The sequence below is a fragment of the Acinetobacter colistiniresistens genome (assembly GCF_024582815.1).
GTDB lineage: Bacteria > Pseudomonadota > Gammaproteobacteria > Pseudomonadales > Moraxellaceae > Acinetobacter.
In genome coordinates, this window is record NZ_CP102099.1 from 2,535,841 (window position 1) to 2,651,183 (window position 115,343).

Below are 115,343 nucleotides of genomic sequence, written 5' to 3' on the forward strand. Positions count from 1 at the left end.
TCCGATCGATTTTGGGATGAATTTCAGAGATGGATAAAGGTGCAAGTGGTCCTGCAACAAAAAAACCTGAACCTGTTTTTGCCTCAATAATGCCTTGAGAAGCAAGGCGTTCATAGGCTTCAACGATTGTTGAGACAGATAGATGAAGTACAGCAGCCAAAGCACGGACTGAGGGTAAACGTGAGCCGGGTAGTAATGAGCGGTTTTTTATTTGTTCCTGAATATGCTGGATTACAAAATCAATTTTAGTACTTTTCATGAGAGCACCTTTAACTGTATGGGTAAAATAACCAATACAGTTATTTGAAATTGTACTGTACTGTGTGTGGTATTTAAACCATATCACAGTTTAAATTCTCCATGTGGATTTGGAGAAAATAAATGAAAACTTTAAATAGCGGCTGGTTCAATGGTCTGATTGGTGTAATTATTTTCGCAGGGTCGTTACCTGCAACACGTGTTGCAGTCATGGACTTTAGTCCCACCTTTTTAACAGCTGCCCGTGCTGCGATTGCTGGACTACTTGGTTTGGCCTTGATTTTATTATCGCGTCAGCAGTTACCCGAGCGCAAAGATTGGCTGCCATTATTTTATGTTGCACTGGGAGTGGTGGTTGGCTTTCCACTGTTTACGGCTTTGGCACTCCAATATGTTAGTGCTGCACATACCATTGTTTTTGTGGGTTTATTGCCACTGGCAACTGCGATTTTTGGCGTGTTAAGAGGTGGAGAAAGACCAAATTTAGCTTTTTGGTTATTCGCTATTTTAGGTGGGATGCTGGTTTGTGGTTATATGCTGATTCAAACAGGGAGCTGGGCATTTAATTATGGTGACACGTTCATGCTCTTGGCGATTTTGCTTTGTGCTTTTGGTTATGCCGAAGGGGGTAAGCTATCGAAACATTTAGGGGGGTGGCAAGTTATTTGCTGGGCGTTGATTATTACCTTGCCGATCATGCTACTTCTCTCTTATTTGTATATGCCTGCAAACTTTGCTGGAGTTTCAACATCGGCAAAACTAGGTTTAGCTTATGTGTCTTTATTCAGTATGCTGATCGGTTTTTTCTTCTGGTATAAGGGCTTGGCACAAGGGGGGATTGCCACAGTTGGTCAGTTACAACTGCTGCAACCTATCTTTGGTTTGGCGATTGCGGCTGTCTTATTGCATGAACAAGTCAGTGCAGCGATGTTCGCCGTGACGGTTGCAGTAATCCTTTGTGTTGCTTTCGCCAAAAAATATGCATGATGCTCATGCATATACATAGCTTATAGACAATTTGCAGGTTTAGGTACACCCGCTAAACGGCTTAAATGACGAGCGACTAAACCTGTATTAAACTTCTGCTGCAACAAGGCATTATCAATTTCAGCATTAACAGTTTTCATTAAAAACTTAATGAGTGGACGTGTTGCAGGTGAATGACCAAATTGTTGATAAAACTGTCTCACAGCATAAAGAATCTCAAAATGCCAATCCGTTAATTGTAAATCTAAAGACTTTGCCAACTCCTGAGCAACGTTTTGATCCCAAATGCTGTAATCAACTAAATGACCGTCTTGGTCTAATTCTAACTGCATAAAATAGCCTAAAAAATAAAAAATGAATGAAAGAAATATTATTTCAAAGAAACACAACGTTTGAATTTTAAGCTGAGCTCTGCAAATTGGTCATAATCGATTGCCTGAATTTTGTCTTTAACTTCATCATTAAGAAGGTTGTGCTCATTAGTTAAACAATAAATGTGATGATAAGTTGCTGTAATTAATGCAGACACCTGAATTGCTGCATCACCCATAATCACAATATAGTCATCAGATTGTGCCATTTTTACTAAGTCAGACCAGAGCTGTTCTGTTGCAGATTGGACTAAAAAGAGCGTTGTTTTTTCCATAATGAAACACCTTACCAGTATAGTATATGATCAAATGACTGGATAAACTCCGGATTGAGATCAATGAATTCGATCTCCTGATCTGTATTTTTAATGATTCTAAGTTCTTGATTTTCATATTCAATTAAAATTGGAGTCAAATCATAGAACTCAAAACTTTCAACCATATTGGCTGCAATTTTAAACTCATGTTTAAGTTGATCAAATTCTAACTTATTGTCCAATAAGTTAATTGCCGCACACTTTAATAATACTTTGACAGAAATACCAAAGGTTGCTAAAACCATAGTTGCGGACAAGCTTTCATTGATTTGCAAACTTGTTAAGTTAGGTTGCGTTAGGATGACGAGTACAGATTTCACACAATTTACCTTTTCAAAGCAACACTGTAGTAAAGAACTTAAATTAAAATTGAATTAAACGAGAACAGCTTTGTACTGCGTCAGCAAGCTCACCAAGACCAACCAGTTCAAAGCCTTTGGCTAAGTTGTAATGTTGGAGTGAATGGCGCTTTGCATTGTCCGCATCAGTGATTCCCCGAGCAAGGGCAGCACTGACACAGACAGGGAGTCGAATGCCGAGCTTTTGCCATTCTTGTTTTAGATTGCGTTGATCATCAGGAAACCACTGTAAGTCATTCGCAACCTGAACACCATCTTGGTAAAAGAAGACTTGAAGTTCTTCATGCTTATTTTGTAAGGCTTGAGCTAAACCAAAAGCATGCCAAGCCAAAATTGACGTAGGCGCAGAAGTAATTAGCAGTAGTGTACTCATTGAATATTCACTATGGTCGTAGTAGGCAAAAATAATGATGGATAGATTTAAAGGAAGGTAAGTATACAATGATTTTGCTGACAGGTGGTTTAGGCTTTATTGGTTCGCATATAGCTTTGAGTCTGTTGGCTCATGGTCAAGAAATTGTTATTGTGGATAATTTAGCCAATTCAACCTTACAGACCTTAGAGCGGCTCGAATATATTTCAGGCATGTATATTCCATTTGCGAAACTGGATGTCCGTAATACACCAGCTCTAAATAAAGTATTCGAACAATATTCAATTGATACAGTGATTCATACAGCCAGTTTTAAATCTTTAGAAGAATCTGTGTTAAAACCGCTGGAATATTATAATGACAACGTCAGTAGCATAATGAGCTTATTAAGAGCTATGCAGCGAATGGGGGTTAGACAGTTAATTAATCTCTCGAGTTTGGCTGTATATGGCCAATCAGATGCGAAACTATCTGAAGAAACCAAGTTTAATTATAGCTACCCGAATCCCTATGTTCGATCACAGCAAATGGTTGAAGATATTATTGCTGATACTTATAAAGTCGATCCTGAATGGCGTATTGTGAACTTGCGTTTATCGAATATCGTGGGTGCATTTGAGCATGGTGTTTTAGGTGAATTTGTTACGCAATTACCCAAAAATATTGTACCTTTGGCCTTACAGGTTGCAGCGATGCAACGCGAATATATTGAATTGCAAAATCAGGCAGCAACGGCTGATGGTACGGTTGAGCGAAGTTTCCTACATGTTTTGGATGCATGCGAGGCAATCCTAAAAACATTGAATTGGCTGAAGTCACAACATAATTGCTTAGCGTCATTCAATATTGCACATTCGCAACTGACATCGATTCAAACTTTGCTGAATGAAATTGAAAAGGTGACGCAAACAAAAGTGAATACTCAACCAGCGGTTTTTCAACATCAAGAAATAGCGCAACTCGGGGCAGCTTTAGAGAAAGCAGAGAAGGTATTGAATTGGTCTCCAAAGCGACCTTTGACTGTGATGATTGAAGATGAATGGCGGTTCTATTTAAATACCTTAAAAGGTAATTAAGATAATGATTCTTATTTACAATTATATCTGCTTTGATTAGGATAATGGCTACTAGCCAAAGCATCACCTTGCTTCAGCCCGTGAGAACTTTAACCAAATAGAGCAGAGGTTGTTTATGCAAATGCGAATTGAACACGACACAATGGGCGAAATTGAAGTACCCAATGACGCTTTATGGGGGGCGCAAACGCAACGGAGTCTACAAAACTTTAAGATTGGTCAGGAGCGCTTACCGCGGGCGATGATTCGTGCAATGGGGTTGGTCAAGAAAGCTGCTGCAATGACCAATGCTGAGTTAAAACAACTGCCTGAAGATTTGAGCCAGTATATTGTTGGTGCTGCTGAAGAAGTGATTGCTGGACAATGGGATTCACAATTTCCCTTGGTGGTTTGGCAAACAGGTTCAGGCACACAAAGCAATATGAACTGTAATGAGGTGATTGCCAATATTGCTAATCAGAAATTAGGGCAGGCATTGGGAGCACAGAAACCAGTACACCCAAACGACCATGTCAATCGTGCACAATCGACCAATGACTCTTTTCCAACTGCAATTCATGTTGCAGCCAGTATCCAAATTAATGAATTACTGATTCCTGCTGTTGAAAAACTCAAGGCTACTCTGGAACGTAAATCAAAAGAATTTGATGATATCGTGAAAATTGGGCGGACGCATTTGCAAGACGCAACCCCTTTGACCTTAGGGCAAGAATTTACTGGTTATGTGTCGCAGCTGGAACATGGCTTAAAACGTTTACAGCAAGCGCTTGCAGGTTTGTATGAGTTACCGTTAGGTGGTACAGCTGTGGGAACTGGATTGAATGCACATCCTGACTATGCAGTGAAAGCAGCTGAGCAGTTGGCTGAACTTACAGGTTTACCATTTGTCACGGCACCGAATAAATTTGAGGCTTTGGCAGGTCGTGATGCCGCTGTCTTTGCATCGGGCGCATTAAAAACGCTAGCAGTAAGTTTAAATAAAATCGCGAATGATATTCGTTGGTTGGCAAGTGGGCCACGCTGTGGTTTTGGTGAAATCCGTATTCCAGAGAATGAGCCCGGTTCGAGTATTATGCCAGGCAAAGTCAATCCCACGCAGAGCGAAGCAATGACCATGGTTGTTGCACAAGTCTTAGGGAATGACACTACGATCAATGTTGCAGGGGCTTCGGGTAACTTTGAGCTCAATGTGTTTATGCCTGTGATTGCATACAACTTATTGCAATCAATTCAGTTATTGGGTGATGCATGTAATAGCTTTAATGATCATTGTGCGGTTGGAATTGAACCAAACCGTGAAAAAATTGATTACTTCCTGCATAATTCCTTGATGTTAGTCACGGCACTTAATCCTGTTATTGGCTATGAGAATTCGGCTAAAGTTGCGAAAACTGCGTATAAGGAGAATAAAACCTTAAAACAGGTTGCAGTTGAACTCGGACTGGTTACCGAAGCGCAATTTGATGAGGTGGTAAAACCTGAAAATATGGTTTCTCCAAATAGTAAGTAAGCTTGATTCCTGAATAAAAAATCCCTCTTGAATAGAGGGATTTCTTTATAAAATAGAGATATTAAGTACTATAGTTGGTCAGGATCTATGATGTGTACAAATAAGGAAATCCAAGTACTGATACCAGCGACTAAATGCTTTAAAGACTTGTTTTATAGATTGAATTGCAATTTCACTTTCATATGTTGAGAAGGTTAGCTGATCTATGATTTTTTCTTCAGCTCCAATGGTATGACCTGTTTCTTTATGATAATGGATGTCTCCACAATAACTTAACTGGTAATTAGAATGTTGGGTGATATCTCTCAATTTTGAAAAGATGATATGACCTGTAATCTCGATTGCTTCGATAATTGCAAGTCGAATATTGGCTGGTTGGTTGTGAACTAAATGGACTAACTCGAAAAAAAGGATTTGGTTTTCTTCATTTTCTTTTGACCATAATTTTTTTAAAGTTGTCGTAAATTTTTCAGGAAGATCATAGCTTAGTTTTTCTAAATCATGCACATACCAAATCCAATGTTCGGCATCTTCTGCTGCATGTATGTTTACGAGATTTTCCAATTCATTTGTTGGTGCTTTAAATGGCAATACATATTTATTAAAGTCACCAAAGTTCATAACGAAATGGGCGATAAAAGGTAGAAATACAAGTTTATTTTTTAATGAAATGGATGTGCTGTCTAATGTATCTAATAGTTTTGATTTATCTAAGACTATACGTTCAGACATTATCAATTCTTTGATCTTAATCACTTTGATTAACTCCTACAAAGCCTATTCAGAACGGACATAAGGTAATCAGTAAATGATGTCCGTTGTTTTAAAGCCTATTGAATTAATAGATATTTCACATTTTTTTAATCTTAAAAAAGCTGTGAAATGAGTAATTTTGAACTGACCTGCATGGTCAGTTCTATTATTCCAAAGGTAGAGAACGGATAGCAAACTTTTATGTATCTGCTACACGATGATGATGTAAATAATTATTCTCCATGATGTGGTAGGCAGTTGGTTAAGGTCAAAGATCTCTCTTTGACTATGTTCTATGCTTGAGATTATGATTTTGTAGGAACTACTTAATGTGTAGAGGAAAGTCTTTAGAGCGAAACTAACATTGAATAAATTGTCATAATTGTTAGAATGATCATCTTCTTCTGTTTTTATCTTTTTTGTTTTGCCAACACTGTGCAGAGCTGAAATTAAGTTTATATAAAACAGCATTTTACCTTAGGATTTTTTTGATGCTCTCTATCTATTTAACAGATACCAAAACCAACATCCAATTTTCTGATCTTCCAAATGAAAATCCTGTTAAGTTTCTGTTGAATTTAAAGAAAATTTTTCCAAGTACGGCAGACTTACTCTTGCCTGTATTGCCTGAAGACAATAATTTGGAAAATGTGACTTGGGAAGCGACGTCAAAAGACTTTGAGGTTTTTAAAAAACTATTGGAGGGCTGGGGCATCATCGAGCTACGTTTAAGCGCGATTACCACCTATAAAGATAAAAACTTTGCCAATGAGTTAGTTAAAAAGGCTCAAATTAAACGTAAACACATCGCCCAAACTCAACCACAGTTATCGTTGATTGCCTTAGATTATGTGTTGATGCATGAGATTCATGCACTGATTGATGCTGAACTGGTGATGATTGGGGAAAAATTCTATTTACCGACATTGCGGGAGCTTTGGAAGGGACAATTCCCAGATCAAATTTTGCAATGCAAGTTTTAATTATTTAAAGCAGGCTGTCAGCCTGCTTTTTTATGATCTTAACTTTAGCCCAATAGAACAATTTCCGTCTACAAACAATTACAAGAATTTAGTGTCTGTATTTTTAAGCGGCATATATATTGCTTATAGGGATATAAATATTATTGCGGGAGAGAAGTTCTTCAATGAACTCGCCGAAGGAGCAACGACCCCGGAAACTCTCAGGCAGAAGGACTGTAATAATAGAAATACAATCTGGAGAGCAGTGCTCAACTTGTAGAAATATACGACAACTTTATTCTTCTACGACAAACACTCACCGAAGGGGAAGGCTTAATGGTTAATTGGTAATCATCTGCCGAAACTCTCAGGTACCATGACAGATGGGGCTATGCATTAAGAAATGTGATGCATTTCTAGGAGTTTGCTATGCCACATGTTGTTGTAATTGGTGCGGGGATTACGGGTGTAACGTCTGCTTATGAATTAATTAAATTGGGTTATGAGGTGACGGTGATTGATCGCCATCTGTTTCCAGCTATGGAAACCTCTTTTGCCAATGGTGGGCAATTATCTGCCTGCAATGCGGAAGTCTGGAACCAAAAAGCAACGGTACTCAAAGGTATCAAATGGATGAGTAAGAAAGATGCACCATTATTGCTCAACCCATCTTTTAGTGTGCACAAGTATCGCTGGCTGATTGAGTTTTTGACGCATATTAAAAATTATAAAGCCAATACCATTGAAACAGTGCGTTTAGCCTTGTTGGCAAGACAACGTTTGTTTGAGGTTGCTGAAAAGGAAAATATTTCTTTTGACTTGGAAAAACGTGGCATCTTGCATATGTATCACACTAAAGAAGATTACCAAATTGCCAAGCAAGTCAATGATGTATTGGTTGAAGGGAAACTAGAACGGAATGCGATAACTCCTGAAGAAATGAAAGCCATCGAACCGACATTAACAGGTGACTATTATGGCGGATATTACACTGCCGGTGACGCAACTGGTGATATCCATAAGTATTCTGTCGGGTTGGCGGAAAGAACACAGCAATATGGTGTGAAATATTGTTTTGGCCTTGATGTTGTTGATATTAAATTTAGCCAAGACAAAGCGATTGTTCACTGTAAAAATAGCTCGGAAAATGTTAATCCAACTGCGGATGGGATTACTGAAATTATTGCTGATCTGGTTTTAGTCTGTGGGGGAGTCGGAAGCTATCAACTGGCCGATATGCTTGGGGACAGTGTCAATGTTTATCCAGTCAAAGGGTATTCGATTACCGTACAGCTCAAAGATGAGCGCAGCGTAAATAATGCACCTTGGGTGAGTTTGCTCGACGAGAGTGCAAAAATCGTGACCTCACGTTTAGGTGCAGACCGTTTACGTATTGCGGGAACAGCTGAGTTTAACGGTTACAACAGAGACATTCGTGCAGATCGTATTCAACCCTTAATTAATTGGGTAAACCAGAACTTTGATATTTCAACGGAACATGTGGTTCCATGGGCGGGTTTACGTCCCATGATGCCGAATATGTTGCCTGTGGTGAGACAAGGTAAGCAACCAAGAGTCTTTTATAATACGGGACATGGACATTTAGGCTGGACACTCTCTGCCGCAACAGCCGTATTGATCAGTCAGGAAATTGCACAAAAATTTCCAAGCTGAATAAAAAAGCCGATGTGAAAACATCGGCTTTGTCGTGTTTGGATTAGTCGTATAAGCGGTAAATACCTGTAAAGCGACTGCAATCTTTTTGCTCAGATTTAACAATTAACAGTGCTTTCTGGAAGTCCAATTGATATTGGCATTTTTTTTCATTATCAATGATTTGGCTTCTTTGTTCAGGCGTACTATAGGCGAGCAATGACTGCGTTTGGGTTTCTAGACGGTTATTCGGATTGCGATAGGCCGTTCCTTCGATTTTAAGTTTGTCTTTATCGAGCTGGTGAATCTGTAGGTGAACGGGTTGAGCTGCTAGTTTGCCGTGCTCATATTTTAAATAATGCTGTGTGAGTGTTTGATTCATTGAGGTATAAAAATTCAAATCATCTAAACGCGCATCAAACTGCTGTTGATAACAATTTTTGCTTTTGCACTGTTGTACCTGATTTAGCCACAAGCTTTGCGTGTCGTGTAATAACTGTAGCGGGGCGTCCGTTACTAAATAGGCAGTCAGAAATTTGGTATTCAGCTTCAAACGCTGCTCTTTATATTGTTTAGAGCAGATTTTATTGGCGTTTAAATCATTGCTCGTGCAGTCAATTGCTTCTGCATAGGCAAATGTTGAGCAAAAACAACTCAATGTGATGATGTAACCAGATTTCTTTAATTGATTTCTTACAGTGTTAAACAGCATAATCACTTATACTTTCAGTCTAATTTGCTCAACGTACTATAGCGAAATAGAAAGCCTGAATACAAGATTTGTTCAGTATATTGTAAAAGGAAAATCATATGGTTGCTCAAATTCGTATTGGACAAGGGATTGACGTACATGCATTTGAAGAAGGTAATTTTGTTACTTTAGCCGGTATTCAAATTCCACATACGCATGGTTTAAAGGCACATTCAGATGGTGATGTGGTGTTGCATGCATTAAGTGATGCATTATTGGGTGCTTTGGCATTGGGTGATATCGGACAGCACTTTCCAGATACAGATCCAGAATATAAAGGTGCTGACAGTCGCTTGTTGCTTAAACATGTCTATCAATTGATTCTAGATCGTGGTTATCAACTCAATAATGCTGATATCACCGTTGCTTGTGAGCGTCCTAAGTTGGCTAAGCATAACTTAGAAATGCGCCAGAGCATTGCAAATGTATTGGATGTTGATATAACTCAAATCAGTATTAAAGCCACAACAACGGAGAAGCTGGGTTTCACGGGTCGCCAAGAAGGAATCTTGGCGACTGCAACGGTTTTGATTTCACATCAAGCAAAATGATTGCTGTTAATCAATGATTGTTCTAGTTCTTGCGTTGCTTTACGACCTTGCAGTTGTAAAGTAATGCTATGAATTAAACCGGTCCATGTTTCGTTGGGTTCCCAAACTTGATGTAACAGCTCTTGTGCTGTTGGTAGGTCGATATTCATATAGAACTGGCGATAGAGGTACATCAAGCTACTGACACGCATATTGTCATTGCAGTGCAGCCAAATGATTTCGTTTTGCACCAGATGGTCAATCAGGTCTAAAACAAATAAGCATTGTTCAGAACAAGGTATATCCCAACCAATTGGAATGTGAATATAGTTTAATCCCAAATCTAGACAGATCTGGTCTTGCTTAGCCAGATGATTGTCAGATTGGCTGGTTGCAAGGTTAATGACTGTGCCGCAACCATACTCTTTGATTTGTTGTAATTGCTCGGCAGTCGGTTGACCAGAGCTAAACAGATGCTCATGCACCAAAGAGAAGTTTGGTATTTGAGATAAGGCTTGTTCAAGTGAAGTCATAACGTCCGCTGCATATTGAGTGAAGTTCTCACATCATGAGAAACTTATTCTAAAGGGCTGGTCTTACTATAAGTGTTTTTATTTCAGTGTTCAATTTAGAACGCACAAATAAAAAACAGCATCCAATGATGCTGTTTTTTTAACTTAATCTTTTTTAAGATTCTCATTGAGTAAGAATTCCATTAAGGCTTTTTGCGCATGCAAACGGTTTTCAGCTTCATCCCAAACCACAGCATTTTTGTGATCTAGCATATGTTCCGAAATTTCTTCGCCACGATGAGCAGGTAAACAATGCATAAACAGACAATCAGGATGAGCCAAGTCCATAAGTTTTTCATTAACTTGAAATGATAAAAACGCCTTTTCTCGTAATTTTTGTTCTTCTTCCTGTCCCATGCTGGCCCAGACATCAGTCACAATCAGATCGGCATTAACGGCAGCATCTTCGGCCTTATTAAATACTTCTACACAATCTGCAAATTCAGCTAAGAATTCAGGCTTTGGTTCATAACCTTCAGGTGTTGCAATCTTAAGCTTAAAGCCCATGAGGTGTGCAGCTTCAATATATGAATTGCACATGTTGTTACCATCACCAATCCAGGCTACGGTTTTGCCTTCAATGCTGCCACGATGTTCTTGAAAGGTTTGTAAGTCGGCAAGCAATTGACAAGGGTGGTGATCATCAGTCAGGCCATTAATCACAGGCACTGTTGAGTAAGATGCAAAGCGTTCAACAATATCGTGAGCAAAAGTACGGATCATCACGATATCGAGCATACTTGAAATCACACGTGCAGAATCTTCAATAGGTTCGCCACGGCCTAATTGTGTGTCGCGAGGTGAGAGGAAAATTGCACTCCCGCCAAATTGACAGATGCCAGCTTCAAAGGAAATTCGGGTACGTGTACTCGATTTTTCGAAAATCATTCCCAAAACTTTACCCGCAAACGGTTGAAAAAGCGTGTTGCTGTGTTGCATGCGTTTAAGCTCTTGCGCACGATCTAAAATGCGTTGCAACTCTAATGAAGATAGGTCACGTAAAGTTAGGAAATGCCGAAGCGCCATAGCTACTCCCACAATAATTATTGAATTAAAACAATAATTAATTGTTGTTTGACGAGTGGTGAATTAAAAAGAATTGACTACTATACTATACGTCTGAAAAATGCAAAAGATTTAGACTTTTTGATGCGCTTTTAAAAAAAGATCTACTGAATAGTTAATATAATCAATAATTTCTGCATCATTGGCTGGTACGTCTAAGCCCATTAAGTTGCGCCATTCGACGTCTCTTAAAATGCCAAAATACATCGTTGCAGAAAACTGTGGCTGTGCACAGTAAATTTCATTATTTGTATGAGCATGCTCAAGCGCAGAGGAAATCGTGTTTTGAATATTGAGAGCACATTGATTGTAGAAATAATGGGCAAGTTGAGGGTCCTTTTGCGTCTGTTCTGTAAACATTCGCATAAAGGCAATATTTTCTGGTTGGATAATGTGTTGGTAAAAACGCTGCAGGGTATGCATTAGGTAATCTCTTAAAGTACTTGTTTCTGGTGTATAAGGGAAACAGACGCCTTTAAAAAATACTTCTCTTCGATAATCGCAAATCGCGGTAAAAAGACCTTCTTTGTTACCAAAGTATTTGTAAATTGAGGTTTTAGAGCCCCCTGCATGATTGACGATATCATCCAAAGAAACTGCTTCATAACCTTTCTCTAGAAATAAATCGCTTGCACATAGTAATAAGGCAAGACGACGTTCTTCTCCACGACGAGTTTGAGGTTTGGCGCAACTCGGATAGCAAATATCAGTCATTATCTACTTTAGGTTGGTTGGGTTAATCCTAGTATAACAAAAACCATATCCATTGTATGACTATGAATTTAAGCATACGGAAGAACACTGCAACTTGAACAAAAAAAGCGAGTAACAGGGTACTCGCTTTGAATGAATATGCCTTCTAAGCAGAACGTGCTTCGTCATCCTCCTCGTCATCGGTAGAATCCATGCCAAGTTCTTTGAGTTTACGGGTTAGGGTATTACGCCCCCAACCTAAGAGCTCAGCAGCATGGCGTTTGCGACCACGAGTTTGCTGTAATGCTGCATTGATTAGGGTGCGTTCAAACATCGGTGTGGCGATATCTAGGAGCTTCATTTCACCATTTTTAAGCTTTTGAATTGCCCATTGACCTAAGAGCTCATCCCAGTAGTGTACTGCAATACGCTCAACTAAGGCTGGACTAGTGCCTGATATTGTTTGGACATCACTGGTTTTTTGTACTGATGCCTGTTTGAGCTCGGCAGGTAAATCTTCCGGATAAACTTCACGACCAGTGATCATGACGGTCAACCAGCGGCAAGTGTTTTCTAACTGGCGAACGTTACCAGGCCAAGGTAGCTGTTGCATATAATCCGTAGTTTCAGTACGTAAGATTTTAGGACTTACCCCAAGTTCTTTTCCTGCACGAGCCAAGAAATGCTGAGCCAGCATCGGAATATCTTCGCTACGATGTGACAGTTTTGGAATGTGAATACGGATGACGTTCAGACGATGGTATAAGTCTTCACGGAAGCGTCCTTCATTCACCAGTTTTTCCAAATCTTGATGGGTTGCAGCCACGATACGTACGTCGACCTTGACAGGGATATGGCCACCGACACGGTAGAATTCACCATCTGCCAAGACACGGAGTAAACGTGTTTGTGTTTCAAAAGGCATATCGCCAATTTCATCAAGGAATAACGTACCGCCATTGGCCTGTTCAAAACGGCCTTGATGTTGGGTGTTTGCACCTGTGAACGCACCTTTTTCATGCCCAAACAACTCGGTTTCAATCAAGTCTTTGGGAATGGCCGCCATATTCAGTGCAATAAATGGTTTGGCACGACGAGGTGAGTGTTTATGTAAGGCATGAGCAACTAATTCTTTACCTGTACCAGATTCACCGTTAATAAGCACCGTAATATGTGATTGCGATAAACGCCCAATCGCACGGAAAACTTCCTGCATTGCTGGTGATTCGCCGATAATTTCCGTTGACTGTAAGGGTGATGCTGCTTTGGTGGCTTCTTGTTGTTGCAATTTATTGATATGCAAAATCGCACGATTGACCAATGCGAGTGCTTCATCGATATCAAAAGGTTTTGGTAAATATTCAAATGCACCTGTTTGATAACTTGATACAGCAGATTCTAAATCTGAATGTGCTGTCATGATGATTACAGGTAAATCTGGATGTGTGTTTTTAACCTTGGATAAGAAGGTTAGTCCATCAATACCAGGCATACGGATATCGGTAAGAATTACGTCTGGCGCATCATCATGCAGACGTTCCAGTGCAGTTTGTGCTTCTTCAAAGTTGGTGACATCAAAACCTTCTTCTTTGAACGTTTTTTCTAGTACCCAGCGCATGGCACGATCATCATCTATTACCCAAATTTTATTTCGTGACATGGTTTAACTCCCAAGGTAGATATAGGCTAAATACGGTTTTTCCTGGAACTGATTGACACTCAATCATTCCGTTATGTTGATGCATAATATTTTGAGCAATACTGAGGCCAAGTCCTGTGCCTTTAGCTCGCCCTGTTACCAGTGGATAAAAAACAGATTCGAGGATGCTTTCTGGGACACCAGGGCCATTGTCTTCGATATCAATACGGATGGCTGAGCGATTTAACACGCCATTAATGGTCACGAGACGCTGAATTCGTGTTCTTAGAGCAAGTTCTGGCTCTGACTCGATAAAAAAGTCTTTATTTTCTGTCATGGCCTGTACTGCATTAACACTGATGTTAAGCATGACCTGAATCAACTGATCACGATCTGCCATCACATCGGGTAACGACAGGTCATAGTCACGGGTAATCTTGATTTTTTTCTTGGTCTGGTTGGCAATCAGTGAGCGAACACGTTCCAAGGGTTCATGCACATTGACCAGCTCGTAACTAGGAAGTTGACGCGAGCCAAGCATGGTATCGGCTAAATTGGTGAGTCGATCAACTTCACTAATAATGATGTCGGTAAATTCACGATAGCTATCATCACCTAAACTACGTGCCAGTAATTGAGTTGCGCCACGAATACCCGCTAACGGATTTTTGATCTCATGAGCCACACCGCGAACCAGTTGTCGTGCAACTTGATGCTGTTGAACCAAATTTTCTTCTTTTGAAATTTTTAACATCCGATCGATCGGATTGAGTTCAATCAGCAGTAAGGGGTGATAGCTTTTACCTGCATTAAGTTGAGAAGCGGTGTAATCAACATGAATGGGTTTGAAATTTACATTAATCACTGCTTCGCGACGGGTATAATGCTGCCCACTTTGTAATGTGTTTAATAAAGCTTCATGAGTGTTGAACGCGTCATCATGCGCATGTAGTAAATTTAATACAGGCTGACCCGAAGCGCGCAGCAAGCTGATATCAAATAATGCTTCGCAAGCAGAATTTAAATAAAAAATATTAAGCTTACTATCGACCAATAATATGGCAGTTGTCAGATTATCTACTAAAAGTCGATAGTCGATAGGGTTCTGTTGATCCATTTGTGAATCGTCCTGTTTTAAAATGGCGCAATAAATATAAATTTTAATGAAGAGCCATTAACTTCTAAAATGTACTTTATGCAAAATACAAGCCAACTTTCTATTAACTAAATTTCAATCACTTAATTCTGGAAATATCGATTTATACGGTATTTTTCACATACATCTGCATATTTCAATATTTTATTATGTTCCAAATTGGTGCGTTGTTGGTTTTTATTTAAATTTTTGGTTGTATTTTGGTGCATTACACAAAGAGATGGCTTTGCTGCTATGCGAAGACAAAGAAAAGTCATACAATACGCCGATTCAAGTGGAGCGCAGATTCATGAAGACCCCCAAAGTCGGTTTTGTATCTTTAGGTTGTCCTAAGGCATTGGTAGATTCTGAACGAATTTTAACTCAGTTAAAGACTGAAGGTTATCAAGTTGCATCAGATTATGACGGTGCAGATTTGGTTGTTGTTAACACCTGTGGTTTTATTGAATCTGCAGTGCAAGAGTCTTTAGACGCCATTGGCGAAGCCATGAGCGAAAACGGTCGAGTGATCGTAACGGGCTGCCTAGGTAAAGATGAAGACAAAATTCGCCAGATGCATCCAAATGTACTTAAAGTAACAGGGGCGGCAGCTTATCAAGATGTGATGGAAGCAGTACACGAATATGTACCTGCACCACCAAAACACAACCCATTTATTGATTTAGTACCAGAGCAAGGTGTTCGTTTAACACCAAAGCATTATGCCTATTTGAAAATATCAGAAGGCTGTAACCACCGTTGTACATTCTGCATTATCCCAAGCATGCGTGGAGACTTGGTCTCTCGTCCTGTAGGTAAAGTATTGGATGAAGCAGCTGCACTTAAACGTGCTGGTGTAAAAGAAGTCTTGGTGATTTCTCAAGATACTTCTGCTTATGGTGTGGATACCAAGTATAAGTTGGACTTCTGGAATGGCCAGCCAGTCAAAACCAAGTTCTATGACATGTGTGAAGCCCTTGGTCAGCTCGGTATCTGGGTGCGTTTACATTATGTTTATCCATATCCACACGTAGATGCTGCCATTGACTTGATGGCGCAAGGTAAAATCCTCCCTTATTTAGATATTCCTTTTCAGCACGCCAGTCCGCGCATCTTAAAATTGATGAAGCGACCAGCTCATAGTGAAAATACATTAGAGCGCCTTAAATTGTGGCGTGAAAAATGCCCTGAATTGGTGATTCGTTCAACATTCGTTGTAGGTTTCCCAGGGGAAACAGAAGAAGATTTCCAGATTTTATTGGAATGGTTGAAAGAAGCTCAACTTGACCGTGTTGGTTGTTTTACTTATTCGCCTGTAGAAGGTGCAACTGCGAATGATCTGCCTGATCATGTGCCAGAAGAAATCAAGCAAGATCGTTATGAGCGTTTTATGGAAGTTCAACAGGCGATTTCTGCGGCCAAATTACAAAAACGTATTGGTCAGACAATGACGGTGCTTGTCGACAGTCTGGAAGAAGAATTTCCAGTGGCTGTTGCGCGTTCCTATGCAGATGCACCAGAAATTGATGGCAATGTTTTTGTTGAAGATATTGATAAGAGCGTGATTAAAGCAGGTGATTTGCTTGAAGTCGAAATTACGGATGCAGATGAATATGATTTGTTTGCAAAGTTAATTCAGATTAAATCTGCTTGAGATTGAATTAAATTTAAGAAAACTTTGAGATTGGTCGGTTTGGAGTAAAGGTATGTCAGCGTCTAAAAATCCACGTTATGCACGAATTTTGCTAAAGCTTTCGGGTGAAGCTTTAGCGGGTAATAAAGATATGGGTATTGATGCCCAAGTGTTGGATCAGATGTCGCTTTCGATTGCACACTTGGTCGGTTTAGGCGTACAAGTGGGTATCGTTGTTGGTGGTGGTAACTTGTACCGTGGTAGCCAACTACAGAAAGATGGTCTGGTGGGTCGTGTAACGGGTGACCAGATGGGTATGTTAGCGACAGTGATGAACGGTTTAGCAATGCGTGATGCATTGGTGCGTCGTAATATTAGAACACGTTTAATGTCAGCATTATCAATCGGTACTGTGGTTGAGCCTTATTCAAGCCGTGATGCGATTCGTCACTTGAGTCAAGGTGAAGTTTGCGTATTTGTTGCCGGTACAGGGAATCCATTCTTTACTACAGATACAGCAGCTTGCTTACGCGGTATCGAGATTGAGGCAAACTTGATCTTGAAAGCGACCAAAGTGGATGGTGTTTATAACAAAGATCCAAGCAAATATGATGATGCAGTTAAATATGACAATTTAACTTTCGATCAAGTGCTGGATGAAAAGCTTGGTGTGATGGATTTGACAGCAATTTGTTTATGTCGTGATCACAATGTGCCATTGCAAGTTTTTGATATGAACAAATCTGGTGCATTACTTTCTGTCGTAATGGGCGAAAAAGAGGGTACTCACGTTACGAATTAATGTACGTGAGCCATAAAGCTCTTTATACTAATGTTTAAATATTTTGTAATACCTAATGAATAAGTAAGGAAGATCATATGATTAACGATCTCAAACAAGATAGCGAACAGCGTATGCAAAAGTCGCTTGACTCGTTAGAGTTAGGCTTTGCCAAAGTTCGTACAGGTCGTGCGCACCCATCAATTTTAAATGGTGTGATGGTTTCTTACTACGGCTCTGATGTTCCATTAAATCAAGTGGCAAATATTGGGCTTGAAGATTCGCGTACGCTGTTAGTTCAACCATTTGAACGCTCAATGGTTGCTGCAATTGATAAAGCGATTCGTGAAGCGGGTTTGGGACTAAATCCTATTACTGCTGATGCAATCCGTGTACCAATGGCTGCATTAACAGAAGAAACTCGTCGTGATATGCAAAAAGTTGCGCGTGCGGAAGCTGAAAATGCCAAAGTTGCGATTCGTAATATCCGTCGTGATGTATTAGGTGATATCAAAGCATTATTGAAAGAAAAAGAAATTTCTGAAGATGATGATCGCCGTGCATCGGATGAAATTCAGAAAATTACTGATAAATATGTTGCAGAGGTTGATAAACGTCTTGCAGCGAAAGAAGCAGAATTGATGAAGGTCTGATTCTATTATGACCTTGCAAGAAGAATCGCTTCTTCCTCAACATGTTGCCATCATTATGGATGGCAACAATCGTTTTGCTAAAAAAAAGCAAATGCAAAAAGGTGATGGGCATCGGGAAGGCAAAAATGTCTTGGATCCTATTGTTGAACATTGCAAAAAAGAGGGTGTACGTGCTTTAACGGTTTTTGCATTTTCAAGTGAAAATTGGAATCGGCCACAATACGAAGTAGAGTTGTTGATGAAGTTGTTAGAAGAGACAATTCATGAACAATTACCCCGTATGGAAAAGTTCAATATCTCGTTACGTTTTATTGGTGATCGTGCCCGATTATCGAGTGAGTTGCGTGATCTCATGCAATACGCAGAGCAAAAAACGGCAGCTTTTAATTCCATGACTTTAACCATTGCGATTAGCTATGGGGGAATGTGGGATATGGCACATGCTGCAAAGCTTATTGCTCAAGATGCACTTGCTGGAAAAGTTCAAGCAGATCAGATAAATGTTGATTTATTTGATAAATATGTCAGTCTAAATGATCTACCTGCTGTTGATTTGTTAATTCGCACGGGCGGAGATTACCGTTTGTCTAACTTCTTGTTGTGGCAAGCTGCGTATGCGGAATTATATTTTACCGATACGTTGTGGCCAGAATTTACAATAGAAGAGTTAGATCACGCATTTCGTGTTTTTTCAGGACGTGAAAGACGCTTTGGTAAAACCTCAGAACAGATTCAACAAGCGAAAATCGAGAATTAATAATGTTAGAGCGGATTATTACCGCATTGGTGTTAGTTGCTGTTGTTTTAAGTTGCATGTTTGCAACGCAATCACATTATCCAATGTTTATACTGATGATTTTAGCCGCAGGGGTTGCAGGTTACGAATGGTTTAAGCTTATGCCTCGAACAACTGCATCTGCATCGGTCTCAAAACCTAAGGCTTGGATCTATGGCGGATGCGTTGCGGCTGTATCCACACTAGCATTATTTTTTGATGATGTAGCGCTTTTGCTGTGGGCTGCCTCTATTCTCACTTGGTTGGGCAGTATCTATTGGGTTAAGAACTTTCCTGAATCGGATAGCTGGTACAATGCATCCTTATATATCGTTGGATTTATTCTGATTTCTGCTGCTGTTACAGCGCTCTATGCGGTCTGGCATAGTTCACCGTGGTGGTTGATGTATTTGTTCTTGTTGGTTTGGGGGGCTGATAGTGGTGCATACTTTGTCGGCCGTAAATTTGGTAAGAAAAAACTTGCACCCTTTGTGAGTCCAAACAAATCTGTTGAAGGTCTTTATGGTGGTATCGCTACAACTGTGCTAATTATGTTGGTTGTGCAATATTCCTACTTAAATTTAACTGCCGTACAGCTTATTTTGTTCTTAATCCTATCGATTGTTACTGTGTTTGCTTCCGTGTTGGGCGATTTGTTTGAATCAATGATTAAACGCCGTGCAGGAATTAAAGATTCTGGTCGGGTTCTTCCAGGGCATGGCGGTGTGTTGGATCGTATCGATTCTTTACTTGCTGCAGCACCGATTTTTGCAACGGGTATGTATATATTAAAACTTATTGGTGTAGATCTTTAAATGACTCAAGCTGTTTGTATATTGGGTGTTACGGGTTCAATTGGACAAAGTACTTTAAAAGTATTGGAACAACACCCAGACCAATACACTGTATTTGCAGTCTCTGCATATAGTCGTTTAGATGAACTTTTAGAAATTTGTAAAAAATATCATCCAAAAATTGTGGTTGTGCCGAATGATAAAGCATTTGAGTTACAGCAAAAATTCAATCAAGAACATCTAAAACAGATTGAAATTTTAACGGATGAGTCGGGCTTAATTGCAGTTGCTGAACATGCTGATGTTGATATTGTTATGGCAGCAATTGTTGGGGCTGCGGGTTTACTGCCAACTTTGGCGGCAGTAAAAGCAGGTAAACGTGTTTTGCTTGCCAATAAAGAAGCCTTGGTGATGTCTGGTGACATTATGATGCAGGCAGCACGTGATCATCATGCGCTATTGTTACCTGTAGACTCTGAGCATAATGCTATCTTTCAGTCTTTACCCCACGATTATTTAAATGCAGAAAGAACAGGACAGCCCCAGCTCGGGGTGTCTCAGATTTTGCTGACCGCATCAGGTGGGCCTTTTCTGAATCACTCCTTGGAACAGTTGCATGATGTTACTCCTCAACAAGCTTGTAAACATCCAAATTGGTCAATGGGACAAAAAATCTCTGTTGATTCTGCAACATTGATGAATAAAGGCTTAGAATTGATCGAAGCTTGTCATTTGTTTTCAATATCAGAACATTTTGTTACAGTTGTTGTTCATCCACAAAGTATTATTCATTCCATGGTGCAATATGTGGATGGATCAACTTTGGCGCAAATGGGTAATCCAGATATGTGTACGCCGATTGCACATGCATTGGCTTGGCCAAAACGTCTGGCAACACATGTCCCGGCACTGAATTTGTTTGAGACAGCTCAATTGAATTTTCAGTCGCCTGATATTGTTAAATTTCCTGCATTGGATTTAGCACGTCAGGCAATGCGTGCAGGTGGCTTGGCACCGACGATTTTAAATGCGGCAAATGAAATGGCAGTTGCAGCATTTTTACAGAAAAAGATTCGATTTACTGAGATTACTCAGGTAGTCGAGAATACTTTGCAAACTGTACAAAATGCTAAAGCAGAAAATATAGACATCATTTTACAGACTGATATGATCGCAAGACAAATTGCAGAAAAGTATATTGTGGGTATAGGAGGCTAAATCGTATGAATGCACTATTTATGATTGTTGCAGCGATTTTATTGCTTGGTCCTCTGATCGCAATTCACGAATTTGGTCATTATTGGGTCGCACGTAAATTAGGCGTTAAAGTTCTGGTCTATTCGATTGGTTTTGGTCCAACTTTACTGAAATGGCAATCTAAGAAATCAGGCATCCAATATCAACTTTCTGCTTTACCACTTGGTGGTTATGTCAAGATGCTGGATGAACGTGAAGGAAATGTTGCAGAGCAAGATTTACCTTATGCGTTTAACCGCCAGTCTCCATGGAAACGTATTGCAATTGTTGCTGCTGGCCCTTTGATTAATCTGATTTTTGCTGTGTTCCTGTTTTGGATTTTATTCTTACCTGCACAAGAGCAACTGAATACGCGTATCGGGAAAATCATGCCGAATACGCCAGCAGCACAAGTTGACTTACACGTGGGTGATAAAGTGTTGATGGTCGATGGTAAAGCGACCGCTACGTGGGAAAAACTGAATTATGCTTTGGTTAATCGTGTAGGTGAGACTGGTCAGGTTTCCATTATTGTTGATCGTGCCGGTGCAGAAAAGCAGTTTAGTCTACCAATCAAAGAATTTTTAAAAGATCAAAGTCAATCTCCTTTGGATGTATTGGGGTTTTTGCCTTACCGTCCTGTTATTCCAGCCACAGTCAAAGAACTGAGTGCGGATGGCGCTGCAATCCGTCAAGGGATGAAAGCGGGTGACCAGATTGTTGCAATTGATAATGTTGCAATGAAAGATTGGTTTGATGTTGTCGATGTTGTTCAAAAATCACCAGAAAAGCTATTGAATATTGATGTGATACGTCAAGGTCAATTGGTGCATTTGCAGGTAATGCCTCAAGGGCAACGCGACAATATGGGTAATACGACTGGGATGCTTGGTGTGAAAAGCGATGCAGGCAAGATCACGATTCCAAATGACTACAAGCAAACCATTCAATACTCACCTGTTGAAGCGCTTGGTGTTGCTTTCGAGAAGACAACACAGCTTTCAGGTATGATTTTTAACTCTATCATCAAAATGGTGCGTGGATTAATTGGTTTAGATAATCTTTCTGGTCCAATCACGATTGCGAAAGTGGCGGGGCAAAGTGCAGAAATGGGATGGCAAACGTTTATCTCATTTATGGCTTTAATGAGTGTGAGTTTGGGGATTCTAAATTTACTACCGATCCCAATGCTGGATGGTGGTCATTTGGTGTATTACTTTATTGAAGCAATTCGTGGTAAACCTGTTTCTGAACAAATACAGATGTTTGGTCTAAAAGTTGGTATGGTACTGCTCGGTAGCATGATGCTTTTGGCTTTATTTAACGACTTCATGCGTTTATAAAAAAACGCAAATGGAATTTAACTTACTGGAAAATATATGGGCATGCGTCACACACATTTATTAATGCCTTTGGCACTGGTTAGTGCGATGGCAGTGGTACAACAAGCATACGCTGCAGATGAGTTTCTTGCACAAGATATACGAATTGATGGCTTAGTGCGTTTAACACCTGCAAGTATCTATTCTATGTTACCGATAAATAGTGGCGATAGAGTTAGTGATCCGATGATTGCTGAGGCAATCCGTACTTTATATGCTTCAGGTTTATTTGATGACATTAAAGCTTTTAAAGAAAATAATGTATTAGTCTTTAAAGTTGTTGAGCGTCCAGTTATCTCTAAATTGGAGTTCAAAGGCAATAAACTCATTCCAAAAGAAGCCTTAGAACAAGGTTTAAAGAAGATGGGGATTGCTGAGGGTGAAGTTTTCAAAAAGTCTGCGTTGCAGGTGATTGAAACTGAGCTAGAACAACAATATACCCAGCAAGGTCGTTATGATGCAGATGTAACTGTTGAAACAGTTGCACGTCCAAATAACCGCGTTGAATTAAAGCTGAACTTCAATGAAGGTACAGCCGCGAAAGTATTCGATATCAATATTATCGGTAATACCGTCTTTAGTGATAGCGATATCAAGCAAGCTTTCGCGGTTAAAGAAAGTGGTTGGGCTTCAATTGTTACGCGTAATGACCGTTATGCGCGTGAGAAAATGGCAGCAAGTCTAGAAGCTTTACGTGCTTTATATCTAAACAAAGGTTATATCAATTTTAATATCATCAACTCACAGTTAAACATCAGTGAAGATAAGAAACATATCTTTATTGAGGTTTCGGTGGATGAAGGCAGCCAGTTTAAATTTGGCGAAACAAAGTTCCTCGGTGATGCACTTTATAAGCCAGAAGAGTTAACAGCGCTTAAATTGTATAAAGATGGCGAAACCTATTCACAAGAAAAAGTGAATGCAGTTAAGCAACTTCTTTTGCGTAAATATGGTAATGCAGGCTATTACTATGCTGAAGTGAATGTTGTGCCTGAGATTAATAATCAAACAGGTATTGTTAACCTGAATTATTATATTAATCCTGGTCAGCAAGTAACCGTTCGTCGTATTAACTTCACGGGGAATAGTAAAACTGCGGATGAAGTACTACGTCGTGAAATGCGTCAAATGGAAGGTGCATTAGCAAGCAACGAGAAAATAGACCTTTCTAAAGTCCGTTTAGAGCGTACAGGTTTCTTTAAAACCGTTGATGTTAAACCTGTTCGTGTACCAAATTCACCAGATGAAGTGGATTTGAATGTGAATGTTGAAGAACAACATTCTGGTACGACAACACTTGCGGTCGGCTATTCACAAAATGGTGGTGTAACCTTCCAGGCTGGTTTAAGTCAGACTAACTTTATGGGGACGGGTAATCGTGTAGCGATTGATTTATCACGTTCTGAAACGCAAGATTACTATAACTTAAGTGTGACTGATCCATACTTCACCATTGATGGCGTGAGTCGTGGTTATAACGTTTACTATCGTAAGACCAAGCTAAACAAAGACTATAACGTCAACAACTATGTCACTGATAGTATTGGTGGTAGTGTAAGTTTTGGTTATCCAATTGATGAAAACCAAAGTTTAAGTGCCTCTTTAGGAATTGATCAAACGAAAGTGCGTACTGGTCCAAATGTTTCGACCTATATTCGTGACTATTTGCTAGCAAATGGTGGTAAGACTACAGGTTATGGTAGTTATTGCCCAACAGAAGATTTAGCGAAAGATGATAAAGGAAATTATACTGGTGCATGTAATCCTGGCAAAGACATTCCTTATGGGAATGCTTTTGAAGGCACTTTCTTAACCTATAACTTGAACTTGGGTTGGTCGTATAACACCTTGAACCGTCCAATTTTCCCGACCTCGGGTATGTCACATCGTGTTGGGCTTGAAATTGGTTTACCGGGTAGTGATGTCGATTACCAAAAATTAACCTACGATGCACAGGCATTTAAATCACTTTGGGGTGGGTTTGTACTGCGCGGTTACGGTAAGTTAGGTTATGGTAATGATCTACCATTCTATAAGAACTTCTATGCAGGTGGTTATGGTTCAGTTCGCGGTTATGATAACAGCACACTGGGACCTAAGTATCCAAGTGTAATTTTCCGTGAGACTGGGCAAAATGACCCTAGCCCAGAAGAAGTAGGTGGTAATGCATTGGTTCAATTTGGTACCGAATTAGCACTTCCTTTACCATTTAAAGGCGATTGGACACGTCAAGTACGACCAGTAGTTTTTGCTGAAGGTGCACAAGTATTTGATACACAATGTAAAATACCAAGTTCATCGCAAACACCTTTGATTAATGGTCAGCCTCAAGTTGACCTCAAACAGTATTGCAAAGATAACAATGGCTTTGATTTTGGCAATATGCGCTATAGCGTAGGTGTAGGTTTCACATGGATTACCATGATTGGTCCTTTATCGCTTAGCTACGCATATCCGCTAAATGATAAAAAAGGCGATGAGACGAAGTCTATCCAATTTGAAATCGGTCGTACTTTCTAAGTACGGCCTTGTTTAGTGCTGTAAAATATATAAAGGATGCAAAAATGAAAAAATTAACAATGCTCATGTTAGGGTTAGGCTTCACGGTTTCTGCAACTGTAAATGCTGCAGGTCTAGCAGTAGTAGATTTAGCTAAGGTTGTGGAAAGCAGCACTTATCTTAAGCAGCAAAATGCAAGCTTAACTCAGTCAGTAAAACCAACATCGACTAAACTTGAGCAATTGGGTAAAGAATTAGAATCTTTGCAGCAAAAAGCACAGACTGATGGTCAAAAAATGAATCAAGCTGATATTCAAAAGCTTACTGCACAATATCAGTCGAAACTCAGTGAATTCAATTCAACGCAACAAGGTTTACAGACCAAAGTTCAGTCAAGTTTACAGGCAATGAACACGACTTTTGAAACACGCGTGAAGCAGGCAGCTGAACAATTGCGTAAAGAGAATAATTTAGACTTCATTTTAAATAAAAATTCTGCGATTGCCTCTGACGCGCAGTATGATTTAACTGATAAAATGATTCAAAAGGTTAATGCAATTAAATAATCAATGAATAGACGTACTTATCGTTTAGAAGAAATTGCTCACCTTGTCAAAGGTGAGCAATTTGGTCTGAAAGACTTTCAAATTGCTAACTTGGCAAGTTTAGAGCATGCGCAAAAGCAGCATATCTGTTTTGTGAATGGCGAGAAATATTTGGCGCAAGCCGAAGCGAGTCAAGCAGGAGCATATATAGTTACAGCAGCTATGAAACAACAGCTTGCGAGTAAACAGAACTTTATTGTCGTTGATAACCCTTATCTAGCTTTTGCCACACTCACACATTTATTTGAAAATAAGATTGCTGAACGAGGCATTGAAAGCACTGCACAAATTCATCCTTCAGCAATAATTGCTGATGATGCTTATATTGGGCATTATGTGGTTATCGGCGAAAATTGTGTGGTTGGTAATAATAGTATTATTCAGGCACATGCTTTTCTTGATGATCAGGTTGAAATCGGTAAAGATTGCTTTATTGATGCCCATGTCACGATAACAGGTGCAGCACAGTTAAAAGATCGTGTCAGAATTCATGCCAACACCGTAATTGGAACTGAAGGTTTTGGTTTTGCCCCTTATCAGGGCAAGTGGCATCGGATTGCACAATTGGGTTCAGTTCGTATCGGAAATGATGTCCGTATTGGTTCGAATTGTAGTATAGATCGTGGTGCATTAGACGACACGGTTTTGGAGGATGGTGTCATTATTGATAACCTTGTGCAAATTGCCCATAATGTTCATATTGGTGAAAATACAGCGATTGCCGCTAATTGCGGAATTGCTGGAAGTGCCCGCATTGGCAAAAACTGTATCATAGGTGGCGCATCAGGTGTGGTAGGTCACCTTACAATTGCGGATAATGTGATACTTACAGGCATGTCAATGGTCACAAAAAATATTTCTGAGGCCGGAACTTATTCTTCTGGGATAGGACTTTTTGAAAATAGTCATTGGAAAAAGACCATTGTACGCTTAAGACAATTAGCAGATGTGCCATTGACCCAAATCACTAAAAGACTTGATCATATGCAAGCTCAATTAGAGTCCCTTGAATCAACCTTTAAGTTGCGTAAATAATTTATTATGACTGAGTCTACTTCTCCAGCATTTACAATGCCTGAATTACCGATGGATATTCTTACGATTCGTGAATATTTACCCCATCGTTATCCATTTTTATTAGTCGACCGCGTTACAGAAGTAACCGAGAACAGTATTGTTGGTTATAAAAACGTTTCGATTAATGAAGAGTTTTTACAAGGGCATTTCCCGACTTATCCAATCATGCCAGGTGTACTCATTATTGAAGCTTTAGCACAAGTTTCGGGTATATTGGGTTTTGTCTTAACTAATCAAAAGCCAAAAGCAGGTTCGTTGTTCTTGTTTGCAGGTGCAGAAAAAATCAGATTTAAGAAACAGGTCGTTGCAGGAGACCAGCTTATCTTAAAATCTGAGCTTGTAATGCAAAAACGTGGCATTTACAAGTACAATTGCACCGCTAGTGTCGATGGTAAGGTTGCCGCGACAGCAGAGATTATTATTTCCCACCAGAAAATTGAGCAGACATGAGTAGTCAAAATTTAATACATCCTACAGCAATTATTGACCCGTCTGCAGAAATCGCATCTGATGTACAAATTGGTCCGTATTGTATTGTGGGTCCAAATGTAAGTATTGACTCTGGTACTAAGTTACATTCACATGTTGTTATTGGTGGTTTTACCAGAATTGGTAAAAATAATGATCTTTTCCAGTTCTCAAGTATTGGGGAAATTTGCCAAGATTTAAAATATCAAGGCGAAGAAACATGGTTAGAGATTGGTGATAATAACAAGATTCGCGAGCATTGTACCTTACATCGTGGAACAGCTCAGGATCATGGTGTTACCAAGATTGGAAGCCATAACCTATTGATGGTGAATACGCATATTGCACATGATTGTGTGATAGGGAACCATAACATTTTTGCCAATAATGTCGGTATTGCTGGACATGTACATGTCGGTGATCATGTGATTGTTGGTGGTAATGCTGGTATTCATCAGTTCTGTAAGATCGATTCTTATAGCATGATTGGTGGAGCTGCTTTGATTCTTAAAGATGTTCCAGCTTATGTCATGGCGTCTGGAAATCCAGCACGCGCATACGGGATGAATATTGAAGGCATGCGCCGTAAAGGCTGGTCTCGCGATACAATCCAAGGTTTAAGAGAAGCTTATAAACTGATTTATAAATCTGGTTTGACAACTGAGCAGGCGATCAAGCAGATTCGTGACGAAATTTTAGTGAAGACGCCTGAGGCGCAATTGTTTATTGACTCATTAGAGCAATCGACACGTGGTATTGTGCGTTAAGTGATTGTAATAATAAAAAAGACACTACGGTGTCTTTTTTTACGGGCCTAGTTTGCTTCAATAAATTGCTGCCGATATTGTTTTGGGGACACATCAAATGTACGTTTAAATGCCTGACTAAAAGCAGTTTCAGATGAATAGCCAACTTTATTGGCAATTTGCTGAATCGAATAGTTACTTTTACGCAAATATTGACTTGCCAAGCGCATACGATGCTGTTGTAAATAGGCCAGTGGAGATTCGCCAATCACTTCGTGGAATAGGCTGGCAAACTTTGAACGTGACATACAACATTGTTCAGCAAGTAGCTCGACTGTCCAGGCTTCTTCAGGGTGATTGTGAATCGCCGCCAGACTATTACTGAGTTCGGGATGGTTTAAAGCACTGAGCCAGCCATGCTGAGTTGAAATTTGTTGGATATGATCCCGAATGCATTTGATTAATAGAATATTCACGAGATGATCGATAATAATATCTCGGCCTGCTTGAATATTTTGGGTCTCTAAAGCAAGAAAGTGTAGACCGATTTGTAACCATTCTGGCGCATTGGTATCACCATGTTGAAGATGAATTAATTGCGGTAATGCCTGAATAAATGGACGTGCCATTATGGTATCAATTTGACAACGAACAGTTAAAATTAAGTTTTTCTTAGATGAATGTGTTCCAAATTCAATCGCTTCTTCTTTGTGGCCATGGAAAAACTTTGAAATATCGACGGCATCAACCAGTTTGGTAATCGCATTATCTGCACCTGTATGTGCTTTCCCTGATGGAATAACCACAATTTCACCAGCATGTGCAGTTAAACTATTTTGTGCGTCAATTTGAATAAAAACAGAACCAACTAGAACAATGTGAACAATTAACGCAGTTTGATCTTGGCAGAAAAAACTCCATTCTCCTTGAGTTTTCAAGTAGATATATTCAGTGTGATTTAAATGTATATCAGCAAATATTTTACTTAAAGCATCCATATGATTTTTAAATGGGGTATTCATTTAAATTATAGTGAGCTACGCCAATAACTCAATATGTGTTTTTAGGACAAAAACAGGGAGGATGATGCCAAAGACTTTGACATAGCTTTTTTGGACGCTTGCAACTGTCATGAATTTCATAATTCCTCAAAATATACTCATATATACAAAGACATGGATTCGATGATGAATGCGCCAGTAAATGTTGAACAAGAACTTACGCCAGTAAGCATTCCAAAGTCAAAAACTGAGTTGGATCGTAAACGTTATTTATGGGCCATTAGCCCAGCTTTACCTGTAATCGGGATTGGTATTTTAGCAGGTTATCAATTTGCACCACGGCCATTGAAAAAACTCTTTGCTTTAGGTGGACCAATCGTTTTACATATTGTGATTCCAACAATTGATACGATTATTGGGAAAGATGCCAATAATCCAACAGATGAAGATATTCGACTGTTGGAAAAAGACCCTTATTATTCCCGTCTGGTGAAAAGCTTTATCCCCTTACAATATGCCGCCAATGTCTATGCCTGTTATTTAACTAGCCGTAAAGAAACATCATTTTTAGACAAAATCTTATTGGGTATCTCAATGGGAGCAGTCAACGGGATTGCGATCAATACAGCACATGAACTGAGTCATAAACATGATCGTATTGACCATATTCTGTCGCATTTAGCGCTAGTACCAACAGGCTATAATCATTTCCGAATTGAACATCCTTATGGCCACCATAAACGTGCTGCAACACCCGAAGATCCTGCATCTTCACAAATGGGTGAAACATTCTATGAGTTTTGGCCACGTACCGTGATTGGTTCATTCAAATCAGCCATTGAGATTGAAACCAATCGTTTAAAACGTAAAGGTAAAGAATTCTGGTCAACTGAAAATGAACTCTTGCAAGGTTGGAGCATGAGTGCTGCTTTTCATGCATTGATGGTCGGTTTGTTTGGTAAGGGGGTTATTCCTTATTTAGCGACTCAAGCTTTCTATGGCATTAGCTTATTTGAGATTATTAACTATATCGAGCACTATGGTTTGAAACGCCAGAAGGATAAGAATGGTAAGTATGAGCGAACCATGCCAGAACATAGCTGGAACAATAATAATATTGTGACTAACTTATTCTTGTATCAGTTGCAGCGTCACTCAGACCATCATGCTTATCCAACCCGTCCTTTCCAAGCATTACGTCATTTTGATGAGGCGCCTGAATTACCAAGCGGTTATGCAAGTATGTTGTTACCTGCATTAATTCCACCATTATGGTCAAAAATGATGGATAAGCGAGTCTTTGATCACTATAAAGGTGATTTGAATAAAGCCAATATTTATCCAAAACGTCGTGCCAAACTATTTAAGAAATTTGGTGTGGTCGATCAATCTTTGCAACAAGTTCAGGTTGAAGCTGTGATTACTGAATAATCAAAAAAGCTTACCGAAAGCAAGGCACTGAAGATTCATCTTCAGTGCCTTTTTATTTTCTTGTATTAAAACTTTAACCAACTACGGATTTTGCATTTTCTTGCTGTATATCTATGTATAACCTAAGAATAATCTTATAAGCGATTTATGAGGCAAAGATGACAAAACATTATGATTATATTGCGATTGGTGCTGGAAGCGGTGGTATTGCATCAGTCAATCGTGCTGCCATGTATGGTAAAAAGTCTGCGTTGATCGAAAAAGCTGAAATCGGTGGAACCTGTGTCAATGTTGGCTGTGTGCCGAAAAAAGTGATGTGGTATGCCGCACATGTGGCGGAGTCGATTCAAAAATACGGCCCCGATTATGGTTTTAACAGCAAAGTTGAATCTTTCGAATGGCAAACACTCATCGATAATCGTCAAGCCTATATTGAGCGCATTCATCAATCCTATCAAAATAGCCTAAGTAAGAATAAAGTAGATCTCATTCATGGTGCAGCACATTTTATTGATGCTCATACTATTGAAGTGAATGGAGAACAACTCACAGCAGACCATATTTTGATTGCGACTGGCACACAGCCATCATTGCCTGATATTGAGGGGGTTGAACACGGGATTGATTCAAATGGTTTCTTTGAATTAAAAGCATTACCTAAAATCACAGCCGTGATAGGTTCAGGTTATATTGCGGTTGAACTGGCAGGGGTATTAAATGCCTTAGGTTCTCAGGTCGGTTTATTTATCCGTAAAGATTTACCGGTGCGGCGTTTTGATTCCTTCTTGAGTGAAACTCTGGTGGAGGTGATGCGAACCGATGGTATCACTGTGCATACCCAAGCAGTTCCTAAGAGAGTCACCAGAAATGTTGATGGTTCAGTCGTGCTGCATCTAGAAAATGGCGAAAGTCATACTGTAGATTGTTTAATTTGGGCAACGGGTCGAGAGCCAAATACGGCGAGTTTACATTTGGACAAAGCCAATGTTCAGTTGGATGAGCGTGGTTATATCCAAGTGGATAAATTCCAGAATACCTCACAAAAAGGTGTCTATGCTGTTGGAGATATTACAGGGAAAATGGAGCTGACACCTGTAGCCGTCGCAGCTGGGCGTCGATTGTCTGAACGACTCTTTAATCATAAGCCTGATGAATATTTAGATTACGATAATATTCCAACGGTAGTGTTTAGCCATCCACCGATTGGAACGGTTGGGATCACAGAGCAAGAAGCCATTGAACAATATGGTCAGCAAGCGGTTAAAGTCTACAACTCCTCGTTTACAGCCATGTATAGTGCGATTACCCAACATCGCCAACCAACTAAAATGAAATTGGTTTGTGTGGGGGAGAATGAGAAAATTGTGGGTATTCATGGCATTGGTTTTGGTATGGATGAGATCCTGCAAGGTTTTGCGGTAGCTTTGAAAATGGGTGCAACCAAGCAAGATTTTGATAATACGGTTGCCATTCACCCAACTTCCGCAGAAGAATTTGTAACGATGAGATAGGATTGGATCAAGCACTCAATAAAAAAGGACGTTATGACAACGTCCTTTTTAGGTTATTGCCGATTCAAGATTATTTTAGTTCACTGGATGATTTACCCAATTCACGGCGGGCTATGATCAATTGCTGAATCTGTTGCGTACCTTCAAAAATATCCAGAATTTTGGAGTCACGCGCCCATTTTTCCAATAACTCATCTTCAGCATAGCCGACACTTGCCGCCAGCTCGACACATTTGAGGGTGATCTCATTGCCGACACGACCCGCTTTGGCTTTGGCAATCGAAGCTTCTTTCGAGTTCGGCTTTTTATTGTCTGCCATCCAGGTTGCTTTAATCATTAATAATCGTGCAGCTTCCCACTCAGCCTCCATACGATAGATTTGTGCAGCTAGATTCGAGGTTTGTAAGTAGGGTGTGGTGTAGTCTGGATCAAGTTGATCTTTGAAAATCTCTTTGATGCGTTCTAAGGATGCTTTGGCACAACCAACTGCCATGGCTGCGACTAGCGGGCGGGTATTATCAAAGGTTTCCATTACACCTGCGAAACCTTTAGCCACATCAATTTCAGGATTACCCAGCAAATTGGCAGCGGGCACACGACAGTCGATAAAGCTGATTACTGCGGTATCTGAGGCTTTAATCCCAAGTTTATGCTCAAGCCGTTCAACTTTCATGCCTGCTGTGCCTTTCGGTACTACAAAAGACTTGATCGCAGCACGACCTAATTTTTTATCCAAGGTTGCCCAGACCACGACCGAGTCTGCACGTTCACCTGAAGTGACAAAGATTTTCTCGCCATTCAGGATGTAATCATCACCATCTTTGGTTGCTGTGGTGCGAATCGCAGCAGAGTCTGAACCACAACCTGGCTCGGTAATTGCCATGGCTGCCCAAGTGCCTTTGAAGCGTTCTAGCTGTTCATCATTGGCCACTGCTGCAATCGCAGAGTTGCCCAGACCTTGGCGGGGCATACTCAGTAATAGACCAGTATCGCCATAACACATTTCAATGATGCCGAGTGCCGCAGACATATTGCCGCCGTTTACAACGGCATCCAGATTGGCTGTTCCACGTTTACTGGCATTGGCAGCACCAACACCTTCGCCACTTTCATTCATTCCATCCAGTAGCGCCGCCAGCATATCCAGTTCCTTAGGATAGGCATGTTCAGCTTTATCGTATTTACGTGAAATTGGACGGAGTACATTGAGTGCAGTTTCGTGTGCCTGATCAATCAGCATTTTGAATTTTTTCGGATTTTGTAAATTCATTATTGTTCTCCAAAATTAAGCATGTAAGCCAGAATGCAAGATTGCAGTTGCACGAAGGTCACGATACCAGCGCTCAACAGGATGTTCTTTGGTAAAGCCATGACCGCCAAGAATCTGAACGCCATCTGTCCCCATTTTCATTGATTTCTCAGCGCAAAGCAGGCGAGCAAGATAGGCCTCACGATGGAATGGTTTGCCCGCTTCTGCCAAACTTGCTGCGTTAAGAACCAACATACGCATCGCATCAATTTCAATCGCCATATCTGCAATCATGAATGCAACACTTTGACGATGAGAAATGGGTTCTCCGAAGGCAGTACGTTCATTGGCATATTTGATACAGTAGGCTTTGATTGCTTCACAGGTTCCAATTGCCATCGCACACCACATCAAGTTACCCAGATCGACAAAGGCGGTGTAGTCAAAGTCAGCATCGCCTAAACGTAAGGCTGGCGTTTGATTAAATTGAAGAGTCGCTGTTTCCGTGGCTTTCAGCCCCATTGCTGGATTGGCTTTGATGGCGATCGTTTCATTGGATTGCACCACAAAAATATCAGGCTTGCCGTTGAATTCTGCACTGACGAGGAAGACATCTGCGGTGTCTCCCAAAACCACCAAGCTCTTTTCACCCGTGATATAGAATTGCCCATTGGCTTCTGTTGCCGAGGTTTTTAACTGATAGGGGTTAAAAGCAGGGGTCGCCTCCTGAAAGGCAAATGTCGCCGTAACATCAGTATCTTCTGCAAACACAGGTAAGTACATCGATTGCACTTGAGTTGAACCCCAACGTGTTATGGCATTAATCACACTGAAAGTACTGAGTAAACCTGCGGTCAGACTGAAATCACCCTTAGCCAAGCTTTCCGCAATCAGGATATTGCTGACAATATTCTGTTCTGCTGCCACACCACCCAATGCTTCTGGCAACGCATAATAGTTGAGCCCCAAATCAACCAAATGTTGCCACAGTTCTTCAGGAAATTGAGCATGATGATCTGCATCATGTGCCAATGTGTAGAGCACTTCTTCAGCAAATTGTGACATGGCGTCAACCGTCATTTGCTGTTCTTCAGTCAGACTGAGATCAAACAGATTTTTGTTGGTCTGGTTTGGGAGACGCTGTTTATCGATGGGTTGTGGCTTAAATGCTTTTTGTGTTTTATTGAGTACTTTAAAGCCAGTTTTTGAACCTTGATATAATGATTTCTCTACAAATTTTCTTAATTTGAGTTGATCAAGCATTTCGCTTCCTGCGAGTTTAGTGATCAAAGATAGCCCAAGACCTTGAGCCTTATTCATCATATTCGACATGATTTTATCCTAGAGGATGGTTGTAAATTTATGCTGACATGCTCCTGATCAAAAAACTATGTCTTGTTTGACATGCCGATTGGAGAAAGATAAAGGGTGAAATAGCACTTTACTGTTTTTATCTTGTTGTTTTTAATTATTAAATAAAATATAGAGAAAATTATTTTTAAAAATTGACCAAAATGACAGAGGCCAGCGCTCGGCTTAATCTGTTTATTGTTTAGTGAGGTCATTCTGCCATTTTGGCGTCTCCACTATTAGCCTAATCCTTCGGTCAGAATCACCATATATTCACCTGCCAAATCACGATGCTTTTTGGCCTGTTGATAGGCATCACTGTGATACCAATTTTGTGCTTCCTGCATACTGCTAAATTTAATGATGGCTACTCCGTCGCTTTCAATATTTTCCAAAGCAATGGACTGACCATAAAACACAATCGGTTCAGCATCAAAACCTTGACTCGCTTGACGTGCCAAAGTGGTGTAGGTCTTCATTTCATCTTGGTTTTTTAATTGTTTACGAATAAGAATGATATAGGCACTCATGGATTTTCCTGAATTGAATTTGTTTTTAATACAGCATATTTTGAAGGTGGTTGATGGATATGCAATGCTATCCATCAAGGTACTTAGTTTAAGCTGCACGGGCAACCAAAGTTAAAATATCATAGGTTGCGACCAATTCATCTCGCTGATTTTTAACCTTGATATCCCAAACCACAACACCATGTTCAGGTTGAGATGGATCTTTTTGTGGTTTAGGGGTTTTCTGTTTGCAGGTCAATTCAACCCGAATAGAATCACCGATTTTGACAGGCTCAACAAAACGTAAATTATCCATTCCATAGTTGGCAATCACAGGGCCTTGAGCGGCATCGACAAATAAACCTGCTGCTGCTGAAACAATGAAATAGCCATGTGCCACACGCTCACCAAAAAAGGAATCTGCTGCCGCGATTTTATCGGTATGCGCATAGAAATAGTCGCCACTGAGGCAGGCAAAATTGACAATATCGGCTTCAGTCACGGTACGACGTGCAGTCAATAAACGCTCACCAATGACCAGTTCATCAAAATCCTTTTTAAAAGGATGGACGCGGTCTTGCTTGATGCTTGAACCTACGGTCCATGAATGCGTCACTTGAGTGAGGCTGTTCGGTGAACCTTGAATCGCCGTCCGTTGCATATAGTGTTTTACCGCACGAATGCCGCCCAGTTCTTCACCGCCACCAGCACGCCCAGGGCCGCCATGAACAAGATGAGGCAGTGGAGAGCCATGTCCCGTACTTTCTTTGGCAGATTCTTCATCCAGAATGTATACACGACCATGCCATGGCGCAATTTTTTGAATGATCTGTTCGATATTCTCATCACTATTCTTTACCACAGAGGCGACTAGACTACCTTCACCACGTGCAACAAGATCGGCAAGTTCGTCAATTGATTGATACGGCATCAAAGTACATACGGGGCCAAAAGCTTCAGTGGTATGTACCAAGCTTGCCTGTAGTGGTTGCTCACACAATAACAAGGTTGGTGGGAAGAATGCACCTTTCTCAGGATAGTCAGCATTGATTTTAAATGTTGTCTCGCCCCCAAAAACAATTTTGGCTTCTTTCGCCAGTTCTGCAACTTTAGCAGCTACATCCAGTTTTTGTTTAGGGCTGGCTAGCGCGCCCATGGTGGTGTCTTGTTTTTGTGGATCACCCACCACGACTTTTTCCAGTTTAGCACTGAGTTTTTGCTGGACTTGTTCAAGTAATGCTTGTGGTACAAAGGCACGGCGAATGGCAGTACATTTTTGTCCTGCTTTGGTGGTCATTTCACGGAAGACTTCTCGTACAAATAAATCAATAGTTGCTTCATTTGCCGATGGGCTGAGAATTGCACTGTTTACCGAATCTGCTTCCATACTGAATGGAATTGAATATTGGTTCAAGTGTGGATGATTGCGAAGCTTTTGTCCTGTAGAGGCTGAACCCGTAAAGGTGACACAGTCCTGTGGGCCTAAGTGATCAAAAAGATCATCAATTTGTCCGCAAATCAGTTGTAGAGAACCTTTCGGTAGGATGCCAGTCGCAATAATTGACTCCACTACGGCTTGAGTCAGTTGAGCACCATCAGTGGCGGGTTTGACGATACAAGGCACACCAGCCAATAGCGTCGGCGCAATTTTTTCCAGCATGCCCCAAATCGGGAAGTTAAAGGCATTGATATGTACTGCGACACCAGCTTTAGGACTCAGAATATGCTTGGCGCCAAAAGTGCCGTTTTTAGAGAGCTGAATCCAGCTATCTTCAGTGATAATTTTTTCGTCATTGAGTTCTCGGCGTACCAGACTTGAATAGGCAAATAAGGTTTGGATGCCACCCTCAATATCAATCCAAGCATCTTTTCGTGTTGCACCAGTGGCGTAGGCAAACGTATAAAACTGTTCTTTCTGCTCCAGTAGCTGCTGGGCAATTTGTTTTAAAGCATTGGCACGTTGATGAAAGGTCCAGTTTGCCAGCTCAGTACCATACTGTTTGGCATATCGCACGGCTTGATGCATGTCGATGCCATGACTGCTGACGCTATAGATCGGTTCGCCAGTAATGGCATGTACAACGGTACGTCGTTCTTCATGGCTTGAATGCCATGTTCCATAAACATAAGAAGGCAGTTGTGGCAGCTGTTGAGTTGGGTTTTGGTATTCAGTGTCCTGTGCCGTTTCTACATGTTGTGCTTGTTCAAGCATAATCAAACTCCATTTTTATGTGATACATCAATTATAGAAATATTTAAAATATGATTCATAATTTCATATTGATTGAGCATAAAGTCAACCATAATTTATTTATGGAGCTTAATTTAATTTTTATTTATTTTATTAAAATTATTAAATACAGTAACTTAAATTGAATTTGCTGATTGATTTTAATTTGATACAAAAATATTAATTGACTTTGTTTTTGTGTATCGAAAAATAGGTTCATGGATGGAATTCTCAGGGGAATCTACAATGGAAAATAAGTATCAGAAATTTGAGCATAACATAGCCAATGACATCACCATTGAAGCCAAAGATGAAATGCCTGAGGCGTATCGCAAAACTTTGATTCGTCAGATTGGGCAACATGGTCATTCAGAAATTGTCGGTATGCTCCCAGAAGGCAACTGGATTACCCGTGCACCGACCTTGAAACGTAAAGCCGTGTTATTGGCAAAAGTTCAGGATGAGGCAGGGCACGGTCTTTATCTTTACAGTGCAGCTGAAACCTTGGGTGCAGATCGTGATGAGATGATGGAAAAATTGATTGATGGAAAAATGAAATATTCCTCCATCTTCAATTATCCAACTATCAGTTGGGCCGATGTCGCGGCAATTGGTTGGTTGGTCGATGGCGCTGCAATTGTCAATCAGGTGGCCTTATGTCGTACCTCTTATGGCCCTTATGCACGTGCCATGGTGCGGATTTGTAAAGAGGAAAGTTTCCATCAGCGTCAAGGTTTTGAAGCCATGATGGCATTGGCGGCGGGTTCAGCAGAACAAAAACAAATGGCGCAAGATGCGGTGAACCGTTTCTGGTGGCCTGCATTGATGATGTTTGGCCCAAGTGATGATCACTCACCGAATAGTGCGCAAAGCATGGCATGGGGAATCAAGCGCTTTAGTAATGATGAGTTACGTCAAAAATTTGTCGATAACACCGTACCGCAAATCTTACAGCTTGGCTTGACCGTGCCTGATGCGGATTTGAAATGGAATGAGGAAACTAGTCATTACAGCTATGGCGAGATTGACTGGCAAGAATTTAATGAGGTGATTGCGGGTCGTGGCCCTTGTAATCATGAACGGATCGAAGCACGCCGCAAGGCTTGGGAAAATGGCAAGTGGGTGCGTGATGCAGCCGTTATCTACGCAAAAAAACAGCAAAACCAAGTCGGTAAAGTCGCTTAAAACAGAATTGATGGAAAAATTTAAGGATATCGCAATGGAAAATAACAACAACTGGTCACTTTACGAAGTGTTCGTGCGGAGTAAGCAGGGTTTAAGTCACCGTCATGTCGGTAGTTTAAGAGCACCAGATGACGAGATCGCCCTGCAAAATGCACGTGATGTGTATACCCGCCGCAATGAAGGCATCAGCATCTGGGTGGTGCGTTCAGAACTGATTAAATCTTCGCAGCCAGATGAAAAAGCCGAGTTTTTTGAACCTGCACTGGACAAAGTTTATCGACATCCCACCTTTTATCACATCCCTGATGGCATTGAGCACATGTAAGGGAGGATGAAAATGAACAATATCGCTTTATCTAAATTTTTATTACATATCGGTGATAGCCAACTGGTATTGGCGCAACGTTTAGCTGAATGGTGCGGTCATGCGCCAGAGCTGGAAATTGATATTGCTTTGGCCAATATCGGTCTGGATTTACTGGGTCAATCTCGAAATTTTTTGACCTTGGCAGGCCAATACGAAGCTGAAAAACGTGATGAAGACCAACTGGCTTACTTCCGCAATGAACGTGAGTTTTTCAATTTATTGCTATGTGAACAACCGAATGGTGATTTTGCACAGACCATCGTTCGTCAATGGCTGATCGATCATTACCATGTGTTGTTGTTAACGGCTTTAACTCAATCCGCAACGCCAGAAGTCGCGGCATTGGCGGTGAAATCTTTAAAAGAAGCCAAGTATCACATTCGTTTTTCCACCAGCTGGATGGAGCGTTTAAGCCTCAGCACAGCAGAAGCACATCAACGTGTGCAACAGGCTTTAGACAGTTTATGGCGTTTTAGTGCGGAACTGTTCGAGTTGACGAGCGAAGAACAGGTGTTGGTTGAGCAAGGCATCATTCCTGATTTTTCCAGTGAAAAAGCGCAGTGGGAGCAAATCGTTACTGCGGAACTGAAGCGTTTTGAACTCAGCGTTTCTGTAAATGGGGCCTACCGCCGTGGGGCTAAACAAGGTTTGCATACCGAGCATCTCGGTTATTTATTGGCAGAAATGCAATCTATTCAACGCAGTTTTCCTGAGATGACTTGGTAGCGCAAGGAGCGTCAGCATGCAGATGATTCGTCATTGTATTGACCAATGTTGGGATGTTTTACAAAAGGTCAGCGATCCAGAGATTCCAGTGCTGTCGGTGGTAGATTTGGGCATGATTCGTGGCGTGGAGTTGAATGAACAGCAAGAAATTATTGTTCGATTGACCCCCACCTATAGTGGTTGTCCAGCCACTGACTTATTAAAAGCACAGATAGTCGAAGCCTTGGCGGCAGAAGACTTGACCCCTGCAAAAGTCATGATTGATTTATCAGAAGCTTGGACTACGGACTGGATGTCGGATGCAGGTAAGCAGAAGCTGCAAGCTTATGGGATTGCACCACCAGAAGGGACTGCTCAGCAATGCGGAACACATGTGCATCTCAGTGATGGTGTGGTTTGTCCACACTGTAAGAGTCGTAAAACCCGACTGTTAACCGAGTTTAGTTCGACCGCTTGCAAAGCACTATACAAATGTCAGGACTGCCTTGAACCCTTTGATTATTTTAAATGTATTTAAAGTCTTGGATAAGGAAATCAGCCATGAGCCAATTTATTCCATTAAAAGTAAAAACAATTACACCACAGACCGATCAGGCGATTTGCATTGCCTTTGATCTCGTGCCTGAACTACAGCAGCAGTTTCAATTTCAACCCGGCCAGCATCTGACCATTCGTCATTTAACCGAAGCAGGGGAAATTCGCCGTTGCTATTCCATCTGTAGCTATGCGCCTAAAGAAGATATCAGCATTGCAGTCAAAAAGATTGAGCAGGGGCAATTTTCCCATTGGGCCAATGAGCATTTAAAAGTCGGTGATGTACTGGAAGTGATGCCGCCACAAGGCGTTTTTTTTCAGAAGGCAGCACGCACAGGCGGTCAGTCCTACTTAGGCATTGCTGCAGGTAGTGGCATTACCCCAATCCTTTCCATCATTAAACAGGTGCTATTTGAGCAAGAGTCGGCAAATTTTACTTTGTTGTATGGCAATCGTTCTTGGAAACAAACTATGTTTTCCGAGCAGATTATGGATTTAAAAGACCAGTTTAAAGAACGCTTTCAACTCATCAATATTTTCTCACGCGAGTTCAATGACAGTGAGTTACTGAATGGCCGTATCGATGAAAACAAGCTGAAGCAATTATTTGAACATGAGGTATTAGAACCCAACTTTGACCATGTATTTGCCTGTGGTCCAGATGAAATGATGGACACGGTTGAACGCCTTTTTCCTGTGTATGGTGTGACTAAAGATAAGATTCACACGGAACGCTTTAACACGGGGCATGTGCGCAAACGTTCTGCGGAAAGCGATATCAACCGTAAAGAAGAAAAAGTCAACATTGTGTTGGATGGACGAGAGTTGATCGTTGCTGTGGGGCAAGAGGACGAAAGTATTCTGGATGCTGCTTTACGTGCAGGCGCAGATTTGCCTTATGCCTGTAAAGGTGGCGTCTGTGCCACTTGTCGCTGCAAGGTGCTTTCAGGTGAGGTGGATATGTTCCTGAACTATAGCCTTGAAGATGATGAGGTGGAAAAAGGTTATGTGCTGAGCTGCCAGACTTTACCGAAAGGCGCGAATGTGCGTTTGAGTTTTGATGAGTAGAGGTGAGATAGCCATGCAAACCTTGATTCAGGTTGAAACGCCAATAGATGGGGTCATGCTACTCAGCTTAAACCGTCCAGAGAAACGTAATGCTTTAAATAATGCCACTTTACAGTGTCTATCTGATCTGCTGGAACAAGCAGAACAGAATCCTGCCGTGAAAGCGGTTGTGCTGACAGGCAATCGCAATTGCTTTGCTGCGGGTGCAGACCTGAGCGAATTGGCAGAAATGGATGCCGTAGCTTTACAGCTCGATATCCGTCCAAAGCTATGGCAGCAGATCGACAGTTTTACTAAACCCATCATCGCTGCTGTGAATGGTTATGCCTTGGGCGCGGGCTTTGAGCTGGTGTTGCATTCGGACATGGTGATTTGTGGTGACAATACCAAATTTGCCTTGCCCGAAATTGGTCTAGGCATGTTACCTGGTGCGGGTGGTACCCAACGTCTTGCACGTCTGGTGGGGCAGCAACTCACCATGCGCTGGGCAATGACAGGTGAAATGATCTCAGCTAAACAAGCGCAGCAGTATGGCATCTGTAGTGAAGTGGTGCCGACTGTACTCACGGTGGAATATGCCATTCAACTGGCAAGCCAGATTGCCAATCAAGCGCCTTTGGCAATTGGGGTGATCAAACAATCGATCAAAAGTATTCATGAGACCACCTTAAGTCAGGGACTGAAATCAGAACGACAAAATTTTGTCTGGTTGGCAGCAACCAAAGATCGAAACGAAGGCATTAATGCATTCTTTGAAAAAAGAAAACCAATCTTTAGAGGTGAGTGATGGACTATAAAAATATTATCGTGGAAGAAAAAAATGGTGTGGGGTATTTAACCTTCAATCGTCCACAAGCATTGAATAGCTTTAACGTGGACATGCACCGTGAGGTGGCTGAGGTTTTGAATCTTTGGGCAAAAAAACCAGAGGTTCGCTGCATCGTGATCAGCGGCGAAGGTCGTGGTTTCTGCGCAGGGCAAGATTTAGGCGATCGAGTGGTTGATCCAAATGCTGCAGCACCTGATTTAGGTTACTCGATTGAAACCTACTATAACCCGTTGATTAGAAGCATTGTGAATATGCCGAAGCCCGTGATTTGTGCGGTAAATGGTGTAGCTGCAGGGGCCGGTGCCAATATTGCCTTGGCCTGTGATCTAGTGATTGCCGCGAAATCTGCCAATTTTGTACAAGCATTTTGTCGTTTAGGCTTGGTTCCTGACTCCGGTGGAACTTGGTTCTTACCACGTGCTGTAGGCCATGCGCGTGCTATGGGGCTCGCGTTGCTGGGTGATAAATTGCCTGCGGAAACGGCTAAAGAATGGGGCATGATCTGGGATGTAGCTGAAGATAGTGAATTGAAAAGCAAGGTTACTGAACTGGCAGAACGTTTAGCCAAACAACCTACTTTTGGTCTGTCGCTGATTAAAAAGGCCATTCATCAATCCAGTAATCATAGTTTTGATGAACAGATGCATTTAGAACGAGATTTTCAACGTATTGCTGGGCGTTCAGAGGATTATCGTGAAGGGGTGCAAGCCTTTATGAATAAGCGTGAGCCAAACTTTCAGGGGCGTTAAGCATGAATAATCTGGATTTGTCTCATGCCAAAATCGCCGTGATTGGCTCGGGCACTATGGGAATCGGCATTGCCCAATTGGCGATGGTCAATGGTCATTCGACTGTTCTCTACGATCTCGATCGTGAAAAGACCAAAAAGGCTGTTGAAGGGTTACGTCAGACCTTTGCTAAACTGGTTGAAAAAGGCAAGATAATAGATAAACAGGCTGAACAAGCACTTTCACGTTTGACCATTGCTGATCGTATAGAAGATTTAGCGGATGTCGAGTTGGTGATTGAAGCGGTGGTCGAAAAACTCGAAGTGAAGCAGTCTTTATTTCAACAGCTTGCAGAGATTTGTCGTGATCACACTATTTTTGCTAGCAATACCTCTTCAATTTCGGTGACGGCAATTGCAGCAGGGATTTCACATCCTGAACGCATGGTAGGCTTACATTTCTTTAATCCAGCCCCCTTGATGAAACTGGTCGAAATTGTGCAAGGTTTAAAAACGCCAATCGACCTATGTCAGTCTTTAAAAAGTTTGATGCTGGCTTGGCATAAAATCCCAGTACTGACCAAATCGACCCCAGGATTTATTGTCAATCGGATTGCTCGCCCATTTTATGCAGAAGCGTTTCGTGCACTACAAGAGCAAGTGACGACCTATGACCAACTGGATTATGCCTTAAAGCAATGCGGTGGTTTTGCGATGGGGCCGTGTGAATTAATGGATTTGATTGGGCAAGATGTCAATTTTTCCGTGACTCAAAGTGTCTATGAAGCGTTCTTTTATGAGCCGCGTTATCGTCCAAGTTTGCTTCAGAAAGAGTTGGTTGATGCTGGTACGTGGGGGCGTAAGTCAAAACAAGGTTTCTATCACTACGATGAAAAAAATCAGTATCTGACTTTTCAGCCTCAAACCAATGTCACTCAATCCTTTCATGCTGATGTTCAAGTTAAAGGTACATGGGCTCAATGTCCGCATTTATTAGAACGTCTAGGCTTAAGTCGTGCTTTAGCAAGCAATGAAAATATCATTCAAATTGATGATATTGATCTACGTCTAAGCCAGGGTGAATCAGCCAATTTACAGTATTTAAGTCGAAAAACGGTGTTGATGGATTGGCACCATGATTTCGCGCAAGCGCAAGCCATAGTACTGAGCCATAATCATCTTTGCCAAGCCGATGATCTGGCAAAAATCGAAGCGTTTTTTGCTCAATATCAGATGTATGTGATCTGGGTTACAGACCATCCCGCACTGTTAACTTTACGTACCATTGTTTTATTGATCAATGAAGCCTGTGAAGCCAGTCTGCATGGGATTGCCAGTATGGAAGATATTGATAATGCCATGCGCTATGGCGTCAATTATCCTAAAGGGCCGTATCAATGGATGATGCAATTGGGTGCTGAATATGTCTTGGCAACGTTAAACAATTTATATGCTCTCTATGGCGAAGAAAAATATCGTGCAAGTCTTTATCTCAAGCAATATGTAGCGAAGCAGCAAAGTGTGACTGCGGGCTCTTCAAAAAATTTAACAAAATGTGCATAAGCAGGAGCGATCATGGAAGACGTTTTAATTTGCGATTTTATTCGTACCCCAATTGGACGCTATGCAGGGTCACTAAGCTCGGTACGTACCGATGATCTTGCTGCATTACCCATTAAGCATTTAAAAGAAAAGCATGCGCATTTACCGTGGCAGGATTTAGATGAAGTCTATTTGGGCTGTGCCAATCAGGCCGGCGAAGACAACCGCAATGTGGCGCGTATGGCAACCTTATTGGCAGGTTTACCTGAGTCAGTTCCTGCCATGACCGTGAACCGTCTCTGTGCATCTGGTTTAGATGCAGTTGGTTTGGCGGCACGTTCAATTAAATCGGGCGAGTCTCAATTTGTATTGGCGGGTGGGGTCGAGTCAATGAGTCGGGCGCCTTTTGTACAGGCCAAGCCAACCGAAGCATTTGGTCGTAGCCCTGAAATATTTGATACGACCATTGGCTGGCGTTTCATCAATAAAAAGATGAAAGCAGACTATGGCACTGACAGCATGCCTGAAACCGCTGAAAATGTGGCTGAGAAATACCAGATTAGCCGACAGGATCAGGATGCATTCGCGATTCGTAGTCAACAGAAAGTGGCAGCGGCACAACAAGCAGGTTTTTTTAAGGGTGAAATTCTGCCTGTCGAACTAGTAGATCGTAAAAATAATGTCACTGTCTTTTCACAGGATGAGCATCCACGTGCGGATACTAGTTTAGATAGCCTTGCAAAATTGAAAGCACCGTTCCGTAAAGAAGGTGGCTCGGTGACGGCGGGTAATGCTTCGGGAGTGAATGATGGCTCAGCGTGTGTTTTGCTGACCAATCGTCAGTTTGCCGATACCTATGGTTTAACACCTTTGGCGCGCGTGGTAGCGATAGCCAGTGCTGGGGTTGAACCGAAATATATGGGCATAGGTCCTGTGCCTGCGGTACAGAAATTGTTGAAACAAACGGGCCTCAGCTTAGATCAAATGGATGTGATTGAGCTAAACGAAGCTTTTGCAGCACAGTCATTGGCCTGTATGCGTGAGTTAGGTCTCAAGGATGATGATGCTCGTGTCAACCCGAATGGTGGTGCAATTGCATTGGGCCATCCATTGGGGATGAGTGGGACGCGCTTGGTGATGACTGCGACCCGAGAATTGAAAAGACGCCAAGGAAAATATGCACTGTGTACCATGTGTGTTGGTGTAGGACAAGGTGTCGCCCTGATTTTAGAAAATGTAGCTTAATTTAACTGCAACAAAACGGTTCGAATAATATAACGACATAGGAGAGATGGCAGTGGATAGCCTGATAACAGAAGATGTAGAAAAAATGACGCTTGCGGAGTTACGAGCGCTGCAAACCAAACGCTTAAAAGACACCTTGACATATGTTTATGCCAATAGCCCTGTCTATAAGAAAAAGTTTGACAATGCTGGTGTGCATCCTGATGATTTTATCAACTTGGATGATCTTGCCAAGTTTCCATTTACCACCAAACAGGATTTAAGAGAGAACTATCCATTTGGTATGTTCGCAGTATCACAGGAGCAGATTGTTCGTTTACATGCTTCTTCAGGCACCACAGGGAAACCAACCGTCGTTGGCTATACCCAAAAAGATATCCATACATGGTCGGATATCGTAGCGCGTTGCTTGCGTATGGCAGGTCTAAGTGCCAAAGATATGATTCAGGTCGCCTATGGTTATGGTCTGTTTACCGGTGGTTTAGGCGCACATTATGGCGCTGAACGCTTAGGTGCAACCGTGATTCCGATGTCAGGTGGTCAAACCGAAAAACAGGTGCAACTGATTCAGGACTTTAAACCGACAGCAATTATGGTGACGCCATCGTATTGCGTCAGCATTATTGAAAAACTGGAGCAGCAATTCGGCAGTGCGCGTAATACGTCGTTAAAAGTTGGTATTTTTGGTGCTGAGCCTTGGACCAATGAGTTACGCCGTGAGATCGAAGAGCGTTTAAATATCAAAGCATTGGATATTTATGGCTTGTCGGAGATTATGGGGCCAGGGGTTGCGATGCAGTGTCTGGGTGAAGGCGAAGGACTGACCATTTGGGAAGATCATTTTTATCCTGAGATCATTCATCCTGAAACGGGTGAAGTGTGTAAAGATGGTGAATTGGGTGAGTTGGTCTTCACCACCATTACCAAAGAAGGTTTGCCGATTATCCGCTATCGTACTCGCGATTTAACCCGTTTATTGGCAGGTCAGAATCTTGCCATGCGCCGTATGGATAAAATTGTAGGGCGTAGTGACGACATGTTGATTATTCGCGGTGTCAATGTATTCCCGACTCAGATCGAAGAACAGATTTTACAAGTGCCGAGTCTGGTACCGAATTATGAAATTCTGGTGGCAAAGAAAGGGCATATGGATACTTTGCATATCCGTACCGAAATGTGCCATAACTGTGACAAGCAGGCGCAGCAATTGGCTCAGCAGTTGATGCAGCGGATTAAAACCATGATTGGGATTTCAGTCACGGTGGAAGTGGTCAATGAATTGACCTTACCGCGGAGTGAGGGTAAAGCAAAACGCGTCATTGATATGCGTCAGATTGCTTAACATTATGATCATTCAGGGTATAGTATCCTCTATACCCTGAATCTAAATGCCAAGATAAACGTATGAGTGCAAAGTTACAGCAAATTATTGATTCAATTATTCAGAATGAACCCTTAAGTGGGACCTCATTGATTTCGACCATTTTTGGTGATTCAGTGTTGCATCGAGGCGGAAATATCAGTCTTGCCAGTTTGATCCAGTTAATGGAACTGTTTGATTTTAATGATCGTGCTGTACGAACCTCGGTTTTTCGTTTGGTTAAAAGTGATTGGCTCGGTTCAGATAAAATTGGCAGAACCAGTTTTTATCGCATTACCGATGCCAGTCGTTCAAAATACTTACAGGCAGAGCAGCGGATTTATAATGATCAAATGAAAGAATGGGATCATTCTTGGGATTTGATCCTGATGTCGAGTCTGGACACCGACAATAAGGCTTTTTTAAAGAAAGAACTGGAATGGTTGGGCTTTGCCAATATTTCCACCAATCTGATGGCGTATCCAGGTTCGAATCGTCTACAACTACAAAAGCTGTTGGTTGACCTCAATATGAGTGAACAGGTGGTGGTGTTTAAGGCCGAAACTTTACAACTGTTTAATAACTCAACTGATACGATTAGCCGTATGCTAGAAACCAATTGGCCGATTGATGAGCTGCGTCAACGCTATCTCCAATTTCTGGATCGGTTTAGGGAAATTGGCGCAATTTTGATGCAGGAAGATGAAACGATTGAACCGATACAAGCTTTTCAGATTCGGACCTTATTGATTCATTATTATCGTCGGATTTTACTCAAAGATCCTGCGTTGCCATTAGAACTATTATCGGCGGACTGGCCAGCAGTGAATGCCCGTACATTATCCATGAATATTTATAAGAAAGTATTTGAAGCAGCGGATGACTATTTCCTGTCAGTCGCTGCAACATCAGAAGGACCAATGCCGAATGCGACTGCACATTTTTGGCGTCGCTTTGGCGGTTTAACCCAGACCAATGAGAGACTGAGTCATGCCTTGTTATAGCATTGATGGGGTGATCCCTGTGGTTCATCCCAGCGCATTTGTTCATCCCACTGCGGTTTTAATTGGTGATGTGGTCATTGAAGCTGGGGTTTATATTGGGCCATTTGCTTCATTGCGTGCTGATTTTGGTCGTATCCATATCAAGCAGAATGCCAATGTACAGGACAACTGTATCATTCATGGTTTTCCACAAAGTATCACGCTGATTGAAGAAATGGGACATATTGGTCATGCTGTCACTTTACATGGATGCCGTATTGGTAAAAATGTGTTGATTGGCATGAATAGTGTGATTCTGGATGATGCCGAGATTGGTGAAAATACCATTATTGGTGCAAACAGTTTGGTCAAAACCAAAGATGTGATTCCTGCCAATGTACTGGCAATCGGAAGCCCTGCAAAAGTTGTGCGAGATTTAACAGAACAAGAACGCGCATGGAAAATCAAAGGAACGCAAGAATATATTCATTTGGCGCAGCGTTGCTTAAACAGTATGACAGAAGTGCTGCCTTTAGTGGAAAATTCACCTGAACGTAAGACCTATCAAGATTTTCAGTCCGATCATCAGATTAAACCAACAACAGCATAAATTGAACCTTTAAGCTGATCAATTTGTTTTAAACCTCAGTGATAACAAGACATCAAAAAGCAACAGTTTGTTTTTAAATATTAGTTGATGATGGAGTGTAAATTTTTCTACTTTTTAGTCAGAAAAATACAGGCAAGCATTTTTCACTACATTTTTGAATATAAATCGGCCTAAAAGTGAATAGTTTATTTAAGGAAATACAACGAGGTTAATGATGTCTATTTTAACAAAAGAAATTTGGGATCAAAAATTATTTCGTGGTATATGGCAATCCGCCAAAAACGGTTATCAAGTGGTTGAAGTTGCGACAGGTGAGTCCTTAGGGCAGATTGGTTATGCCGATGCATCCGATGTGGTCGAGGCGGCTCAGCAAGCCAAGATTGCACAAAAGCAATGGTGGGCGCTCAGTTATCAAGAACGTCAGGCGGTATTTGAGCGTGCTGTGCAGATTTTAACTGAACATCAGGCTGAAATTATTGAATGGTTGGTGAAAGAAAGTGGTTCGCTACAGTTGAAAGCTGGTTTTGAAGTGAACATTGCTCTTCAAGTACTCAAACATTGTATCGCTTTACCCGCAACCGATCAGGGCACATTACTGCCAACAGCTGCAGGTAAATTGAGTTTGGCCAAGCGAGTTCCTTTGGGTGTAGTCGGTGTAATTTCACCGTTTAATTTTCCGTTGTATCTTGCGCTACGTGCGGTTGCGCCAGCCTTAGCGCTTGGAAATGCGGTGGTCTTGAAACCTGATGAACGTACTGCAGTCTGTAGCGGTTATGCAATTGCCCGTATTTTTGAATTGGCTGGTTTACCACAAGGACTGCTACATGTATTGCCGGGTGGTGCTGAAGTCGGTGAAGCACTGACCTTGGATAAAAATATTGCCAGTATTCAATTTACCGGTTCAACCCATGTAGGTCGTATTGTGGGTGCAAATGCGGCTAAAACACTGAAAAAAGTATCGCTTGAGTTAGGTGGCAAAAACTCACTGATTATTCTGGATGACGCCGATATTGGGCTTGCAGCAGAAAATATCGCGTGGGGGGCTTTTTTGCATTCAGGTCAAATTTGTATGACTTCTGGAAAAATCCTGATTCAGGAAAAGATCTATCCGCAAGTCAAACAACGTGTGATTGAAAAGGTCAAAAATTTTGTAGTGGGTAATCCATTAAATGCAGATGTCACGATTGGCCCTTTGATTAATGCCAAGCAATCACAACGGGTTGAGCAGTTGGTCAATGAAGCAATAGCACATGGGGCAAAACTGGAAGTTGGTGGACAAGCCAATGGTGTGTTTTTTGAGCCAACGGTCTTAGCTGAGGTAAAACAGGACAATCCAATTTTTTCTGAGGAAATTTTCGGTCCTGTTGCTGTTCTGATTCCTTTTAGCACGGATGAACAGGCTATTGAACTTGCAAATGATGGAGATTATGGGCTTTCAGCTGGGATTATTACCGCAAATGTTGGCCGTGGCATGCAGCTTGGTCAAAAACTGAATGTCGGGTTATTGCATATCAATGATCAAACCGTAAATGATGAAACAGTGAATCCCTTTGGTGGCTTTGGAGCCTCAGGCAATGGCACACGGATTGGTGGACCTGCGAATGCGGATGAGTTTACCCAATGGCAATGGATGACCATTCAGGCACAAGCGCTCCATTATCCATTCTAAGCAATCTTGAAAATTTCTTCTGATTTGTCCCTAAAGCACTAGGGACAAATCCTTTTAAATCACATTGCGTAGTTCATTGGCGGTATTGCGCAGTAGCGGCAAAATCTGCTGGACTAAATAATCCTCTTGTACACGATTGGTCTGTGACATGCAGTTTAGAGCGGCAATCGCTTTTCCTTGTGCATCAATCACGGGCACAGCAATCGCGATTACACCAAGTTCGTGTTCTTCTCTGGATAGGCAGTAATCTGCTTGTGATATTGCTTTCAGTATTTCAAAAAACTTGATTTCGTCGGTTATTGTAAAAGGGGTTAAACGTCTTAAAGCAAACGTTTTTACCCAATCCCGTTGAGCTTGTTCAGATAACGCTGCTAATAATACTTTGCCTGTTGAGGTTGCATGTGCAGGTAAGCGATTGCCCAAATGCATACCATAAGGACTGACACGCAGATTATCCTGTTGAGGTAAATAGCTACGAGCAATCGGGACGACCTCGTTATCATCTAGAACCACTAATGAAAAGGTTAATGTGGTTTGTGCAGATAAAAGATTCAGGAAGGATTGGGCAATTTTAGGTAGATGGGCTGAGCTTAAGTAGGAACTTGAGAACCGTAATACACGGTGGGTGAGCCAGAAATAATGTTCATCTGTATCTAAATAGCCTAAGTATTTCAAAGTTTTAAGATAACGCCGTGCTGCAGTGCGACTGATCCCCGTCCGTTCAGCCACTTGAGTGACATTCAAACGTTGTCGATCAACACCAAAAGCTTCCAGTAAGGTCAGACCTTTGGCTAAACCTGCAATATAGTCTTCCTGACGTATACATTCATGTGAATTGGGGTGTTCTAACACAGCATCAACCTTCACCATACTTCCATTCCTGTTCTTATGATGTTTTGTCCGCTATTCGGACAAATGAAATGATAAACGGTTCTTTTCGACTTGGATAGATCGTATACAAAACTTAAAAGCAGTAAGTTAAAAAACAGGAGATCACAAGGAAGATGTCATGGATATTTTAACAACACAGGTCGCAATTATTGGTGCTGGTCCAGCCGGATTGTTACTCGGACAGCTCCTATACCAAGCTGGTATTGAGCATATTATCGTGGAGCAGCGCAGTGCAGATTATGTCGCTTCTCGGATACGTGCTGGCATTTTAGAACAAGTATCGGTTGATTTACTTAAGCAGGCTGGTGTCGATCAACATCTAAAAGAGAAAGGATTGCCGCATTCAGGCATTGAAATACTCACTAATGGACAAAAACATCGAGTCGATTTATCCGCATTGACTGGTGGAAAGCAAGTCACAGTATATGGTCAAACAGAAGTGACCAAAGATTTAATGGCCGCCCGTCAAACTGCACATCTTAAATCATTTTATGAAGCACAAGATGTACAGGTCAGCAATTTTTATCAAACACCTAAAGTACAATTTGAATACCAAGGTAAAACCATCCAGATCGAATGTGATTTCATTGCAGGTTGTGATGGATATCATGGAATATGCCGAGCCAGTGTGCCTCAGGAGAAAATCAAGACCTATGAAAAAGTGTATCCATTTGGCTGGTTAGGCGTGTTAGCCGATGTGCCTCCCGTTGCGGATGAATTGATTTATGTCCAGTCAGAACGGGGTTTTGCCTTATGTAGTATGCGTTCAGAAATACGGAGTCGTTATTACTTGCAAGTGCCACTTAATGATCGAGTTGAAGACTGGTCAGATGAAAAATTTTGGGAGGAATTGAAAAGTCGTCTTGACCCTGAAAGCCGAGAGAAATTGGTGACAGGGCCGTCAATCGAAAAAAGTATTGCACCGCTACGCAGTTTTGTGACAGAACCCATGCAATTTGGCAAGTTGTTTTTAGCGGGCGATGCAGCGCATATCGTCCCACCAACAGGGGCAAAAGGACTGAATCTTGCAGCTTCGGATATTGCTTATCTTTCCAATGCATTGATTCAATATTATGTCGAAGGTTCAGATCAGGGCATTCAGGAATATTCAGAAAAATGTCTGCAACGGGTTTGGAAGGCAGAGCGTTTTTCTTGGTGGATGACACACTTATTGCATCGCTTTGAAACAGAAACTGAGTTTGATCACAAAATTAAACAAGCTGAACTGAGTTATATTCTTGGCTCTACTGCGGGAAAGACGACTTTGGCAGAGAATTATGTCGGATTGCCTATACACGCCTAAATCGTAATTCAAATACTTTTAGCACATTGCATTGATAACGATTTTCAAAATTTAAACAAGATGATATGTGACGTGTTGATCCACTTACATAGGGAAATAGAGAGATTGATCATGGTTGATACTTATATTATCGTACACGGTGCATGGCACAACGGCGCCTTAATGGAACCAACGGCTGAATATCTCCGTTCTCAAGGTCATATTGTTCATTGTCCAACCTTGGCAGGTAATCGCTCCAATGAAGATTGTAGTCAAATTGGTTTAGAAGATGCCATTAACTCACTGATTCAATATATAGAGCAGTATGATTTAAATAATATTCGCTTGGTGGGGCATAGTTATGCGGGTATGGTGATCTCTGCGGTTATTGATCGTATTCCACTGCGGATTCGTCGAGTAGTATATGCAAATGCCTTCGTACCATTTCCAAATGAATGTCTGAATGATATGGCCCCAGCAAAATATAAAGCTTTGTTCGATCAAATGGCTGAGGCTAATAATCATGCAGTCTCTTTACCATTTCCTGTTTGGCGTGAATGCTTTATGAATGATGCAGATGAAGTGCTTGCTAAATCTGCGTATGAATTATTAACGCCACAACCCTATCGTTGTTTTAGTGATCCTATTGTACTGTCAAAACCTATTGCGGAGATGGAAATTGCAAAATCATATCTGAATTGCAAACAAGATACGGCACTGCCACAGAGTTTATCCTGGCATCCACGTTTGTCTGAGCGCTTAGGTTTATTTCGTTATATAGAGGCGGACGGGGGACATGAAACTTTATTTACTGATCCCACTGGTTTTGCTAAGGCGATTATGATTGCAGCACGTGATTGAGTTTTACAGAAAAGATTACTCAAGACTCAGAATTCATTGTCTTCGAGTGTTCAAGCTCTGGATTTATAAAAAAAGCTGTTCAGAGAATTGAACAGCTTTTTTATACTCGATTGAGCAATTTATTCGGCAAATTGCGGAATCATTTTGCGTACATTGGTCTTTGCTTCAATCACCGTCATAAATGTATACGCGCCAATAAACTTACGGCTAATGAACATAAACTCTTTTGGTGGAACCGAGAAATAGCGTGAAGCCATCGATTGTCCCGCCTGTTGCATCACACGGTTATGCAATTGGCTTTTTTTCCAGTCATAACGATCTTGCTCATCCATTATGCCTGCGGGCATATCTGGATTGTTGCTCGGGCAACTAAATGCCTCTGTTGCAATCAAGAATACGTCGGCCATGCCAGGCTTAACACTGTCTGGCATGCTATCAAAGAATTCATAACCAGTCATGGCTTTGATCATTGCATTTTTATCATGATCGTAACCCGCATGAATCAGATTACGGGCAACAGTCAGTAAATTGTTATCGAATTGGCGAATGGCACCAAAGTCGAGTAATACAATTTTATCTTTAACATCACTACCATTACCTAAACGAACCAAGTAGTTACCAAAGTTCGGGTCGGTTTGCATTTCACCCCATTCAAATAGTTCGCGCACCGCGATTTCTAAAGAGGCTTCACCCAACAGGTTACGGCGTTCTTGTGGCAGCGAAAGCATAACAGGACTATTAACTGGGACACCGCGTTCAAAGGTCATGCACAGCACTTTTTCAGCACAGAACTCATCTACAATTTGAGGGACAACGTAACGAGGATCATCTTTCAGTCGCTCAGCAAAGCGACGAGTCGTTGCCGCTTCAATGCCATAATCGACTTCACGATGCATCATCTCACGGACTTCATCGAACCATTGATCAAATTCGCGGGTTTGCGGCACCATCCGTGTCAGTTTGAGCATGTTCTTAAACAGATTCATATCAGAATCGATGGCTTCAGCAACACCCGGATACTGAATTTTAAGTACCAATTCTAAACCATCTGACTTACGGGTAGCTCGGTGGACTTGAGCAAGTGATGCTGTTCCAATCGGCTCATGATCAATCGTAAGCTCGTCAAGTTTTGAGCCCAGTTGATCTTGTAAATGTGCTTTGATCGCAGGCCAAGCTAAGGCGACGGTCTGGTTGTTGAGAGTATTTAAAGCTTGTGTGATTTCTTCAGGTAAGAAATGTTCACCATACAACGCCATCATTTGTCCGATCTTTACGATTGAACCTTTGAGTTTGCCAATTTCAGAAACTAAATAATGTGCTTGCTCAGCCATGGCTTTTTTACGTTTCTTCTCTTTTTCTTCCTCACTGGAAAAGAGGGAAGTTGCACTTGCAGTTGCCCAACGTGTTCCAGCAAGTAAAGAAGCTTTTGCAATAGATAAGCGACGATCCACCGACGAGGTTTTTAGATTCTTAAGCTTATCGTTCTGATCTGACATGAAAGAAAAATCCTATGCTGAAATCGGAGGGTTGAAAGCCGAGACTTGAATTGTAGCGGATATTACAGCTTTTGAACGTATTAAAATAGTTCAATCTCTTGAATTATCAGTCTAAATTTGTGCAATAAGGCATCTATTTTTAAAGCGCCTAAGTAAATATTTCACATTTACTTCGTCATTACTATACATTTGTCCTAAATTTTGAACTGAATCTTTAGTGAAGACTTTTGCATTAAAGCTGCCCGATGGTTATGAATATGTTTCACTAACATCTGCTTGACTTGACTATGGTGAAAGCCAACCGCATAAGCCTTAACAATAATAATACTGGGCAGCGTGAAGAAAAAGTACTTGGTGTCGTCTAAAGTTGCATCTTTGAAAATTCCTTCTTCAATCAGCATTTTTCTGAGAAATTGTTTTTCCGCCTGTACTGTGCTGGATGACTCATCATCCCAATAATTTTGGCGCATTGCCATCAAATTATTATGCTTATAACTCATAGAACTATTGAGCCTGTTTATTTCACCTTTAGCCACTATATGAGGTTGCTCATGCATTTATCAAGCACAGATTGATATCGGAAATAGCCTAAGTAAATTTCATCCTTTATTTAAAAATGCTACACTTATATAACTACTAAACTTAAACAAAAATACTGAATCGTTATGACACCTGCTTGTAAACTGTTGGAAAAAAATAAAATACCATTTTCTATTCACGAATATGAACATGATGCCAATGCCAAAAGCTTCGGACTAGAAGCTGCTGAAAAGCTTAACTTGAAGGTAGAAGAAGTTTTCAAAACATTGATGGTAACTGACGAAAAAAATTATTTTATTGCGATTTTGCCTGTAAACCACCAACTCAATCTAAAAAAAGTGGCGACAGCAGTTGGATGTAAAAAACTACAAATGGCAAACCCTAAAGATGCAGAGCGTTTAACGGGGTATTTGGTCGGGGGAATTAGTCCACTTGGGCAAAAGAAACGCTTGAAAACCGTTATTGATGCAACAGCAAAATCGTTCGATAAAATTTATGTCAGCGGCGGTAAAAGGGGACTAGACATTGGTTTGGATCCGCAAGCTTTAGCCACATTGTTAGGCGCAAGCTTTTTTGATGTTTTAGACGAATAAAATAAACATTATAGGAAATATTATTTTAATTTATTGTTATTTATAGATAAATTTAAATCTATAAAAACTATTGCCAATACAAAAATTATCATTTTATTTAATGAGAATTATTATTATCTTTTGTATCTTTTTTGCGCTAAATTCTAAATTAAAAGATTTAATTCAATAGCTTGAGCGATATTTTTGCAAAGTTGAATCTGAATTGAAATTATAAATGATAATAATTATCATTAGCTCAATCTTAATCATAAACTCCCTTGCGATTAAGACGTGTTTCAGGCCTAAAACATTTCGAAAAACAAATTAACTCTCTTGAAAGAGGAAACCGTCAGATGCAATCACTTGCCAATCGGTTGGCGATGCAACATTTCGTCAACGCATATACGCAAGAAACTGGCAAAGGTCACTTGCTAGATAACAGTCAGCAAAGTCCACAACAACGAGCGTTTAGCCAAGGTTTGACGCTGTTATCCATTCCTATTCACTCTATTCAAGCACACTGTAATTTTCCTTTATCTTATGTCAGTCGAGTCGGGCGACACCGTGTAGCAGATCTTCCTCAAATCACGATGCATGGACAAGTTAAGACATTCAGTTCTGTTGCAATCGTCGGGTTATTGCTTGAAGAATTGGTTTTTGAATCATCTGTGCCATTGGATGCCGCTTCCTTGCTTGAGAAGTGGATTCAAAGCCGTGATGCACTTGAACAGTTTTTGCTGCAACGCGAAGCTGATTTCGATGACCTTGTCAAAGCGGGTCAAAACTTTATTGAAACAGAACAAGCACTGATTCTAGGGCATAGCATGCACCCAGCGCCGAAAAGTAGAACCGGTTTTGTGCATGAAGATTGGTTAAAGTTTTCACCTGAGCATAAAGGCAAGACTCAACTGCATTATTGGCTGGTGCACCAAGATTATATTTCCGAAGGCAGCGCCACTGATGACAGCATTTCAGCGCAATTAAAAACGGCGTTGCAGTGGTATCTGTCTGAAAATGATCTCAACCTGCTAAAAACCCATACCGAATATAAGCTGCTTCCACTCCATCCATGGCAAGCTCGTTATTTACAAAGTAAACCGTGGTTTGAGCGACTGAAACAAACAGGACAACTCATTGATTTAGGTTTACGTGGTTGGCAATTTTCTCCAACCACTTCAATCCGAACACTGGCGAGTTTTAATGCACCGTGGATGGTGAAGCCGTCACTTTCAGTGATGATCACCAATTCTATTCGCGTCAATTTAGCTAAAGAATGCCATCGTGGTGAACTGACTTATCGTCTTTGGCATAGCGAGTTTGGTCAAAATATCTTAAAGCAGTGTCCAAGTTTGAAAGCGGTGAATGACCCTGCATGGATTGCATTAAAAATTGATGATGAAGTGGTAAATGAAAGTATTTGTATTTTCCGTGATCAGCCATTTCATCCGCAACAGCAAGTCACCTGTATCGCATCTTTATGCCAGGATCATCCAGATAAGCCTTTAAACCGTTTTAATGCTTTATTCGCAAAAATTGCCAAAACACACCCTGAAACCGATTTCTCTGAAATTGCTTTGGATTGGTTTAATCGTTTCCTTGAGGTCAGTTTGCAACCGCTGATGTATGTATATCATCGCTATGGCATGGCCTTTGAATCACATCAGCAGAATGTATTGTTGGAATTAGAAAATCATTTCCCAAAAACTTTATGGCTGCGTGATAACCAAGGTTTTTACTATATCGAAGAATTTGCAACTGAAATTCTGCAAGCATTGCCTGAACTGAAAGAAAAAGCCTTTGCAGTGGGTCCGAAAGATTTTGTCGATGAACGTTTTAGCTACTATTTCTTTGGTAATACCTTGTTTGGCATTATCAATGCGATTGGCGCTACAGGTTATATCACTGAAGATGAATTACTGGAACACCTCACAGCTTTCTTACAAGAGCAATTACAGCAATATCCTGATAGTACCTTGTTACAGGGATTACTGTTCAATTCGACTTTACCGTATAAAGGCAATTTACTGACACGCTTGCATGAGTTAGATGAGCTCATTGCACCTGTCGAAAACCAATCGGTCTATGTGCAACTGCCAAATCCGCTGCGTATTTCACAGAAGGATGTCAGTTATGCTTGATTTTATTGGAATTGGCCTAGGGCCATTTAATTTAAGTCTGGCTAGTCTGCTACAAAATAAAAGCTCTTTAAATTATGTATTTTTCGAGCAGAAACCACAGTTTGACTGGCACGCAGGAATGCAATTACCGAATACCGTATTGCAGGTTCCATTTATGGCTGATTTGGTGTCGATGGTTGATCCAACTAGCCCATTCAGCTTTTTGAATTATCTGCGTCATCAGCAGCGGTTATATAAATTTTACTTTTTAGAACAACCCCATATTCCACGTTGTGAATATAACCACTATTGCCAATGGGTGGCAGAGCAACTGGATTGTATCGAATATCAATCTCGCGTTCTGGAGATCGAACCTCAACCCATTGGTTTTAAAGTAGTTGTAGAATCGGAAGGCGTTCAGCACAGTTATTTATGCCGTCATTTGGTGATTGGCAGTGGAAATGTTCCTTATCTACCTGAATGCTTGGCAAAAGTTCAGCAACAACGGCCGCAACAATGTCTCCATTCCGCTCAATATATGACGCACGCTGATGCGGATTTGCATGGGGATGTGGTCGTATTAGGCTCTGGACAATCTGCTGCAGAAGTCTTTATTGATTTGTTTGATCAACAACAAGATGAAGCGAATCATCAGTTTGATCTGCACTGGTTGACCCGTTCGCAAGGTTTCTTCCCGATGGAGTATGCGCCATTAGGGTTGGAGTACTTTAGCCCAGACTATGCGCAGCATTTTTATAATTTGCCAGCGCAACAAAAACAACAGCAGTTACAGCAACAAGCACTGTTATATAAAGGGATTAGTGCAAAAACTATCCGTGAAATCTATCAAAAACTGTATCACCGCAGTATTGCAGGAAAAAACTTACAGACACATTTACATAGCCAATGTGATCTGAAAGATGCAGAAGTGTTGGATACACAAAAAATCCGACTGCATTTCCAACACCGCGCGACGGCACAGACCTTCCATCTTGATTGTGATTTCCTCGTTGCGGCAACGGGTTACTTTAGCCCTGATTTTGGATTTATGCAGTTGCTGAAACCTTATATCGAATTTGACCATAAACAGCGTTGGCAAATTACCGCAGATTATCGAATCGTACACCGTCTGAATGGTCATATCTTTGTCCAGAATCAAGAAATGCATAGTCATGGTGTCGGCACGCCAGATCTGGGTCTTGGTGCTTTTCGTGCAGCCACGATTATTAACCAATTGGCTGAAAGCCAAGTTTATGATCTTGGTCAGCAGGCACAGACCTTCCAGCATTTTGCAATTAGTCAAAATCCTAAAATCCAAATGGCTGATGACAACGTAGCTTCAGAAGTAGGTTTTCCTGACAAAAAGGTCGATCAAAACCATCCCATTTTAAAGAAAACAGAACAGAGCACGATTACGGCACATTCAACTAGTCGCTGTACAAATACACGGGCACAGAGTGCTTCTGTACATTCAACTTATGAGAAATTGATATGAACTTTGCAACTTTAAAAATTAATCAGCAGCAATGGCGTGCTGCTGGGCAGCGTCTCATTGAAATGGCGATTGCAGAGTTTCTATATGAAGAAATTATTGAAGTGAAAGCCTTATCAGCAGGACGTTATCAGTTAGATCTAGGTAATCGTCAGTATGAGTTTCAAGGCCATCAATATTTGTTAGGGCATTGGAATATTCAGGAAGGCTCGGTACGTGATGTAACGACTGGTCAGCAGAGTGATCAGCTCGCTTGGAATTTACATGAGTTTATTGTCGCAATGGCCGACAGTTCCAATGTAAAGCCTTTCACCAAAGCCTATTTGATTAAGGAAATGAATAATACTTGGTTGGCAGAAGCACATCTATTTAATGAAGCACGCCTACCAAGCACCGCGGTGCTAACTGAAGCGCATTATAAAGTTGAAGGCATGTTACGAGGCCATCCATGGCTGATTATGAGTAAGGGACGCATGGGCTTTGGTTATGATGATTATCTGACCTCGGCACCTGAACTTTCACCGGAAGTGAAAGTACTCTGGTTGGCGGTGCATCGCGATTTAGCAGAGTATCGCAGCACTGAACAATGGGATGCCTGTGGTTTATATCAGCATGAGTTTGATGCCGATGAACTGCAGCAATTCATCAATATCTTAAAAGAAAAAAATCTGGACCCTCAAAATTATTTTTTGATTCCAGTACATGCATGGCAATGGCATCAATGGTTGGTTCCAACCTACGCCAATGAGATCGTTGATCAGAAAATCATTGAGCTGAATATTAGTCAAGACAGCTATGTGCCAATGCAGTCGATTCGTACATTATGCAACACATCAAACTTACAACGTCATTACATTAAGCTGCCAGTGAGTATTTTCAATACCGCTGTTTATCGTGGACTCCCATCAAAACGGAATCTTGCAGCCCCAGCTGTGACGGGATGGTTAAAACAGATCCATCAACAAGATCAAGACCTACAAAAAACTGGCGTGATTTTCTTGGGTGAAATTGCAACTTTAACGATTCATCAACCCTGTTTTGACCGAATTGACGGCGTACCTTATCAATTTAAAGAATTGTTTGGTTGCTTATGGCGTGAAAGTGTCGATCGTTATGTTGATCCATCTCAGCAAGTCCTCTCTCAAGCAGCTTTATTACACCGAGATATTTCAGGTCAATCAATCCTGAGCGTACTGATTCAAGCATCAGGTCTAAGTCCTTTGACATGGTTGGCGCAATTTGCCCAAGTGTGCTTAAGTCCGTTATTACTGTGTCTATATCGCTATGGCTTAGCTTTTTCACCGCATGGTGAAAATACCATGTTGGTACATGAAAATGGCGTGCCGAAAGCATTGGTCTTAAAAGACTTTATTGATGACATTAATTTAGTGGATGAAGATTTTCCTGAACTGGCTCAATTGCCAACCGAAGGCGATCTGTTATTACGCCATGAGGCAACCGATTTAAGCCATTTCATTTTCACCGGTCTGTTCATGGTGCATTACCGCTATATCTGTAATGTGTTTTTGCAAGATTACCCTGAATACACCGAATTTGATTTCTGGCAGACCATTTCCAACACCATTGTTGCGTTTAACCAACAACATCCAGAGCTGGCTGAACGTGCTGAAAAATTTGCCATGTTGCGCCCAACCTACACCAAAATTTGTTTGAACCGTGTGCGCCTGTTTACCACCAGTTATAACGATGAAGCAGAGCGTCCAGTGCCTGTATTCCTTGATCCAATCCCGAACCCAGTCAGCCCTGAAACATTGGCAGACTGGTCAACTCAGCAAGCTGAGTCGAAAGCGGGTTAAGTCTTCTTCTAAATTTTATAAAGGTTCGATATGAAAACTATTTCTCAGCAATTACCCGATTATTTTGAATACCACGAAGATGGAACACAGTACTACTTACGCCAAGTGCAATATCCACAGGATATTCCTTTGCTGCATCAGTGGATGCATGAGCCGCATGTTATTCCACAATGGCAATTAAATAAATCAGAGTTAGATCTACAGGTTTACTTCGACAAAATGCTGGCAGATGACCATCAACGTTTATTGATTGTGGGGGTAGATGGCAAAGATGTGGGCTATACCGAGATTTATGAAGGTAAGCGTGATCGTTTAGGTCGTTATTACGACGGTGATGGCAATGATCTCGGCTGGCATTTGCTATTTGGTGATAAATCCGTATTTGGTAAAGGTTTCTTACGCCCAACCATTCGTTTACTGAGTTTTTATATTTTTGAACATTCGCAAGCGAAAAAAATCGTGGGTGAACCAGATCATACGGTTAAGCCTTATGCCGCGGTTGTTGCAGAGCTTTGCTATGAAAGCCAGCGTTTAATTCCGATGCCAGAAAAAACGGCGATGTTGTATTACTGCTTTAGAGAAACTTTTTATAACAAGTTTGGTGAATTTTACCAAACTTCACAACAACAGCTCGCTGATCAGCCAGCCAAAACCTTGAGTGTTACATGAGCTTATCCATCAATGAGGTACACATCTTGGACATGCGCTTTGCAGCGCATGTCTCAGTGACAGAATTTGAACAATGGTTAACGCATATTCAGCAATATTTCGAGCAAAAAAGAAGTTTTGTGCTGATTATGCAAACCGAACCAAACACTGAATTTCCCGAAGAATATCGCGAAATTCAGGGCAAGTGGTACAAGCAATATAAACAAGATTTTTACCAATATTGCTTAGGACTTGCCCGAATTGCTCAAGATGAAGCAGATCGCATTCGACTGGACACACCAGCTTTACAAAAAGCTTGGCATGTTCCTTATTTTGTTAGTTTAGAAAAAACCGCTGCCATGCAATGGGCCATGCAGAGGTATGTATGAACCAACCATTAAAACATGATCAGGATTTTCCAATAAAAACAGTTTCAGCACTGAGTCTATCAGTTGTTATTGTGCTCTATCTTGCACATGCGTTACCACTATATTTTTACAATGTCGCCTTACCTGCGATTTTACGCCATCAGGGCGTCGATTTACGCTGGATTGGGATGTTGTCGCTACTGTATATCCCATGGGCATTTAAGTTTTTTTGGGCACCTTTAATTGATCGCTTTTATTTTAAAGCGCTGGGTAAACGTAAAACTTGGCTTTTATTCACCCAGATCGCCTTGGTCTTGGGTGTCGTTGCCTTGGCTTTGACGCAATTTGACTATGGTCTAAGCATCTTTGTCATTGTCGGGTTATGGATTTCAACCTTTGCTGCAACCCAGGATATTGCGATTGATGGCTATACCGTTGAAACCTTTGCCGAGTCCGAATACCGATTAGGCAGTATGGCGCAAAGTATTGGTGTGGCGCTCGGCAGTATGATTGGTGGGGCTGCAACTTTATGGTTGTATCAATTATATGGTTGGCAAACCGCACTGATGTGTTTGGCTGCGATGACGGCATTGACCATGATTGCAATTTTTCTAATTAAAGAAAATTCAAATATAGAAAAAATTGCCAAGCAGCCACCGAGTCTGATCCGGGCATTTAAACGTCCAGAAATATTATGGGCTTTGGCGTTGATTGTGTGTTATCGCATTGTCGAAGCGCCTGCAATGGCCATGCTGAACCCGATGTTGATCGATCAAAAATGGTCTTTGGCAGAGATTGGTGTATTGATGTCTGTGATTGGTGCGGGCATTGGTTTATTGGCCGCAGTGACAGCCGCTTTCCTATTAAAAAAAATAGCAGCAACACAATTACTGATTTGGGCCGGTTGGGCACGCAGTCTGGTCTATGCCTTACTTGGCCTAGCCGTTTTACTCAGCTGGTTTAACCAGTGGCATATGTTATTGGGACTATTCGTTGTCGTTATTCTGGCAATCCGCTATATCGCCATGACGGCTTTATACGCCCATTTCATGCATACCAGCTCCAAAGAACAAGCAGGAACCGATTTTACCATTTTGGTCTGTTTTGAGCTGCTGGTTTATTTCATTGGCGGTGCAATGTCAGGCTTCTTGGCCAAAGCTTTTGGCTATGGAAATTTTTATCTCATTTTAGCGGCAGCATCTGTCTTGAGCGTCTTGCTCAGCCAAGTGTTAATCCACAAAGCAAAACAAACGGAACAACTCACCTAGGGGAAATCTATGAAAGTACGTTCACTTTCGACATCATTAACACTGCTCAGCTTAGCCATCAGCACACAATTGTATGCAGAGACGGTTGAAGCAGATGCCACTGTTCAAACCACTGCTGCAGTAGCAAGCCAAAAACCAGCACAACTTGCACCCATCGTAGTGACAGCTTCGCGTTCAGCACAAAGTATTGCTGAAATTGCAGGAACAGTTCAGGCCATTGAGCAAAAACAGATTGAACAACAATCAGCTGCGGGACGTAAATTGGCTGACATTTTGGCTCAATTGGTGCCTTCTCTAAGTCCAAGCAGTGGTACAACTACTAACTATGGGCAAACCATGCGTGGTCGTCAGGTTCTCATTTTGATTGATGGGGTCGCGCAAACTGGATCTCGTGATGCCTCACGTCAATTAAATAGTATTAGCCCTGATTCAATTGAGCGTGTCGAGGTTGTTTCTGGTGCGAGCAGTATTTATGGTTCTGGTGCAACGGGTGGGATCATCAATATCATTACTAAAAAGGGTTCTGGTGAAGGCTTAAACTTTGAATCAAAACTTGGTGTGACTTCTGGTGATAATTTTAAAAGTGATGCTTTGGCCTATGAAGCATACCAATCCGTTGCTTTCAAACAAGGTGACTGGAATGGTTTTCTGGGTGCAGGCTATACCAAACGTGGTGAGATTCAAGACAGTCACGGTGATCGAATTGGGCCAGAAGTTGCACAAACCGACCGACAAGATACGGAAACCGTTGATATCAATGGACGTTTAAGCTGGCAGTTTACAGATAAGCAGAAGTTAAGCGTTGGGGCACAATATTATGACGATAAACAAGACTCAGATTACGGTCCTGATTATGGCCCTAATTTTGCAGTTTTAAGAGGTAATCCGCCAAGCTTAAAAGCATTAAAAGGGTTTGAAATTGATGATCAGCCATTTACCAAGCGCTATGCTGTCAATGCCCAGTATCAAAATACCGACTTATTAGGTCAAGAGCTGAATGTTGAAGCTTATTACCGTAACGAAAAAGCCCGATTTTATCCAACCATACTTAGTAACTTTATCCCAGCAGGGTACTACTTAGCCTATCAATCAGAGTCTGATATTGATGTCGCTGGTGTACGAGCTGCGATGACATCAAAGCTTAATCTTGCAGATCGTGATTTAAAATTGACTTATGGTGTTGATTATGATCATGAAAAAGATAAGCAAGTAGCTGACTTATATAGTTTTACCGACAATGGATTGAAATATCAGAATACTGGCCGTAGTTATGATTTTGGCCCCGATGCGACCATTAAAAATTTAGGTGCATTTATTCAAGGGAACTATGATTTAACAGATGCGTTAAATGTACAGGCAGGTCTGCGTTATCAACGTATTGAAAGTGATACTGCGGCATTTAAGCCAACAGTTTCGGCCATTCAAGGGGATATCACTGGTCAACCCGTCGGTACAGTCGCAGCGGGCTCTGTAAAACATGATAAGACACTGTTTAATTTAGGGGCAGTGTATAAATTAAATGATCAGCAACAAGTATTTGCTAATTTCTCGCAAGGTTTTAGTTTGCCTGATATTCAACGTGTATTACGCGATGTCTCAGCAGGGTATGTCGTTCGCTCAGGTAATGTCGATCCAATTACGGTCAACAACTATGAACTTGGTTGGAGATTCCAAAACGACCTTGGCGCAAATTTAGGTTTAACCACTTTCTATAATACATCTGATAAAGTGGTTCAATTTAAAGCAGATCGCTCAGTCACGGTTGCAGATACAGATCAACGAATTTACGGCGTTGAAGCGAATGCAAGTATGCCTGTTTTAGATCAGTTTAGTGTTGGTGGAACACTGGCATATACTCGTGGGCAATTCAAGGATGCGGGTGGTGCTTGGCGTGAACTGAATGCCTTACAAGTTTCACCAGTCAAAGGTACATTGTTTGGTGAATGGAATGATGATAAAGGCAATGGTCTAAGAGTGCAGATGTTGGCGGTGAAGGGAACGGATAAAGCATATGAAGATTCTCTAAAGGCAAAATATGATACCAACGTTCGACCAAATGCTGCTACGAAGATCAAAGGTTATGCCGTTATGGATGTGATTGCCAATGCGAAAGCAGGTCCCGGAACGGTGGGCTTTGGTGTCTATAATGTTTGGAATACGGAATATAAAACTGTATTTAGCCAAGCAGCTGAGGCGGTTTATGGGCCAATCTCTAGCCTGCCTGCACAAGGTCGTACTTATGGTTTGAGCTACACCCTCAAATATTAATCTAATCAAAAAGGCATCTGTTTAGATGCCTTTTCTTTTGATGATTTGCATGATGAACAATAATTTAAAATTTTTAGTACTGGCTGCTTTGATCAATGGCACCTGTTTTTCCATGATTCTCCCATTACTCGCACCTTTGACACGCCAGCTCCATTTATCTGAATTTCAGGGTGGTGTGATTGTTTCAGCAGGGGCAATCTGTATGGCGATTGCCTCAATCTGGATTGCGAAAAAGAAAGGTCAGCTATCTCCCAACCAGCTCGTTAATTATGGTTTTTGGGGAATGACCTTTACTTGGGCTATTTTCAGCTTGATTCTGTATTTGGGAACACGAGCGTTTTTACCGACATTACTGATTTTTATTTTGCTGGTACTGAGTCGTGCTTCTACAGGCATTTTTATGGCTTTGCCACAAATTGGTCTGCAAAGTTATGTGATGACGCATGCAGCAGAAGCGGATGATCGTAGTAAGCAGATGGCAATGTTTGGTGCAATGAATAGTTTTGGCATGATTGTTGGGCCATTTGCGACGTCAGTCTTATTATTCGGCGGTCTACTTTTTCCGATGTGGATTGCCGTGGGATTACTGGGTTTAGTCAGTATTGCGCTCAGTATCCTGTTTGGCAAAACTGCACAAATTCAGTCGGATACTTCTCAGCTTAAACAAGAAGAGAATGACACTTTAGAGCAGGAGCCGATTCTCAAGCAAAGCTTGATTTGGCTAGCCTTAGGTTTTGTGACTTATGTTGCGATCGTGACCTTAAACATGACAGCAGGTTTTTACATTCAGGATAAATTTTATCTCAGTAGCCAGCAGAGCGCAGTGTATTTCTCTCAATGCATGCTGCTGGTTGGCGTTTGTCTGTTACTCACTCAACTTTTAATCGTGAAAGTGTTGCAGCTTAAATTAAATAGCTTAGTGATTATTGGCTTAGTCACCATGTGTTTTGGCTTATCACTTTCATTGTATGCACCTACAATTTGGGTATTTCAGGCCAGCTATATTTTTTATGGCGTTTCAGTCGCATGTTTATTACCTGCATTTACTACGGGTGCTGCTCAAGCAGTTTCACAACAGTCGCAGGTTAAAATGGCAAGTTTCTGTACTGCGACACAAGCATTGGGTTTAATTGTGGGTCCTTTACTCAGTACCTTTTTATATCGTTTTAGCAGCCATTTTCCATTCTATTTATTGCTGTTTTTAACCCTGTCAATTGGATTGTATTTTAGCTGGATACTGATTCGAAAAGAAGGAGAGGCGGCACTATTACTGGATGAATAAAGCTGAGTTTTTGGTTAAAAAAGACTCATCTTTTTTATGGTAATGCAAGTATTCAGACTATTTCAGTCGAATATTGTCTAGAAACATGGCTTTGTTGTTTATTTTTTAATCAAATTTATTTCATTTATTGAAGATTTGAATTTTAGCATCACTTTTTATGTACCCTATAAAACGTCATAACAAGATAGATAAAAGGAGTAAAGATGCTTATTTTTCATGATTATCCTGTTCAAGGCGCACTTTTTGACATGGATGGAACAATGTTTGATACCGAGCGCTTACGCTTCCAGACATTGAAACAGGCATCAAAAGAGCTGATTGGACAGGAATTTTCAGATGAATATTTGATGCAGTGTCTAGGGCTAAGTGCGAAAGCATCGGAGCAGCTGGCACAAAAGTTTTATGGTGCAGATGTTCCTTATGGTGCGATTCGCAAACGTGCAGATGAAGTGGAACTAGAATTTGTGCGTAACAATGGTGTACCAATTAAAAAAGGATTGATTCAGGTCTTAGAGCGCCTAAGAAAATCAGGCTTAAAAATGGCAGTCGCGACCTCAAGCCGTCGAGCAATTGCCGAAGAATATCTCATTAATGCGAATGTTTATAAATTTTTTGATCTTTTGGTCTGTGGGGATGAAGTTGAAAAGGGCAAACCGCATCCAGAAATCTTTTTAAAAGCCGCACAAAAACTAAACCTACAACCGCAGCAATGTTTAATGTTTGAAGACTCGGAGAATGGTATTTGTTCAGCCTATGATGCAGGCGGAATCACGATTTTATTTAAAGACATTAAAGAACCTAACGATCATATGCTCTCTAAAGCAAATTTCTATTATCCCGACATGTATGACTGTCTGAATGCTTTAGACCAATATATTCCTGAAATGGGCATGCCACAGTTACAAGAGTTATTTCCACAGAGTTCTAATCAATTGACCGTTGGGATTCATGGTTTTGGTGCCATTGGTGGCGGTTATGTGGCTCAGATCTTGTCCTATTGGGATGGTTATACGCGACCGAAACGTATTTTAGCCTCAACCCGAAATCGTCTATACCTAGAGTCCGTGAATAGTTTTGGTCGCTACAGTATTCGATATGGTCAGTCTTCTTATGATGAGCGTATTGATAATCTCACAGTGATTGATGCTGATAATGAACAGCAGATGCTAGAAATGTATATGCAATCTAGTCTGATTGCACTTTGCTTACCTGAACAGGCAATTGCGTCTGAGGCCAAAACCATTGCCAAGGGGCTACTGGCTCGTTTTATGTCAGCAGATGTACAAAATAATGAGCCGATTACTTTTTTGATTATTTTAAATAAAGTCTGCGCAAAATATTTGGTCTTGAAACATATCCGTGAAGCCTTACTGACCATGACGGATGAGGATATTGCCGAACATATTTTAAGTGAGCATTATTTTTGCGATACCGTGGTCAATCGAATGGTATCCAAACTTAGTGATCAAGCCTTATATCGCCAGCTTAATATCAAGCATAACCTGTTTAAGCAATATCAAAATGAGCTGAATCCTGAAGCGATTGAGTTGTCAGATGAGACCGCGCTGACTGAACAGCAGGAACAGCAGATCACACATTGTTTAGATGATATGCGTGGGCAGTTTCAAACAGGGCAATTCCTACAGAATATGGATCTCATCCTGTTCCATAGTGAAACGGATATGCCGATTTATGTGGAGAACCGTAGTCCCTTATTGAGTAAAATGCGCCAAATGATTTTAGTCGATCAGATTTCTGAGATTCAAATCATTAAGAATCGCTTATGGAATGGTTGTCATGCCATGCTGGCGTGGTATGCCAGTGCACTTGGACATGACACCATTGGTATTGCCATGGCGGATCCAAAGATCATGAAATATGCTGAACAGGTGGTCAACGAAGTTAAATTGGGCCTAGCCAATATGATTCCCAACCAAGCCAAAGAACTGGATCGTATGGCAGACAGTTTCCTGCATTCTTGTCGATCTGCCTATAAAGATCCCTGCGAGCGCGTGGCTCGTGATCCACTCAGAAAACTCAATCTAAGCGAGCGGGTGTTAGGCAGTTTAGAAGGCCATGTGCAACAACAGCTTCCTTATCAAAAGTTAATGCAAGGCGCAATTTATGGTTATGTCTATGCCTTGAAAATGCTTGAGTTGGACGAAATTAAAATCGTAAAGCATGTACAGACCAATATTGAACATATGGATATTACTGAAAACCAGAAGAAAGCCTTATTAAATCAACTCTATCAAGGGATTCAGGCAGAACTAAATCATGAAGCATTCTTGTCACAGTTAGATGAACTGAAACTTCAGACAGCTTAAATGCCCGTGATTGGGGAAGATATCTTAACTTCTAAACAGGTTTATGTTTGAATAACACAACTTTCAACAGAATGCTGAAGTTGTGTTATTACAAACAGAGACGCAATTGATTGCAACCGAACAGCGTGATTATCCTGAATGGCATGTGGGGCGCTCGGACTATGGGGTGTGGTATATCGAGATTGCTCAGCCAGAACTGATTCAATATTTAGATGAAATCCAGGCAAAATTTTCAGATTTGCTGCTTCCGAAACAACAACGTCAATATCACATCACCCTATTTGTTTGTGGTTTCTTGCAACCTGCTGCTCAGCAGTACGATGATGATTTTCAGATTCAGAAGTTAGAGCAACAGATCAAAATGCTTAAAGCATTACAGCTGACAACTTTTGAGCTGGAAATTAGACAGATAGATAGCTTTAGCAGTGCTTTATTTTTGCATATCAAAGACCAAGATCATGTACTGGCTCAGCTTCGCCAACAATTTGTTCAAGTGACGAATGAGGTTGCTGCACTTGAATATTGTCCGCATATTACTTTAGGTCTGTATCGTAAAGCTTGGCTCAGTAATATTGTACTGGAGCGGATACAACAACTTTCAATAAAAAATATAAAGTTTCAGGTCGAAAAAATAACTTTCGGTTATTATAAAGCTCAGATTTTACAAGGATTACTGTATCCTTATCATCAAATTGAACTAGGTTAGATATGTTGCAACTGATTTTAGGCGGAGCACGCTCAGGTAAAAGCCGTTTGGCAGAACAAATTGCCAAAGATACAGGTTTATCGGTGATTTACATTGCAACGGCGCAAGCCTTAGATGCAGAAATGCAGCAGCGTATTGCACATCATCAACAGCAACGCCCAGCACATTGGCAGGTACTTGAAGAACCGATTTATCTGGCAGATCAACTCTTGCAATGCGATCAAGCAAACCAAGTGATTTTGGTTGATTGCCTGACTTTATGGCTGAGTAATTTATTATTGGCTGAAGACCCAGATTTTCAGTCACAACAGATGCAAAAATTATTCGAAGTCTTAGTACAACTAAAATCTCAAATTATTCTGGTCAGCAATGAAACTGGGCTGGGAGTGGTACCAATGGGAGAAATTAGCCGTCGTTTTGTCGATGAAGCAGGGCGTTTGCATCAGACTCTGGGGCAACTTGCCGATAAAGTCGTGTTTTGTGTAGCAGGCTTTCCAATGATTTTAAAAGATGAGAAATAACATGACTGAACAAGCGCCATGGTTTTTAGCCGCAGTACAGCAACCCGACTTAGATGCGAAACAACAAGCTGAACAACGACAACTGCAATTGACCAAACCAACTGGTGCTTTGGGCCAACTTGAACAACTTGCAATACAGTTGGCCAGCTTACAAGGCACGCTCCATCCACAGATTCAGCAGCCTTGGATCACGATTTTTGCAGGCGATCACGGCGTTGTAGCCGAAAATATTTCGGCTTATCCGCAGGCCGTGACCCGTCAAATGCTGCAAAATTTTGCTTCAGGCGGTGCAGCTATCAGTGTGATTGCCAAACATCATCATGCACATTTACAAGTGGTGGATTGCGGTACAGTGGGTGAAGCCTATGATTATGTTGGGGTTGAGCGGCATTGCATTCGTGCAGGTACCGCTAATTTTGCTCAACAAGTCGCAATGACGGAACAGGAATGCTTAGCGGCTTTACAACTGGGTAAAGACTGCGTTGATCGTGCTAAAGCACAAGCTGCTGATATTTTTATTGCAGGGGAAATGGGGATAGGAAATACCTGTTCAGCTTCAGCACTGGCCTGTTTGTTGTTGCATGAAGGTGCTGCACAACTGACGGGTGTGGGGACAGGAATTAATAACCAACAACTACAACATAAGATCGCTGTCATTGATCAAGCCGTGAAGCTGCATCAACAGAATGTGGCGGATGACGCTTTAAAAATTCTGGCAGCTGTTGGCGGTCTAGAAATTGCGGCAATGACAGGCGCTTATATTCGCTGTGCACAAATCGGTTTGCCGATTGTGGTAGATGGCTTTATTAGCTCGGTTGCAGCCTTGTGTGCGGTACGTATGCAACCACAAAGCCATGCATGGATGCTGTTTGGACATCAATCAGCTGAGTATGGACATCAACGTGTCTTAAATGCATTGGATGCACAACCTATTTTAAATATGAATTTGCGTTTGGGTGAAGGTAGTGGTGCAGGAGCTGCACTGTCTATGTTGCAACTGGCTTGTGTGCTGCATAATCAAATGGCAACCTTTGCCGAAGCTGCGGTTACGGGTGATAAAGTTGCACCTTGATTTACTGCGGCATGGGGAAACGACACTCAGCCATACCTTACGTGGACATTTGGATGATGCGCTTACTGAACAAGGTTGGTTGCAAATGCAATCCACCGTTGAGCAGCATCTTGCTGCTCAAGTACAATGGGATGTAATCATCAGTTCGCCATTACAACGCTGCCAAAAATTTGCGGCAGCACTGGCGAAACAACTTGAATTACCTTTGCTGCTCAATGCAGAAATTAAGGAAATGTATTTTGGCGATTGGGAAGGTATTGCCACGCAAACCATTTATGAAACAGAGCCTGAGTTATTGGCAAATTTCTGGCAATTTCCAACCCGATATCAAGCACCCAATGGGGAGTCACTGAATCAATTTCAGCAGCGCGTTATGCATGGTTTTGATGATATTTACATGCAAATGCAGCAGCATCATTGGAACAGGGCTTTGGTGGTGACACACGGTGGTGTAATTAAATTACTCACTTGTTTGGCACGTCATCATAAGTTAGATGATCTATTAACCATGCCCGCAGAGTTAGGAAAGCTATATTCTTTAAACTTAACTCAAATTGAAAATACAATTCATTTTTCTGAAAAGACAGCAACTTAGCAGCGATAAAATCTTATTCTATTTCCAGTATTTGCTTGGGTCTTGTAATCGGACTGTCATTGCCGCTGTCTATGATACAGGGCATTTCTTGACCTATAAGCAAATCATCCATGAATATATTATTGAAAAGCAGTGTGTTATGCGTGAGCATTGTATTGGCGGCATGTAATAATGACGATCACGTAGAATCGCAAAATCCGCCAGAAACGAGTACTGCATCAAAATATTATCAGACTAAAACTCCATACCAACCGCAACAAGATCTAAAAAAATATGAAGCCATTCCGCAAGGGTTTCAGCCAGTATTTACTGAACTGGTTGCCCGTCATGGTTCTCGCGGCTTATCGAGCATCAAATATGATTTAGCGCTGTATAACCTATGGAAACAGGCCAAAGCTGAAAATGCGCTCACATCTTTAGGCGAAAAGCTGGGGGCAGATTTGGAAAGTATGATGAAGGCTAATATTCTTCTCGGTTATGGTGTGGATGGCATCCGTCAGTTTGGCTATGGCAATGAAAGCATGCAAGGTATTCAGGAGCATCGCGGTATTGCTGATCGTTTATTGCAACGGCTTCCAACTTTGTTCCAAACTGCAGCACAGCAATCATCATCAATTTTAGTACAAAGCTCGGGTGTAGACCGTGCTGTAGATAGCGCCAAGTTTTTTACTGCTGAATTGCTCCAACAGCAGCCACAATTAAAGACACATATCATCCCAGTCTCCTACACGAGCTTAGCCAGTAGCAGTGTGCCATCAATTGAAGATGGTGGCGTTGATCGTTTTAAACTCTATTTTCATAGTTTGAACAAAGAGCAAGATCTAGTACAACCTTTATCGGCGCAACAACAGGCGATTTACGATGCCAGTCAAGCCTATCAGCATTTCGAAGAAGATGATGCAGATCTGGTCAATAAACTCAATGAGCTTGTGAAAAATAGCCGTGCTGAACAGGTGGCAATGAGCGTGTTGAATCCACTTTTTAAGTCTGAATTTATTAAAAAATTGGGAACAACGGGATATGTATTTAGCAATACCGGCTCTTATAGCGTCACGTCACCTAAAGGTGAAACCATCACTGAAAAAGGTAAGGGAAAAAATAGTATTGCCAGTGCTGTGGATGCAGCGGCCTATATCTATGAGTTGTATTCGATTTCAGGCGGCATGAAAACTGAACTGAAAGGGACTGATTTTGATCAGTATATGCCTGTAGATGCAGCAAAGTTCTATGCTGAATTTAACGATGCCAATGATTTTTACACTAAAGGTCCAAGTTTTACCGAATCGAAGAATGTCACCAGTGCAATTGCCCAAGGTTTAAAACAGGACTTATTTAAACAGGTCGATGCGATTGTGGATAAGCAGCAAACCCATCGTGCAGTATTACGTTTTGCTCATGCTGAAATCATTATTCCTTTGGCGACCAGTTTAGAGTTGCATAACATGATGCAGTCGTTACCGTTACGTCAAACTTATAGTTATAACACCAGTGCTTGGCGTGGTGAGACGGTGTCACCGATGGCAGCAAATCTACAGTGGGATATTTATCAAGATAAGCAAGGCACAACCTTGCTGAAAATGTTCTATAACGAGAAAGAAACTTTATTTAAACCGAGTTGTAACTACGCACGTTATAGCAATAACAGTTTTTATTATGATTATTTGAAGCTTAAACAATGTTATCAAATTCAATAATCTAAGATATTCGACCTTTTCATTTGGGAATAGCTTGCTATTCCCAATTTTATTTCTTCATAATCCATGCACGATGAACCTGATGTGATTGAGAGGTTGCATGACACCTTTTTGGATTGCCTTGCAGTTTTTGACCGTTTTACCGATTGAGCTCAAAACAATGCCAAGTGCCAAGCAGAATGGTCAGGCATTATTATTTTATCCTTTGGTTGGCTTGTTGCTTGGAATGATTTTATTTGCCTCAGCAATGTTATTGATAAAGCTTCCGATCATCTTGAGTGCAGCGTTGATCCTTGTACTCTGGATTTGGCTGACGGGTGGATTACATTTCGATGGTTTAGCGGATAGTGCAGATGCGTGGGTGGGTGGATTTGGTGATCCTGAACGAACCCTGAAAATCATGAAAGACCCTGCTTGTGGTCCAATCGGCGTGCTGAGTTTAGTCGTAGTCTGCTTGCTGAAATTTGTGGCCTTATATGTTTTGCTCGAACAACAAATGGCTGCCTTTTTAATTGTCTTGCCTATGCTGGGGCGCAATGTGCCACTGTTTTTATTCCTCACTACACCTTATGTGCGTGCTCAAGGCTTAGGGCGTTCTATGACTGATTTTATGCCAAATAAGCAACTTTGGATGGTTTTTGTCATTACAATTTCATTGCTTTGTATATTTAAATGGGTGGGTTTAGTTGCACTATTGGTTTTTTTACTGATGCTTTTCTATCTGCGTTCTGTATTTATTAAACGTATTGGCGGGATTACTGGCGATACTGTAGGTGCAGCAATTGAGCTGACTGAAACGGGTGTGATTCTCAGTGTTGTGATTGCTTCATTCTATATCATTTAAAAAAATTAATCGCTTGAGGTGACGTGATCCTGCTAAAAAAGAAGGATCACTCTCATGATGTTAGCGCTTACGTAGTTGAACCAAGAAACCAAGTACAGAAAGTACAGCAACCAATCCGGCAATCGTACCTAGAATGATATCTCGAAGTGTTTTATCTATTGGCAACCATGTCCATTTGTGCAAATAAGCAAAGCTAAATCCTTCTAAAGCATCTTGTTGGGTAACTTGTGCTGCAATCATGCCACTGCTAGGCTCAATATACAGTCTGAGTTGATTCTCTAACTGCGTCTCAACTTTGATCACGGGTAGGCGTTTGTTGATAAAACCATATTCTCCTCCAAAGCTGGTCACCCATGAAGCGTGTTGCACTTGCTCAGGCTGTAATCCTAAATAGCTTGCAGCCAATAGTTTGCTTTGTTCAAGAATATCAAGTGCCTTAGTATTATTGGCATCAACAAATTGAATGTTAGGTGCCGCTGTTTTGCTAGGGTGATGATTGTGCTCCTTCGTTGCTGCTGTCATGCTTCCTTGTAGTGGTGCTTGTCCAATGGCTTGAATCATCCATGCTGCATGGCTATGTGTTTCGCTAAAGGATGTTGGAACAAGATCCAGCCGTTGAATGGGGTGTGTCGTGACCTGCTGCCATGCTTGAGTAGTTAAATCAGTAGTATGAAAAACAGGTTGAATGTTTTTAATATCAGGTTTTTTCTGCCAAAGATGATAGAAACCACTCATCACCCAAAGCAGAATAAACACGCTTAGACTGATGCCTAAATAGCGGTGCAGAAAACGAGTTGGCTTATGCCCTAAGCGGTGATTGCGTCGATTGTGAATTTTAAAAAATAAGCCAATGCCCATAAAAGTCATGCACAGTATGCCAATCAAAGCCAGCTGCATGAGAATAGTCTGACCTGTCCAAGCTTGATCACCCCATGTCCAGGTATGACCTAAGCGGAAGATTTTTGCCATCCACATCTTTTGATCATTGGAGAGTGTGGCCAATCGGGCTTGTGAAGGATCAACATAGGCACGTAAACCATTTTGAAAATCAACACGCCAAACAGGCAGTAAACGATTGACACTCGGATAATCATCACTGAATGTGGTGATGATTTGGCTGGATACAATGTCCTGTCGCGATAAGCCTGTATACCAAAGTGCTAAACGTTGGGCATCTTGTTGTTCTGCATCAATCAGCAATTGACCTGTCTGACTATCATAATATTCAGCAATATTTTGATTGGGTTGTAAGACGCGATAAGCAAAATGCTGAGGCTTTAATTCAATCACCTGTAGTGCTGAAAATTGTGCTATCTGATGTTGTTTTAAAACATCCGTTGCCGCTAATGCATGTGTTAAATCCAATTGTTGAGATGGGGGCATTCGTTTTACAGGTTGAGGTTGTGTTGCACTCATGATTGGATGCAACACACCTGTTAAAGACCAAAGTAAAACGAGAATACCGAACACCATCCCAAAATTACGGTGTAATGACAGTAGTTTTTTCAGTAGTCTGGCATTCATGGCTTATTTCCCAAAGTGGTAGCTTAAGCCTAATAAAAAGGTTCGAGGCGCAGCAGGTGTATAGCTGGCCTGATTATTGCTGAACGAAGTACTTTCCGCATAATGCTGATCTGTGGCATTCAGGATTTGCCCATAGATTTCATAGGCATTTTTACGGTAGTTGGCCCGTAGATTCAGCAAAGTATGGCCATCATACTTTTCCGTGTTGGCATCATTAATCCAGTAAGAGCCGACATAAACGGCTTCCGCAGAAAGTAATAGTTCAGGTATGGGCTTGATCTGGTATTCAAGCGTACCAAATGTTTTAGGTGCACTTGGCATGGTGTTGCCGCTGTAATCTAAAACGCTGGAAGGTTGAAACTGCTTATATTCATGTTTGGCAACACTGCCTGAGAGTTTTAAGCGCTGATCATAAAGTTCACTGAGCTTCCAAGTTCCCCCAATTTCAATGCCTTGATGTAAAGTCTTACCTGTATTGCGTGGCTCACGGGTATTGTCTGGCTTGGTATAGCTCATCACTTCATCTTCACCTACTAAACGATATACAGTGATTTCACCATCTAAGCGATCATCCAATAATTTGAAGCGTAAACCCGCATCAATATTCTCAAATGTGGCTTCCTTTAGGTCTGGCGTGACCAGATTCGCACCATATAAACTGCTGACTTCGGGTGGGACAAACCCCTGTGACCAATTGCTATACAGGTCAATTGCTGGCGTCATGTTCCAGACAAAACCGACTTGAGGGCTGGCTTTGTGGAAATTGCGCTTTTCATCTGGCGCACCTGTAATTTTTGAAGGCGTTAATTTATTTTCATAGTCATAACCAATCCAGTCATAACGTGCACCACCGACTAAATTTAAAGTCGGTAAAACTTGCCAATTGGCTTGCGCATAGACGGCCTGATTATTCACGTCAACATTAAAATCTCGTAGGCGTTGGCGTTGTTGATAACCGGTATAGACCAAAGTGTTCGGATCACGGAAAACTTGAATATCATTGGTTTTGGCTTGGTTGGGAGAGTGTTCAGCCATTGCACCCACAATCAGTTTGACTTGATCAAAACTAATCGCGTGTTGAGCATTTAAACCATAAGATTGAAAGGCATTATAGGTAGTTTGCCCACTATAAGTGCCTGTCGGTTTGCCATTTTGGATATCGGTACGAATGTTATAACTTGGATTTTGCTCGGTGGTATTATCACGATAATATAAAGTGACTTGGCTTTGTTGCTGATCATTCCACTGGTGGCTAATTTGAGAAGAAAGCCGGGTGGCATCGACTTCACGATAGGTAAATGTTTGGTAGCTATATCCTGGGCGTTTACGATAATCCTCCAGATTTAAGCTACCGGTCATATCTGCTTTTAAATGATTATAACTGACAATATTTTTGATTTGTGTGGCATCAGAGATGCGCCAATCGTGTCTGAGCGTTATGCTTTGTTTATTGCTTTCAGCATGGTCTTGCCAGCTATCACCACGGTCACTGGCATAGGCTGAGAACCTTAAACCATGTTCACCAAATTCGCTGTCAAAGGTATTTGAAGCACCCATATCGACACGGCGATATCCCTCAGAACTGGCACTGATGCCTAGATCGGCCGTTGGTGTTGAACTTGGTGCTTTGGTCAGGAAATTAATGGTTCCACCAATCGCATTACTTCCATATAGGCTACTGGCAGGGCCCCTTAAAATTTCGATACTATCAATACCTGCCAAATTCACTTCATATAAGGCATTGTGGTTAAACACACCCACGGGACGAATTGAAATCCCATCTTCTAAATATTGATAAACAGCAGCTGTGGTCATCGGTTGGCGAATCGACATCATATGCTGTTCATTGCCCAAATCATTCATCAACACACCTGGTGTTTGATTAATGATTTGTCCAATAAAGGTTGCATGTTTATCTTCAATGTCCTTGTTGCTAATTTTACTGATCGCAGCAGGGGTATTATTAATCGATTCACCTTCACGACTTGCGGTGACTACAATCGTGGTTAAGGTTTTGGTTGCATCAGAAGGTACAGTTTCTGCAAAAACAACAGAGCTATAGCCAACAGATAGGCACGCAGCCGCAAGTACAGACAAACGGAATGGAGTATTCATTTTGAACTCAATAAAAAGCAATAAACGAGAACGCACCACCGTTATTTACGGGGTACGAAGTAAAATTTGCGTTTTATAAAGCGAGTGGCGGGGCTTGTTTGATTGGGAAAATATAGAAGATACGGGCGATGTGCAGATCTTCTGTCCACGTATGGCACAGGCAGCGAACGCGACTGAACCAAGCCAGTAGAAATATAATAATGAATGCAATGAGCGGGACGATTGCAGCAGCATCTAGACCATGGGAGCAGAGAGGACAATGCTTCATGATTTGGCTAGCCAGTGCATACACCTGTTGTGCATATTCACTGAGCTGAGCATGTTTAGCATGCTGTAGCTGCTGTCCGTGATGCATGTCATGCATGCTGTGTTGATGATGACCTGAATGCGTCTGAGACATCAACGGTGCATTTTGAATTTCAGTGACCTGGCAATGACTCGGCATTGCATAAAGTGCAGGTACGACGCCTGTATGAACCATCGTTGGTAAGAAGATATGCCAGAGCAAACACAGCAAAGTAACCGCGCCGAGACTGGCACGCCACTTAAGCAAATGTTGACGAAAACTGGACTTCATATCAGCGCTACGTCGTAGGAGAAATGTGGCAGCAGTATAATCAAAAAATGACTGCTAGATCAAAGTAAAATTAAGGTATTCAGACTGCTAAACTTAATATTTTTAGGCAGATCAACTTATCAAAAACAGTAAATCGTCATGATTGGATTATTCGGGCTTCTGATAGTGATTGTTTAGCAAGAATTAAAACTTTCTCTTATTATTAAGTGTATGAATCATATCAAAACTACAGTCCACATTGAGCAAAAAGCTATAAGCTGTATTATGCGTTTGTACGAGTTAATCGAATCGATAAATAAAAAACAGGCTCATAAGAGCCTGTTTTTTGAAAGATTGAATTAACGTGTTGGTAATACGTCTTTCAATGCTTCATGCATTTCTAATAATGCTTTTTCGGTAGTTTCCCAATCGATACAGCCATCCGTCACGGATTTACCATATTCAAGATCACTCAGGTTTGCAGGAATATCCTGACGACCACCTTTTAAGTGACTCTCAACCATGATGCCAACGATTGATTTGTTGCCATCAAGTATTTGTTCCGTGATGTTTTTCAAAACTAAAGGCTGTAAGTACGGGTCTTTGTTTGAATTGGCATGACTCGTATCAATCATGATCTTATTGCTGACTTTGGCTTTTGCCAAAGCGGCTTCAGCTTCTGCAACGGAAGTTGCATCATAGTTTGGTTTACCATTACCACCACGTAATACCACGTGCGCGTATGGGTTACCTTTGGTATTGATAATCGCAACTTGACCGTCTTCATTTAGACCTAAGAAGCTATGACCATGCTTTACTGATTGCATGGCATTGGTTGCAACTGTTAAGCCGCCATCGGTACCATTTTTGAAGCCAACAGGTGAAGATAAACCTGAAGACATTTCACGGTGGGTCTGGCTTTCAGTGGTACGTGCGCCAATTGCAGACCATGAAATCAAGTCTTGATAGTATTGTGGTGAGTTTGGATCCAGTGCTTCAGTTGCACATGGCAAACCTTTTTCATTCAAATCAATCAATAAACCACGGCCAATATGTAAGCCTTTTTCAATATTGAAAGAGTCATTCATGTCTGGATCGTTGATTAAACCTTTCCAACCAACTGTAGTCCGTGGCTTTTCAAAATAAACACGCATTACCAGATATAAGGTATCTTTTACTTTTTCACTAAGAACCTTGAGGCGATCAGCATATTCATGAGCAGCTTTAGGATCGTGAATCGAACAAGGACCAATCACCACAAACAAGCGCTTGTCGTTGCCATCTAAAATATTACGTACAGTTGCACGTCCTTGTAATACAGTTTGAGACGCAGCTTTTGATAAAGGCAGGTCTGCTTTCAGCTCAGCTGGAGTAATCAAGGTTTGAATGCTTTTAATATTAACGTCGTCGATATCGGGCTGAGAAACTGTATTTGGCTGTAGAGTATTCATTGCTGTCACAAATTCAATCGGAAGAAAAGGTTATTTTGTCTGCGAATATAGCATGAAATGCCGATCGGTTAACTAGCGATAATTATAAATTATGCAGAAATAATCAGCATTTTAATGCTTAAACTGTTGTAGTTACATGCTTTGTTTGCTGAATGACCACGGCATGCTGCGTTTCAACTGGCTTTGGTTTAGCCTTGATAGGATTGAGCATAAAGTTGACACCGAGTGCAAATAAAGTGATGCCTAAAATTTTTCGAATCAGTCTTTCTGGCATACGTGAGCTAATAAGCGTACCCACAATAATTGCTGGAATTGAGCCAACGAGTAACCACATCAATAGGGTAAAGTCTACATTACCCGAAGACATATGGCTTAGACCGGCAACTGCCGTCAGCAATACCGCATGTACGACGTCTGAACCAATGATACGGATCATAGGAAGATTGGGGAACATAAGTACTAAGGCCATGATACCGAAAGCACCAGCACCCACAGAAGACAAGGTCACAAAGATGCCTAATACAATGCCCATAATCACAATGTAATGACGCTTATGCTGCAATGCATGCTGTTCGCTTTCCATATTGGCTTGTTCGCGGTTACGGAAACGGTCAAAGAACTTTTCAATTTGCGCACGAAATACAATTGAAATACCCGTCAAGGTCAGCATAAAACCCAAGACCATAGTCAAAACAGCTTTATAATGGGTGGATTGACTTAGGTAATGTTCAAGCACCCAAGCAGTTGCAAAAGATGCAGGGATACTACCAAGCGCAAGCCATAAGACAATGGGCCAAACAATGTTCAGTTTTTTAGCATGAACAACTGAACCGCAGAATTTAGAAATAGAAGCGTAAAGTAAATCAGTACCAATAGCAATATGTGGTTCGATCTTAAACAGGCTAATCAGGATTGGGGTCATTAATGAACCACCGCCGACACCTGTAATACCTACACAGAAGCCAACCAATACCCCAGCCATAATAAATTCTATAGGACCAAACATCGACAATATGCCTAATTATGCAAAAATCAGCATATCTTATGCTTTTTTTAGATAACTCGTTGTGATGAATAGTGATTTACTTATGCAAAAAAAAGCTAAAGGAAGTTAAATTTTGGCTTTATTTGATTACGGGGATTGAGAACCGCTTGCTTTATCAACGGTGATTGATTTATTTTGAACCCATACACGGATGGTATATTTGATCATTTTGCCCTATGTCTGTTTTTATTCGAAGCCTCATTTCATTGCTGATTGCACTATGTTTTATAAGCAATAGTTTTGCAATGGCGATCTCTATGAATGAAGCAGCTCAACCTGTAGAGCAAGTGATTTCAAATCATGCTGTCATATCTGATTGTGGTGTAGCCATGATGAGTAAGCATGATCACTTGGAAAGCAGTGGCAAAATCGATACATCACATTGTCAAAAGAGTCTGTGTTGCTTAGGTGCTACATTTGAGCAAAGGTCTTCTTGCATTGAGCGAAGTCTACAATCAATTAAAGCAGCAAATTCAGCTTATGTGCATCAACTGACTTTAGGGATTTATCAGTTGCCTTATCGGCCTCCAAATCATGTCCTGTTTTTATAAATGTGAATTTCTTATTTTATTTAAAGGACATGATCATGTTTAACTTAAAAACTGTATTATTTTCAACGCTTTTATTGGCCACTACTGTACCCGCTTTTGCTGCAACTGATTGTTGCAAAGAACAAGAGGCCGCCAATAAAAAAGAGTGCTGTGAAAAAAAGATGAAATGTTGTGATGACAAAGACAAAGCTACTTCTCAGGAAGACCATAGCCGTCACGGGCATTAATTTTTAAGTCATGAAGCTATCCTTGGCAGAAGTTGAGGATAGCTGTTGAATCAAGATTATTTTAGTTTTTTAGTGGGTTTAAGCTCATTTACGGATAACACCAATAAAAAGGTCACTGGTGTAGCGAAGATCCACCAACTGATAAAGCCAATGGAACTGCCATATTCTAAACAAAGCAGGCTACCCGCACATAAAAAGCAGAGGTAAGCTACAACTCTCAAGATAGTTCGATAACGTATGAAAAGTTGCTGTTTTGCTTTGTTAATCTGTTTAGAACTACATTTATAGAGCAGCAGCATCCCGATGAAGATCAATACAAGGCTCAACAGAATCATGCTTTAACCTCTTGTTGCTTGGTTAACTTACTTTTGATTTTCTGAACGGATTTTTCTTGAATCGGTTGGATATTTCTAAAAATAAACACCGCAAATAGGGCACAGACCAATAAGAACACATCAACTCGCAAGAAGAGCCAATAGCTGTGCAGATCGTGAATCAATTGATGCTGAATGAGGTACAGCGCGTTATAGAGTGGGAGAGTTACGGCAATGAGTCCAAAGACGGCGATTTGTGATTTCCATAAATATTGTTTTTTTGTCAATAAAGCGATAATAAAACTCAGTCCCCATACGCTGAAAAAAGTATAAATTTCATAGTTTGGCGTGGTGTCAGTGATATGTACAACCCGATTGGCAAATAGATAGCTTAGCATTGCCGTTGGAAGACCGACAAAGGCCGCAACATTTAGGCGATCCACCAAATAATAGCCAAAATGAAATTGATTGGATTTATTTTGAATTTGGCGCTTTAGGCTCCAGAGCAATAGTCCTGAGGCAATCATCAAACAACCTAAAATACCTGAGCAGAACAAAGCAAAGCGTAATATTGGCTGTGCAAAAGTTGCCATATGCAAGCCGTAAACACCTGCATTCAGCGTCGCAACCGCGCTTTCATTGCGGGTGTTGCCTAAGATTTTGCCCTGTCCATCAAAGGTGATTTGTGCCTGATTTAAGCTAATTGAACGATCTTCTAACTGTTTAAATGTAATGATTGCCTGATCTGTATTTGGATTTTTCACCTCAATGGATGCTAAGGCTTGATCTCCCCATTGTTGTTTTACTTTTTCTAATAGCGTGCCAATGGGTAACATCTCGGCTTTTTGAGGTTCTGTTTGGTGTACAGTATTTTTTTCAGTTGTTCGAATCTCAGTGAAATATTGAAAAGAATTTTCTGGATAGAGCTTTTGCATGCCCCAAGGCAAGTATAGATAGAAAAAAATCGCCAAACCCGTAAAGGTAATGGTTAGAAAAAAGGGCAGTGCCAAAACAGAAGAAACATTGTGAAAGTCTAGCCAGGAACGCTGTGATTTAAAGGTTCGCAGGGTAAAAAAGTCGGTAAATATTTTCTTATGAGTAATGATGCCAGAGATCAAAGCGACCAACATAATGAATGCAGCGAGGCAGGCGATCAGCCGTCCAACCATGATGGGAACACCATAGAGCTGAAAATGGAAGTTATAAAAGAAATCACCACCTTGAGTCGCTGAGAGTTTAAGTGCTTGTCCAGTATTGGCATCTAAACTTCTACTTTCATAACTGCCACTGACTTGTTGCCAATACACTCGGTTGACAGGTTCTTCATGATTGGCAATTTTGAAATACCATGATTTGGCATTTGCTGCATTTTTGTTTAAATAATCGGTTGCGGTACGAATCGCAATCTCTTGATTGATTTGATATTGAGCTAACTGTGGTTGCATCCATAAATTAAGTTGATGGCGGTAGTAGGAACTTGTACCCATCAAGAATATGGCAAATAAAAGCCAGCCAAAAATCAAACCTGTCCAAGCATGTAACCATGCCATTGATTGGCGAACACCTTTATTTTGCATTTTTAATTCAAACCTACAGATAAGCCAAACAATGCGCCTGTAACAATCAGGCTGGTTAAGCTGAGTTTTAGTAAAGAATGCACACAAAAACTCAGGATAATAAAAAACAAGTAAAAGAAAATTGAAATAAAGGCTGCAAGATAAATCGCTTCTGCTTTGTCTAAAACATAAATAAATAAGGATGTAAGCGCCAGACATAAGTACATCATCGACAAGTAGCCCATGACAAAGGTCAATACAAAGCGATAGAAAATGCTCAGTCGATAGACAAGCGGAATAGAAGCAGATTTAGCCATAAAGGGTCTTGAACTGGGAGAACAGGAAAATAAATCACATATGAAAATGATTCTTGTTTATGTTAAGCCTTCAATAACTCACAATCAATTATTCAACCATCGTAAATCTAGATAATATTTTTAATAATTAATGATGTATCAGATGAAATGATATTCACCAATCAAGAACAAATTGCATTGTTTGGCCTGATTCGATGTAAAATCATTCTGTTAGAATCATTTAAACATTTCTGTGGGGCGTGGATCTTGTCAAAGCAAAAACTAAAGATTGGTATCGTAGTGGGAGAAGTTTCTGGAGATACTCTAGGGGTGAAACTCATGCGCAGTTTTCGCGAACAAGGTATCGAGGCCGAATTTGAGGGAATTGGCGGTCCACAAATGATTGCAGAAGGATTTCATAGTTATTATCCGATGGAAATTCTATCAGTGATGGGAATTGTTGAAGTTCTTAAAGATTTAAAGAAGCTATTTGCAGTACGTGATGGTCTGGTTGAACGCTGGACTGAGCATCCCGTTGATATTTTTATTGGTATTGATGCGCCAGATTTTAATTTACGCCTCTCAAAAACTATTAAAGAAAAACAGTTACCGATTAAGACCGTACAATATGTCAGTCCATCAGTATGGGCTTGGCGTCAAGGTCGTGTCCATGGGATTAAACGCAGTATTGACTTGGTTCTGTGTTTATTTCCATTTGAAAAAACCTTTTATGAGAACTATGACGTTGCAGCTGCGTTTGTCGGGCATCCATTGGCCAAGCAACTGCCTTTAAAAAATCCAATTACTGAGGCCAAACATCAATTGGGTCTGTCTGCAAACAAAACCCATATCGCATTACTACCAGGTAGCCGTCGTGGTGAGATTGAGCGATTATTGCCCTTATTGACTGGCGCTGCAGAAATCTTGCACCGTAAACATCCTGATCTGGAGTTCTTAATCCCAGCAATTAATGATGCACGTAAACATCAGATTGAACAGGGTATTCAACACTTGGATGTCAGTTTAAAAGCAAAAATTCATGTTTTAGAAAATAGTGATGCGGAATCTAAAATTGGTCGTACAGTCATGAATGCCAGTGATATTGTGGCATTGGCATCGGGTACTGCGACACTGGAAGCGATGTTACTACATCGCCCAATGGTAACGTTCTATAAATTAAATTGGTTGACCTATCTGATTGCGAAATTCATGGTTAAAATCCCGTATTACTCCTTACCGAATATTATTGCGGGTAAGAAAGTGATTGAGGAACTGATTCAAGCCGATGCAACACCACAGCATTTAGCCACTGAAATTGAACGTTTAATGGATCACGAAACGGCACATATTCAAATGATGCAGCATTTAAGCATGCATAAACAGCTGATTTCAGGAAATACTGAAGATCCAGTACAGGCGATTCTGAATTGCTTAAAAACGGGTTAAATAAAAAAGGTGGCGATTAAGCCACCTTTTTTTATGCATATCATTCAGGCACGAAGGATTAGTTCATAACCTGTATATTTACGGATATTGATCACACCAATATCCATTAATAAATACTGACCTTTGATTCCTTGCAACACACCACGAATTTTTGGTGTTTTATCCAAATTCAGCGATTTAATCTTTTCAGGATAATGCTCAACTGGATAGATAAATTCACGTGGCGTTTCATCTTCCAAGAATTCCAAGCTTTCGTTAAATTCAAGGTTCTGATTGAATTCTTCACGGATGCTTTGAATTTTCGGAGCGAATTCTTCCAGAATCTGATCGCGTTTTTCAATCAGATCTAATGGCTCAGCCTCACCTTTGAGCAGTTTACGCCAGTCTGTTTTATCTGCGATTTGTGTACCAATTAAAGTTTCCAGATGACCAGACAAACGACGTGAGCCGACTTTCATAATAGGTAAAGCCTGAGTTGCACCTTGGTCTAGCCAACGTGTTGGCATATTGACGATACGAGTAATCCCGATTTTCAAGGCACTTGAGTTAGCTAAATATACAATATGCGGCTGGAAACAGACATCATGTGCGAACTGGTCTTCACGACACGTTCCTAAGTGATAATGGCAGGTTTCAGGCTTCATGATACAGAGGTCACATTCAGCTTTAGTTTTAAAACATTTAAAACAATGACCTTGTGAATAAGACTTCGGTGTTTTTGCGCCGCAAGAGGTACAAAAAATATTACCGGTCCATTCAATCTCGATTTCTTGCCCTAAAACAAAGGGAAGGTCAGTTTCTGAACGATCTAATATAAATTTATATTCAACATTTGCCTTGCTTGTTGATTGATCAGTTACACTATGCGTTTTGAGCGCTGCATGCATTTTATGACAAATGCCTTGTAGTTCCATTAATAAACTCTCATCTTTTCAATCAAGGGTTGCAGTTATGGCTGAACAAAATGTCATCACTTCTATGCTAGACGATTTATCTCAAGAACAGCCCATTCATACTGCACTTTGTATCGGTCAGCAGATTGACCAAAATGCTTCAATTCAATGGCATTATTTTAACGTAACTGACTTTTTAAGTCTGCCATTTACGCAGCGTTATGATTTAGGTTTTGTATTATTTGATACCGAAGAAATGCAAAACATCACCGAAACACAAAAAGCACAGCTATTGGTGAAGTTAAGAGACCTGATGGCAAAGCGGATTGTGGTGGTTAGCAAGTTGGATGATGAAAAGTTACTACGTTCGCTTGGTTTTACTCAATTGATTGATAAAACTACGCATGACAATGATTTTGCTTTATGGCAATTCAATATTTTGACTTATAAGCATGTGCCTGATTGGTTTAATTCTAAATTTTGGGCGAATCCTGAGAATTGGGATAAATTCCGCTGGTAAAATAATCAGACTGGGAAAGGTTGCAAGTTCTTGCAAAATTTAACAATTTAACTTTGTTTTGTGCTTTCAAAGCAGCGTATGCTTTTTGCATAAATAATTCCAAAGGAAAGTTTAAGTCATGACTGATTTAACCAACATTGTTGAAATTTTAGCAAAGCAAGCTTTAGGCGGTCAGCAGCAATCGGGTCAAGCTGGTGGTTTAGGTGGGATTTTAGGTTCTGTTCTTGGACAACTTGGTGGACAACAGCAAAATACTCAAGGCCAACAAGGTGGTTTAGGTGGGATATTAGGCTCTGTATTGGGACAATTGGGTGGGGCAAATAGCTCAACCCAAAGCAATGCTACGGGTGGCAATACTGCACAAACCTTATTGATTGCAGTATTACCTTTGGTTTTGGCTTGGATTCAAAAACAAGGTGGTTTGCAAGGCGCATTGGATAAACTGAAAAATGCGGGTTTATCCAATCAAGTACAAAGTTGGGTTGATCCGCAACAACAAAATGCAGCAGATGTTCCAGCACAAAATATTCAAAGTTTGTTTGATGATCAGGATGTTGAACAGGTTGCACAACAAACTCAGGCACCAAAACAGGCCATTTATGGCGCAATTGCCTCTGTTTTACCCCAAGTCATTGATTCTTTAACACCTCAAGGCAGCAGCACCAATCCGCAAGAAGCCAATCAAGATATTCAGCAAGTCTTGAATTTGGTGAGTGGCTTCCTTAAAAAGTAAAATATTTTTATGCAAAAAAACCTGTTCATTTGAGCAGGCTTTTTTTTAGACTAAGTATCGATCGCTACTCTGAAATGAATGATGTACTACATTTTAGCTTTAACTTTTCAGCGGTCGGTGCTGCTCTGTAAACGATGCTTGGTTCAGGGAATAGCTTGAGCAGTGAACTATACAGTAATGCTGCAAGGAAGATACTGATCGGTAAACTTAGATCGAGCCCATTGAATAAATGCCCCCAAATACCAATAAACTGATCAGGTAAATGCACGAAACATAAGCCGATCACGGCGCTTGGAATCCATGCGATGATGCCACGCCAATTCCAGCCATGGTGAAACCAATAAGCACCACCTTTTAGACCATTTGCAAATACCTGTAAATCATCGTTTCTGTAATATCCGTTACGTTTGATAAATCCAATAATCATAATAATGATCCATGGGCTGGTGCATACCACGATCAAAGTGGCAAAAGTCATTACACTTTGGGTTAGATTTGCTGCAAAACGGCCTATAAAAATAAATAGAATAGACAGTAGGCCGATCCAGATCGTGGCTTTTACTCGCGTGAGTGACTTTGGAAAAAGACTCGACAAATCCAAACCTGTACCGTACAAGGCTGTAGTTCCAGTAGACAGCCCACCAATCAGTGCAATTAAACATAGCGGAATAAAATACCAAGCAGGTGCAATCTGGATTAGCCCACCAATATAATTATTCTGTTGCATAAAGGTTGGAACACTATTGGCAACAATACTGGCTGTCATGAGACCAAAGAGAAAAGGAATTAAAGTTGCGAGTTGTGAAACAAAAACTGCCGCCATAATCTTGTGGGATGCAGTTTCTTTTGGAATATAACGTGACCAACCACCTAAGAATGTACCAAAGGAAACGGGATTGCTGAATGCAATTAATGCTGCGCCCATGAACGCTGCCCAAAAGCCAGTATGCCCCAATTGAAGTTGTCCTGCATAGCTTGAATCAAATTGTGTGGAAAAAGCGAACATCCCTAAAAAGAATAATAGGCTGGAAGCGATCACTGCAATGCGATTGACCAGCAGCATAAAACGAAAGCCATAGATACAAATAATCAGTACCAGTAAGGCAAATCCACAATACACCAGTCCATACAGCCAATTACTTTGATATGAGCTTGCAAACAGTCGCTCGGTTGCACCAATCAGGGCATCACCAGAACTCCAAACGGAGAGGGAAAAGAAGGCAATGGCTGTCAGTAAGGATAAAAATGAACCAACAATTCTACCATGGACACCAAAATGGGCAGCCGAAGCAACGGCATTATTGGTTCCAGTTCGAGCGCCAAAAATGCCCATCGGTGCTAAAATACATCTACCCAATAAGACACCGCATAAGATTGCCCAGAATCCAGCCTGAAAAGACAGACCAAATACAATCGGGAAGCTGCCTAAGACACAGGTGGAAAACGTATTGGCGCCGCCAAAACTGAGGCGAAATAAATCAAATGGCGTTGCTGTCCGAGCATGCGCAGGGATTTCTTCGATACCATAACTTTCAATTGTTGTAATCTGTTTAGAACGATCTCTATGCATGATGAGCGACTCTCCATATTCATTCATGAATAACCCTAGGTTCTTTTTGTTAGTTATCCATTCAGCAGCTTGTTCGGGACTTGGTTGCTTTCGTATTGGTGGCTGAGCTGTTGTTGTCTTAATCGGGTAATGCCAGAAATTCCAATCAGAGATAACAGTGATAGGAAACTAAACAGAAAAGCTAAAGGGAGCCATTGGCCTGCATAATGTTGAGCCAACAAAGTTCCAATGATGGGTGTAGTGCCACTGGTGATTGCCGCAATCATTTGATAGGAAATGGAAATCCCTGAATAGCGGACATGTGCAGGAAACGCTTCAGCCATAAAACCTGCGACCACAGCATATAAAGATGACAAGGCAAGTACAGCCAAGGTGATACCTAACACGATGAAATAGATATTTTTAGTGCTGACCAACATAAACATGGGATAAGGAATGATGATGCAGAGGATTGCTGCCCAGAATAAAAAGCGATGTGCTCCAATTTTACTGGCATACCAAGCAGCAATAGGCATGGCTAAAAATTCAAATAGGGTGACCCAGAACAATGCATCTAATATCGTTGGTCGGCTGATACCCATATACTGCGTGACATAGCTAATCATAAAAGTATTGGTAAAAAAGAAACCCGCAGTGCCAATGGTGATGGCGAGACCTGCAAAGACCACTTGTGGCCAATAATTTTTAAGCAATTCTTTGACAGGGTATTTGGCTATTTCTTGCTTGGCTTGCATCTGTTTGAACTCTGGGGATTCTTCAACGCCTAAGCGAATCGCAAGGCCGATCAGCATAAATACAAAACTGAGTAAAAAAGGCACTCGCCAGCCCCAGCTCAGTAAGGCTTGTTCATCCAAAGACGTAATGCCTTTAAAGACTAAAAGACACAGAATCAAACCTGCTGGACTACCCATTTGCGCAAAAGAAGCAAAAAAGGTTTTTTTATGGGCAGGGGCATGTTCGCTGGCCATTAACACGGCACCGCCCCATTCACCACCGACAGATAAGCCTTGCAAAAAGCGCAGTCCAATCAGCAGAACAGGTGCCCAAATTCCGATATGATCATAACTGGGTATCAAGCCAATGCCTGTAGTCGCCAGTCCCATCAGTAGCATGGTAAACAGCAGCATTTTTTTGCGGCCTAATTTATCGCCTAAATGTCCGAAAATAACGGCAGCAATTGGTCTGGCAATAAAACCGACAGCAAAGGTTGCAAAAGCTGCTAATGTGCCAGTTACAGGATCAGTTTCAGGAAAAAATACCAAGCCGAGAACCAAGGCGGCAGCTGTTGCATAAACATAGAAGTCATAAAACTCAATAGTTGTACCAACGAAGGCTGCTGCCGCAGCCCGTTTTGATTGATCTTTTTTCATTCCGTATCGACCTATTCAAATCCATGTTTTTTCTTGTTTTATAGCGGGGAATTATTTACGTATTTTCACTCCGGGAAGCACGCATAACATTTCATAGAGCAAATTTGCACCCAGTAATGAGGTGTTACCGGTAGTGTCGTAAGGCGGAGAAACTTCAACCAGATCACATCCGATCAGATCTAATCCCTGACAGCCACGAATAATCTCCATCGCTTGAATCGTGGTCAAACCACCAATTTCAGGTGTTCCTGTACCTGGTGCCCACGCTGGGTCAATCCCATCAATATCAAAAGATAAATATACAGGCCCACCACCGACTTGCGCTCTCACTTCCTGCATTAAGGGTGCAAGTGATTTATGCCAGCATTCTTCTGCTTGAACGACACGGAAGCCTTGACGGCGACTCCAGTTAAAATCATCTGCACTATAGCCTTGGGCGCGCAAACCGATTTGAACGACACGTTGACAATCAAGTAGACCTTCTTCGGCAGCACGTCGAAAAGTGGTGCCATGTGCAACTTTTTCACCAAACATTTCGTCGTTGACGTCAGCATGTGCATCGATATGAACCAAACCTACAGGACCATGTTTTTTATGGATTGCACGTAGGATAGGCAGGGTCAGCGTATGATCCCCGCCGATAGTGAGTGGAATAATGGGATGTGCCAGTATGCGGTCATAATGCTCTTCAATAATGCGCACCGCTTCTGTCAAATTAAAGGTATTGATCGGGACATCACCAATATCAGCCACATTGAGTGAGTCAAACGGTGCTGCACCTGTTGCCATGTTATATGGACGAATCATGACGGATTCAGCACGGATTTGCCGAGGGCCGAAACGTGTTCCAGAGCGTAGGGAGGTACCAATATCTAAAGGAATCCCAACAAAAGCGGCATCGAGTTCTGCCAGACCTGCGTCATTATCCACAACTGGTAGTCGTAACATAGAGGCAATACCACCAAAGCGTGGCATTTCATTTCCACCGAGCGGTTGATTTAACGTCTTGTTCATTTGTTTCTCCTTTTTTCTATTTATTGACCAACATTGAACAGGGTTAAATCCTATTTTTAAAAAACTTAGTTGTGATTTTTCTAAACTAAGTCTTATAGGAATGCTTTAAGATCGAATAATGCAGAGCGATATATGAGATGGAAGCCATGACGCATATGGATATCAAGTTGGTTCGAATTTTTGTCAGTGTTGTAAGAAGTCAGGGGTTTGCTAATGCTCAGCAAGAGCTGAATCTTTCTACTTCAGCCATTAGTACGTATATGACACAACTTGAGCAGCTGGTTGGTTTTAAGCTATGTGAACGTGGACGTGGAGGTTTTTCTTTAACGCAAAAAGGAGAAATGTTCTTTCAAGAAGCCAAGCGTATATTGAATGAACTGGATAACTTTTCCAGACATACAGCACAGATCAAAGGTGAACTAACTGGAACCATTAAAATCGGCATGCTGGATTCTATGGTGACAGATCAAAATATTCCTTTAGATCAAATTATTCAGCAGTTTTCAGAGCAAAATCCGAATATTTATATCAAGTTGCAAGTACAATCCCCTTATGAGCTACAAACCGGGGTTTTGGAAAACCGTTTTGATGTGGCGATTGGTTGTTTTTTTCTAAAAATGAATGGGGTCATGTATCAGCCCTTACATAAAGAGCAACAATGGTTGTTTTGCAGTAATACCCATCCTTTGTATCAGCAGCAAGGTTTAACCGCAGAAAAAATTCGACGTGAAAAAATGGTGAGTCGTGGTTATTGGAGTCACACTGAATTGGCAAAGCAGGGCTTTAAGCATTCGTTTGCCACAGTTGACTCAATGGAAGCACAATTGATTCTTATTTTATCGGGGCAATATATCGGTTATTTACCCGAACACTTTGCACACTATTGGCTAGAGCAACAGCGTTTAAAGGTCTTATTACCCGCAACTTTTGGCTATGCAGCACCTTTTTCTCTTATTTTCAGACGGGGCCGAACCCAAGATCCTGTGATTCAGAATTTCCGTAAAATTATTAAAAACTTTTTTGAAAAATATCTTTTTTATAAAAATAAAAAAAGGGCAGATTGCCCTTTTCTATAAGTTTGGATATAACTTCAAATTAGAAGTTGTATTCCATACCTAAACCGATAACAGTTTTCTTGTTATCATCTTTTTGCCAATCGATTTTTTGCTGAGCAACAACCCCATAGAAGCGAGCTTGCTTGTTAATGTTGTAGTCTGCGCCTACGCCATATAGGTCATTTTTACGATCTTCACGGCCATCAACTTCAGTTTTAGCAGAGATATATTCTGCTTTTAACTTGATTGGTGTTTCAGGAATTACATATGCAGCCGTTACGCCAAATGCATTTTCTTTTAAGCCTTTATAAGAAACAGCAGCAGGTGCAGTGCCTACAACGACTGTATTATCAGTCGGCTTAGCTGTTTGCCATAATGCACCAAATACCAAGCCCTTAGCACCAACTGGTGTTAAATCTAATGAACCTGTTACACGCACCGCATCAGAGTAAATTTTGCCACCAAGCTCTTTGTTATAAGCATTATATGTTGATGCTACACCACGGTTACCCGCAACAGCTGCCGCTAAACCGATGTCTTTGTTTTCATAGGTAAGAGATGTTGAAATCCCATCACCAAAACCATCACGGCTACCTTTTTGACCTTTAGCATCATTTTTGATAGCTGAAGATTCTTCACCTTGTTGGAACATGATGTTGAATGCCAAGCCGCCTAATAATTTTTTGTCAGTTTCAAAGCCAACTACGTTACTTAAACGATCTTCACCGACTAGAACTTTGGTCATATCAAGTTCAGTGTGATCGTTATAAATGTCTTGGTTATTACCTGCGGCATTTTTAAGGTATGAATCATATTGACCTACTTTTAAAGTACCAATGCCATCTGATTTAATACCAACAAAACGGTTACGCATACCCCAATCTGTGTCTGAACCAGTACCGTCAGTTGCAACACCCCATTCTGCTAAATAAACTGCAGAAAGTTTATCAGTCAGTTTTTCTTCACCTTTCACACCAATACGAGAAGCGTTAGAGTTCACTTTTGTTACGCTTTCGTCTTTAAAACCATTTTTATCAATTTGATCCAAAGATACACTGAGCTTACCATACAATGTTGGTGCTGCTTGTGCTGCATTCATGGCTAAAGTTGCTACAGTAGCAGCAAGAAGCAATTTTTTCATTGAGATTTCTCCAAAACACTTTTTTGTAAATGGCTGATGCCTTAGTTACTGTTATAAGCTTGCTTGTGTACATAAAGTTACACAGCTCACTGACTTGTATGCAGTATCGGTAAACTTTGTGACAGAGAAGTGAAAGAAAAATGACAGTTTGATGACGATTCACATTTGGTAATAAATATATTTCTTGTTATTTTTATGTAATTATAAAAATAAAAACGGAGTCATTACTCCGTTGTTTTGTTCAAAGCATGACTTAAAGTGCGGCTTTGATCTTTTCAGCAAGCGCCTGAATTTTCTCTTGATCGCCCATTTTTGCTGCATGACGACCAAGTTCATGAACTGAGCTTGGGATCAAATGAAAATGTACATGAGGAACTGTTTGTCCAGCCGCTGCACCTGAAAGTTGCATGAGAACAATACCTTTTGCATCTAAAGCTGTTTCCATTGCCTGAGCAATCTTCTGCACGATTTGGATGGTATACGCCGCTGCATCAGCAGGTAAATCGAGTAAAGTAACAGCAGGCGTTTTTGGAATCACTAAAGCATGACCATCTGCTTGGGGCATGATATCCATAAATGCGAGTACCTGATCATCTTCATAAATTTTGATTGCAGGTAGTTCACCACGAAGGATTCGTGCAAAAATATTTTGGTCATCGTATGCCATAATTCATCCTTTAAATGGAGCGTATTCTTTAACAACTGACAATTTCACTCTCTTGGAAGAGAGTGAATAGGGAAGCTTAATACTTCAGAGAGCTTTCTTTATTTGCAATTAAGCTCTTTTTGACGTGCTTTGATTTCATCAAGACGTTGTTGCTCTTTGTCAGAAAACTTTGGCTTTGTGGTATGGCAATTTTCATTACCAAACTTTGCCTTAGCATCTGCATCTTTGAAACAGAATCCTTTAGAAGCATAGATCAGGTTATAGTCATCCTGTAACTTTTTACATTCTTGTTCTGGTGTTGCAGCTTGTGCACTAAAACCAGTTAGGGTCATTAAGCCAGCAAAAACTGCAACCATTAACTTATTCATGAGGCGTTCCTCTAATTAAAAAAGTATAAATCAAAGCTGTAGATATAGGGCATTTGATCGCTACGTATATACCAATATAAGGTTTATTAATGAAATTTCAATGAAACTGTATGGTAGGAGTGTAATTTTACTCCATAATTCATCCATATAATATTGAAAAACCTTATATATCAAATACTTTTTTATAATTTTATATAAAACAAATAATTATAAGTGATTTTCTTTTGTATTATCTGATTTGGTTTTACGCTATTTTGCTCTTTTTTAACATTTATTTATGCCTTACAGTCACTCATATGCATTTTAACAAATTAAATTGTAAATGGTGCTATGGACTGTATTTTGTCGAGTTTCGGAATTAACAATCCCAAATATCAACGTTGTTTGGGATCATAGAGTTCGATTGACTATGGACTTATCTAAATCAACTTGAATACTTATTGATTAACGCTTCAGCCTTTGAGGGGAAAGCCGCTAGAAAATAAGATAGGCCAAGAAATGCTTAATCCTGTAAGACCATTAGAGCGAATACTTACACAGAAGGAAATTTTTGTTTATTTGATTGCGAGTAATTTAAAATATATTTATAATCATTTGAAATTTATATAATTTTAATAAAAACCCACGACGAATCAAATAAGATGCTAAAAACATTAAAAACAACTTTCCGATTTTTATACTGATCATCATTGTAGTTGCTGGGTTAGGCTATCCCTTTTATTCAGGTCAGTGGATTATGGCGCCTAGACTCAGTGAGATTGATACTCAGTGCTATGGGGTTGATGTACCTGAACGCATTAAGCATAACGATGTCCTGCACTTTTGTTCGTGTATTCATACCGTTGGAATTGAAAACAAACAAGAGAAATATAAGTACTGTATGAATCAGTCATCTCTTGAGAACCAAGCTTCCTGACATGGTAATTGTTCTTGATCGCTTATTCAGCAAGAACAAATAAAGCTTTGTTCTACGTTCTAATTTGTATGACCTGTAGGCCTATTGTGTAGCTGAGCTTTAAAATTTTATCAAAATGGGCATAATTTTGTTGATTCATGTCACACTTTTATCTATATTTAGCCTGTTGTTTGATAATAACTAAACAACAATAACCTTCGTTCAGCGCAAAAGAATTAAGGGGAAGCCCACTCATTAGAGTGGGCTTTTTAATTGTGTACAATAGATGAAAAATACCAGCTAAATTCCACATATATATCGGTAGTTTTTTATTTTTATATGTGACAAAGGATGATCAATTTGCTATAAGAAAGCCCTAATTTATAACAAGTGGTAAATTCATGAAAAAATTGGTATTTATAGGGTTTTTAGGGTTGAGTTTGACTGGGTGCGGTGGTGGTAGTGACTCCACTTACGTACCAATAGATAAAGATAATAATGGTAATGGCGGTTCTCATAATGCTGAAATCCAAGGTGTTTATTCTGGTTCGACGAATCAGGGCCAAAGTGTTACTGGAATTATTGAAAAGAACAATAAATTTTGGTTTTTATATACACCACCATATCAGAACGTAGTCTCAGGTTTTATGAGTGGCGATTTAAAAGTGACAGGTAAAGTAGCACAAACGACCAATGGTAAAGACTACTATTTTGCTGGAGCAACCAGTTCTAATACCTCAATTATGGCCAATGCTGAAACTAAAAAAAGTCTAAATGGAACGATCGCTTATTCGGGAATGAATCAAGTCACTTTTAATACTACGTATGATGCAAGCTTGAGCGAATCTTCAGCGAAGCTATCTGATATCGTTGGTACTTATAATGGTACTTCGGCAATTGTACAGGGTGTAGAAAAAGCAACTGTTTCAATCGCGAGTAATGGTGAGATTTCTGGACGTGGAATAAGTGGCTGTACCTTTACTGGTAAGGCAACAACCATTCCTGGTGCTGCGTATTTTAAATTGGATTTATTATTTGGATATTCTCAATGTTATATGGCAGGTCAGGCCGTAAGCGGAATTATCTACTATAATAAAACCAATAGGGCATTCTATGCTGCAGCTGAAAACAATAGTAGACAAAATGCTGTACTATTTCTAGCGACCAAATAATTTTGCTTATTATTGAGTATAAAAGACCATCTATGCAGATGGTCTTTTAATTAGGGGGATAAACATTTCACTTATTCAGAATTAGTTTGTAGTCACTTTCATCAGTACTACACCGAATATGATGGATGCTGCTGCTAAAAGGCGTAAAAATCCCATGGGTTCATGTAAGAAGAAAATCCCAATCAGAAATGCACCGACAGCGCCAATTCCCACCCAAATCGTATAGGCAGTGCCCAAAGGGAGTGTTTTCATCGCAACGGCTAATAGACCGAAGCTTAAAATCATAAAAACAATCGTAATGATGCTAGGCGTAAGCTTGGTAAAACCGTCGGACATTTTCATGGAATATGCCCATACAATTTCAAAAATACCAGCTAAAATTAGATAAGCCCAAGCCATTTCGACACCTCATTTTATTAATATTTTAGGTCGTCCTAAAGCTTGAAATTTGAATAAAGAGGTCGTCCTCTTCGTTAGATATATAAGCACTGTTAAGCAGTTAGTTCAATTTCTTTTTGTTAAATTTTATTCCAGTTGGTAAAAAGGTACCTTTAAGACAGATACCTTTTTAGATCATTATCATGAATAAAAAGCTCATTCATTACGAAACATAAGCTTTTACATCATATTCAGGCTCTCCAGCCAAAACAGAAACAAATTTCTCGACAGTTTCGGCTGTTAACAGATAAGGATTAAATTCTTCTAAATGGTACTTCATGAAAAAATCTGAAATGTTCTGATTAACAGGTGAGAACTTCATCGACCATTGTGAAAAAAATTGATTCTCGCATTCAGTGTAATAGAGAATTTCGCAATTGATATGTCGTTCATCTTTCACAATTTTGTTATAAAATAAATCATCAACGATGTTCTTTTGACCTTCTAAACATTGTACAAAATAGCCGTGACCATAATATAAAACACCTCTGACATCGTGACGATAATTAAAATCTACAGCCTCATCGAGGATCTTAATCAAATCTGTTTTTAAGTTTGAGTCAATATTCTTAATTTTGCTTACGTATAAAAGTCTGACAGACTTCATCAGTTTTGCTCATTTTTAAGGTTGAATTCTTGTTATATAGAAAAAACAAAAGCTTGTATACTTGAGTCTGTAACTGGAACTTCAGCTTTCGTAAATAATACTCTTTTAACAACCTGTTAAAGTATAAAAATAGAAAAGCAGTTAATCATTATTTTCACTTTTAGAATTGATGTTGGTGTGAATCTTTTACTTAAATTTTAGCGATGGGTTTTGATCCACCATCATCTTATTAAATGAACTGAAATGATGTCTATCTACATGGAATTATTGGGTAAATGTGACTTTTATCACAAACTTGAAAAAGATATCTTAAATTATTAATTAAACAGATTAAACGGTAATACTTTGATTTTAGATATAAAAAAATAGGCGTAATATTTTTCGTTACAACCATTTTGTCGACAACTGCTGATTTATTTTGCCATATTGCGTTTGCGAAACTTAGCAAAGGTATTTGTCTATGGTGTCATTTATGTTTATTGGTTTGATCATTACGATCTTACTAACACCTGGTCCAACGAATACATTATTGGCTTCGTCGGGAATCCAGACAGGCATTAAACGTTCATTGAAATTGATCCCTGCGGAGGTGGTTGGTTATTTCATAGCCATTACAACATGGGGCTTTTTACTTGAGTCTGTTTCACATTATGTGCCTTGGTTACCACCGCTAATCAAACTACTCAGTGCAACTTTTATTATCTATTTGGCAGTTAAATTGTGGCTTACGTCTACAAAAGAACTGGATTTGAGCCAACCTTTGATTACGTCTAAGGCTTTATTTGTAGCGACTTTACTGAACCCTAAAGCTTTATTATTCGCTTCAGCCATTTTTCCACATACTGCTTGGCTTAACCTACATGAATACGTTGTTCATATGGGTGTATTCCTGGCTTTAATTACTCCGATTGCTTTTTTATGGATTGCATTTGGATCTATTTTAATTTCAAACAAAATCTCTTGGCTGAATCAACGCAATTTACAACGCTCAGCAGCATTTGTTTTAACTTTCTTTGCGATGCCGCTGGCTTATTCAGCAATTTCATCGTTCTAAATTTTCGTTTTGCTGCTGTATTTAAAATTTAAAAAGAGGAGTTTTTTATGAACAATATAAAAATTAAAGTAAAGGATCAATTTGAGGCCGAAAAGATCGCGACAGCTAAAGTAAAAGTTGCCAATGATCAAGAAATTCCCTTGTTTAAGCGTATTGAACATATTGAAGTTGAGGGTGAAATCCTTTTACCCAATATCGATTTACTTTTTGAAAATCCCAAAGATGGTACTATTTATCGATATGTAGGGACGGTATAGTTTCACAGTCTGTAAGGTCAACCCATGCTTAGGCATGGGTTTTTATTGGTCTTTTCCTCATAATGTTAATTCGAATTACGTCCATTTATCTGTTTTTAATCACTTATTTAATTAAGAATGTATACTGTTTGTTCAATTATAAAAATAAGTTAATAAATGAAAAAGATCGTGTTAGGGACTATTGTGAGTCTAATGAGTACAGGGAGCACTTTTGCGGCTTGCAACGTAGTTTAATTCAACAGCTAAAGTATTATAGAATCGAGACTATTATCTTTGTGTTTTATCCTATGATCTATGTTGCACTTGCCTTGATTGGCGTTCTTTCGGGCTTGATTAGCGGCATTGTCGGTACAGGATCATCGATCATTTTATTGCCTATTTTAGCGTATATTTTTGGGGCGAAGCTTGCAGTACCAATTATGGCAATTGCTTCTATTATGGGAAATATTTCTCGTGTTGTGATGTGGCGTAACGAATTAAATATTAAAGTTTTCTTATTATTTATCAGTCTAGGTATTCCAGCAACTGTATTTGGGGCAAATACACTTTGGGTCATGTCTCCATTTCTTTCTAATCTATGTATTGGTCTATTTTTCTTATGTCTTATTCCGATGCGGCATTATGCAAAGCATCGTAATTTTACTTTGAATGCTTGGCAAATGGTGGTTGCTGGAGGGGTGCTCGGATACATTACGGGGATCGTGTTTTCTACAGGACCTTTATTGCTGCCAATTTTTAATGGTTTTGGCTTAATAAAAGGTGGGCTTTTAGCAACCGAAGCAGCAGCTTCCTTCGCAATTTACCTGACAAAAAGTCTAACTTTTGGGGTACTAGGTGTTTTACAGCAAAATATCTTAATTGCAGGGGTTGCAGTGGGCACCTCTTTAATCATTGGTAATTATATTGGTAAAACCTTTGTATTGAAAATGTCAGATCGAACCTTTAATTTTATGCTTGATGCGATGCTTTTGATTGCAGGTGGTTCTATGTTGTTTTCTATTTTTCTACACTAGGGAAACTTAACTCAAATATGGATTCGTTATAGAGCAGAAAGGGACTAAAAAGAGTACATAAAATTGGGTATTTTTAGTCTTAAACTGGAGAGTTTTCAAAATAGATGAAAATAATAAATAATTAAAACCAATATGTTAAATTGCATTCGAAGCATAAGGAGATCGCTATTTCAACCAAAATTCATGTGGTCGATGCATTGATTGTCGTGGATGTACAAAATGCTTTTGTGTCAGGTATAGATGCTGTACCCGAATCAGAACAGTTGATTGTATCCATCAGTATTTTACTTGCTAAAGCAAGATCTGCCCACGCGCCAGTGATTTTTCTGCAAAATGATGGAGATGAAGGAGCTATAGATGAGCCATTTCAAACAGGTTGGGCATTATTTTTTCCTCCGCTGTCAAATGAGTTTGTCGTACGAAAATATGAGGACAATGGTTTTGATGGAACATCACTCCAGAAAATTCTGGACGAACTAAAAGTTAAGTCTTTAGTAATATGCGGTGTACTGTCCGAAATGTGTGTGGCTGCGACTGCGCGTGAAGCAATTGCACTAGGTTATGATGTGTTGTTAGCGCATGATGCGCATGCGACGTATGATGTACCCGCAGGGCCGGGATCGGAGGGTGTACCTGCTGCTATGGCAGCCAGAGCAGCAGAATGGTCATTGGGTGATGAAGTTAGGATTTGTGGATCAGTGAATGAAGTGGATTTTTATGCTGATTGATATAAAGACTAATATAAATAAGGCCCGATATATTAAAAAACCACTCAATAGAGTGGCTTTCATATTGGCAAAAGAATTTTTACACGAGAACTTGCTTATTTCAGCGTAATTTTAGTCCACGATTCATACATTATCACGGCTGAGGAGAAGTCACTATCTGCTTCAGCGGTTAAATTCGCTGCCTGAATCAAGCTTTGCGTTAAAGACAGGATAGGTGCAGGAAGTTTTGCATCCTTGACTAAATCAAGAGCGATACCTGTATCTTTTGCAAGTAATGGAAGTCCAAAAGTTACAGGGAACTCACGGCTAAGAACACGCTGCGGAAAAATCGTTTCTGTGACCAGACTTTTACCACTCGATGCATTGATACAGTTCAGCGCTGCATCAAGGTTGACACCATGTGCTTTTAAAGTACTAAAGCCTTCAGCAACAGACCATAAATTCACAGCAAGCAACATATTATTAATGGCTTTTACCGCAAAACCAGCGCCAGATTCACCCACATGTTGAATCAATTTACCGACTGCTGCCATTGCTGGATAAGCACGTTCAAAGGCATTAACATCCCCGCCAACCATCACAGTTAAGGTTGCATTCTCAGCGCCAACAGTTTGACCACTCACAGGTGCGTCTAGAAAATCGATATTTTGTGCTTTGAGTTTCTCTGCCAAACGGCGAGCTGTCTCGGGTACACCACTGGTACAGTCAATCCAGATGGCACCTGATTTAATTGAAACATCTTCAATGAGTTTCTCAACATCATCACTGGTGGGTAGGCATGAAAAGATAATATCAGCCTGAACCGCTTGTGCAAGTTCAACTGCTGTAGTCCCATATTCTGTTGCATGCTGTTCAGCTTTACTAAAATTTCGATTCCAGACATAGACCTTCTCGAAATATTTAGGCAAATGCGCCGCCATACGATAGCCCATAGCGCCTAAACCAATAAATGCAACAGATTGAGTCATAGCTTACCTTTTTATATGTGTCGACCGTTCGGCTAACCATGTTGTCAATGTTGGCCAGAACTCGATTGAACTGTTTTGACTGGACATTAAACCTAAGTGCCCACCAGGGATAAGAGTAAACGTGACATCTTGGCTACTTGTCAACTGGGTCAGCGGAAATGCAGACTCAGCAGTCACGAGCTGATCACCTTTTCCTGCGCCGACGAATAGAGAACAATTAATATTTTTCAGCTCGATGGTCTTGTTCTTGAGTTGAATTGCACCATTTTTTAACGGATTTTGTAGCCAGACATTAAACAGCATGTCTTGATTTACACCACCGGGGTAATCAATCATATTATTTAAGAAATGACTAAGCGTTGCATCTTCTTGTACCAGCTTTAGATTATCCAAGTTTTTCAATAACTGGATATTGCCATCAATCCAGCCTTTCGGATCTAATAGTTTGAATCCAAGCGAGTTTAGGAAGCCAGGTGAATGAATCATTAATTTCGGTAAACGGTTATAAATATAGTCTTTAATGGTCGGATTACGGCTAGTCAGATAAGCCAAAGTTTTGTATAGCTTGCCAATATAACCCGAAGCATAGCTGTCGATTGGGCTGCCTAAGACCACCAGATTTTTCACGATACTCGGCTGATGACGTGCGGTATAAAGCGTCACGAATATTCCAGCCATACTCCAACCATGCAGCGAAATTTTTTCAGATGTAGAATGTTGCTGAATAGCTTCTATGCATTTTGGAATAAACTTATCAATAAAAGATAGAAAGTTAACCTGATAGTTTTTATACGTAAGCTTGCCCCAGTCAATCAGATAGACATCAAAACCACTTTCTTGAAAATGCTTTACCAATGAACGATAAGGATATAAATCATAGATATCCATATTAATGGCCAAAGGTGCAACAAATACCAATGGTTCTTTATAGCGTTTGTTCTCTGATGCGTAGAAACGGACACAGGTCTGTTTAAATTGAGCAATCACTTGATACGGCGTAGATTGAGACAAAACCAGTTTGTCTGCATCGAAGACACGCATAGCTAGATGTTTAAAATTTATTTTTTGCTGTTCCACAAGCGATTTCATCTTAGAAAGTCTCATCATGAGTCAAGATTGCACGAAGTCTAAGCGATAATTTCATCTTACGCCTTGACCTTAAATACCTTAGGCGCTCAAAATATTGGCACATTTCGACATTATGATCATAAGGCATACAGAACGATGAATCCAAGCGATGATTTAGAATACCAATTAGAAACACTGGCAATTCGCACAGGGCATGATCGGACCTCTGAAGGTGAGCATAGTGAACCAATTTTCCTAACCTCATCATTTGTGTGTGAAAGTGCGGCTGATGCTGCAGCAAAATTTTCAGGACAAATCGCAGGGAATACTTATTCACGTTATACCAATCCGACTGTACAAGCATTTGAAAAACGCTTGGCTGTATTGGATGGTGCAGAACGTGCGGTTGCAACCAGTTCAGGTATGGCAGCGGTACATGCCATGTGTATGGCCTATTTAAAAGCTGGCGACCATGTGATTTGCTCTCGTGCAGTATTTGGTTCAATCATTGCCTTATTTGAAAAATACGTTGCAAAATTTGCAGTCGAAGTGACCTTTGTGGATTTGGGTGATCTAGAAGGCTGGAAACAAGCCATTCGTCCAAATACACGTATTTTATTTATCGAAACACCATCTAATCCATTGGCCCAAGTGGGTGATATGCAGGCGATTGCCGATATTGCCCATGCCAATGGGGCGCTATTTGCGGTGGATAACTGTTTCTGTACACCGGTATTGCAACAGCCGATTAAGTTTGGTGCAGATTTAGTACTTTATTCAGCAACCAAATATATTGATGGCCAAGGTCGTGCCTTGGGTGGTGCTGTTGTCGGAAAATATGATTTGCTTGAGGAAGTAAATGGTGTGATCCGTACTTTAGGTAATTCGATGAGTCCATTTAATGCATGGATTTTCTTGAAAGGCTTAGAGACCCTTAGCATTCGTATGAAAGCCCATTGTGAAAGTGCTCAAAAATTGGCGGAATGGTTACATCAGCACGAAAAAGTTGAAAAAGTGTATTACGCAGGTCTACCTGATCATCCAGGCCATGCGCTTGCGAAAAAACAGCAAAAAGGCTTTGGCGGTGTTGTATCTTTTGTCGTGAAAGGTCAACGTGAAGGCGCTTGGACGGTGATCGATAATACACGTTTCTTATCAATTACCAGTAATTTGGGTGACGTTAAGTCAACAATTACACATCCAGCAACGACCTCACATGGTAGAATGTCGGCTGAAGCTAAACAAGCTGCAGGAATTGAAGAAGGTTTGATTCGTGTGTCTGTTGGTTTAGAAGACATTGATGATATTATTCGCGACATATCACGCGGTTTAGATTTAATTTAACGAGAGAGACTTATGAACATTAATATGCTCATGCAGCAAGCTCAGCGCATGCAAAAAGATATGGAATCAAATCTTAAAAAAGCCAAAGAAGAGCTTGCAAATACTGAAGTTCACGCTGAAGCAGGCGGTGGTTTAGTTAAAGTGACCATGACTTGCCGCAATGTAGTGAAGCGTATCGAAATTAGCCCAGACTTGTTACAAGACGAAGCTGACATGATTGAAGATTTGATTGCTGCGGCAATGAATGATGCAGCTCGTCAAGCTGAAGCAATTTCTGAAGAGAAATTACAAGGTGCAAATTCAGGTATGGGCTTACCACCAGGCTTATCTGGTTTATTTTAAATCCCTCCCAGCCTCCCTTTAATAAAGGGAGGAGTACCCCTCTTTAATAAAGAGGGGTTAGGGGAGATTATGAGAGTTGATTTGTGTTTAGTGAACGATTTGAACAATTAGTTCAAGCATTACGTATATTACCAAGTGTTGGTCCGAAATCAGCACAGCGTATGGCATTGCATTTATTAATGAAAAATCGTGAAGGTGCATTTGCTTTGTCACATGCCCTACATGAAGCGTCGAGCCATATTCATGAGTGTCGTATCTGCCACTCGCTCACCGAAAATGAAATATGTGATATATGTGCTTCAGCAGAACGTGATGAGCAACTATTGTGTGTGGTTGAATCTCCTGCTGATGTAATGGCGATTGAACAGAGTGGTAGTTTTCGCGGAAAATATCATGTTCTTGGTGGACATTTATCGCCACTAGATGGAATTGGTCCAGAAGAGATTGGTATTCCTTATCTGATTCAACGTCTCAGTGCAGGGCAGATTCAAGAGGTGATTTTGGCAACCAATGCTACCGTAGAAGGGCAAGCGACAGCACATTATTTGGTTGAAGCCACTAAACATTTGCCGATTCATATGACCCGTATTGCACAAGGCGTACCTCAAGGCGGTGAGCTGGAATATGTCGATAGCCATACCTTAAGTCAGGCTGTACATAACCGTATGCGAATGAAATAATAGGCTTCATTCGCATTTTTTTATATTTATATTAAATTCATGCTGTTAATTTAAACAAATAATTAAATTTTACATTTTGTCTAACATTATCGTAGATCAATTTATTGTGATTTGTGGCACTATTATCAAGCGAAAAGGATTTTCGTTTTTTGATAAAATGGGTAGAGGAGTGATTTCATGTCGTGTATGTGGAATACCAATTAATTTTTTGTATTTTTCAGTTGAGCAATGACTGACATTTGGCAGTTTTATTGCACATGGTTCTTTATTATTTTATTTGAGCACACATGTTTCAGTTTATCCAACAGCAACAAGATTTAGCTGTTCTCCTCAAACAGATGGAACAGTGTTCTGTCTACGCCCTTGATACCGAGTTTATTAAGGTTGATACCTTATACCCTAAACTTGGTGTTTGCCAAATCAATTTAAATGGTCAAATTCTATTACTTGATGGTGCAGCATTAGATCTCAGTCATTTTTGGCCAAAGATTTTCGCGGCTCAACAGAATATTTTTCATGCCTGTGGTGAAGATATTGATCTGATCTATCATTATGCCGATCAAAAACCACTCAATAATGTGTTCGATACGCAAATTGCGTTGGCATTTCTCGGACATGGGCTTCAAGTTAGTTATCAAAACGCGCTTAAAACCTGTTTGAATATTGAGATTGAAAAAGATCAGACCCGTTCAGACTGGCTTGCGAGACCTTTGACACAAGAGCAGATGTGCTATGCGGCAAATGATGTCATCTATTTAAGCAAACTTGCAGATGCACTGAAAACAGATCTGAAAGCAAAAGGGCTGTATCAATACGTATTGGAAGATTGTCAAAATCTCACCAAAGAGATTGCGATGGAAACACCACTAGCGGAATTGTATACCGATATCGGTAATTATCGACATTCGCGCCGTGAGCTGATGCAGTTGCAACAACTCAGCATTTGGCGAGAGCAGATTACCAAGGCACTGAATCAGCCACGTAGTTTTATTTTGAGAAACTCTACTATGATTGATTTGGTGGAAAAGAATCCGCGCAATAATTTTCAGTTGGCACGGATTAAAGATATTCGCCCACACATTGTACGCGAACACGGAAAGACCATTTTGGATTTACTCAAGTTCTTACCACCAGAGGAAGAATGGCCATTACGTATGGTAAAACCAATCAAGAGTAATTCCAAAGAAGTTGCACCTAAAATTGATGCTTTGATTGAAAGCGTGGTTTTACAAACTGGTATTCCGAAAGAAGTGTTATTGCGTAAGAAATGGATGAATGCCATTTATGAACATGTGGTCTTTCATTTAGATGAGCAATCTTTACCGTCTTATTTAATGGGATGGCGTTATGACATTCTGACACAACCTTTGATTGCGTTGTTAAAAGAAGATATTGAATATTTAGCGATGCAAATGAAAATTGCACGTTAGAAAATCAAAGAGCTAAGTAATTAGCTCTTTTTTTTGGCTTTGATGATGAGCATCATGGGGCGTCTTAATTCATTCTGCCAACTTAGCCTTTCAACCATTTCTTTAGGTGGTGTTGGTTCAATCACTGCTGTAATTTCAAAACCTGCAGTTAATAAGGCTGTAATATAGGTTTCAAGCGTTCTGTGATATTTCACAACTTTTGCATCTAAAAAATGGGTTTCTCTTTTGCCTTGTGCGAAATAGTGGTCAACAGGCCAGTGCATCGGCTGTTGCTCTGCATCATAGTACCAATCTTGTTGCTCACAGGCTGTGAAAATAGGATGCTCAACCGAATAGTACAGTTCGCCTTGAGACGTTAATAAGGATGCAGCCTTGGCAAACACAGGCTTAATATCTTCGATGTAGTGCAAAGCAAGAGAACTGATTATGACGTCAAAGCTCGCTGTATCTGCTGCAAAGTCCTCAATTGCGGTATGTTGATAATCCACGTTTTGGGCTGATGTTAACAGACGTGCTTTTTCAAGCATTTTAATGGATAAATCAATTCCGATCACTGAACGAGCACCTTGTTCAGCAGCAAACTGACAATGCCAGCCATAGCCACAACCTAAGTCTAAAACCTTTTTATTCTTTAACTGGGGCATATGTGTTTTAAATGTGGACCACTCACCAGCAGCATTTAGGCCATGCACTGAGCGAGGCATTTTTGAGTATTCAGTAAAGAAGTGTGGATCATCATATTTGTTTTGTTGCATAGCTGTGCCATTGAAAAATCATGGCTTGATTATGACACTCTGCGCGAATACTCTGAAATAGGTTGTATTGTGAATCTGGAAAAAAGACGACTCTAGCGTTAACAATCCTTAATGTATCCATTTTTATTTTCATGTATGCTGTGTCTGATTGTTAATAGATGTGAGTCAATATGCACTGCGATATTTATAGATCGAGCAAAAAAGATGAAATGTATATGTACATTGCTCGTCCAAATTATCCTGATGACAAGGAACAAGAAAACCCATTTGAAGGTGTTCCAGAAACAGTTTTACAAGCATTCGGCAAAGCTACTTTTGTGATGCATTTAGAACTTCATAATGAGCGTAAACTTGCACGTGCTAACGTTTTACATGTTTTAGACTCCCTAAATACCAAGGGCTTTTTTATTCAGATGCCACCAGAAGGGTTAATCAATCCAAACGCGGTAGAACCTGAGGGCTTACGCGGTGCTTGAGACTTTAACAGCGATTTGGTCGAATATTCTTTCAGTACTGGATCAGTTTCCTGAAGAAAATGTTGCGATCATTGTTTATGTTACAGGGGCATTAATTGCATTGTGGTGCTGGTATCGTTTGATGTCACGCCTACCGAATCCAATTGGTGGCATCCTCTGGATTGTGGCTTTTGCCGTTCTTGCAACACCAACTATTTCAGAAGGTCCAAACTCGGCCTTAGCACCAGCGATTTTTGGTTTGCTTTTTGGTGTACTTACTAAAGAGCATGTCTTAATCTGGTCAAACTTATCATTGATTTTATTTGTCATTGGTACGGGTTTATTGATCGGTTTCTGCTGGTCGAAATATACTGCAAATAAAACTGCACGTTCAGTTTAGATACAACGTTAAATACAGAAAAATAAGGTTTTTAAATGTCTGCTGATACACAACACTTCAATGGTACAGATCAATATATTGCAACTGATAGCTTAAAGCTTGCAGTGAAAGCTGCCCGCGCTTTGCAGAAACCATTATTGGTAAAAGGTGAGCCCGGTACAGGTAAAACATTACTTGCAGAGCAAGTGGCTGAAAGTTTAGGTTTGAAGCTGATTACTTGGCATATCAAGTCAACCACTAAAGCCCAGCAAGGTCTGTATGAATATGATGCAGTATCACGCTTGCGTGACAGCCAGTTAGGTGATGATCGTGTCTACGACATTAAAAACTATATTAAACCGGGTAAATTGTGGGAAGCATTTACCAGTGAAGAACGTTGTGTACTGTTGATTGATGAAATCGACAAGGCGGATATTGAGTTTCCAAACGACTTATTGCATGAACTCGATAAAATGTCGTTTTATGTTTATGAGACAGGCGAGACTATTACTGCAACACAACGCCCAATCGTGATTATTACCTCGAATAATGAGAAGGAACTGCCAGATGCATTCTTGCGTCGTTGTTTCTTCCATTATATTGAATTCCCAGATGATGCAACCATGCGTGACATCATTGCAGTACATTTCCCGAATATTTCAAATACCTTGGTCAGTGAAGCATTGCAGGTGTTCTTTAAATTACGTGAAATCCCTAATTTGAAGAAACCACCTTCAACATCAGAGTTGATAGACTGGTTAAGCCTGTTGATGGCCGATGATATGCCAGAAGATGTATTGCGCAATCACGATAAATCAAAAGCGATCCCACCATTGTATGGTGCTTTGATTAAAAATGAACAAGATGTGCAATTGCTTGAACGTTTAGCCTTTATGTCACGCCGCTAAGAGTGTTTAAAAATGTTTGTGCGACTGTTTTACACCTTACGCAAATATGGCGTGCCTGTAACAACACGTGAGCTCATTGATCTTAATCAGGCGGTCGCTTCAGGTCTTGTGTTTGCAGATCAGGAACAGTTTTATCAATTGGCTAAAACTGTTTTAGTCAAAGATGAGCGTTTTTTTGATAAGTTCGATCGTGCCATGAAAGATTATTTTGATGGTATCGAAACTTTTGAGTTGGATGAGCTGCTGAAACAGGTTCACAAGTTACCGAAAGACTGGTTTGACCTTGAACTATTAGAAAAACATCTTACGCCTGAACAACGTGCTGAGCTACAAAAGGCAGGTTCTCTCGAAGAGCTGATGAAAATGCTGGAAGAACGCTTACGTGAACAGCATAAAAAACATCAGGGTGGCAATCGCATGATTGGTACCGGAGGAACCTCGCCATTCGGCGCTTTTGGTGATCATCCAGAAGGTGTTCGTATTGGTGGGCCAGGGCGTAAACGTTCGGCGGTTAAAGTTTGGGAACAACGTAAATACCAAAATCTGGATGATGATCAGGTTTTGGGAACCCGTCAGATGCAAATTGCCTTGCGTCGTTTGCGTAAGTTTGCACGTCAAGGTGCGGCAGAAGAGCTGGATGTCGATGGCACCATTCGTGAGACAGCAAAACAAGGCATTTTGGATGTACAACTGGTTCCAGAACGTCGTAATCGCATTAAAGTGTTGATGCTGTTTGATGTTGGCGGCTCAATGGATGCTTATATTGCTGAATGCGAAAAACTATTTAGTGCGGCCAAATCCGAGTTTAAAACCCTCGAATACTTTTATTTTCATAATTGTCTGTATGATCATGTGTGGAAGGATAACCATCGCCGTAGTTCAACCCGTATGAATACATGGGATCTGTTTCATACCTATGGCCGTGATTATCGGGTCATTGTGGTCGGTGATGCCAGTATGGCACCGTATGAGTTAAAGTCTGCGGGTGGTTCAGTGGAATATATGAATGAAGAGTCGGGTGAAGTATGGCTAAGACGTTTGCGTCAGCACTTTGACAAAACTGCTTGGTTGAACCCTGAGATGGAAGGTTACTGGCACTATACCCAGACCATTAGCTGGATTAAAGAAATTTTTGAAAATCACATGTTTCCAATGACCTTGAAGGGTCTTGAAGATATGACCCGTTATTTGTCACGTTAAAATTTTATATTAAAACTTTATAAGAACAGGAAAACATATGGAACATCACATTAATGGCATTGCTTTGCCGAATGAAGCAGGTTTCTTTGGCAACTTTGGTGGGCAGTTTATTCCGCCTCATTTAAAAGAGGCAATGGATGAAATTAATACGGCGTATGAGGAAATTCGTCATACCGCTGAGTTTCAGGATGAGTTGAATGACTTATTCAAAAACTATGTGGGCCGTCCAAGTCCATTGTTCCATGCCAAGCGCTTGTCAGACCAGTTGGGTGGTGCACAGATTTATTTAAAACGTGAAGACTTAAACCATACAGGCGCACACAAGATCAATCACTGTCTAGGTGAAGCTTTACTTGCCAAGTATATGGGGAAAACTAAAGTCATTGCCGAGACGGGTGCTGGTCAGCATGGCGTAGCTTTGGCAACGGCTTGTGCATTGGTCGGCATCCCATGTGAAATTCACATGGGGCAAGTGGATATTGAAAAAGAACACCCCAATGTCGTGAAGATGAAAATCTTGGGTGCGAAACTTGTTTCAGTCACACAAGGCACAGCAACCTTAAAAGATGCGGTGGATAGCGCCTTTGAAGAATATTTAAAAGATCCTAAAAACTATATCTATGCGATTGGTTCTGTGGTTGGGCCACACCCATTTCCCAAGATGGTTCGTGACTTCCAATCGATTATTGGCAATGAGATCAAAACCCAGTCTCATGACCGTTTTGGTCAGAATCCAGACTATGTAGTGGCTTGTGTCGGTGGTGGCTCTAACGCGATTGGTGCTTTTACTACATTTTTAAATACGCCAGAAGTTCAATTAGTTGGCGTAGAACCTGCGGGTCATGGTCTAGATACGGATAAACATTCAGCCACTTTAACCTTAGGTAAGCCTGGACAGATTCATGGTATGGCTTGCTATGTGCTAGAAGATGATAATGGTGAGCCGTTGCCTGTACATTCGATTGCTTCAGGCTTGGATTATCCGGGTGTTGGGCCACAGCATAGTTTCCTGAAAGAGCTTGGTCGTGTGCAATATGAAACAGCAACGGATCAGGAATGTTTGGATGCATTTATGACCCTTTCACGGGTAGAAGGGATTGTACCTGCCTTGGAAAGTTCGCATGCCGTTGCTTGGGCATTACGTGAAGCACCTAAGTTGGGTAAACAGGTAAAGATCGTAGTTAACTTGTCAGGTCGCGGTGATAAAGACTCAGATTACGTGGCTGAAAAGCTAGGTTTGTAAGTTCTTATCCAATATCTGGTTTTAATAGACCGCTTCTGGCAGAGAGGCGGTTTTTTTATTGTTAAATCAACCTGAATCCCGTTAGAATAAAGCGTTTTGCAATTAGCACTTTTGGAGACGCCTAAGTGGAGCGACCGACAATCAGCCCTGAACATTTACAAGAAGCGGCTGAAAACCTAGTAACCATTCGAGATTTTGTTCGTTTTGGGGTAACCGCACTACGTCAATATGACGCGCACTTAGGTCAAGGTACTCAAGATTATTTTGCAGAGAGTTCTGCATTGGTACTACAAACTCTATCACTTGAATGGAAAGCAGATGCTGAAATTCTGGATGCCAAACTTTTACCAAGCGAAAAAGCAGAATTTCTGAGCTTGTTAGAACGTCGTATCAATGATCGTATTCCAACTTCATATTTATTGAATTTAGCGTATTTCTTCAATAAGCCATTTTATGTTGATGAGCGCGTCTTGATTCCGCGTTCACCGATTGCCGAGTTAATCGAACAACGTTTCGCGCCATACTGCCTAGATGAAAATGGCCGTATGTTGGAAGCGTTAAATAACTTGCCTGAAAATAATAATCCAAAAACACCACAACGTATCTTGGATATGTGCACAGGTTCAGGTTGTATTGCCATTGCTTTGGCTTATGCTTTCCCAGATTCAGAAGTTGATGCGACTGATATTTCAAAAGAAGCACTGGAAGTGGCTTCAATTAACACTGAGCATCACGACAAACAGTATCAAGTGGCTTTACTTGAATCTGATTTGTTCTCAAAAATTCCTGCTGAAAACCAGTATGACCTGATCGTCAGTAATCCACCGTATGTGGATGCAGAAGATATGGCGGATTTACCAGAAGAATTCTTACATGAGCCTGAGCTTGCACTGGCTGCGGGTCAAGATGGTCTGGACTTAGTTCGTAAAATGTTGGCTCAAGCTGCTGATTATTTAACGGAAGATGGCTTGATTGTAATTGAAGTTGGTAATTCTGAATGGGCAATGCGTCAGAACTTCAATACGGTTGACTTCCATTGGCTCACGTTCCAAAAAGGCGGTTCTGGTATTTTTGCTTTAACTGCTGAACAATGCCGTCGTTATAAAGAAGTCTTTCAGCAATCAGTTCAAAACTAAGGGGTTAAAGCATGGCTGGGAATAGTATTGGGCAACTCTTTCGAGTTACAACCTGTGGCGAGTCACATGGTGCGGGTTTGATGGCGATTGTCGATGGTGTGCCGCCTGGTCTTGAGCTTTGTGAAGCCGATCTGCAAAAAGATTTAGATCGCCGTAAACCGGGTACATCGAAGTTTGCAACGCAACGTAAAGAGCCAGATCAAGTCGAGATTATCTCAGGTGTTTTTGAGGGTAAAACCACAGGAACATCGATTGGTTTATTGATCCGTAACACCGATCAAAAATCCAAAGACTACGGCAATATTGCTCAAACTTTCCGTCCTGGCCATGCAGACTATACCTACACCCAAAAATATGGCTTCCGTGACTACCGTGGCGGCGGTCGTTCAAGTGCACGTGAAACTGCGATGCGTGTTGCAGCTGGAGCGATTGCGAAAAAGTATCTTGCTGAAAAATTTGGTATTGATATTCGTGGACATGTCACACAAATCGGCAATGAAGTTGCTGAAAAACTGGATTGGGCTGAAGTGCCAAATAACCCATTTTTCTGTGGTGATGTGGATGCTGTGCCTCGTTTTGAACAATTGGTCACTGCGTTACGTGAGCAAGGAACCAGTTGTGGCGCCAAGCTTGAAATCATTGCTGAAAAAGTACCTGTCGGGTGGGGTGAACCCGTATTTGACCGTTTAGATGCCGATATTGCCCATGCTATGATGAGTATCAATGCCGTAAAAGGTGTGGAAATTGGTGATGGCTTTGCAGTGGCAGGGCAATTTGGTCATGAAACTCGTGATGAACTCACCACGGATGGCTTTCTTGCTAATCACGCTGGTGGCATTTTAGGTGGGATTTCAAGTGGTCAAAGCATTCGTGTGGCGATTGCATTAAAACCAACCGCAAGTATAACCACACCAGGTAAAACCATTACGATTGATCGGGAAAATACGGATGTATTGACCAAAGGTCGTCATGATCCGTGTGTGGGGGTACGCGCAACACCAATTGCTGAAGCGATGTTGGCGATTGTATTGATGGATCATTTTTTAAGACATCGCGCACAAAATGCAGATGTAGTTGCACCATTTAAACCAATCGAACCATAATAAAAATATTAAGCCGCACATATAATTTATTATATCTGCGGCTTGCATCACATTTTAAAACACTTTAATTAAATTAGTTTAATATTCATTTAATCATGATGAATGAATTATAATGCTTCAGAAATCATATTATCTGATGTCGCAATATGATACTGATTTCGACCATTACTTTTGGCGATATATAATGCATGATCGGCTTGTGCAACAAACTCAGAAAGACTATCTCCAACACTTGGAATCATGGTCGCGACGCCTACGCTAATAGTCACGTGTTTAGAGACGTTGCTGCGTGGATGTAAAATGCCAATATTACGCACTAACTCCATTAGCCTTTGGACTTGAATAAGCGCTTGGCCACGGTCAGTCATGGAAAATACCAAGAGAAACTCTTCCCCGCCATAACGTGCCGCAAGATCGCCACTACGTGAGGCAATAGAGCCAAGCATGATTGCGATTCGACGTAGGCATTGATCACCTTGAATATGTCCTAACGTATCGTTGTACAGCTTAAAGAAATCGATATCAATCATCATAATGGTAATGGGCATCTCATGACGTGTTGCACGTTTCCATTCATTCTCAAGTACTTCATCCAGATAACGCCGGTTAGCGAGCCCAGTTAAAGCATCCTGTTGTGAAAGAATGGAGAGCTGTTGTGCTTGGCGCATCAGTTCCAGCCGATTGAGTTCGATCATGCAGTTTTGCAAATAATTTTCACGATGCTGACGATCCGTGGCATAGGCCAATGCCATACCTAGAAAACTACTAAAAGTATAAGTACGGTTCAAGAAGGTCCAATCAATCGCTCCACTGAACCATGTAATGGCTGCGATACCAATCAAACCACCCACCCAGCCAGCAATGATTGCAGTATAGAAGCGCATCCCGACAAACCCGTAGATAATCACTACGGCATACATCATGGCAGCATGGAACAGGACATTATTTTGCCCTTGTTCCAAGACGTTAATGATGGTGAACGAGATTGCTACAGCACCTGTTGAGCCAATACACACATAATGATCAAACCATTTGTTCATCATGGGGAGGAATGATAACAGCCATGCAAATGTGATGATCACACCCACCCAGCCATAGGTTGCCATCCAGGTAATGCGTAAGTCTGTAGGCAAAACCTGATAGATACCGAAGCTTAGAAATAGATATAAACCTAAAATGATAGGGGCGCGATAGCGGAACTCATGTGCAGCCTCATTTCTATACTGATCTCGATAGATCACTTCTAATTCTTTAGGAAACCAAACTAAATTTAGCCCGCGAGAAATTAACAAGTCGATTTGTTCTTGTCCCAAAAT

The 115,343-nt window shown here is 40.8% G+C and carries 115 protein-coding genes and 1 riboswitch (2 of these 116 only partly in view); of the genes, 74 read left to right on the forward strand and 41 right to left on the reverse strand.

The features are described 5' to 3' along the window. Positions 1 to 259, reverse strand: partial view of an aminotransferase-like domain-containing protein gene (locus tag NQU59_RS12175; RefSeq protein ID WP_257063619.1) — the beginning only. 1,139 nt of this gene lie to the left of the window's left edge; 259 of the gene's 1,398 nt are visible here — the first part of the coding sequence; the start codon lies at positions 257 to 259; the stop codon falls past the left edge of the window. Between the two features lie 122 nt (positions 260 to 381). Between NQU59_RS12175 and NQU59_RS12180 the strand changes: the two genes are divergently transcribed. Continuing rightward, a complete protein-coding gene (locus tag NQU59_RS12180; RefSeq protein ID WP_257063620.1) occupies positions 382 to 1,245 on the forward strand; it encodes a DMT family transporter in 864 nt (287 codons plus the stop codon). Positions 1,246 to 1,265: 20 nt separating this feature from the next. Here the strand turns inward: NQU59_RS12180 and NQU59_RS12185 are convergent, their stop codons facing one another. The 4 genes from NQU59_RS12185 to tusD are packed head-to-tail and all read right to left on the reverse strand — an operon-like array spanning position 1,266 to position 2,665. Continuing rightward, a complete protein-coding gene (locus tag NQU59_RS12185; RefSeq protein WP_005241268.1) occupies positions 1,266 to 1,577 on the reverse strand; it encodes a TusE/DsrC/DsvC family sulfur relay protein in 312 nt (103 codons plus the stop codon). A gap of 38 nt (positions 1,578 to 1,615) precedes the next feature. Next, the gene (locus NQU59_RS12190; RefSeq protein ID WP_257063622.1) at positions 1,616 to 1,891 is read right to left on the reverse strand and encodes a hypothetical protein; all 276 of its coding nucleotides are present in this window, start codon (positions 1,889 to 1,891) and stop codon (positions 1,616 to 1,618) included. A gap of 11 nt (positions 1,892 to 1,902) precedes the next feature. Next, positions 1,903 to 2,253, reverse strand: a complete 351-nt coding sequence (locus NQU59_RS12195) for a hypothetical protein (RefSeq protein WP_005241271.1) — start codon at positions 2,251 to 2,253, stop codon at positions 1,903 to 1,905. Between the two features lie 43 nt (positions 2,254 to 2,296). Beyond that, positions 2,297 to 2,665 carry a sulfurtransferase complex subunit TusD gene (gene tusD / locus NQU59_RS12200; RefSeq protein ID WP_005241272.1) on the reverse strand — a complete coding sequence of 123 codons (369 nt, stop codon included), beginning with the start codon at positions 2,663 to 2,665 and terminating at the stop codon, positions 2,297 to 2,299. A 68-nt stretch (positions 2,666 to 2,733) separates the two neighbouring features. Between tusD and NQU59_RS12205 the strand changes: the two genes are divergently transcribed. Together NQU59_RS12205 and fumC are read left to right on the forward strand one after the other, a co-directional pair. Continuing rightward, positions 2,734 to 3,741: an NAD-dependent epimerase/dehydratase family protein gene (locus NQU59_RS12205; protein WP_043969875.1), complete on the forward strand. Its 1,008-nt coding sequence runs from the start codon at positions 2,734 to 2,736 to the stop codon at positions 3,739 to 3,741. 115 nt (positions 3,742 to 3,856) lie between these two features. Then, the gene (fumC, locus tag NQU59_RS12210) at positions 3,857 to 5,251 is read left to right on the forward strand and encodes a class II fumarate hydratase (protein ID WP_043969876.1); all 1,395 of its coding nucleotides are present in this window, start codon (positions 3,857 to 3,859) and stop codon (positions 5,249 to 5,251) included. Between the two features lie 78 nt (positions 5,252 to 5,329). On the opposite strand, the gene NQU59_RS12215 is transcribed toward fumC, so the two are convergent. After that, positions 5,330 to 5,983: a hypothetical protein gene (locus NQU59_RS12215; RefSeq protein ID WP_227541456.1), complete on the reverse strand. Its 654-nt coding sequence runs from the start codon at positions 5,981 to 5,983 to the stop codon at positions 5,330 to 5,332. Between the two features lie 512 nt (positions 5,984 to 6,495). Here NQU59_RS12215 and NQU59_RS12220 point away from each other — a divergent pair. Together NQU59_RS12220 and NQU59_RS12225 are read left to right on the forward strand one after the other, a co-directional pair. Beyond that, on the forward strand, positions 6,496 to 6,987 hold the full coding sequence (locus NQU59_RS12220; RefSeq protein WP_043969878.1) for a hypothetical protein: 492 nt from the start codon (positions 6,496 to 6,498) through the stop codon (positions 6,985 to 6,987). A gap of 136 nt (positions 6,988 to 7,123) precedes the next feature. After that, positions 7,124 to 7,213: riboswitch (glycine riboswitch) on the forward strand. A gap of 182 nt (positions 7,214 to 7,395) precedes the next feature. Continuing rightward, entirely contained in the window at positions 7,396 to 8,640 is a 1,245-nt protein-coding gene (locus NQU59_RS12225) for a D-amino acid dehydrogenase (RefSeq protein ID WP_043969879.1), read from the forward strand. Positions 8,641 to 8,683: 43 nt separating this feature from the next. Here NQU59_RS12225 and NQU59_RS12230 read toward each other — a convergent pair whose 3' ends face one another. Beyond that, positions 8,684 to 9,331, reverse strand: a complete 648-nt coding sequence (locus NQU59_RS12230; protein ID WP_257063626.1) for an A1S_1983 family putative colistin resistance protein — start codon at positions 9,329 to 9,331, stop codon at positions 8,684 to 8,686. 98 nt (positions 9,332 to 9,429) lie between these two features. On the opposite strand from NQU59_RS12230, the gene ispF reads away from it, so the two are divergent. Continuing rightward, the gene (gene ispF / locus NQU59_RS12235) at positions 9,430 to 9,921 is read left to right on the forward strand and encodes a 2-C-methyl-D-erythritol 2,4-cyclodiphosphate synthase (RefSeq protein ID WP_257063627.1); all 492 of its coding nucleotides are present in this window, start codon (positions 9,430 to 9,432) and stop codon (positions 9,919 to 9,921) included. Here ispF and NQU59_RS12240 read toward each other — a convergent pair. The 5 genes from NQU59_RS12240 to glnL all read right to left on the reverse strand — a co-directional run bounded on the left by NQU59_RS12240 (position 9,909) and on the right by glnL (position 14,986). Continuing rightward, on the reverse strand, positions 9,909 to 10,433 hold the full coding sequence (locus NQU59_RS12240) for a protein tyrosine phosphatase family protein (protein WP_043969880.1): 525 nt from the start codon (positions 10,431 to 10,433) through the stop codon (positions 9,909 to 9,911). The two genes, ispF and NQU59_RS12240, sit on opposite strands and share 13 nt — an antisense overlap. A gap of 144 nt (positions 10,434 to 10,577) precedes the next feature. Then, entirely contained in the window at positions 10,578 to 11,498 is a 921-nt protein-coding gene (argF, locus tag NQU59_RS12245) for an ornithine carbamoyltransferase (protein ID WP_005241287.1), read from the reverse strand. 111 nt (positions 11,499 to 11,609) lie between these two features. Beyond that, positions 11,610 to 12,251 (reverse strand): TetR/AcrR family transcriptional regulator, encoded by a 642-nt coding sequence (locus tag NQU59_RS12250; protein ID WP_005241289.1) that lies wholly within the window; start codon positions 12,249 to 12,251, stop codon positions 11,610 to 11,612. A 145-nt stretch (positions 12,252 to 12,396) separates the two neighbouring features. Next, positions 12,397 to 13,890: a nitrogen regulation protein NR(I) gene (gene glnG / locus NQU59_RS12255; RefSeq protein WP_257063629.1), complete on the reverse strand. Its 1,494-nt coding sequence runs from the start codon at positions 13,888 to 13,890 to the stop codon at positions 12,397 to 12,399. Continuing rightward, the gene (gene glnL / locus NQU59_RS12260) at positions 13,877 to 14,986 is read right to left on the reverse strand and encodes a nitrogen regulation protein NR(II) (protein WP_257063630.1); all 1,110 of its coding nucleotides are present in this window, start codon (positions 14,984 to 14,986) and stop codon (positions 13,877 to 13,879) included. The genes glnG and glnL overlap by 14 nt, the downstream gene beginning before the upstream one ends. A gap of 328 nt (positions 14,987 to 15,314) precedes the next feature. Here glnL and rimO point away from each other — a divergent pair, with 328 nt between their 5' ends. The 12 genes from rimO to lpxA all read left to right on the forward strand — a co-directional run bounded on the left by rimO (position 15,315) and on the right by lpxA (position 27,674). Beyond that, positions 15,315 to 16,658 carry a 30S ribosomal protein S12 methylthiotransferase RimO gene (rimO, locus tag NQU59_RS12265; protein ID WP_005241294.1) on the forward strand — a complete coding sequence of 448 codons (1,344 nt, stop codon included), beginning with the start codon at positions 15,315 to 15,317 and terminating at the stop codon, positions 16,656 to 16,658. 52 nt (positions 16,659 to 16,710) lie between these two features. Then, entirely contained in the window at positions 16,711 to 17,439 is a 729-nt protein-coding gene (gene pyrH, locus NQU59_RS12270) for a UMP kinase (protein WP_005241296.1), read from the forward strand. Positions 17,440 to 17,516: 77 nt separating this feature from the next. After that, entirely contained in the window at positions 17,517 to 18,071 is a 555-nt protein-coding gene (frr, locus tag NQU59_RS12275) for a ribosome recycling factor (RefSeq protein ID WP_005241297.1), read from the forward strand. A gap of 7 nt (positions 18,072 to 18,078) precedes the next feature. Continuing rightward, the gene (uppS, locus tag NQU59_RS12280) at positions 18,079 to 18,828 is read left to right on the forward strand and encodes a polyprenyl diphosphate synthase (RefSeq protein WP_005241299.1); all 750 of its coding nucleotides are present in this window, start codon (positions 18,079 to 18,081) and stop codon (positions 18,826 to 18,828) included. Between the two features lie 2 nt (positions 18,829 to 18,830). After that, on the forward strand, positions 18,831 to 19,661 hold the full coding sequence (locus tag NQU59_RS12285) for a phosphatidate cytidylyltransferase (protein ID WP_005241301.1): 831 nt from the start codon (positions 18,831 to 18,833) through the stop codon (positions 19,659 to 19,661). After that, positions 19,662 to 20,858 (forward strand): 1-deoxy-D-xylulose-5-phosphate reductoisomerase, encoded by a 1,197-nt coding sequence (gene ispC / locus NQU59_RS12290; RefSeq protein WP_257063631.1) that lies wholly within the window; start codon positions 19,662 to 19,664, stop codon positions 20,856 to 20,858. It begins immediately after the preceding gene. A gap of 5 nt (positions 20,859 to 20,863) precedes the next feature. Further along, positions 20,864 to 22,219: an RIP metalloprotease RseP gene (gene rseP, locus NQU59_RS12295; protein ID WP_257063632.1), complete on the forward strand. Its 1,356-nt coding sequence runs from the start codon at positions 20,864 to 20,866 to the stop codon at positions 22,217 to 22,219. Positions 22,220 to 22,255: 36 nt separating this feature from the next. Beyond that, a complete protein-coding gene (gene bamA / locus NQU59_RS12300; protein ID WP_043969885.1) occupies positions 22,256 to 24,778 on the forward strand; it encodes an outer membrane protein assembly factor BamA in 2,523 nt (840 codons plus the stop codon). 44 nt (positions 24,779 to 24,822) lie between these two features. Next, positions 24,823 to 25,323, forward strand: a complete 501-nt coding sequence (locus NQU59_RS12305; RefSeq protein WP_005241310.1) for an OmpH family outer membrane protein — start codon at positions 24,823 to 24,825, stop codon at positions 25,321 to 25,323. 3 nt (positions 25,324 to 25,326) lie between these two features. Further along, positions 25,327 to 26,397, forward strand: coding sequence for a UDP-3-O-(3-hydroxymyristoyl)glucosamine N-acyltransferase (lpxD, locus tag NQU59_RS12310; protein ID WP_005241318.1), 1,071 nt, complete (start codon positions 25,327 to 25,329; stop codon positions 26,395 to 26,397). 6 nt (positions 26,398 to 26,403) lie between these two features. Next, the gene (gene fabZ, locus NQU59_RS12315; RefSeq protein ID WP_004653316.1) at positions 26,404 to 26,889 is read left to right on the forward strand and encodes a 3-hydroxyacyl-ACP dehydratase FabZ; all 486 of its coding nucleotides are present in this window, start codon (positions 26,404 to 26,406) and stop codon (positions 26,887 to 26,889) included. After that, positions 26,886 to 27,674 carry an acyl-ACP--UDP-N-acetylglucosamine O-acyltransferase gene (gene lpxA, locus NQU59_RS12320; protein ID WP_005241319.1) on the forward strand — a complete coding sequence of 263 codons (789 nt, stop codon included), beginning with the start codon at positions 26,886 to 26,888 and terminating at the stop codon, positions 27,672 to 27,674. The genes fabZ and lpxA overlap by 4 nt, the downstream gene beginning before the upstream one ends. A gap of 47 nt (positions 27,675 to 27,721) precedes the next feature. Here lpxA and NQU59_RS12325 read toward each other — a convergent pair whose 3' ends face one another. After that, a complete protein-coding gene (locus NQU59_RS12325) occupies positions 27,722 to 28,651 on the reverse strand; it encodes an AraC family transcriptional regulator (RefSeq protein WP_026040130.1) in 930 nt (309 codons plus the stop codon). A 189-nt stretch (positions 28,652 to 28,840) separates the two neighbouring features. On the opposite strand from NQU59_RS12325, the gene NQU59_RS12330 reads away from it, so the two are divergent. Next, on the forward strand, positions 28,841 to 30,085 hold the full coding sequence (locus NQU59_RS12330; RefSeq protein WP_257063635.1) for an alkane 1-monooxygenase: 1,245 nt from the start codon (positions 28,841 to 28,843) through the stop codon (positions 30,083 to 30,085). A 158-nt stretch (positions 30,086 to 30,243) separates the two neighbouring features. Then, positions 30,244 to 31,596, forward strand: coding sequence for a glutathione-disulfide reductase (gorA, locus tag NQU59_RS12335; RefSeq protein ID WP_257063637.1), 1,353 nt, complete (start codon positions 30,244 to 30,246; stop codon positions 31,594 to 31,596). 70 nt (positions 31,597 to 31,666) lie between these two features. Here the strand turns inward: gorA and NQU59_RS12340 are convergent, their stop codons facing one another. The 4 genes from NQU59_RS12340 to paaZ form a co-directional block, all read right to left on the reverse strand. Beyond that, on the reverse strand, positions 31,667 to 32,866 hold the full coding sequence (locus tag NQU59_RS12340) for an acyl-CoA dehydrogenase family protein (RefSeq protein WP_257063638.1): 1,200 nt from the start codon (positions 32,864 to 32,866) through the stop codon (positions 31,667 to 31,669). A 15-nt stretch (positions 32,867 to 32,881) separates the two neighbouring features. Further along, positions 32,882 to 34,168, reverse strand: a complete 1,287-nt coding sequence (locus NQU59_RS12345) for an acyl-CoA dehydrogenase family protein (protein ID WP_257066264.1) — start codon at positions 34,166 to 34,168, stop codon at positions 32,882 to 32,884. A 266-nt stretch (positions 34,169 to 34,434) separates the two neighbouring features. Continuing rightward, positions 34,435 to 34,725 carry a DUF1330 domain-containing protein gene (locus NQU59_RS12350; protein WP_043969891.1) on the reverse strand — a complete coding sequence of 97 codons (291 nt, stop codon included), beginning with the start codon at positions 34,723 to 34,725 and terminating at the stop codon, positions 34,435 to 34,437. An 88-nt stretch (positions 34,726 to 34,813) separates the two neighbouring features. Further along, entirely contained in the window at positions 34,814 to 36,916 is a 2,103-nt protein-coding gene (gene paaZ, locus NQU59_RS12355; protein ID WP_257063639.1) for a phenylacetic acid degradation bifunctional protein PaaZ, read from the reverse strand. A 264-nt stretch (positions 36,917 to 37,180) separates the two neighbouring features. Between paaZ and paaA the strand changes: the two genes are divergently transcribed. From paaA to NQU59_RS12420, 13 genes are all read left to right on the forward strand, one after another. Further along, positions 37,181 to 38,119: a 1,2-phenylacetyl-CoA epoxidase subunit PaaA gene (paaA, locus tag NQU59_RS12360; protein WP_257063640.1), complete on the forward strand. Its 939-nt coding sequence runs from the start codon at positions 37,181 to 37,183 to the stop codon at positions 38,117 to 38,119. 34 nt (positions 38,120 to 38,153) lie between these two features. Further along, positions 38,154 to 38,444, forward strand: coding sequence for a 1,2-phenylacetyl-CoA epoxidase subunit PaaB (paaB, locus tag NQU59_RS12365; RefSeq protein WP_257063641.1), 291 nt, complete (start codon positions 38,154 to 38,156; stop codon positions 38,442 to 38,444). 12 nt (positions 38,445 to 38,456) lie between these two features. Then, positions 38,457 to 39,212 (forward strand): 1,2-phenylacetyl-CoA epoxidase subunit PaaC, encoded by a 756-nt coding sequence (gene paaC / locus NQU59_RS12370; RefSeq protein ID WP_257063642.1) that lies wholly within the window; start codon positions 38,457 to 38,459, stop codon positions 39,210 to 39,212. A gap of 16 nt (positions 39,213 to 39,228) precedes the next feature. Beyond that, a complete protein-coding gene (paaD, locus tag NQU59_RS12375; protein ID WP_005270722.1) occupies positions 39,229 to 39,729 on the forward strand; it encodes a 1,2-phenylacetyl-CoA epoxidase subunit PaaD in 501 nt (166 codons plus the stop codon). A 23-nt stretch (positions 39,730 to 39,752) separates the two neighbouring features. Next, the gene (locus tag NQU59_RS12380; RefSeq protein WP_257063644.1) at positions 39,753 to 40,814 is read left to right on the forward strand and encodes a 2Fe-2S iron-sulfur cluster-binding protein; all 1,062 of its coding nucleotides are present in this window, start codon (positions 39,753 to 39,755) and stop codon (positions 40,812 to 40,814) included. A 13-nt stretch (positions 40,815 to 40,827) separates the two neighbouring features. After that, complete coding sequence (locus NQU59_RS12385) at positions 40,828 to 41,601, forward strand: enoyl-CoA hydratase-related protein (protein ID WP_257063645.1); 774 nt, start codon at positions 40,828 to 40,830, stop codon at positions 41,599 to 41,601. Then, on the forward strand, positions 41,601 to 42,392 hold the full coding sequence (paaG, locus tag NQU59_RS12390) for a 2-(1,2-epoxy-1,2-dihydrophenyl)acetyl-CoA isomerase PaaG (RefSeq protein WP_005241336.1): 792 nt from the start codon (positions 41,601 to 41,603) through the stop codon (positions 42,390 to 42,392). The genes NQU59_RS12385 and paaG overlap by 1 nt, the downstream gene beginning before the upstream one ends. 2 nt (positions 42,393 to 42,394) lie before the next feature. Continuing rightward, complete coding sequence (locus NQU59_RS12395; protein WP_257063646.1) at positions 42,395 to 43,933, forward strand: 3-hydroxyacyl-CoA dehydrogenase; 1,539 nt, start codon at positions 42,395 to 42,397, stop codon at positions 43,931 to 43,933. 12 nt (positions 43,934 to 43,945) lie between these two features. After that, positions 43,946 to 45,157, forward strand: coding sequence for a 3-oxoadipyl-CoA thiolase (gene pcaF, locus NQU59_RS12400; RefSeq protein ID WP_257063647.1), 1,212 nt, complete (start codon positions 43,946 to 43,948; stop codon positions 45,155 to 45,157). A gap of 52 nt (positions 45,158 to 45,209) precedes the next feature. Next, entirely contained in the window at positions 45,210 to 46,499 is a 1,290-nt protein-coding gene (gene paaK, locus NQU59_RS12405; RefSeq protein ID WP_257063648.1) for a phenylacetate--CoA ligase PaaK, read from the forward strand. 62 nt (positions 46,500 to 46,561) lie between these two features. Continuing rightward, complete coding sequence (gene paaX / locus NQU59_RS12410) at positions 46,562 to 47,521, forward strand: phenylacetic acid degradation operon negative regulatory protein PaaX (protein ID WP_257063649.1); 960 nt, start codon at positions 46,562 to 46,564, stop codon at positions 47,519 to 47,521. Then, on the forward strand, positions 47,508 to 48,110 hold the full coding sequence (locus NQU59_RS12415; protein ID WP_005241353.1) for a carbonic anhydrase: 603 nt from the start codon (positions 47,508 to 47,510) through the stop codon (positions 48,108 to 48,110). Before paaX ends, NQU59_RS12415 begins: the two co-directional genes overlap by 14 nt. Before the next feature lie 214 nt (positions 48,111 to 48,324). Beyond that, positions 48,325 to 49,779, forward strand: coding sequence for a benzaldehyde dehydrogenase (locus NQU59_RS12420; RefSeq protein ID WP_257063650.1), 1,455 nt, complete (start codon positions 48,325 to 48,327; stop codon positions 49,777 to 49,779). A 54-nt stretch (positions 49,780 to 49,833) separates the two neighbouring features. On the opposite strand, the gene pobR is transcribed toward NQU59_RS12420, so the two are convergent. Further along, a complete protein-coding gene (gene pobR, locus NQU59_RS12425) occupies positions 49,834 to 50,649 on the reverse strand; it encodes an IclR family transcriptional regulator PobR (protein WP_257063651.1) in 816 nt (271 codons plus the stop codon). A gap of 139 nt (positions 50,650 to 50,788) precedes the next feature. Between pobR and pobA the strand changes: the two genes are divergently transcribed. Next, entirely contained in the window at positions 50,789 to 51,973 is a 1,185-nt protein-coding gene (gene pobA / locus NQU59_RS12430; RefSeq protein ID WP_257063652.1) for a 4-hydroxybenzoate 3-monooxygenase, read from the forward strand. Positions 51,974 to 52,084: 111 nt separating this feature from the next. Next, positions 52,085 to 52,813, forward strand: coding sequence for an alpha/beta hydrolase (locus NQU59_RS12435; protein ID WP_043969902.1), 729 nt, complete (start codon positions 52,085 to 52,087; stop codon positions 52,811 to 52,813). A gap of 119 nt (positions 52,814 to 52,932) precedes the next feature. On the opposite strand, the gene NQU59_RS12440 is transcribed toward NQU59_RS12435, so the two are convergent. Both NQU59_RS12440 and NQU59_RS12445 read right to left on the reverse strand, forming a co-directional pair. After that, positions 52,933 to 54,309: an ABC1 kinase family protein gene (locus tag NQU59_RS12440; protein WP_043969903.1), complete on the reverse strand. Its 1,377-nt coding sequence runs from the start codon at positions 54,307 to 54,309 to the stop codon at positions 52,933 to 52,935. 194 nt (positions 54,310 to 54,503) lie between these two features. Continuing rightward, positions 54,504 to 54,809, reverse strand: coding sequence for a hypothetical protein (locus NQU59_RS12445; protein WP_005241366.1), 306 nt, complete (start codon positions 54,807 to 54,809; stop codon positions 54,504 to 54,506). Positions 54,810 to 54,974: 165 nt separating this feature from the next. On the opposite strand from NQU59_RS12445, the gene ybaK reads away from it, so the two are divergent. From ybaK to NQU59_RS12525, 16 genes are all read left to right on the forward strand, one after another. Next, a complete protein-coding gene (gene ybaK / locus NQU59_RS12450; RefSeq protein ID WP_257063653.1) occupies positions 54,975 to 55,442 on the forward strand; it encodes a Cys-tRNA(Pro) deacylase in 468 nt (155 codons plus the stop codon). A gap of 332 nt (positions 55,443 to 55,774) precedes the next feature. After that, positions 55,775 to 57,559 (forward strand): IucA/IucC family protein, encoded by a 1,785-nt coding sequence (locus NQU59_RS12455; protein ID WP_257063654.1) that lies wholly within the window; start codon positions 55,775 to 55,777, stop codon positions 57,557 to 57,559. Beyond that, a complete protein-coding gene (locus NQU59_RS12460) occupies positions 57,552 to 59,033 on the forward strand; it encodes a lysine N(6)-hydroxylase/L-ornithine N(5)-oxygenase family protein (protein ID WP_257063655.1) in 1,482 nt (493 codons plus the stop codon). Before NQU59_RS12455 ends, NQU59_RS12460 begins: the two co-directional genes overlap by 8 nt. Then, on the forward strand, positions 59,030 to 60,847 hold the full coding sequence (locus NQU59_RS12465; protein ID WP_257063656.1) for an IucA/IucC family protein: 1,818 nt from the start codon (positions 59,030 to 59,032) through the stop codon (positions 60,845 to 60,847). The genes NQU59_RS12460 and NQU59_RS12465 overlap by 4 nt, the downstream gene beginning before the upstream one ends. 30 nt (positions 60,848 to 60,877) lie before the next feature. After that, the gene (gene acbD, locus NQU59_RS12470) at positions 60,878 to 61,516 is read left to right on the forward strand and encodes an acinetoferrin biosynthesis acetyltransferase AcbD (protein WP_257063657.1); all 639 of its coding nucleotides are present in this window, start codon (positions 60,878 to 60,880) and stop codon (positions 61,514 to 61,516) included. Further along, entirely contained in the window at positions 61,513 to 61,884 is a 372-nt protein-coding gene (locus NQU59_RS12475) for a hypothetical protein (RefSeq protein ID WP_043969908.1), read from the forward strand. Before acbD ends, NQU59_RS12475 begins: the two co-directional genes overlap by 4 nt. After that, the gene (locus NQU59_RS12480) at positions 61,881 to 63,131 is read left to right on the forward strand and encodes an MFS transporter (RefSeq protein WP_257063658.1); all 1,251 of its coding nucleotides are present in this window, start codon (positions 61,881 to 61,883) and stop codon (positions 63,129 to 63,131) included. The genes NQU59_RS12475 and NQU59_RS12480 overlap by 4 nt, the downstream gene beginning before the upstream one ends. Positions 63,132 to 63,140: 9 nt before the next feature. Beyond that, complete coding sequence (locus NQU59_RS12485; RefSeq protein WP_257063659.1) at positions 63,141 to 65,399, forward strand: TonB-dependent receptor; 2,259 nt, start codon at positions 63,141 to 63,143, stop codon at positions 65,397 to 65,399. A 25-nt stretch (positions 65,400 to 65,424) separates the two neighbouring features. Further along, positions 65,425 to 66,681, forward strand: coding sequence for an MFS transporter (locus NQU59_RS12490; protein ID WP_257063660.1), 1,257 nt, complete (start codon positions 65,425 to 65,427; stop codon positions 66,679 to 66,681). Positions 66,682 to 66,884: 203 nt separating this feature from the next. Further along, positions 66,885 to 69,008: a bifunctional mannitol-1-phosphate dehydrogenase/phosphatase gene (gene mtlD / locus NQU59_RS12495; protein WP_257063661.1), complete on the forward strand. Its 2,124-nt coding sequence runs from the start codon at positions 66,885 to 66,887 to the stop codon at positions 69,006 to 69,008. 82 nt (positions 69,009 to 69,090) lie between these two features. After that, positions 69,091 to 69,714 carry a 2'-5' RNA ligase family protein gene (locus tag NQU59_RS12500; protein ID WP_043969913.1) on the forward strand — a complete coding sequence of 208 codons (624 nt, stop codon included), beginning with the start codon at positions 69,091 to 69,093 and terminating at the stop codon, positions 69,712 to 69,714. 2 nt (positions 69,715 to 69,716) lie between these two features. Further along, positions 69,717 to 70,235: a bifunctional adenosylcobinamide kinase/adenosylcobinamide-phosphate guanylyltransferase gene (gene cobU, locus NQU59_RS12505; RefSeq protein ID WP_043969914.1), complete on the forward strand. Its 519-nt coding sequence runs from the start codon at positions 69,717 to 69,719 to the stop codon at positions 70,233 to 70,235. A gap of 1 nt (position 70,236) precedes the next feature. Beyond that, positions 70,237 to 71,307 (forward strand): nicotinate-nucleotide--dimethylbenzimidazole phosphoribosyltransferase, encoded by a 1,071-nt coding sequence (gene cobT / locus NQU59_RS12510; RefSeq protein ID WP_257063662.1) that lies wholly within the window; start codon positions 70,237 to 70,239, stop codon positions 71,305 to 71,307. Continuing rightward, on the forward strand, positions 71,297 to 71,902 hold the full coding sequence (locus NQU59_RS12515; RefSeq protein WP_257063663.1) for a histidine phosphatase family protein: 606 nt from the start codon (positions 71,297 to 71,299) through the stop codon (positions 71,900 to 71,902). The genes cobT and NQU59_RS12515 overlap by 11 nt, the downstream gene beginning before the upstream one ends. Positions 71,903 to 72,012: 110 nt before the next feature. After that, on the forward strand, positions 72,013 to 73,596 hold the full coding sequence (locus NQU59_RS12520) for a histidine-type phosphatase (RefSeq protein WP_257063664.1): 1,584 nt from the start codon (positions 72,013 to 72,015) through the stop codon (positions 73,594 to 73,596). A 100-nt stretch (positions 73,597 to 73,696) separates the two neighbouring features. Next, on the forward strand, positions 73,697 to 74,440 hold the full coding sequence (locus tag NQU59_RS12525) for an adenosylcobinamide-GDP ribazoletransferase (protein WP_005241399.1): 744 nt from the start codon (positions 73,697 to 73,699) through the stop codon (positions 74,438 to 74,440). 60 nt (positions 74,441 to 74,500) lie between these two features. Here NQU59_RS12525 and NQU59_RS12530 read toward each other — a convergent pair whose 3' ends face one another. The 5 genes from NQU59_RS12530 to NQU59_RS12550 all read right to left on the reverse strand — a co-directional run bounded on the left by NQU59_RS12530 (position 74,501) and on the right by NQU59_RS12550 (position 81,092). Further along, positions 74,501 to 75,964 (reverse strand): PepSY domain-containing protein, encoded by a 1,464-nt coding sequence (locus NQU59_RS12530; RefSeq protein WP_257063666.1) that lies wholly within the window; start codon positions 75,962 to 75,964, stop codon positions 74,501 to 74,503. A 3-nt stretch (positions 75,965 to 75,967) separates the two neighbouring features. Then, complete coding sequence (locus NQU59_RS12535; protein WP_257063667.1) at positions 75,968 to 78,079, reverse strand: TonB-dependent receptor; 2,112 nt, start codon at positions 78,077 to 78,079, stop codon at positions 75,968 to 75,970. Positions 78,080 to 78,152: 73 nt separating this feature from the next. Further along, positions 78,153 to 78,656 carry a hypothetical protein gene (locus tag NQU59_RS12540; RefSeq protein WP_005241402.1) on the reverse strand — a complete coding sequence of 168 codons (504 nt, stop codon included), beginning with the start codon at positions 78,654 to 78,656 and terminating at the stop codon, positions 78,153 to 78,155. Positions 78,657 to 78,994: 338 nt separating this feature from the next. After that, a complete protein-coding gene (locus tag NQU59_RS12545) occupies positions 78,995 to 80,086 on the reverse strand; it encodes a 3-deoxy-7-phosphoheptulonate synthase (RefSeq protein WP_005241405.1) in 1,092 nt (363 codons plus the stop codon). A gap of 118 nt (positions 80,087 to 80,204) precedes the next feature. Continuing rightward, on the reverse strand, positions 80,205 to 81,092 hold the full coding sequence (locus NQU59_RS12550) for a sulfite exporter TauE/SafE family protein (protein WP_005241407.1): 888 nt from the start codon (positions 81,090 to 81,092) through the stop codon (positions 80,205 to 80,207). 215 nt (positions 81,093 to 81,307) lie between these two features. On the opposite strand from NQU59_RS12550, the gene NQU59_RS12555 reads away from it, so the two are divergent. Together NQU59_RS12555 and NQU59_RS12560 are read left to right on the forward strand one after the other, a co-directional pair. Then, entirely contained in the window at positions 81,308 to 81,682 is a 375-nt protein-coding gene (locus NQU59_RS12555) for a hypothetical protein (protein ID WP_257063669.1), read from the forward strand. 35 nt (positions 81,683 to 81,717) lie between these two features. Beyond that, positions 81,718 to 81,909: a hypothetical protein gene (locus tag NQU59_RS12560; protein WP_005241410.1), complete on the forward strand. Its 192-nt coding sequence runs from the start codon at positions 81,718 to 81,720 to the stop codon at positions 81,907 to 81,909. Between the two features lie 56 nt (positions 81,910 to 81,965). On the opposite strand, the gene NQU59_RS12565 is transcribed toward NQU59_RS12560, so the two are convergent. From NQU59_RS12565 to NQU59_RS12575, 3 genes are read right to left on the reverse strand one after another with little or no spacing between them, the layout of a single operon-like run. Then, entirely contained in the window at positions 81,966 to 82,244 is a 279-nt protein-coding gene (locus NQU59_RS12565; RefSeq protein ID WP_005241411.1) for a hypothetical protein, read from the reverse strand. After that, positions 82,241 to 83,800, reverse strand: coding sequence for a PepSY-associated TM helix domain-containing protein (locus NQU59_RS12570; protein WP_257063672.1), 1,560 nt, complete (start codon positions 83,798 to 83,800; stop codon positions 82,241 to 82,243). Before NQU59_RS12570 ends, NQU59_RS12565 begins: the two co-directional genes overlap by 4 nt. A 2-nt stretch (positions 83,801 to 83,802) precedes the next feature. Further along, positions 83,803 to 84,096 (reverse strand): hypothetical protein, encoded by a 294-nt coding sequence (locus NQU59_RS12575; protein WP_005241418.1) that lies wholly within the window; start codon positions 84,094 to 84,096, stop codon positions 83,803 to 83,805. Positions 84,097 to 84,342: 246 nt separating this feature from the next. Between NQU59_RS12575 and lpxB the strand changes: the two genes are divergently transcribed. Continuing rightward, on the forward strand, positions 84,343 to 85,521 hold the full coding sequence (lpxB, locus tag NQU59_RS12580) for a lipid-A-disaccharide synthase (protein ID WP_010589744.1): 1,179 nt from the start codon (positions 84,343 to 84,345) through the stop codon (positions 85,519 to 85,521). Between the two features lie 44 nt (positions 85,522 to 85,565). On the opposite strand, the gene NQU59_RS12585 is transcribed toward lpxB, so the two are convergent. Next, complete coding sequence (locus NQU59_RS12585; protein ID WP_005241422.1) at positions 85,566 to 86,435, reverse strand: DUF2797 domain-containing protein; 870 nt, start codon at positions 86,433 to 86,435, stop codon at positions 85,566 to 85,568. Positions 86,436 to 86,472: 37 nt separating this feature from the next. Here NQU59_RS12585 and NQU59_RS12590 point away from each other — a divergent pair, with 37 nt between their 5' ends. Both NQU59_RS12590 and NQU59_RS12595 read left to right on the forward strand, forming a co-directional pair. After that, the gene (locus NQU59_RS12590; RefSeq protein ID WP_005241424.1) at positions 86,473 to 86,934 is read left to right on the forward strand and encodes a DUF6231 family protein; all 462 of its coding nucleotides are present in this window, start codon (positions 86,473 to 86,475) and stop codon (positions 86,932 to 86,934) included. A 118-nt stretch (positions 86,935 to 87,052) separates the two neighbouring features. Then, positions 87,053 to 87,667, forward strand: a complete 615-nt coding sequence (locus tag NQU59_RS12595) for a YidB family protein (protein ID WP_005270571.1) — start codon at positions 87,053 to 87,055, stop codon at positions 87,665 to 87,667. Between the two features lie 64 nt (positions 87,668 to 87,731). Here the strand turns inward: NQU59_RS12595 and NQU59_RS12600 are convergent, their stop codons facing one another. Genes NQU59_RS12600 through speB form a run of 3 tightly spaced genes read right to left on the reverse strand, consistent with a single transcriptional unit; the run spans position 87,732 to position 91,621 of the window. Further along, positions 87,732 to 89,264: a purine-cytosine permease family protein gene (locus NQU59_RS12600; RefSeq protein ID WP_373462935.1), complete on the reverse strand. Its 1,533-nt coding sequence runs from the start codon at positions 89,262 to 89,264 to the stop codon at positions 87,732 to 87,734. Between the two features lie 26 nt (positions 89,265 to 89,290). Next, entirely contained in the window at positions 89,291 to 90,607 is a 1,317-nt protein-coding gene (locus NQU59_RS12605; protein ID WP_043969931.1) for an MFS transporter, read from the reverse strand. A gap of 51 nt (positions 90,608 to 90,658) precedes the next feature. After that, a complete protein-coding gene (speB, locus tag NQU59_RS12610; RefSeq protein WP_005241436.1) occupies positions 90,659 to 91,621 on the reverse strand; it encodes an agmatinase in 963 nt (320 codons plus the stop codon). Positions 91,622 to 91,767: 146 nt separating this feature from the next. Here speB and NQU59_RS12615 point away from each other — a divergent pair, with 146 nt between their 5' ends. Then, a complete protein-coding gene (locus tag NQU59_RS12615) occupies positions 91,768 to 92,697 on the forward strand; it encodes a LysR family transcriptional regulator (RefSeq protein ID WP_257063674.1) in 930 nt (309 codons plus the stop codon). A 19-nt stretch (positions 92,698 to 92,716) separates the two neighbouring features. On the opposite strand, the gene NQU59_RS12620 is transcribed toward NQU59_RS12615, so the two are convergent. The 3 genes from NQU59_RS12620 to NQU59_RS12630 all read right to left on the reverse strand — a co-directional run bounded on the left by NQU59_RS12620 (position 92,717) and on the right by NQU59_RS12630 (position 94,852). Further along, positions 92,717 to 93,817, reverse strand: a complete 1,101-nt coding sequence (locus NQU59_RS12620; protein WP_005241439.1) for a porin — start codon at positions 93,815 to 93,817, stop codon at positions 92,717 to 92,719. Between the two features lie 253 nt (positions 93,818 to 94,070). Beyond that, the gene (locus NQU59_RS12625; RefSeq protein ID WP_005241441.1) at positions 94,071 to 94,484 is read right to left on the reverse strand and encodes an HIT family protein; all 414 of its coding nucleotides are present in this window, start codon (positions 94,482 to 94,484) and stop codon (positions 94,071 to 94,073) included. Between the two features lie 98 nt (positions 94,485 to 94,582). Beyond that, on the reverse strand, positions 94,583 to 94,852 hold the full coding sequence (locus NQU59_RS12630; protein WP_005241443.1) for a YARHG domain-containing protein: 270 nt from the start codon (positions 94,850 to 94,852) through the stop codon (positions 94,583 to 94,585). Between the two features lie 652 nt (positions 94,853 to 95,504). On the opposite strand from NQU59_RS12630, the gene NQU59_RS18785 reads away from it, so the two are divergent. Together NQU59_RS18785 and NQU59_RS12635 are read left to right on the forward strand one after the other, a co-directional pair. After that, positions 95,505 to 95,768: a hypothetical protein gene (locus NQU59_RS18785; protein WP_306436587.1), complete on the forward strand. Its 264-nt coding sequence runs from the start codon at positions 95,505 to 95,507 to the stop codon at positions 95,766 to 95,768. Positions 95,769 to 96,148: 380 nt separating this feature from the next. Next, positions 96,149 to 96,919 (forward strand): hypothetical protein, encoded by a 771-nt coding sequence (locus NQU59_RS12635; protein WP_257063675.1) that lies wholly within the window; start codon positions 96,149 to 96,151, stop codon positions 96,917 to 96,919. 81 nt (positions 96,920 to 97,000) lie between these two features. Here the strand turns inward: NQU59_RS12635 and NQU59_RS12640 are convergent, their stop codons facing one another. Then, on the reverse strand, positions 97,001 to 97,318 hold the full coding sequence (locus NQU59_RS12640) for a DMT family transporter (protein ID WP_005270556.1): 318 nt from the start codon (positions 97,316 to 97,318) through the stop codon (positions 97,001 to 97,003). Positions 97,319 to 97,520: 202 nt separating this feature from the next. Then, entirely contained in the window at positions 97,521 to 97,964 is a 444-nt protein-coding gene (locus NQU59_RS12645; protein ID WP_043969934.1) for a BLUF domain-containing protein, read from the reverse strand. A 460-nt stretch (positions 97,965 to 98,424) separates the two neighbouring features. On the opposite strand from NQU59_RS12645, the gene NQU59_RS12650 reads away from it, so the two are divergent. From NQU59_RS12650 to NQU59_RS12665, 4 genes are all read left to right on the forward strand, one after another. Then, positions 98,425 to 99,018: a LysE family translocator gene (locus tag NQU59_RS12650; RefSeq protein ID WP_257063676.1), complete on the forward strand. Its 594-nt coding sequence runs from the start codon at positions 98,425 to 98,427 to the stop codon at positions 99,016 to 99,018. A gap of 47 nt (positions 99,019 to 99,065) precedes the next feature. Further along, positions 99,066 to 99,275, forward strand: a complete 210-nt coding sequence (locus tag NQU59_RS12655) for a hypothetical protein (protein ID WP_005241455.1) — start codon at positions 99,066 to 99,068, stop codon at positions 99,273 to 99,275. Positions 99,276 to 99,562: 287 nt separating this feature from the next. Further along, positions 99,563 to 100,288, forward strand: a complete 726-nt coding sequence (locus NQU59_RS12660) for a sulfite exporter TauE/SafE family protein (protein ID WP_257063677.1) — start codon at positions 99,563 to 99,565, stop codon at positions 100,286 to 100,288. Positions 100,289 to 100,428: 140 nt separating this feature from the next. After that, positions 100,429 to 101,016, forward strand: coding sequence for an isochorismatase family protein (locus tag NQU59_RS12665; RefSeq protein ID WP_043969936.1), 588 nt, complete (start codon positions 100,429 to 100,431; stop codon positions 101,014 to 101,016). A 95-nt stretch (positions 101,017 to 101,111) separates the two neighbouring features. Here the strand turns inward: NQU59_RS12665 and NQU59_RS12670 are convergent, their stop codons facing one another. Then, on the reverse strand, positions 101,112 to 101,984 hold the full coding sequence (locus tag NQU59_RS12670; RefSeq protein ID WP_257063678.1) for an NAD(P)-dependent oxidoreductase: 873 nt from the start codon (positions 101,982 to 101,984) through the stop codon (positions 101,112 to 101,114). Positions 101,985 to 101,987: 3 nt separating this feature from the next. Beyond that, positions 101,988 to 103,073: an alpha/beta fold hydrolase gene (locus NQU59_RS12675; protein WP_257063679.1), complete on the reverse strand. Its 1,086-nt coding sequence runs from the start codon at positions 103,071 to 103,073 to the stop codon at positions 101,988 to 101,990. Positions 103,074 to 103,208: 135 nt separating this feature from the next. Here NQU59_RS12675 and NQU59_RS12680 point away from each other — a divergent pair, with 135 nt between their 5' ends. The 4 genes from NQU59_RS12680 to NQU59_RS12695 all read left to right on the forward strand — a co-directional run bounded on the left by NQU59_RS12680 (position 103,209) and on the right by NQU59_RS12695 (position 106,848). After that, a complete protein-coding gene (locus NQU59_RS12680) occupies positions 103,209 to 104,396 on the forward strand; it encodes an O-succinylhomoserine sulfhydrylase (RefSeq protein ID WP_005241461.1) in 1,188 nt (395 codons plus the stop codon). A 12-nt stretch (positions 104,397 to 104,408) separates the two neighbouring features. Beyond that, positions 104,409 to 104,738 (forward strand): YbaB/EbfC family nucleoid-associated protein, encoded by a 330-nt coding sequence (locus tag NQU59_RS12685; protein WP_004662103.1) that lies wholly within the window; start codon positions 104,409 to 104,411, stop codon positions 104,736 to 104,738. An 83-nt stretch (positions 104,739 to 104,821) separates the two neighbouring features. Continuing rightward, positions 104,822 to 105,418, forward strand: a complete 597-nt coding sequence (gene recR, locus NQU59_RS12690) for a recombination mediator RecR (RefSeq protein WP_005241464.1) — start codon at positions 104,822 to 104,824, stop codon at positions 105,416 to 105,418. 287 nt (positions 105,419 to 105,705) lie between these two features. Then, the gene (locus NQU59_RS12695; protein WP_151837777.1) at positions 105,706 to 106,848 is read left to right on the forward strand and encodes a ribonuclease D; all 1,143 of its coding nucleotides are present in this window, start codon (positions 105,706 to 105,708) and stop codon (positions 106,846 to 106,848) included. A gap of 20 nt (positions 106,849 to 106,868) precedes the next feature. Here the strand turns inward: NQU59_RS12695 and NQU59_RS12700 are convergent, their stop codons facing one another. Further along, positions 106,869 to 107,603 carry a class I SAM-dependent methyltransferase gene (locus NQU59_RS12700; RefSeq protein ID WP_005241469.1) on the reverse strand — a complete coding sequence of 245 codons (735 nt, stop codon included), beginning with the start codon at positions 107,601 to 107,603 and terminating at the stop codon, positions 106,869 to 106,871. A gap of 170 nt (positions 107,604 to 107,773) precedes the next feature. Between NQU59_RS12700 and NQU59_RS12705 the strand changes: the two genes are divergently transcribed. The 7 genes from NQU59_RS12705 (at position 107,774) to aroC (ending at position 114,027) form a co-directional block, all read left to right on the forward strand. Next, positions 107,774 to 108,079 (forward strand): YcgL domain-containing protein, encoded by a 306-nt coding sequence (locus NQU59_RS12705; RefSeq protein ID WP_004653415.1) that lies wholly within the window; start codon positions 107,774 to 107,776, stop codon positions 108,077 to 108,079. Continuing rightward, on the forward strand, positions 108,072 to 108,458 hold the full coding sequence (locus NQU59_RS12710; protein WP_257063682.1) for a hypothetical protein: 387 nt from the start codon (positions 108,072 to 108,074) through the stop codon (positions 108,456 to 108,458). Before NQU59_RS12705 ends, NQU59_RS12710 begins: the two co-directional genes overlap by 8 nt. Before the next feature lie 35 nt (positions 108,459 to 108,493). Next, a complete protein-coding gene (locus tag NQU59_RS12715) occupies positions 108,494 to 109,345 on the forward strand; it encodes an AAA family ATPase (protein ID WP_257063683.1) in 852 nt (283 codons plus the stop codon). A 12-nt stretch (positions 109,346 to 109,357) separates the two neighbouring features. Continuing rightward, a complete protein-coding gene (locus tag NQU59_RS12720; RefSeq protein ID WP_005241475.1) occupies positions 109,358 to 110,545 on the forward strand; it encodes a vWA domain-containing protein in 1,188 nt (395 codons plus the stop codon). A gap of 37 nt (positions 110,546 to 110,582) precedes the next feature. Then, positions 110,583 to 111,788, forward strand: coding sequence for a tryptophan synthase subunit beta (gene trpB / locus NQU59_RS12725; RefSeq protein WP_005241477.1), 1,206 nt, complete (start codon positions 110,583 to 110,585; stop codon positions 111,786 to 111,788). A 125-nt stretch (positions 111,789 to 111,913) separates the two neighbouring features. After that, positions 111,914 to 112,924, forward strand: a complete 1,011-nt coding sequence (gene prmB, locus NQU59_RS12730) for a 50S ribosomal protein L3 N(5)-glutamine methyltransferase (RefSeq protein ID WP_005241479.1) — start codon at positions 111,914 to 111,916, stop codon at positions 112,922 to 112,924. A gap of 11 nt (positions 112,925 to 112,935) precedes the next feature. Next, complete coding sequence (aroC, locus tag NQU59_RS12735) at positions 112,936 to 114,027, forward strand: chorismate synthase (protein ID WP_005241480.1); 1,092 nt, start codon at positions 112,936 to 112,938, stop codon at positions 114,025 to 114,027. Between the two features lie 107 nt (positions 114,028 to 114,134). Here the strand turns inward: aroC and NQU59_RS12740 are convergent, their stop codons facing one another. Continuing rightward, positions 114,135 to 115,343 carry the 3' portion of a GGDEF domain-containing protein gene (locus NQU59_RS12740; protein ID WP_257063685.1) on the reverse strand. The gene runs 21 nt beyond the window's last position, so the window shows 1,209 of its 1,230 coding nt (coding positions 22–1,230); the start codon falls outside the window, past its right edge — the gene reads right to left on this strand; its stop codon occupies positions 114,135 to 114,137.

What these genes read in the sequence shown, in the direction of transcription:
- lpxD (WP_005241318.1), top strand. Translation starts at nt 25,327, where the DNA reads ATGAATAGACGTACTTATCGTTTAGAAGAAATTGCTCACCTTGTCAAA.
- NQU59_RS12635 (WP_257063675.1), top strand. Translation starts at nt 96,149, where the DNA reads ATGAAAAAATTGGTATTTATAGGGTTTTTAGGGTTGAGTTTGACTGGG.
- NQU59_RS12600 (WP_373462935.1), bottom strand. Translation starts at nt 89,264, where the DNA reads ATGAATGAATATGGAGAGTCGCTCATCATGCATAGAGATCGTTCTAAA.
- NQU59_RS12575 (WP_005241418.1), bottom strand. Translation starts at nt 84,096, where the DNA reads ATGGCTAAATCTGCTTCTATTCCGCTTGTCTATCGACTGAGCATTTTC.
- NQU59_RS12620 (WP_005241439.1), bottom strand. Translation starts at nt 93,817, where the DNA reads ATGAAAAAATTGCTTCTTGCTGCTACTGTAGCAACTTTAGCCATGAAT.
- NQU59_RS12490 (WP_257063660.1), top strand. Translation starts at nt 65,425, where the DNA reads ATGCCTTTTCTTTTGATGATTTGCATGATGAACAATAATTTAAAATTT.
- glnL (WP_257063630.1), bottom strand. Translation starts at nt 14,986, where the DNA reads ATGGATCAACAGAACCCTATCGACTATCGACTTTTAGTAGATAATCTG.
- NQU59_RS12185 (WP_005241268.1), bottom strand. Translation starts at nt 1,577, where the DNA reads ATGCAGTTAGAATTAGACCAAGACGGTCATTTAGTTGATTACAGCATT.
- ispF (WP_257063627.1), top strand. Translation starts at nt 9,430, where the DNA reads ATGGTTGCTCAAATTCGTATTGGACAAGGGATTGACGTACATGCATTT.
- bamA (WP_043969885.1), top strand. Translation starts at nt 22,256, where the DNA reads ATGGGCATGCGTCACACACATTTATTAATGCCTTTGGCACTGGTTAGT.
- NQU59_RS12565 (WP_005241411.1), bottom strand. Translation starts at nt 82,244, where the DNA reads ATGATTCTGTTGAGCCTTGTATTGATCTTCATCGGGATGCTGCTGCTC.
- NQU59_RS12525 (WP_005241399.1), top strand. Translation starts at nt 73,697, where the DNA reads ATGACACCTTTTTGGATTGCCTTGCAGTTTTTGACCGTTTTACCGATT.
- NQU59_RS12720 (WP_005241475.1), top strand. Translation starts at nt 109,358, where the DNA reads ATGTTTGTGCGACTGTTTTACACCTTACGCAAATATGGCGTGCCTGTA.
- paaZ (WP_257063639.1), bottom strand. Translation starts at nt 36,916, where the DNA reads ATGCTTGAACAAGCACAACATGTAGAAACGGCACAGGACACTGAATAC.
- NQU59_RS12380 (WP_257063644.1), top strand. Translation starts at nt 39,753, where the DNA reads ATGAGCCAATTTATTCCATTAAAAGTAAAAACAATTACACCACAGACC.
- cobU (WP_043969914.1), top strand. Translation starts at nt 69,717, where the DNA reads ATGTTGCAACTGATTTTAGGCGGAGCACGCTCAGGTAAAAGCCGTTTG.
- NQU59_RS12520 (WP_257063664.1), top strand. Translation starts at nt 72,013, where the DNA reads ATGAATATATTATTGAAAAGCAGTGTGTTATGCGTGAGCATTGTATTG.
- pyrH (WP_005241296.1), top strand. Translation starts at nt 16,711, where the DNA reads ATGTCAGCGTCTAAAAATCCACGTTATGCACGAATTTTGCTAAAGCTT.
- fabZ (WP_004653316.1), top strand. Translation starts at nt 26,404, where the DNA reads ATGACTGAGTCTACTTCTCCAGCATTTACAATGCCTGAATTACCGATG.
- NQU59_RS12695 (WP_151837777.1), top strand. Translation starts at nt 105,706, where the DNA reads ATGTTTCAGTTTATCCAACAGCAACAAGATTTAGCTGTTCTCCTCAAA.
- aroC (WP_005241480.1), top strand. Translation starts at nt 112,936, where the DNA reads ATGGCTGGGAATAGTATTGGGCAACTCTTTCGAGTTACAACCTGTGGC.
- glnG (WP_257063629.1), bottom strand. Translation starts at nt 13,890, where the DNA reads ATGTCACGAAATAAAATTTGGGTAATAGATGATGATCGTGCCATGCGC.
- NQU59_RS12420 (WP_257063650.1), top strand. Translation starts at nt 48,325, where the DNA reads ATGTCTATTTTAACAAAAGAAATTTGGGATCAAAAATTATTTCGTGGT.
- NQU59_RS12705 (WP_004653415.1), top strand. Translation starts at nt 107,774, where the DNA reads ATGCACTGCGATATTTATAGATCGAGCAAAAAAGATGAAATGTATATG.
- NQU59_RS12570 (WP_257063672.1), bottom strand. Translation starts at nt 83,800, where the DNA reads ATGCAAAATAAAGGTGTTCGCCAATCAATGGCATGGTTACATGCTTGG.
- paaA (WP_257063640.1), top strand. Translation starts at nt 37,181, where the DNA reads ATGGAAAATAAGTATCAGAAATTTGAGCATAACATAGCCAATGACATC.
- NQU59_RS12675 (WP_257063679.1), bottom strand. Translation starts at nt 103,073, where the DNA reads ATGAAATCGCTTGTGGAACAGCAAAAAATAAATTTTAAACATCTAGCT.
- NQU59_RS12550 (WP_005241407.1), bottom strand. Translation starts at nt 81,092, where the DNA reads ATGTTTGGTCCTATAGAATTTATTATGGCTGGGGTATTGGTTGGCTTC.
- pobR (WP_257063651.1), bottom strand. Translation starts at nt 50,649, where the DNA reads ATGGTGAAGGTTGATGCTGTGTTAGAACACCCCAATTCACATGAATGT.
- argF (WP_005241287.1), bottom strand. Translation starts at nt 11,498, where the DNA reads ATGGCGCTTCGGCATTTCCTAACTTTACGTGACCTATCTTCATTAGAG.
- NQU59_RS12645 (WP_043969934.1), bottom strand. Translation starts at nt 97,964, where the DNA reads ATGAAGTCTGTCAGACTTTTATACGTAAGCAAAATTAAGAATATTGAC.
- NQU59_RS12385 (WP_257063645.1), top strand. Translation starts at nt 40,828, where the DNA reads ATGCAAACCTTGATTCAGGTTGAAACGCCAATAGATGGGGTCATGCTA.
- NQU59_RS12615 (WP_257063674.1), top strand. Translation starts at nt 91,768, where the DNA reads ATGACGCATATGGATATCAAGTTGGTTCGAATTTTTGTCAGTGTTGTA.
- tusD (WP_005241272.1), bottom strand. Translation starts at nt 2,665, where the DNA reads ATGAGTACACTACTGCTAATTACTTCTGCGCCTACGTCAATTTTGGCT.
- uppS (WP_005241299.1), top strand. Translation starts at nt 18,079, where the DNA reads ATGACCTTGCAAGAAGAATCGCTTCTTCCTCAACATGTTGCCATCATT.
- ispC (WP_257063631.1), top strand. Translation starts at nt 19,662, where the DNA reads ATGACTCAAGCTGTTTGTATATTGGGTGTTACGGGTTCAATTGGACAA.
- NQU59_RS12555 (WP_257063669.1), top strand. Translation starts at nt 81,308, where the DNA reads ATGTCTGTTTTTATTCGAAGCCTCATTTCATTGCTGATTGCACTATGT.
- NQU59_RS12325 (WP_026040130.1), bottom strand. Translation starts at nt 28,651, where the DNA reads ATGGATGCTTTAAGTAAAATATTTGCTGATATACATTTAAATCACACT.
- lpxA (WP_005241319.1), top strand. Translation starts at nt 26,886, where the DNA reads ATGAGTAGTCAAAATTTAATACATCCTACAGCAATTATTGACCCGTCT.
- cobT (WP_257063662.1), top strand. Translation starts at nt 70,237, where the DNA reads ATGACTGAACAAGCGCCATGGTTTTTAGCCGCAGTACAGCAACCCGAC.
- rimO (WP_005241294.1), top strand. Translation starts at nt 15,315, where the DNA reads ATGAAGACCCCCAAAGTCGGTTTTGTATCTTTAGGTTGTCCTAAGGCA.
- NQU59_RS12460 (WP_257063655.1), top strand. Translation starts at nt 57,552, where the DNA reads ATGCTTGATTTTATTGGAATTGGCCTAGGGCCATTTAATTTAAGTCTG.
- NQU59_RS12220 (WP_043969878.1), top strand. Translation starts at nt 6,496, where the DNA reads ATGCTCTCTATCTATTTAACAGATACCAAAACCAACATCCAATTTTCT.
- NQU59_RS12560 (WP_005241410.1), top strand. Translation starts at nt 81,718, where the DNA reads ATGTTTAACTTAAAAACTGTATTATTTTCAACGCTTTTATTGGCCACT.
- NQU59_RS12445 (WP_005241366.1), bottom strand. Translation starts at nt 54,809, where the DNA reads ATGAGTTATAAGCATAATAATTTGATGGCAATGCGCCAAAATTATTGG.
- NQU59_RS12685 (WP_004662103.1), top strand. Translation starts at nt 104,409, where the DNA reads ATGAACATTAATATGCTCATGCAGCAAGCTCAGCGCATGCAAAAAGAT.
- NQU59_RS12205 (WP_043969875.1), top strand. Translation starts at nt 2,734, where the DNA reads ATGATTTTGCTGACAGGTGGTTTAGGCTTTATTGGTTCGCATATAGCT.
- NQU59_RS12345 (WP_257066264.1), bottom strand. Translation starts at nt 34,168, where the DNA reads ATGATGAATAAGGCTCAAGGTCTTGGGCTATCTTTGATCACTAAACTC.
- NQU59_RS12640 (WP_005270556.1), bottom strand. Translation starts at nt 97,318, where the DNA reads ATGGCTTGGGCTTATCTAATTTTAGCTGGTATTTTTGAAATTGTATGG.
- NQU59_RS12670 (WP_257063678.1), bottom strand. Translation starts at nt 101,984, where the DNA reads ATGACTCAATCTGTTGCATTTATTGGTTTAGGCGCTATGGGCTATCGT.
- pobA (WP_257063652.1), top strand. Translation starts at nt 50,789, where the DNA reads ATGGATATTTTAACAACACAGGTCGCAATTATTGGTGCTGGTCCAGCC.
- NQU59_RS12350 (WP_043969891.1), bottom strand. Translation starts at nt 34,725, where the DNA reads ATGAGTGCCTATATCATTCTTATTCGTAAACAATTAAAAAACCAAGAT.
- paaC (WP_257063642.1), top strand. Translation starts at nt 38,457, where the DNA reads ATGAACAATATCGCTTTATCTAAATTTTTATTACATATCGGTGATAGC.
- NQU59_RS12630 (WP_005241443.1), bottom strand. Translation starts at nt 94,852, where the DNA reads ATGAATAAGTTAATGGTTGCAGTTTTTGCTGGCTTAATGACCCTAACT.
- NQU59_RS12650 (WP_257063676.1), top strand. Translation starts at nt 98,425, where the DNA reads ATGGTGTCATTTATGTTTATTGGTTTGATCATTACGATCTTACTAACA.
- NQU59_RS12545 (WP_005241405.1), bottom strand. Translation starts at nt 80,086, where the DNA reads ATGAATACTCTACAGCCAAATACAGTTTCTCAGCCCGATATCGACGAC.
- NQU59_RS12625 (WP_005241441.1), bottom strand. Translation starts at nt 94,484, where the DNA reads ATGGCATACGATGACCAAAATATTTTTGCACGAATCCTTCGTGGTGAA.
- NQU59_RS12655 (WP_005241455.1), top strand. Translation starts at nt 99,066, where the DNA reads ATGAACAATATAAAAATTAAAGTAAAGGATCAATTTGAGGCCGAAAAG.
- NQU59_RS12285 (WP_005241301.1), top strand. Translation starts at nt 18,831, where the DNA reads ATGTTAGAGCGGATTATTACCGCATTGGTGTTAGTTGCTGTTGTTTTA.
- NQU59_RS12485 (WP_257063659.1), top strand. Translation starts at nt 63,141, where the DNA reads ATGAAAGTACGTTCACTTTCGACATCATTAACACTGCTCAGCTTAGCC.
- NQU59_RS12415 (WP_005241353.1), top strand. Translation starts at nt 47,508, where the DNA reads ATGCCTTGTTATAGCATTGATGGGGTGATCCCTGTGGTTCATCCCAGC.
- NQU59_RS12605 (WP_043969931.1), bottom strand. Translation starts at nt 90,607, where the DNA reads ATGAAAAAAGATCAATCAAAACGGGCTGCGGCAGCAGCCTTCGTTGGT.
- NQU59_RS12585 (WP_005241422.1), bottom strand. Translation starts at nt 86,435, where the DNA reads ATGGAACTACAAGGCATTTGTCATAAAATGCATGCAGCGCTCAAAACG.
- pcaF (WP_257063647.1), top strand. Translation starts at nt 43,946, where the DNA reads ATGGAAGACGTTTTAATTTGCGATTTTATTCGTACCCCAATTGGACGC.
- NQU59_RS12540 (WP_005241402.1), bottom strand. Translation starts at nt 78,656, where the DNA reads ATGAAGTCCAGTTTTCGTCAACATTTGCTTAAGTGGCGTGCCAGTCTC.
- NQU59_RS12595 (WP_005270571.1), top strand. Translation starts at nt 87,053, where the DNA reads ATGACTGATTTAACCAACATTGTTGAAATTTTAGCAAAGCAAGCTTTA.
- NQU59_RS12180 (WP_257063620.1), top strand. Translation starts at nt 382, where the DNA reads ATGAAAACTTTAAATAGCGGCTGGTTCAATGGTCTGATTGGTGTAATT.
- NQU59_RS12440 (WP_043969903.1), bottom strand. Translation starts at nt 54,309, where the DNA reads ATGTCAGATCAGAACGATAAGCTTAAGAATCTAAAAACCTCGTCGGTG.
- NQU59_RS12455 (WP_257063654.1), top strand. Translation starts at nt 55,775, where the DNA reads ATGCAATCACTTGCCAATCGGTTGGCGATGCAACATTTCGTCAACGCA.
- NQU59_RS12465 (WP_257063656.1), top strand. Translation starts at nt 59,030, where the DNA reads ATGAACTTTGCAACTTTAAAAATTAATCAGCAGCAATGGCGTGCTGCT.
- NQU59_RS12535 (WP_257063667.1), bottom strand. Translation starts at nt 78,079, where the DNA reads ATGAATACTCCATTCCGTTTGTCTGTACTTGCGGCTGCGTGCCTATCT.
- mtlD (WP_257063661.1), top strand. Translation starts at nt 66,885, where the DNA reads ATGCTTATTTTTCATGATTATCCTGTTCAAGGCGCACTTTTTGACATG.
- paaD (WP_005270722.1), top strand. Translation starts at nt 39,229, where the DNA reads ATGCAGATGATTCGTCATTGTATTGACCAATGTTGGGATGTTTTACAA.
- rseP (WP_257063632.1), top strand. Translation starts at nt 20,864, where the DNA reads ATGAATGCACTATTTATGATTGTTGCAGCGATTTTATTGCTTGGTCCT.
- NQU59_RS12660 (WP_257063677.1), top strand. Translation starts at nt 99,563, where the DNA reads ATGATCTATGTTGCACTTGCCTTGATTGGCGTTCTTTCGGGCTTGATT.
- speB (WP_005241436.1), bottom strand. Translation starts at nt 91,621, where the DNA reads ATGAACAAGACGTTAAATCAACCGCTCGGTGGAAATGAAATGCCACGC.
- NQU59_RS12715 (WP_257063683.1), top strand. Translation starts at nt 108,494, where the DNA reads ATGTCTGCTGATACACAACACTTCAATGGTACAGATCAATATATTGCA.
- NQU59_RS12215 (WP_227541456.1), bottom strand. Translation starts at nt 5,983, where the DNA reads ATGTCTGAACGTATAGTCTTAGATAAATCAAAACTATTAGATACATTA.
- NQU59_RS12225 (WP_043969879.1), top strand. Translation starts at nt 7,396, where the DNA reads ATGCCACATGTTGTTGTAATTGGTGCGGGGATTACGGGTGTAACGTCT.
- fumC (WP_043969876.1), top strand. Translation starts at nt 3,857, where the DNA reads ATGCAAATGCGAATTGAACACGACACAATGGGCGAAATTGAAGTACCC.
- NQU59_RS12340 (WP_257063638.1), bottom strand. Translation starts at nt 32,866, where the DNA reads ATGAATTTACAAAATCCGAAAAAATTCAAAATGCTGATTGATCAGGCA.
- NQU59_RS12480 (WP_257063658.1), top strand. Translation starts at nt 61,881, where the DNA reads ATGAACCAACCATTAAAACATGATCAGGATTTTCCAATAAAAACAGTT.
- NQU59_RS12700 (WP_005241469.1), bottom strand. Translation starts at nt 107,603, where the DNA reads ATGCAACAAAACAAATATGATGATCCACACTTCTTTACTGAATACTCA.
- NQU59_RS12680 (WP_005241461.1), top strand. Translation starts at nt 103,209, where the DNA reads ATGAATCCAAGCGATGATTTAGAATACCAATTAGAAACACTGGCAATT.
- NQU59_RS12590 (WP_005241424.1), top strand. Translation starts at nt 86,473, where the DNA reads ATGGCTGAACAAAATGTCATCACTTCTATGCTAGACGATTTATCTCAA.
- NQU59_RS12240 (WP_043969880.1), bottom strand. Translation starts at nt 10,433, where the DNA reads ATGACTTCACTTGAACAAGCCTTATCTCAAATACCAAACTTCTCTTTG.
- NQU59_RS12250 (WP_005241289.1), bottom strand. Translation starts at nt 12,251, where the DNA reads ATGACTGATATTTGCTATCCGAGTTGCGCCAAACCTCAAACTCGTCGT.
- NQU59_RS12190 (WP_257063622.1), bottom strand. Translation starts at nt 1,891, where the DNA reads ATGGAAAAAACAACGCTCTTTTTAGTCCAATCTGCAACAGAACAGCTC.
- frr (WP_005241297.1), top strand. Translation starts at nt 17,517, where the DNA reads ATGATTAACGATCTCAAACAAGATAGCGAACAGCGTATGCAAAAGTCG.
- NQU59_RS12395 (WP_257063646.1), top strand. Translation starts at nt 42,395, where the DNA reads ATGAATAATCTGGATTTGTCTCATGCCAAAATCGCCGTGATTGGCTCG.
- NQU59_RS12475 (WP_043969908.1), top strand. Translation starts at nt 61,513, where the DNA reads ATGAGCTTATCCATCAATGAGGTACACATCTTGGACATGCGCTTTGCA.
- ybaK (WP_257063653.1), top strand. Translation starts at nt 54,975, where the DNA reads ATGACACCTGCTTGTAAACTGTTGGAAAAAAATAAAATACCATTTTCT.
- paaB (WP_257063641.1), top strand. Translation starts at nt 38,154, where the DNA reads ATGGAAAATAACAACAACTGGTCACTTTACGAAGTGTTCGTGCGGAGT.
- NQU59_RS12305 (WP_005241310.1), top strand. Translation starts at nt 24,823, where the DNA reads ATGAAAAAATTAACAATGCTCATGTTAGGGTTAGGCTTCACGGTTTCT.
- trpB (WP_005241477.1), top strand. Translation starts at nt 110,583, where the DNA reads ATGGAACATCACATTAATGGCATTGCTTTGCCGAATGAAGCAGGTTTC.
- NQU59_RS12330 (WP_257063635.1), top strand. Translation starts at nt 28,841, where the DNA reads ATGAATGCGCCAGTAAATGTTGAACAAGAACTTACGCCAGTAAGCATT.
- paaX (WP_257063649.1), top strand. Translation starts at nt 46,562, where the DNA reads ATGAGTGCAAAGTTACAGCAAATTATTGATTCAATTATTCAGAATGAA.
- NQU59_RS12435 (WP_043969902.1), top strand. Translation starts at nt 52,085, where the DNA reads ATGGTTGATACTTATATTATCGTACACGGTGCATGGCACAACGGCGCC.
- gorA (WP_257063637.1), top strand. Translation starts at nt 30,244, where the DNA reads ATGACAAAACATTATGATTATATTGCGATTGGTGCTGGAAGCGGTGGT.
- acbD (WP_257063657.1), top strand. Translation starts at nt 60,878, where the DNA reads ATGAAAACTATTTCTCAGCAATTACCCGATTATTTTGAATACCACGAA.
- NQU59_RS12530 (WP_257063666.1), bottom strand. Translation starts at nt 75,964, where the DNA reads ATGAATGCCAGACTACTGAAAAAACTACTGTCATTACACCGTAATTTT.
- paaG (WP_005241336.1), top strand. Translation starts at nt 41,601, where the DNA reads ATGGACTATAAAAATATTATCGTGGAAGAAAAAAATGGTGTGGGGTAT.
- NQU59_RS12230 (WP_257063626.1), bottom strand. Translation starts at nt 9,331, where the DNA reads ATGCTGTTTAACACTGTAAGAAATCAATTAAAGAAATCTGGTTACATC.